Here is a 115,343-nt window from a genome sequence, read left to right on the forward strand (position 1 = left end):
GCCGCAATAAATCGCTTGGCGATATGGTTGATATCTTCCAGAGAATGTATCTCAGCCTTAAACATTTTCAATGTGGATTTTCGTTTTTCAATTTTAATCAATTTTGGGATTTAATAAAAACAGTGCATTAATTAATTTCAATGCTTCTTTCCCAGTTCAGGATTCTGTTTTTGGAGGTGACTTTCTAACAGGGTTTAAACCAAAAATTGTTGTACTTTTGGGAAAGCATCTGAAATTTTTAAAACGTTTTATCTTATGAATATTCCTGCTGATTTAAAATACACGAAAGACCACGAATGGGTTCGTGTGGAAGGTGACAAAGCTGTAGTTGGTATCACCGATTTTGCTCAGGGTGAGTTAGGTGATATCGTTTTCCTCGAAATTGAGACCGAAGGCGACGAACTGGGAAAAGAGGAGGTTTTTGGTACTGTCGAAGCCGTTAAAACTGTCTCTGATTTGTTTATGCCCGTTTCCGGAACCGTAGAGTCTTTCAATACTGAACTGGAAGACGCACCCGAGTTGGTGAACAAAGATCCGTACGGAAAAGGATGGATGATTAAAATTGCCATGAGTGACTCATCTGAATTGGATGACCTGATGTCGGCAGACGAATACAAAGATTTGATCGAGGGCTGATTATCCTCCTAAAAGACACTAAAAAAGCCGGTCAAAATTTTGACCGGCTTTTCTTTTATCGTGAATTTTGCTTATTTCAGTTTTTTGGCCACTTCTACCTCAGTGAAAGCTTCTACAAAATCACCTTCTTTGATATCATTGTAGCCTTCGATGTTTAATCCACATTCGTAACCACGGGCAACTTCTTTCACATCATCCTTGAAACGCTTCAGTGAACCAAGTACGCCTGTGTAGACCACGATACCATCCCTGATGACACGAACCTGAGCATTGCGGGTAATCTTTCCATCCCGAACGATACAACCGGCAATGGTACCCACTTTGGTGATCTTGAACGTTGTCATAATTTCGGCCGTTCCCTGTATTTCTTCCTTGATTTCGGGAGCAAGCATTCCTTCCATCGCCGACTTGATTTCGTTGATGGCGTCGTAGATAATTGAATAGAGACGGATATCGATTTCCTCTTTCTCCGCAATCCGGCGAGCATTGATGGACGGACGTACCTGGAATCCAATGATAATTGCATTGGATGCGGTAGCCAGCATCACATCCGATTCGGTAATCTGTCCCACAGCTTTGTGGATAACATTTACCTGAATCTCCTGCGTCGACAGTTTAATCAACGAGTCGGAGAGTGCTTCGATGGAACCGTCAACGTCACCTTTCACAATCACATTCAGTTCCTGGAAGTTTCCGATGGCGATACGACGACCAATCTCGTCGAGTGTGATATGTTTCTGAGTCCGGAGTCCTTGCTCACGCTGTAACTGTTCGCGCTTGTTGGCAATTTGCCGGGCCTCTTTTTCTTCTTCCATTACGTTGAACTTGTCACCAGCCTGTGGTGCACCGTTCAATCCGAGAATCAGCGTAGGTTCTGATGGACCCACCTCTTCGATTCGTTGGTTCCGTTCGTTGAACATCGCCTTGACGTGTCCAAAATACTGTCCGGCCAGGATAACGTCCCCAACTCGGAGTGTACCGGCCTGAACCAATACGGTAGCAACATAACCACGTCCTTTATCAAGCGATGATTCGATAACCGAACCGACAGCACGTTTATCGGGATTGGCCTGCAGGTCGAGCATTTCTGCTTCAAGCAGTACTTTCTCCATCAGTTCTTCGATGCCATTACCACTCTTGGCCGAGATGTCCTGTGACTGGTATTTACCACCCCACTCTTCGACAAGGTAGTTCATGTTGGCCAACTCTTCCTTGATTCGCTCCGGATTGGCTCCCGGTTTATCAACTTTATTGATAGCGAATATAATTGGCACACCAGCTGCTGAAGCGTGGTTGATAGCCTCGATTGTCTGCGGCATCACGTTATCATCGGCAGCGATAATAATGATGGCGATATCGGTAATCTGAGCACCACGGGCACGCATTGCTGTAAAAGCCTCGTGACCTGGAGTATCGAGGAAAGTAATCTTACGATTATCTTCCAGCGTGACGTTATATGCTCCAATGTGCTGTGTAATACCTCCGGCCTCACCAGCAATTACGTTGGTTTTCCGAATGTAGTCGAGTAGTGAGGTTTTACCGTGGTCAACGTGTCCCATCACCGTTACAATCGGCGGGCGAGGTTGCATTTCCTCGTCGGTATCGTCCTCTTCCATGATGGCTTCCTGTACCTCTACCGAGATAAATTCTACGGTGTAGCCGAACTCATCGGCAACAAGAGCCATGGTTTCCGCATCGAGACGCTGGTTGATGGATACGAACAAGCCGAGATTCATACAGGTCTCAATAATCTTGGTAACCGGAACATCAATCATGTTGGCCAATTCGTTTACAGAAACGAATTCTGTTACCTTAATTACATTCTTTTCCTGTTCGGCTTTCGCCATTTCCTCAGCCATCTTCTCACTGACGGCATGACGTTTTTCACGACGGTATTTCGAACCTTTCGACTTCTGACCTTTGGAAGTCAGGCGGGCAAGTGTTTCTTTGATTTGCTTCTGAACATCTTCCTCGCTAACCTCTTTTTTCGGTGCGTTTTTCTTCCGGTTCGGTTTTTTCTTCCAATCGCCTCTTTTGCCTCCATCTTTATGATGTTGTTGCTTGTTGGGCTGATTGTCCTTTTTATTGTTGCTTACCGAAACGCGTTCTTTTGGGTCCTTCTGAATCCTTTTACGCTTTTTCCTTCGGTTTTGCCGTTCTTCGTCTTTTTTATTCTTATTGTTTCCGGGCTTGCGTTTATCCGCTTGCGGAAGATCAATTTTTCCGACAACTGTCGGTCCGGAAAGTTTCTTTCTTTCCAGTTTGAAAATTTCATCTCCGTTATCAGCATTCGCCTCCTGCGATTGCTCTTTCTCTTTGCCCTTTCCCTGCGGTTTTTTTCGAGCTTCCTGCTCTCCCGGGGTAGGTCTTTGCTGTTTTTTCGGAGTCTCTTTAGTTTGTTTTGAGCCAGGCTTCATGGAATCGAGATCGACTTTACCAACGACTTTAACTTTGTCCTCTGCTTTTGGCGAAGCAGATTCCTTTTTGTCTGATTTCTCAGCTTCAGGGGGTGTCCCAGCCGCGGGTTTTTCAGTCTTCCCTGGCTCTTTTTTCTCCTGTTTCGGAGCTTTTTCGGACTTATCTTGTTCCTGTTTCTTTTCCTTTTCTGAAGATTCGGGAGAAGGTACTGGTTCTTTTTTCTCCGGAGCTTTTTCTGTTTTCGGAGTTTCCTTTTTCTCTTCCTCTTTTGGGGCTTTCTTTGGGCCCACGTTTTCCAAATCTACGTGACCAACAACTTTAACTTTTGGCTTGTCTTCTTTTTCTTTCTTCTCGGGTGCAGGAGGCGTAGGTTCTTTGGATTGTTTGGGTTTGGGAGGCTCTTCCGAAGGTTGTTGTTTTTTCTCTTCTGCGCGGTGTGCAGAACTGCTATGGTCGGCGATGCGGATGGAGTCATCATCCTGGAAGTCTTCTTCTTCCGTGTCTGCATTTTCCTCCTGATGAACGTCATCAAGTGAAACAGATTCTTTCTTCGACCTTGTTTGACGCAAGTTCACCTTGTTCGCTTCGATGCGAGCCTCGTGATCTTTACGAAACTGCTTTTCGAGCATTTCCTGTGTCTTATCATCAATCTTGGTGTTCGGATTGGATGAAATCTCGACCCCCTGCTTCTGCAAATAGTCAACCAGGGTGGAAATACCCACGTTTAATTCGCGTGCAATTTTACTTAATCTAGTACCTTTGTTTCCTACAACCATATTTAGCCAAAGAGTTAATAATCAAAATGTCTGTTCCGTTTACCCCGAATCTCTGTACGGCAGATTGTCTGCTGTTGACATGAACATGAGTTACTCAAATTCAGTCTTGAAGATACGGAGAACCTCGTCAATGGTTTCCTCTTCAAGATCGGTTCTTTTGATCAATTCCTCTCTTGAAAGACTTAATACATTCTTAGCTGTGTCACAGCCAATTGCTTTCAATTCGTCGAGAATCCAATCTTCAATTTCGTCAGAGAATTCGTCGAGGTTAACATCCTCGTCATCTTCCTCTATCTGATCGCGGTAAACGTCAATTTCGTAGCCGGTCAACTGACTGGCCAGACGGATATTCAAACCGCCTTTACCAATTGCGAGCGATACTTCCTCGGGTTTCAGGTATACCTCGGCACGTTTATCCTCTTCATTAATTTTAATGGTGGAAATTTTAGCCGGGTTCAACGCCCGTTGAATGTACAGCTGCAAGTTATTAGTAAAATTAATTACATCAATATTTTCGTTGCGTAGCTCCCTTACGATACCATGAATGCGGGAACCCTTCATTCCTACACAAGCTCCTACCGGGTCAACGCGCTCGTCATATGATTCAACGGCAACTTTGGCCCGCTCACCGGGTACCCTAACAATTTTCTTGATGGTAATCAGGCCATCGAAAATCTCGGGAACTTCCAACTCGAAAAGTCTTTCGAGGAATACCGGTGAAGTACGTGACAGAATAATCTGCGGATTATTGTTTTTCATTTCAACCCTTACGACTACTGCACGAATGGTATCTCCTTTCCGGAAAAAGTCTGAAGGAATCTGCTCTGCTTTCGGAAGCAACAGTTCGTTGCCTTCGTCGTCGAGTACCAGAATTTCCCTCTTCCAAATTTGGTAAACTTCTCCGGTAACAATATCACCTACTTTTGATTTATATATGGTGTAAATGTTATCTTTTTCAAGCTCCAATATCCTTGCTGCCAGATTCTGACGCAAGTTAAGAATTGCCCGGCGACCGAAATGAACCAATCTCACTTCGTCAGACACTTCTTCACCTACTTCGTAGTCGGTATCAATTTTTTTCGCTTCAGATAAAGAGATCTGAAGGTTAGGATCTGTTAAATCCTTGTCTTCTACAACCTCACGGTTCCGCCAAATTTCGAAGTCGCCCTTGTCAGGGTTGATGATTACATCGAAATTCTCATCGGTGCCGTATTGTTTTTGTAGCACACTGCGAAAAACATCTTCCAGCACACTCATCATCGTGGCTCTGTCGATGTTCTTTAACTCTTTAAACTCCGAGAAGGTGTCAATCAAGTTCAGATTGTCCATTTCTTTATTCTTTTATTTAAAAGAAATAACGCTTTTTGCTGTTCTTATCATGTCGAACGAAAATGGAAGGTCCTCTGTTACAGTCACCTTCTTCTTTTTTCCTTCAACCCGCTCACGCCGGCTTTCTTCCAGTATGATGCCGTCTTCACTGGCTTCCTTTAAAATGCCGGTGTGCTTGTCACCGTCATTGGTTGTTACTTCAATTTCGCGTCCAATATTTTTTTGGTACTGACGAAGCACCTTGAAGGGTTGGGTTAAACCCGGCGACGAGACCTCCAGTTGAAAATCTTCTTCATCCCGGTCGAGATTGTGCTCAATTTGACGGCTGAATGCAACGCATTGATCAATGCTCAGGCCATTGTCACTATCGATCAGAACCGATATGGCGTTACCGGCTGAGACCTGAATATCGACAACAAACATGTCGTCAGTAAGCTTCTCATCAATCAGACTCCGAATCAGTTCTTTATTAATCATCTTTAACCCTAATAAAATAGGGGACTCACTGTCCCCTAATCCTTCGATTATTCTTCGCCGCAAAAATAATATAATTGTATGATATATCAAAACAAACCTACTTTTGTTTGAGCTATTTTAGATTTGGGTTTTAGGGGGTTGCCGGTCTTTTCCTTCCCCTTCCGAAAACATTTTGTATTTTGCAGAAGTTAAAAATATCGTAAAAGAACATCATTTGAAGCCGCTTAAACGAAAAATTGTCAACGATCCGGTGTGGGGGTTTATCGAGTGGGATTCACCGTTGTTGTTGGATTTGATTAGTCATCCTTACGTACAGCGTCTTCGTCGGATTAAACAGCTGGGGCTTTCCAGTCTGGTTTATCCCGGTGCCAATCATACCCGCTTCGAGCATGTTATCGGTGCAATGCACTTGGTGCGCTCAGCGTTGGATGTACTGAAAACAAAAGGACATGAGATAACAGAGGAGGAAACAACAGGTGTGCTGGCTGCTATCCTTTTGCATGACATCGGACATGGTCCGTTTTCACACGCTTTGGAAGAAAGCATGGTAAAAGGGATTTCACATGAAGTTATCTCGAAGTTGTTCATGCACCAGTTGAATCGGGAATTTGACGGCCGTCTCGATTTGGCTATTCAGATATTCGCCGGAGAGTATCACAAAAAATTTCTGCACCAGTTGGTCAGCAGTCAGCTGGACATGGATCGGCTCGATTACCTGAAGCGTGACAGCTTTTATTCCGGTGTTTCGGAAGGAATTGTTTCGTCTGATCGGATCATCAAGATGCTGAATATCCGGAATGATGAACTGGTGGTTGAGTCGAAGGGGATTTACTCTATCGAAAAATTTCTGATTGCCCGACGATTGATGTACTGGCAGGTGTACATGCACAAAACGGTTTTGTCGGCCGAGCATATGATGATAAGTGTGTTGAAAAGGGCGCACGAGTTGGCTTCCGATGGCGACAATGTATTTGCCCCGCCAGCACTGGGTGTATTTCTGCGTGGCGATATCAGCCGGCACGAGTTCGAATCGGGCGACAATGAAACGGTCAAATCAGCGCTTCAATTGTTCGCCGAACTGGACGATACGGATATTCTTAGTTCGATAAAAGAATGGACTCGTCATTCTGACGTGATTTTGTCAACGCTTTCCCGGAGTATCATTAACCGAAACCTTTTTAAGATCAAGTTGAGTAGTCATCCGGTAACGGAAAAAAAGAGGGCAGAATTGCGTGAACGTGTTATGAAGACTTTTTCGGTGACATCATTCGAAGCCGATTATTTTGTCATCTCGGGAACGGCGACAAACAATGCCTACATGCCAAGTGTCGAGCAGATCAATATCTTGTTCAAAAACGGAAAAATAAAGGATATCAAGGATGCTTCGGACATTAATTTGTCCGGATTATCTACGACTGTGCGCAAATATTTTGTCTGTTATCCTCGCGAAATAATTTTGAAGTAATATTAATTAACTATTTTTGCACGAAATTTAAAGAACAGCGCATGGAGTTTTCAGCCAACGACATTGCCGGGTTGCTGGGCGGTGAAGTAGAAGGAGATGGCAGTGTAAAAGTGAATAATGTTTCCAAAATCGACCAGGGAATTCCCGGAACATTGGCTTTTCTTGCTAATCCGGCTTACGCTAAATATATATATACAACGAAGGCATCGGTGGTGTTGGTTAACCGCGATTTTCAACCGGAGGATGAACTTTCCTGTACGCTTATCCGTGTAGACGACGCCTACGCTTCGATTGCCAAATTGCTGAATTACTACGAGCAATCGAAACCGAAAAAAGTAGGTGTCGAACAACCTTCCTTTATAAGCGAATCAGCAACTGTCGGTGAGCAGGTTTATGTAGGGGCTTTTGCCTACATAGGCGAAAAGGCGACGATCGGCAAGAATGTAAAAATTTATCCCAACGTATATATTGGCGACGGAGTTACCGTTGGCGACGATACCATTTTGTATGCAGGTGTGAAAGTTTACGCCGGCTGTAAAGTGGGTAAGAATTGTATTCTGCACGCAGGTGTAGTTGTTGGATCCGATGGATTTGGATTTGCGCCAACTTCCGATGGCAGCTATGATAAGATTGCCCAGGTGGGGAATGTGGTGATTCGTGATAATGTAGAAATTGGCTCGAATACCACAATCGATTGTGCGACCATGGGGTCAACCGTTATCAACGAGGGGGTGAAAATTGACAACCTGGTGCAGATTGCGCACAATGTGGAGGTTGGAAAAAATACTGTTATTGTAGCTCAGGTAGGAGTTGCAGGATCAGCTAAGATTGGAGAAAATTGTATGATTGGCGGACAAGTAGGTATTGCCGGTCATATTCGAATTGGCAATAACGTAAAAGTTGGTGCCCAGTCAGGAATTTCAAATAATGTGAAAGATAATTCGACAATTTTTGGAACGCCTGCTTTTGGACATCGCGATTTTATGAAATCGTATGCCGTATTTAAAAATCTTCCGCAGTTGCGTTCAGATGTGATTGAGCTTGGGCGGAAAATAAAAGACCTGGACGAATCCAACAGCTGATTTTAGTGAAGTGATTGATTCAGACGGTTTATTGTTTATTTTTGGGAATTCTGAAATAATAAAAATGGGATGAGAACTCCCGGAATTCCGGCAATAGCCTAACCGGGTTGAACCAAATTTCTCAGAAAAATGAGTGTGAAACAAAAGACCATTGCGAAACCTGTTTCGGTGACAGGTATAGGACTCCATACGGGAGTAGAAGTGACGATGACCTTTAAACCTGCTCCCGAAGATCATGGTTTCAAATTTCAGAGGATAGATGTAGAGGGAAAACCGGTGATTAACGCCGATGTATCGAAAGTAAAAGGTACTTCGCGCGGAACGGTTCTTCAGGAAGGTGAAGTTGGAGTTAGTACGATTGAGCACACGATGGCTGCTTTGCTCGGGATGGATATTGACAATGTACTGATCGAGGTAAATGGTCCCGAAGCTCCCATTCTGGATGGTAGTTCTGCTCCCATTGTGGCTACGCTGAAAGAAGCTGGCCTGGTTGAACAGGAAGCCCGTCGTGACTATTTCGAAATCAAGCAGAAAATTGTTTATCGTAACGAAGAGCAGGGAATTGAGTTGATTGCGCTTCCGGACGATGAGTTTGCTCTGGATGTGATGATTTCCTATGATTCGGTAGTGTTGGGAAATCAATTTGCGACGCTCAGTTCATTAAAAGACTTTGAAAAACAAGTGGCTCCTTGTCGCACGTTTGTTTTTGTGCGCGAGCTGGAGATGTTGCTGAAGAATAATCTTGTGAAAGGAGGCGATCTGGATAACGCGATTGTTATTATGGATCAGCAGATGCAGCAGCAGGAGTTGGATCGCATTGCCGACTTGTTTAACCACGAGCATGTTCAGGTCGATAAGATTGGTGTTTTAAATAATCTCGATCTGCATTTCGAAAACGAATGTGCCCGCCATAAGTTGCTTGATGTGATTGGCGACCTGGCCCTGGTTGGAAAGCGCATCAAAGGGCGAATCATAGCCCGTCGCCCGGGACACATGGCTAACACGGAGTTTGCCCGGATTCTCCAGAAAGAATGCAAGCGTCAGACGGCTCTGAACTCAGCTCCGGAATATGATCCCAACGAGACTCCTTTATATGATATCAACGAGATAAAAACGATGTTGCCGCACCGGTCTCCCTTTCTTTTGGTTGACAAAATCATGGACAAAGGAGACGATTTCATTATCGGAGTGAAAAACGTGACCATGGATGAGCCGTTTTTCAGCGGTCATTTTCCGGATGAGCCGGTTATGCCCGGCGTTCTGATGGTGGAAGCCATGGCGCAGTGTGGTGGCGTATTCGTGATTAGTTCATTACCTTCCGACGGAAATTACTCCACTTATTTCATGAAACTTGACAACATTAAGTTTAGAAAGAAGGTGGTGCCAGGCGATACATTGATATTTAAATTGAAACTGGCAGGTCCGATTCGTCGTGGAATTGCTAATATGATTGGCTATGCTTTTGTTGGCGACACGGTTGTCTGCGAAGGCGAATTTATGGCCCAAATTGTTAAAAACTAAGATGATTCTGAAACGACAACCATCGGCGTTGTCTCAAATTTTATAGTAATGAAACAACCTTTAGCGTACGTTCATCCCGAAGCTCAGATTGCTGAAAATGTAGTCATCGAGCCCTTTACAACTGTTGATAAGGACGTGGTGATTGGCGAAGGTTCCCATATTGGACCTAATGTTACCATTTTGCCGGGTACCCGGATTGGTAAGAATTGTAAAATATCTCCCGGAGCAGTGATTGGTGGTGAACCACAGGACCTGAAATTCCAGGGGGAATATACTACCGTGGAAATTGGAGACAACACAACCATTCGTGAGTATGTAACCATTAATAAAGGTACTGCTGCCAAAGGTAAAACGGTAGTAGGAAGTAACTGTCTCATCATGGCATATGTCCATATTGCCCATGATTGTGTGGTTGGAAACAACGTTATTCTGGTAAATTATACCGGTCTGGCCGGTGAAGTGTTCGTTGACGACTTTGCTATCCTGGGTGGATATACAGCCGTACATCAGTTCTGCCATATTGGTAAGCATGTGATGCTTTCAGGTGGTTCGCTGGTGCGGAAAGATGTTCCTCCGTACATCAAGGCAGGCCGTGAGCCACTTTCCTATGTTGGTGTAAACTCTATCGGACTTCGTCGTCGTGGATATACCAACGATAAAATCCGTGAGGTGCAGGAAATCTACCGTCTGATTTATCAGAAAGGTTACAACAATACACAAGCGTTGGAAGTAATCGAAGCTGAGCTTCCTGCTTCCCGCGAACGCGATGATATTCTGTTGTTTGTGAAAGATTCGAAACGAGGAATTATCAAAGGATATTTCCCCGATTGATGATATGATATTGAAAAAGAAAACCGCCTCCATTTCCGGGGCGGTTTTTTATTGCTTGAGGTTTTTGTCTTATTCCTGATTCATCAAAGGATTCCATCCTTGTGCCATCAACGGAATTTCCTGACCGCTGCCGGCGGTAACCAAATTCGTTCCTTCCGACTTTTCTGTGATGTGCCCAATGACTGTAATGTCCGGATGATTCCGGATTTTATCATATTCACCTACCGGGATGGTAAATAACAATTCATAATCTTCACCACCGTTTAATGCCGCAACCAGCGGATTAACATTTAACTCTTCCGCCATTTGTTTGGTCTGGTCGTCCATCGGAATGCGATCCTCGAATAACTTGCAGCCGGTTCCCGATTCTTCACAGATGTGCATAATTTCGGATGACAATCCGTCTGAAATATCGATCATGGCAGTCGGATGGATTCCCTGTTCCTGGAAGATTCTCAGCATGTCACGACGTGCTTCCGGTTTTAACTGCCTTTCCAGGATGTAGTCATAACCTTCCAACTGCGGTTGCATTTTCGGGTTCACCTTAAAGACTTCGTTTTCTCTTTCCAGCAATTGTAATCCCATGTATGCGCCACCTAAATCACCGCTGACACATAAGAGATCAGTCGGTTTGGCGCCGCTGCGGAAAACCAAATCTTCTTCTTCGGCTTCACCGATGGCGGTAATGGAAAGCACCAATCCCGTCATCGATGAGGTGGTGTCTCCACCTACCAAATCAACTCCATACGTGTCGCAGGCCAACCGGATGCCGGAATAAAGCTCGTCGAGTGCTTCGATGGAAAACTTCGACGATATGGCCATACTTACGGTAATCTGTTTCGGGATGGCATTCATAGCATAAACATCGCTGAGGTTGACCACCACAGCTTTGTATCCTAAATGTTTTAACGGGACATACATCAGGTTGAAATGAATTCCTTCCGTCAACATATCGGTGGTTACGACCGTCTTTTTGTTATTAAAATCTAAAACTGCACAGTCGTCGCCAACCCCCTTGAGGGTACTTTTGTTGTGTATAGTAAGATGTGATGTAAGCCTGTTGATCAGGCCAAACTCTCCGAGTTCGGAAAGTTGATGAATTGTTCTTTTTTCGTCTGTCATATAATAAAAGACCTCGAGGTTTTTTTTAGTAGGAATCAGGCTTCAAAAATAGCGCACATTTTATATCTTTGCAACAATTTAAAAGCGGTCTATTTAAATGTGTTAACGGTGTGAGACGCGCATAGTGAAGAGGTGGGCCGGCTTTAATTAAATATTCGCAGTTATGGAAGACCAAAATAAACTACTTGATAAAGTAACAAAGAGTGAATATCAGTATGGTTTTGTGACCGATATTGATTCCGATACGCTGGGAAAAGGGTTGAATGAAGATGTGATTCGTTGGATCTCGGCCAAAAAGAAAGAGCCTCAGTTTATGCTTGATTTCCGTTTGAAAGCTTATCGCAAATGGCTGGAAATGGAAATGCCGGACTGGGCTTACCTGAAAATTCCGGAAATCGATTACCAGGACATCATCTATTATTCGGCGCCGAAAAAGAAAAAGGAATTGCAGAGTCTTGACGAAGTGGACCCTGAATTGCTGAGTACTTTCGAAAAGCTGGGTATTCCGCTGGAAGAGCAGAAGTTGCTCGCCGGCGTGGCAGTGGACGCGGTGATGGACAGCGTGTCGGTGAAAACCACTTTTAAAGAAACACTTGCCGAAAAAGGGATCATCTTCAGTTCGTTCAGTGAAGCTGTTCAGGAGCATCCCGATTTGGTTCAGAAATATTTGGGAATGTCGGTTCCGTCGACTGACAACTACTTTGCTGCGCTGAATGCAGCCGTTTTCTCCGACGGTTCGTTTGTTTACATCCCGAAAGGTGTTCGTTGCCCGATGGAGCTTTCCACGTATTTCCGTATCAACGCGGCCAATACCGGTCAGTTCGAGCGTACGCTGATTGTAGCTGATGACGACAGCTACGTTTCATATCTCGAAGGTTGTACCGCTCCTATGCGTGACGAGAATCAGTTGCACGCGGCCGTTGTGGAAATCATTGCACTCGATCGTGCAGAAGTGAAATACTCGACCGTACAAAACTGGTATCCCGGTGATGAAAACGGAAAAGGCGGTATTTACAACTTTGTGACAAAACGCGGATTGTGTAAAGGAGAATCGTCTAAGATTTTCTGGAACCAGGTAGAAACCGGTTCAGCCATTACTTGGAAGTACCCAAGTTGCATTTTGTTAGGCGATAATTCGGTGGCCGAGTTTAATTCAGTGGCTGTTACCAATAACTACCAGCAGGCCGATACCGGAACCAAGATGGTGCACATTGGTAAAAATACCAAGAGTACGATTGTCTCGAAAGGTATTTCGGCCGGAAAGAGTGACAACTCCTACCGTGGCTTGGTAAGGGTTGCTCCCAAAGCGGAAAATGCCCGGAACTTCTCGCAGTGTGACTCGTTGTTGCTCGGCGATACCTGTGGAGCTCATACTTTCCCGTACATCGAAGTTTCCAATAATTCATCGGTAGTGGAACATGAGGCCACTACATCGAAAATTGGTGAAGACCAGATTTTCTATTGTAACCAACGCGGAATTTCAACACAGGATGCAGTTGGAATGATTGTGAATGGTTATGCACGTGAAGTAATCAATAAATTGCCCATGGAGTTTGCAGTAGAAGCACAAAAGCTGTTGCAAATCAGCCTTGAAGGCAGTGTGGGTTAATCGGATATATACGTAAGATAAGTTCAGAAAATATGTTAATTGTAAAAGACTTACACGCTAAAGTCGAAGGAAAAGAGATATTGAAAGGTATCAACCTCGAGGTAAACCCCGGAGAGGTTCATGCCATCATGGGACCTAACGGTTCAGGAAAGAGTACATTGGCTAATGTATTGGCCGGTCATGAGAATTATGAGGTAACCGGTGGAGAGGTTACATTCTTCGGAAAAGATCTGCTCGATATGGATGCAGATGTCCGTTCCAAAGAAGGTTTGTTCCTCAGTTTCCAGTATCCGGTAGAAATTCCGGGTGTCAGCATGGTCAATTTCCTGAAGACCGCCTTGAATGAGCATCGTAAATACCAGGGAAAAGACGAGCTGAAAGCTGGCGATTTTTTGAAACTGATGAAGGAAAAGAAAGCGCTGGTTGAAATCGATTCACATCTGACGAACCGTTCTGTGAACGAAGGTTTCTCGGGTGGTGAGAAAAAGAAGAACGAAATCTTCCAGATGGCTATGCTCGAACCGAAACTGGCAATCCTTGATGAAACGGACTCAGGACTGGATATCGACGCGCTTCGTATTGTGGCTCAAGGTGTAAATGCCCTGAAACGTCCTGATAATGCTACCATCGTGGTAACGCACTATCAGCGTCTGCTCGATTATATCGTCCCCGATTTTGTTCATGTTTTGTATAACGGTCGTATTGTGAAGTCAGCCGGAAAAGAGCTGGCACTGGAACTGGAAGAGAAAGGTTACGACTGGATTAAAAAAGAGGTGGGAGCGTAAATATGACTGAGGCGAAAAGAAATCAAGAAATCAATCAGCGGCTCGCCAACCTTTTTGAATCGAATGTTCACCTTCTGGAAGATGGCGCGGCCGGTGTTCTCAATGCTGCACGCAAGCCGGCGATCGAGGCATTCCGGAAACAGGGAATTCCCGATTTTAAAACGGAAAACTATAAGTATACCAACCTCGCGAAGATTTTTGCCAACGAGAACCACCGCCGGGTGTTTGCCTATGAGGAAAGCGACGTCAATCTGCACGAGCTTTTCCAGTGCGATGTTCCGGAACTGGATACCAATTTGGTGATGCTCACCAACGGCTGGTATTATTCCGGTAACGAACAGCTGACAGAACTCCCGAAAGGTGTTGTGGTGACCAGTCTTCGCAAAGCTGCGGTCGAATATCCGGAGTTGGTTGAAAAATATTATGGCAAGATGGCGGATCCGGAAAAAGATCCGTTGACCGCATTGAATACGGCTTTTGCCCAGGACGGTGTTTTTATTTATGTACCGCGAAGTGTTGTGGTGGAAAAGCCTATCCAAATCATCGACCTGATGAGAGGGACAGAGAATACTTACGCAACTCAGCGTAACCTGGTAATTGCCGAAGAGAACAGTCAGGTGAAAGTGATTTTCTGCGATCATACGCTTGACCCGCAGGATTACATGGTGAATAACCTGACAGAGGCACACGTTGGTGAAAATGCGGTTGTCGATTTTTACAATCTGCAAAACCAGCATAACAAAGCGGTGAATCTGACCGGTTTATATATCCGTCAGGAGCGTAATTCCAATGTGTTGACGAATACCTTGTCGCTGCACGGTGGAATCGTCCGTAACAACCTGAATGTTCTTATCGATGGCGAGCATGCCGAAGCGAACATGTTTGGTCTGGCATTGACCGATAAAAACCAGCATGTCGACAATTTCACTTTCGTGGAACATGCGCATCCTGATTGTCAGAGCAACCAGCTTTTCAAAAACGTTTTGGATGATCAATCCACCGGTGGATTTACAGGACGAATTCATGTGGGACGGGGAGCGCACGGTACATTGGCTTACCAGCGAAACAACAATGTTTTGTTAACAGGTACCGCTAAGATGAACACGAAGCCACAGTTGGTAATCGATAACGACGACGTGAAATGTTCGCACGGAGCGACCGTCGGGCGTATCGATGAAGAGGCTTTGTTTTACCTGAAATCACGTGGTATTGCTGAACGGGAAGCCCGCCTGATGTTGATGTATGCTTTTGCGCACGAGGTGCTGCAGGAAGTTCGCGTCGAAAAACTGGGTGAACGAATTGATGAGCTGGTGAATAAACGTCTGCGCGGAGAAGTGTCGAAATGTCACTCCTGCGTGATGGATTGTGAAAGCTGATTCGTTTCGTTTTAGCGAGAAAAATATTGCTTTTTCGCTTTCGCGGAAGGCACAAAGCACAAGCCGGGAGTTAGCATTAAAAGCTTAACTTCCGGTTCAATAATTTTATTCACATTATGAGTCTCGATTTCCGGAAAATTAGAAAGGATTTTCCCATCCTTGACCAGCAGGTTCACGGAAAGCCACTGGCTTATCTCGACAACGCCGCTACTACGCAGAAACCCCGGGTGGTTCTCGATAAGGTGGAAGAATATTATTTGAAGACCAATGCCAATATTCATCGCGGGGCTCATTTTATGGCCAACGAAACCACCGAGGCTTTCGAAGGGGCGCGCGAAACAGTGCGGCAGTATATTAATGCCGGCGATCGGGGCGAGATTATTTTCACACATGGAACTACGGAATCGGTTAACCTCGTTGCTTATTCTTTTGGCGAAGCGTTCGTTTCGGAAGGTGATGAGATTGTGGTTTCCGAATTGGAGCATCACGCCAATATCGTTCCCTGGCAATTGCTTTGCGAGCGGAAGAAAGCAACGCTGAAAGTATTGCCGTTCGACGAAAAAGGCGTTCTGAAAATTGAAGAGCTGGACGGTCTGCTAACCGAGCGCACCAAGTTGGTTGCCATGAACCATGTGTCAAATACACTGGGGACGATCAATCCGGTTGAGAAGATTGTCGAGATTGCACATAAGCGAAATATTCCGGTGTTGCTCGATGGAGCGCAGGGAATTGCCCATTATCCACCGGATGTACAAAAGCTCGATTGCGATTTCTATGTTTTCTCCGGTCACAAAATTTACGGTCCTACCGGGATTGGTGTTCTTTACGGAAAGCGGAAATGGCTGGAGCAAATGCCACCTTTCATGGGCGGTGGAGAGATGATTTCGGAAGTGAAGTTTTCCGGTACTACTTTTAATGAATTACCCTATAAATTCGAACCGGGAACGCCAAACTACATTGGAGCTATTGCATTGGGAACGGCTATCGAGTACGTTCAGGCGCTTGGAGTTGACAATCTGGCAGTTCGTGAACAGGAATTGTTGAAACTGGCGACAGAAAAACTGAAGTCAATCGAAGGCATTCGGTTCTTCGGGGAGGCTGAAAATAAGGTAGGTGTCATCTCTTTCGAGATTGAAGGGATTCACTCGTTCGATTTAGGTACGCTTCTTGATCAACTGGGCATAGCGGTCCGTACCGGGCGCATGTGTACCGATCCGATCATGGATCATTTTGGTGTACCTGGAATGACGCGGGCTTCGTTTGCATTTTATAATACAGAAGAAGAGGTTGAGGCGCTGTACAAGGCCCTGATTCGTATCAAGGGAATGTTTTGAATTTTATCGTAAGTTTGTTCCCTTGATTTTGATTCAAAGCAGTTTTTCGTTATGACTATTGAAGATATACAACACGAAATCATTGAAGAGTTTTCGGTGTTCGAAGATTGGATGGACAAATACGCCTACCTGATTGAACTCGGGAATGATCTGGAACCTATTGATGCGAAATATAAGGTTGATGACAACCTGATTCGGGGATGTCAGTCACGCGTGTGGCTCCATCCCGAAAAGGACGGTGATAAAATTCTGTTTGAAGCAGAAAGTGATGCGATTATTGTGAAAGGCCTGGTGGCTTTGTTGCTGCGTGTACTTTCCAATCGTTCACCGAGGGAGATAATCGATGCCGATTTGCATTTTATTGATGATATCGGATTGAAACAACATTTGTCTCCCACACGTTCAAATGGATTACTGGCCATGGTGAAACAGATGAAACTTTATGCTCTGGCCTACGAAAAACTTTCACAACAGGAGGGTTAAGAAATGGATGAAAGAATTGACAAAATAATTGCCAGCCTGAAAGAGGTTTACGACCCGGAAATTCCGGTCAATGTATACGATTTAGGCATGGTTTATAGTGTTGACGTGGATGAACACAATACGGCCAACGTGCTAATGACACTAACGGCTCCGAATTGTCCCGCCGCCGACATGATCGTTTCGGATGTGGAATACATGACGAAGAAGGTGGACGGCATTGAAGATTGCAAGGTGGAGATCACTTTTGATCCGCCGTGGGATAAGTCGATGATGTCCGAAGAGGCGCGACTCGAACTCGGCTTCATGTAAAATATTTAACCATCACATTTCGTGGTGGTTTTTTTGTCAGAAAATATCGTACCCGGAAAAGAATGGATACTGAAAAAGCCACATACAGCGAACGCATCAAGGAAGAGGCGAAACGGCTCGGTTTTACCGATTGCGGCATAGCGGCCGTCGAGTACCTCGATGAAGAGGAGCCTCGCTTGTTGCAATGGCTTGAAAAAGGTATGAACGGGCAGATGGGCTACATGGAGCGAAATGTGGAGAAACGTCTCGACCCGGGAAAATTGGTGGAAGGCGCCCGTTCTGTGGTTTCGGTTATTCTTAATTATTATCCGGGCGAAACGCAAAAGGCAGAAGATGCGCCGGTAATTTCAAAATATGCTTACGGAACGGATTATCACTTTGTCATCAAAGACAAACTGAAAAGCCTGATGCGATTTATTCAGGAAGAGATTGCTCCTTGTTCCGGACGACCGTTTGTCGATTCAGCACCGGTGCTCGATCGGGCGTGGGCACGTCGGGCTGGACTCGGCTGGATTGGTAAGAACTCCCATCTTATTTCGCCTAAGCATGGCTCCTTCTTTTTTATTGGTGAACTCATCATCGATTTGGAACTGGCATATGATAAGCCGGCTGACACTGATTTCTGCGGCTCTTGCACTCGCTGTATCGATGCTTGCCCGACCAAAGCCATTGTGGCTCCGCATACCATCGACGCCCGGAAATGTATCTCCTACCTAACAATTGAAAACCGCGAAGAAATTCCCGAAAATTTTAAAGGGCAGCTGCAGGATCGAATGTATGGCTGCGACATCTGCCAGGATGTTTGCCCGTGGAACAGGACTCCTGCTCCTCATAATGTCGAAGCATTCCAGCCTAAGCCTGAGCTGCTTGAAATGTCACGTGCTGAGTGGAAAGAGCTGGACCGGGAACACTTCAATCAACTCTTCCGAAAATCGGCGGTAAAACGTGCCGGTTTTAAAGGTCTTCGTCGCAATATCGATTTTTTAGATTAATTAAGTTTTACTCCTGCGAACTTTTTTGCACATTTAGTTAATCAAAGATGAACCCTTGTGCCAATGAAGTTTTCGGAATACAAATGGGAATCGTTCGACGGACTGGACTACTATGCGGTTAGTTGGACGCCGGATGTTTATCCGAAAGCAGTGCTGGCACTGGTTCATGGTCATGGCGATCATTGCCGCAGGTATGATCATTGGCTGAGTAAGTTTCCCGAAAAGAATTTGGCTGCTGTCGCATTCGATTACCGTGGACACGGACGGTCGGGCGGAAAAAGGGGCGTTCTTCGCCATTACACCGATTTTTTGCAGGATGTGGAGTTGTTGGTGCGAAAAACGCGCGAATTGTTCCCGGGCATCCCGGTTATCCTTTTCGGTCACAGCATGGGTGGAAACATGGCGTTGAGTTACTGTTTGCGCAGAGCTGCCGTTCCACAGCTGGCTATCATCACTTCGCCATGGATAACGTTGCGGAAAAGACCCGGTGCTGTTATGACAGCAGCTGCTTGTCTGGCCAATCGGCTGACGCCCCGTCTTACCTTTAAAACCGGACTCCGTTCACGCGATTTCTCGGAAGATGAAGAATCAGCTGATTCGCGTAGCAAAGATGAATTATTGCATAACCGCATTTCTGTCCGACTGTTTTGCGAAGTCAAGCGCGAAGGTGAATGGTTGCTGGAAAATGCCTATCGGTTGAATATACCGGTTTTGCTGATGCAGGGACTGGATGATCCCATAATGGATAGCAATGCCGGTTTGAAGCTATTCGATAATGCGGCCGACCGGATTACCTACCGCGGATGGCACGGCGCGCGTCACCAACTGCACGATTTTGAAGGACAGGATGAGGTGCTGGAGTTTATTTTTCACTGGATAGAACAGAATATATGAGCCGATTCAGGACGAAAATAGATTTACCGGAATACAAGAAGAAGCTCGACTACCGTGAAAAAATCGTGCTGATGGGATCATGCTTTGCCGAAAACATTGGGGAGAAGCTCACCAGCCGCTGTTTTCCGGTCGATGTGAATCCATTCGGAATTTTATACAATCCGGTTTCGGTGGGGAATAGCCTGGAGCTTCTGATGGAAGAAAAGAAATTTAAGGATAAAGATATCTTTTTTGCTAACGGACGATGGAACAGCTATCACCATCATAGTCGTTTTTCCCATCAGGATAAGAAAATCTGCCTTGAGGAAATTAACAAACGCGTAACATTTGGGGCAGAGCAACTTCGGCAAGCTGGTTTTCTTTTTATCACTTTCGGTACAGCCTGGGTGTATGAAAACCGAGACGATCAAAAAGTAGTGTCGAATTGTCACAAGCAGCCGGCAAAGCAATTTCGCAGATACCGCTTAAATGTTGATGAAACGGTTGCCCGCTGGGAGACTTTGCTAATCCGGTTGTGGGAGATGAATCCTGGTTTGCAGGTTATTTTTACCGTGAGTCCAATACGTCACTGGAAAGATGGGGCTCACGAAAACCAAATCAGTAAATCGGTGTTGTTTCTAGTAATCGAGACCTTGTTAAATCGGTTTGAAAAGGGGCGAATAGCTTATTTCCCATCGTATGAAATTGTGATGGACGAATTGCGGGACTATCGGTTTTACGCCCCTGACATGGTTCACCTGAGCGACACCGCTGTCGATTATATCTGGGAGCGCTTTTCGGATGTTCTAATAACAAAAGATAGTTTGAGCATCATGAACAGAGTAGAAAAACTGCGACGAGCGACCGAACACCGGCCCTTCGATGAACATGGGAAAGACTACCGCTTATTCCTTGACAATCAGTTAACACAGGCTGATAAATTGATGAAACAATACCCGTTCCTTAACATTCAAGATATTTTGGAGTATTTTCTTCGAAAACTGAAGGAATAAATTTTTACAGAGGTGCCAATTGCCTAAATTTTTCTGTATTTTAAATTCATTCCTATTGCGATTTTTTGGAAATTAATCGTTGAAGCGCATTAAAATTAATTCTGCACCTATGAGCTATCTGAAATTTGATAAACAGCAGTTAGTCAATCTGGAATATTCACTGCAGCGTGAATTTCTTCGCACCAACCGTGCGGGAAGTTATTCATCTTCTACCCTTGCGGGATGTAATACCCGTAAGTATCATGGTTTGCTCGTTACTCAGTTGAATGAACTCGACGGAGGAAGACATGTACTTCTTTCATCGTTGGATGAAACAGTGATTCAGCATGACGCAGAATTTAACCTGGGAATACACAAGTTTCCGGGCGACCATTACGAGCCCCGCGGACACAAATATCTTCGTGATATTGAATTCAATAAAATTTCAAAGCTCACTTATCGCGTTGGTGGTGTCATTCTTTCGCGCGAACGGATTTTGGTGGAAAAGGAGGAACAGCTGTTGATTCGATACACGCTGGAAGATGCTCATAGTCCGACAAAGCTCCGGTTCAAACCATTTCTGGCTTTTCGAAATGTTCACACACTGAGTAAGGCCAACATGTTTGCGAATACCCGTTTTGTTCCGGTTGAGAATGGAATTAAAATGCGCTTATACGAGGGGTATCCCTTCCTGCACATGCAGTTCTCGAAAGAAGTCGATTTTGTTCCGTTTCCGGATTGGTACTACAACATTGAATACATGAAGGAACAAAAACGCGGTTACGAATTTCAGGAAGACCTCTTTGTGCCGGGATATTTTGAGCTCCCGATAAAAAAGGGAGAATCCATTGTTTTCTCGGCGTCGACAGCCGAAGAAAAGCCGAGCGGATTTAAGCGTCGGTTTACCAACGAAACGAAAAAGAGAACGCCTCGCGATTCGTTTTCCAACTCGTTGCTCAATTCTGCCCAGCAGTTTCTTTGCATGCGCAATGACGGTGATGATATTATCGCCGGCTATCCATGGTATGAGTCGATTCCGCGGCAGACTTTTCTGGCGATTAACGGGATTTTACTGCGCCAGGGAAACCTGAAAACGTATGAGTCGATTCTGAAAACGCATACCAAGCGGTTAAAGGACGGCCTTTTCCCAAAATATGTTGGTGCCGGTGAAAGTGATTACGACGCAGCTGATGCACCGTTGCTGTTCTTCGTCAGTGTGCAGGAATTGAATGATTACGTGGAGAAGAAAGAGCTTTGGGAAAAGTATGGTCCGACCATGAAGAAGATACTGGCCAACTACCGGAAAGGCACACGATTCAATATTCACATGCAGGATAACGGCTTGATTCATGCGAAAGCAGAGAATGTTGCGCTGACATGGATGGATGCATACGTGGAAGGAAAGCCGGTTACACCGAGAGGTGGTTTGGCTGTTGAAATCAACGCACTTTGGTACAACGCGGTTTCTTATGCTCTGGAGTTGGCTGAAATTGCCGGTGATCATGCTTTTATTGAGGAGTGGAAAGATATATCGGAAAAAATCGCCGCCTCGTTTCAGGAAACATTCTGGTGCGATGAAGAAGAATACCTGGCCGATTATGTCGATGGTGATTACAAAGATTGGTCAGTGCGTCCCAACATGCTTTTTGCTGCCTGGCTTTCATATTCTCCTTTGTCGCGGGAGCAGAAAAAAGCCGTTATCAGCCGCGTGAAGAATGAGTTGCTTACCACCAGTGGGTTGCGATCGTTATCACCGAAAAATCAGGAATATTTGGGAATATGTGACGGAGATTTGAGTGCCCGGTCACTGGCGATGCACCAGGGAACTGTTTATCCGTTTTTTATCGGGCCTTTTGTTAAGGCGTATATAGGAATTCATAAGATGGGGGGAATGTCGTTTGTGAAAAACATTATGGAGTCCTTTGAAGAAGAAATGACAGAACATTGTATTGGCACACTTTCCGAAATGTATGACGGAAACCCGCCCCACGAGGCCCGTGGCGCCGTTTCCCAGGCATGGAATGTGGGCTCCATATTGTCGGCCATTTCGTTTCTTGATAACTATGAAGAGTAATGTCAGTTAGAAAACCCCTTAAATCGAAGAGCTGAATGAAAGTATTAATGTTTGGATGGGAATTTCCTCCCCATATCAGTGGTGGCCTCGGGACTGCCAGTTACGGACTCACCAGGGGATTGGCCCATTATGATGATGTGAATGTTCTCTTTGTTGTTCCCAAAGCTTACGGTGACGAAGATCGATCGGCTGTGGATAATATTATTGGTGCCAGTGACGTGCCGATTACACGAAAGCAGGTGAGGTTTGAGGATTTGCAGAAAAAGGTCGATTATTTTGAAGTGGATTCATCCCTGATTCCTTATGTCGGGCCCGAAGAGTTTTATAAACTGACACAGCAAAAAGTTAGTTCACGATCGCGTTTCATTCAGACCGACTCGGAAGGAAGATTATCTTTTACAGGAAAATACGGTGCTGACTTATTGCAGGAAATTGCCCGTTATGCGCTCGTGGCAGACGTGATTGCCCGGGAGAATGAATTCGACCTGATTCACGCGCATGATTGGTTGGCATATCCTGCCGGCATAGCAGCCAAAAAAGCCAGTGGAAAACCGTTGGTTGTGCATGTGCACGCTACCGATTTCGACCGTTCGGGAGGAAGTGTCAATCCGAATGTTTATGCCATCGAACGGGAAGGTATGGAAGCAGCCGATAAGGTGATTACCGTGAGTAACCTGACCCGGAATATTGTTATCGACAAGTATGGTATCGATCCGGCCAAAGTTGTGACGGTTTATAACGCAGTTGAGCCGGTTGAACGCAAACCGAGATTGGGAATTACCAAAGGGGTGGATGAAAAGATTGTGACATTTCTTGGGCGAATTACCATGCAGAAAGGGCCGGAATATTTCATTGAAGCAGCTCACCAGGTTTTGAGGCGGATGGACAATGTCCGTTTTGTGATGGCGGGTTCCGGCGATATGATGAATAAGATGATAAAACGTTCGGCCCAGTTGGGAATAACCGACCGCTTCCATTTTACAGGCTTTTTAAAAGGAGATGACGTATTTGATATGTTCCGTCTCAGCGATGTGTATGTGATGCCTTCGGTATCCGAACCATTTGGAATTTCCCCGCTCGAAGCGATGATGTCCGACGTTCCGGTGATCATCTCCAAGCAATCGGGAGTAGCCGAAATTCTGACACACGCCATTAAAGTCGATTTTTGGGATATTAACGCCATGGCCGATGCCATCTATTCGATATTAAAGTATCCTGCTTTACCTAAGATGTTTAAGAAACATGGCCGGATTGAAGTAGACCACCTGCAGTGGCGCCACTCTGCAGCACATGTGCGCCAGGTGTATTTATCTGCTTTAGGACAGCCAATCAGTAACAGTAACGCGTAAAAAGTTAGCCATATGAAATCCGTTTGTTTGTATTTTCAGATTCATCAGCCATTTCGTTACCGGAAATACCGCTTCTTTGATATTGGTAACGACCATTACTATTATGATGATTATGCCAATGAAACCATTCTGAGAAAGGTGGCAAACAATTGTTATTTGCCGGCTAACAAAGTGTTGCTGGAGCAACTGAAGAAGCACAAAGGAAGATTTAAGATAGCCCTCTCAATTTCGGGTATTGCGCTGGAGCAATTTGAACTGTATGCGCCCGAAGTTTTGCACTCGTTTCAGGAGCTGGCTGATACCGGTTATGTGGAATTTCTGTCCGAAACCTACTCTCACTCGCTTGTTTCATTATTCGATGGTGAGTCTTTCGAGAGACAGGTGAAGGATCACGATGATAAAATCGAAACTTATTTCGGTCAGCGTCCAACCGTTTTCCGGAATACCGAAATGATCTATTCCGATGATATCGGGGATAAGGTGTATAAAATGGGGTTCAAAGCCATGCTCACCGAAGGAGCAAAACACGTTTTGGGCTGGAAAAGTCCTAATTTCCTCTATTGTAATGCTGTTAATCCGCGGCTGAAGGTGCTGATGCGGAACTACAAACTCAGTGACGATATCTCTTTCCGCTTTTCGAACAAAGGCTGGAATGAATACCCACTGACCGCTGAGAAATTCGTGAACTGGATGAATGCGCTCGATAAGAATGAAGAGATGATCAACCTGTTCATGGATTACGAAACATTTGGCGAACATCAGACGAAAGACTCAGGCATATTCGATTTCCTGAAGAATTTCCCGGAGGTTGCATTAAATAGTGGAGAATTTACTTTTGATACTCCTTCAGAAATAGTTGATAAGTACCAGCCCATTTCGGCAGTGCATGTTCCGCACCCGATTTCCTGGGCGGACGAAGAGAGAGATCTTTCTGCCTGGCTTGGAAATGAGTTGCAGGAAGAAGCTTTTGGTAAATTATATGATTTGAAGGACCGGATGTTGCGGTGTACCGATCCGGTTATGATTAAAGACTGGAACTACCTGCAAATTAGCGACCATATGTACTACATGTGTACCAAGTTCTTTTCCGATGGCGAGGTGCATATGTACTTCAATCCCTACAGCAGTCCGTACGAAGCGTTCATTAACTACATGAATGTGCTGAGCGACTTCAGGATTCGACTGAACGCATTGGTTCCTGAATCGGAAACCGACCGTGAAATTGCGGCTTTGAAAGAAGTCATTGACGAAAAGGAAGACCGGCTGACAAAAGCCGAAGAAGAATTGAGAAATCTGAAAAAGAAATTGAAAGAAGCTAAAGGTGCTACCTTACCTAAGGTGGAAAAGAAGAAAACGACAAAAAAGACAACAGCAAAGAGTAAAACGAAAAGTAAGAGTAATTGACAAATAGTTCGACCTGCTTTTTGACCAGACTCACTATTCAAACCTATGTTCTAGTAATTTAACGTACAGGTAATTTGTATTGGCTAAATTGCATGCAAATTGCCGTGTGAAAGTAGTTGACCCATTATTAACCGAACTCTTGCAGAAGGAGAGTTAAATGCATACGAATCATGGAAAGACAAGGAGTGAGATTTGTTAAACTACCTGAGAACCCTGAGCCAACCTGGAAAAAAATAATAGTCGAGTCAAATGTTCCTGAGCGCCTGAAACCTCTTCGCGAAATCGCAAAGAATTTGTGGTGGAGCTGGAATGACGATGCGAGGAAGCTTTTTGAGGAGATCGATCCTGAAATTTGGGAGCAAACAGCACACAACCCGATATTGCTTTTGGAAGAAACAAGCTTTGAGCGCTATGATGAACTGGAAGCAGATGAAGCTTTTATTTTGCGCATGCGCGAAGTAGAAGCCCGTTTACACCAATATCTCAAAGAACGGAAAGAGTTGTTGGGACCCAAGGTGGCCTACTTTAGTATGGAGTATGGCTTGCATTCGAGCCTGAAGATTTATTCCGGTGGATTGGGAATTCTAGCCGGCGATTACCTGAAAGAAGCCAGTGACTCAAAAGTCGATATGGTAGCCGTTGGTTTGTTGTACCGTTTCGGTTATTTCAAGCAAACGATTTCGGGAAACGGTGAGCAGGTGGCTCATTACGATGCCGAGCATTTTACCCATATTCCGGTGCAACCGGTGATGGACGACAACGGCAACTGGGTAACAATTACCATTGAGATGCCGGGCCGGACCGTGTTGGCTCAGGTCTGGGTTGTACATGTTGGAGCTGTGAAGTTGTATCTTCTCGATACCGACATGGAAGCGAACCAGGAGCAGGATCGGTTCATTACTCACCATTTGTATGGCGGCGATAACGAAAATCGGTTGAAACAGGAAATGGTACTCGGTTTGGGTGGTATCAGGGCACTGGAAAAGATGGGTATTTCGGCCGAGATTTATCATATCAACGAAGGTCACGCTGCCTTCATCGGTTTGGAGCGAATGTGCAATCTGCAGCAGAAAACCAATCTTACTTTTGCTGAAGCCAAAGAAGCTGTTCGCGCGTCGAATCTCTTCACGACCCATACACCGGTTCCGGCTGGACACGACGCCTTCCACGACGATTTGTTCCGTGCCTACATGGAAAAATTTACCGATCGGTTGGGAATTTCGTGGGAAGAATTCCAGATGTTGGGAAAATCGCACATGCACGAAGACCATTTCAACATGAGCTTTCTAGCGGCTAATATGTCCGAACGCATCAACGGTGTAAGTCGTTTGCACGGAAGAGTGAGTCAGGAACTGTTGGTCGAGCTTTATAAAGGTTTCCTTCCGGAAGAATTGGAAAATGTTGGGTATGTAACCAACGGAGTGCACTATCCGACATGGGCAGCGCCTGAATGGAGAAAGATTCACGATAAATTTCTGAAAGAAGAGCTGCCGGAAGATATTCACGATTATGATGAAGATTCGGAAGCCCGTGCCTGGAAGAATATTTACAAAGTGGAAGATGGTGTTATTTGGAACACCAAATCGAAGCTGCGTGCCCGGTTGATTGAATACATCAAGGAGCGTTTCACCGATATACATATTCAGCGAAACGAAAATCCGAAATTCATCGCCGAAGCATTGTCGAAGTTGAATCCAAATGCACTGACTATCGGTTTTGCCCGGCGTTTTGCCACCTATAAGCGAGCGCACCTTATTTTCCGGAATCTCGACCGGCTGAATAAGATTGTGAATAACCCGGAACGCCCGGTGCAGTTTATTTTCGCTGGTAAAGCACACCCTGCCGACAAAGAAGGACAGGATTTGATCCGGTACATCATGGAGATCTCCAAGCGGCCGGAATTTATTGGGAAGATTTTGTTCATTCAGAATTACGACATGAACCTCGCCAAAATTATGGTGCAGGGTTGCGATGTGTGGATGAACACCCCGACGCGCCCGCTGGAAGCTTCCGGTACCTCAGGCGAAAAAGGGGTAATGAACGGTACCTTGCACTTCTCGGTTCTTGACGGCTGGTGGGTCGAAGGTTACAAGAAGGACGCCGGATGGGCCCTTCCGGAAGAACGCTCGTTCGATATTCAGGATCTGCAGGATGAACTGGATGCGGAAAGCATTTACAGTACCCTGGAAAACGAGATTATTCCGGCTTATTACTACCGTAACGAAAAAGGCGTACCGGTTCTTTGGGTCGACTTCATCAAAAATACATTTGCTGAAGTGGCGCCTTACTTTACCACACGCCGGATGATGCGCGACTATTTCGACCGTTTCTATATCAAGCAAGCCGACCGCTCAAAGGATATCATTGCGGAAGATTACAAGCATGCCCGCGAGATGGCGGAGTGGAAATCGAAAATTTCCAATGTTTGGAATGATATCGAGCTGGTGAGTGTGCAGTTGGCCGACGGCATTACGAATTCCTATAAAATGGGCCAGGATTATCCGTCGAAAGTGGTGCTCGATTTGAAAGAATTGACGCCTGAGGAAGTTGGCGTGGAAATGATTGTGGTTACGTCGGATGAACCTGTTGAGTTTATACAGAAACAGGAGTTTACTCCCGTGAAAACGGAAAACGGAATGACACATTACCAGTTGGATCTCAATCTGAAGCAGTCGGGAACCTTTAATTACGGTTTACGGGTCTACCCGAAGAATGAGAACCTTCCGCACCGCCAGGATTTCCGTTACCTGAAATGGATTTAAAAGCTATGCTATAATAAATGAAAAGGCCTCCCGAATTCGGGAGGCCTTTTTTTCTGAGTATTCTTATACGGGCTCAACGCCCTGCTCTTTCAATAGTTCTATACTCAGCTCACTGAGCTTGTATTTTTGTATTTTTCCGCTGGCCGTCATCGGATATTCATCCACAAAAAAGATGTACTTCGGTATTTTGTACCGGGCAATCTGTCCACGGCAATAATCTTGCACATCTTCCGCTGTTAACGTTGCGCTTTCTTTCAGTTTGATAAAGGCTCCGATTTGTTCGCCGTATTTGGGACTGGGAACGCCGGCGATTTCAACCGATTGAATTCCCGGCATCTCGTATAGAAAGTTTTCGATTTCGCGCGGATAGATATTTTCGCCACCACGAATAATCATATCCTTTATTCTTCCGGTTACCCGGAAATAGCCTTCCTCGTCTTTCACGCCCAAATCGCCCGAATGCAACCAACCGTCCTTGTCGATCGCTTTGGCAGTTGCTTCCGGATTCTTGTAGTAACCTTTCATGACGTTGTAGCCTTTGCAACAAAGTTCTCCCTGCTCTCCCGGTTTCAGCTCTTCACCGGTTTCTGGATTTACAACTTTTACATCGACAAAAGGAAACTCTTTACCAACGGTTGTCGATCGGATTTCCGGCGGATCGGTGGTCCGTGTGGCGGTCATCCCCGGCGATGACTCGGTCAGTCCGTACACGATGATGATTTCTTTCATGTACATCTTCTCCATCACCTGATTCATCGTATCGATGGGACAAGGTGCTCCGGCCATGATGCCGGTACGAAGTGATGAAAGATCGAACATGTCGAACATGGGGTGATTGAGTTCGGCAATGAACATGGTCGGTACGCCGTAAAGTGCCGTACAACGTTCTTTATGCACCGACGCCAAAACCATGAGCGGGTCGAAGTTCTCAACCATCACCATCGTCGCTCCGTGCGAAATAATGGCGCATACGGCCAGTACGCAGCCAAAACAATGAAACAGCGGTACACAGACGCATAACCGATCGTTCTGCGTGTAATTCATGCATTCACCCGTACTGTAACCGTTATTCAGAATGTTGTGGTGCGATAGCATGACTCCTTTGGGGAAGCCGGTTGTTCCCGACGTATACTGCATATTTACCACGTCGTGCGGCGACACCATTTTCTTTGTCGAATTCAGCAGGTCATCATCCAGCTGGCTACCGAGCAAAATCAGTTCAGCGGTATTGTACATCCCGCGGTGTTTTTCCGGCCCGATAAAGATGATATTTTTCAAAAACGGAAACTTCTCGCTTTCCAGGTAGCCGCGTTCACTCTCCTTTAGTTCCGGCACCAGTTCATACACCATTTTCACGTAGTCGCTGTCGCGGAAACCGTTGATGATGCAGAGTGTCTGCAGATCGGAGTTTTTGATAAGGTACTCCAGTTCGTGCAGTTTGTAGTTGGTGTTGATGGTAACCAGCACAACACCAATCTTGGCGGTTGCAAACATGAAGGTCATCCAATCGGGAACGTTGTTGGCCCAGATTCCCAGCTTATCTCCGGGGCCCATCCCAATATACTGGAGACCTTTGGCCAGGTTGTTGACCCGCTCGTCGAATTCCCGGTAGGTGAAGCGCAAATTGCGATCGGGATAAACCATGAATTCCTGGTCGGGGGTTTCTTTCGCCCAATGTTCCAGTTGCTCGCCTAATGTAATATCAAGTAATTCCATGAGAAGCCGTTTTTAGTAGGGTGCATAAACAACGGCAAGAATGGTGGCGGGCTCATCGGCGTGGGTGTGGATGTGATGCTCTACAACCGAATCGTAATAAATGCTGTCGCCAACTGCCAGCTTGTGGTTTTCCTTTCCGTAGGTCACTTCAATCTCACCTTCAAGAACATAGATAAATTCCTCGCCCTCGTGCGACGAAAGCAAATAGTCTTTTCGCTCTGATGGTTTGATTTGCACAATAAGCGGCTCCATGTGGCGGCCCGATTTGTCGCTGGCCAACGCATGAAAATCGAGATTAACCCTTGCTTCACTGTTTTTATTGGAGAAACTGGCACTCGGTTTATTAACACCCTTGCGGGAAATAACCGGTCCAAGTTGATCTGCATCGTCAAGGAAAGTACCCAAACGAACTCCCAGTACCCTGGAAATTTTGATGAGATGTCCCAGGGAAGGAATGACCGCATCCTCTTCAATTTTTGTCAAAACTTCAAGTGTAAATTGACACCGGTCGGCCAGCTCTTCCCTCGAAATGTCTTTCAGCTGCCGGATATTGCTGATGCGCTCTCCGACACTTTTTCCTTTGGTCATATGCTTTTGATTTTTTTGGTTTCGGAAGTAAGCTGAATTAACGCGTAGAACTCTGTCTGTTGTTAAGACAGCTTAATTCAGCGCGAAAAGTTAACGGAATTTGTGGTAGATTGACGGCATTTTCGCCAATAAAGAGCTTGATTTTGTTAATTTATATTGATTTTAATCATGTTATGTTTAGCCTGTTAGCGTCGGAATGACTGCCTGTTAGTGCACGAATGGGCTTTCTCCGCTTTCGGTCGTTTGTGAGTTGATAGATTAGAATTACCGGCGATTTTAGTAACTTATGGTATCATTTTTCAGAACCATGACTGACGACCGGCTATATCAAATTGGCATATCACTTATTCCTCTTGTGGGATGCGTTACAGCGCGGAACCTCGTGGCTTATGGCGGAGGTATTCGGGAGGTATTTCACACTTCCGAGAAGGAGTTGCGTGAAATTCCCGGAATCGGTACGGTGTTAGCCCGGAATATCGCGAAGAGCGATGTGTTGAAGCGGGCCGAAAAGGAGTTGAAATTCATCGAAAAAAATCAAATCCGGCCGCTCTTTTATCTCGATAAGGAATACCCCGAACGGTTAAAAGCCTGTAGCGATGCACCGGTGATGCTCTATGTGAAAGGTGAGCCTGATTTGAATGCAACGAAAATCATTAGTGTTGTGGGAACGCGCAGTGCCACGGATTACGGCTACCAGATGGTGGATGAGTTGCTGGGCGATTTGGGTAACCGCAATTACCAGGTGATGGTCGTAAGTGGTCTGGCGTATGGCATCGATATCCGGGCGCACCGGGGAGCATTGAAAAATGGGTTGCCTACTGTTGGTGTACTGGCTCATGGTCTCGACAAGTTGTATCCTCAGCTGCATGCCGGAACAGCGCGCGAAATGGTGAACCACCAGGGAGGATTGGTGACCGATTTTGTGAGTGGTTCGTCCATCGACCGGAAGCATTTTATTCGTCGTAACCGGATTATTGCCGGACTGGCCGACGCCACGCTGGTAGTAGAGTCGGCGCACAAGGGGGGTGCTTTGGTGACGGCCGAAATAGCCAATTCCTATAACCGTGATGTGTTTGCTTTTCCCGGCAGGAAAGGTGACGCGTTTTCCGAAGGGTGTAACTTTCTCATCAAATCGAACCGGGCTGCGCTCATCGAGTCGGTAGCTGATTTGGAATACATCATGAACTGGGAGCCCGCAAAGGGCAGACCCGATGCCGTTCAGCCACGTCTGTTTTCCGATTTATCGGAAGATGAAAAAGTGGTGATTACCATTCTGGAGGAAGAGGGGCCGCTGGCCATCGATATCCTCTGTATCAAAAGTGGTATGCCGATGAACAAAGTATCTCCGCTGTTGCTCAACCTCGAGTTTGCCGGCCTGGTGAAAGGACTTCCCGGGAAGGTATTTAAGCTGTTGTAAATTGGATGATGATTAAGGTTGCACCTGGTTTTCCGGTAGAACTACAAAATGTAGTGTACTCCCGCGTTGTGCCGGGAAGAAAATACGAAATGTAGTTTTCTCTCGCATCCTTCCGGCAACGAACTACAAATTGTAGTTACTTCCTGTATCGTGAAGAGAACGAACTACAAAATGTAGTTTACTCCCGCGTTGTGTTGGGAAGGAAATACAGATTGTAGTTTCTCCTCGCATCGCTTCGGCAACGAACTACAAAATGTAGTTTGCTCCCGCGTTGTGTCGGGAAAGAACTACAAAATGTAGTTTGCTCCCGGTGTCCGGACAAAAGCCATCTGCCATCGGCAGAAGCTTCCCGCAAGGAAAAAAGACGTCGTCGCCAAATGCGGTTACTTGTTGCATTGTGGCGGGAACGAATCGCGAAATGCGGTGGTTCTACTTTTCGTGAAGAGAACCTTTCGCGGATGGTGATTGGCCCTTATTCAGCAGAGAATATCATCAAATCGGTTCTTCCTGATAAAGGAGAAGCAATGTGTTGAGGCAATTCGTTGGGAAAGTGTATTTTTGCAGGCAAACGAATACCAGTATAATGAAGACTTTTCAGGAATTAGGTGTAGGAAAATCGATTTTGAAGGCGTTGGATGAGATTGGCTTCGAGGAGCCGACTCCGATTCAGGAGAAAGCCATTCCTGCCATCAAATCGGGGCAGGATGTGTTGGGGATTGCCCAAACCGGAACCGGAAAAACGGCTGCCTACCTGATTCCGTTGTTCATGAAGCTGGTGAAGGCGGAAGGAAACGATCCGCGCGCTATCGTTTTGGTTCCCACGAGGGAATTGTCGCTACAGGTTGGCGAAGATATCGAGGAACTGACGGGCTATTCCAATATCCGGTATGCTGCTGTTTACGGCGGTGTGGGCTGGACGAAACATGCTGCTTTGGTGGAACCGGGAATCGATATCCTGGTAGCGACACCCGGGCGATTGTGGGATTTGTACAAGGCTGGTGCGGTTTCATTTAAGAAAGTGAAAACACTGGTGATTGATGAGGCTGACCGAATGCTGGACATGGGCTTTATTCATCAGTTGCATCAATTGTTCGAAGTCATTCCGCCCAAGCGGCAAAACTTGCTTTTTTCGGCGACTTTTTCCGGAAAGGTGGAGGAAATGAGTGATGAATTCCTCGATTTCCCGGTGCGTGTGGAAGTAGCGCCGTCGGCGACACCGGCCGAAAAGGTGGAGCAGTATTTTTACAATGTTCCCAACTACCGCAGTAAACTTAACCTGATTCATTACCTGTTGCGGGATGAAGAGAAATTCAACCGCGTACTCATTTTCTGCCGTACGAAAGAGAATGCCGAAGGAGTTTACAAAGTCATCAAGCGGAAGACGGAAGGTGAGGTGCGTATTCTGCATTCGAACAAAGGACAGGTCACACGCATCAACGCGATTAATGCATTTAAGAAAGGTGAAGTCCGGGTACTGATTTCAACGGACGTTTCGGCGCGGGGAATTGACGTGTCACGCATCAGCCACGTGATTAACTTTGATTTGCCGCCCAACGATGAAGATTACGTTCACCGGATTGGACGAACAGCCCGCGCCAGTTACGAAGGTGAGGCCATTTCGTTGGTGAATCCGGCCGAGATTTATCACCTGGAACGCATTGAAAAGCTTATCCGGATGGAGATTCCGGAGAAAAGTGTTCCGGAAGAAGTGGAGCTGGTGGAATCGACCAGGCGGGAGTTGCAGGAACAGGCACGCGAAATTGACCGGGTGAAGCGGGTTAATGACCCCAATTACAAAGGGGCTTTTCATGAAAAGAAAAAGCGGGGCAGGAAGAATAATTTCGATTTCAATTCGAAGAGTAAACACTTGCGTGGAAAAAAGAAGCCGCGCCGGAGATAGATACTTCCGCCGTAAGGCGATTACGAAAAGAGGTGCTCCAGCAGGATTTTAAATCCGATGGCGAGCAGAACAATTCCTCCAAGAAGTTCCATGCGTTTACCGAATCGATTGCCGACATCCTTCCCAATCCGGATACCCAACATGGAGAAAAAGAAGGTGACGCCGCCGATGATGATGGCTCCCTCAAAGAGGTCTCCGGGAGAAGCTAACGCATATGAAAAGCCCACAATCAGCGCATCGATGCTGGTGGCAACCGAAAGGGTGAGAATGTTGCCCCATGAGTACACGTTGGCCATTCCTTCCGTATTTTCTTTATCGAGACTTTCGAAAATCATTTTTCCACCCAGGTAGGACAGTAGTGCAAAGGCAATCCAGTGATCGATATGTTCCACAAAATCTTTGATTTCGGAACCCACAAACCATCCCAGCAATGGGAGCAATCCCTGGAAAAAAGCTAACGACAACGCGATTTTGACTGCATGTTGAAAGGAGATTTTTCGCTCGGCCAGACCACAACTAATGGAAACAGCAAAAGAGTCCATGGAAAGTCCCAGAGCGAGAATCGAAACGGTCAATAAATCCATGCAAAAAATTTTGAGGCAAGATAGAAAAACCGCGGGAATCGGGCAAAAGCGAGCAAAAATAAAGCCGCCCGGAATCTCCGGACGGCTTGTTCAAAACCAATAAAAGGTTGTTATATATTGTTTGATGTATCGATTACATCATTCCGGGCATACCTCCGCCCATTCCTCCGCCTGCCGGCATTGGAGGATTGTCCTCTTTCTCTTCAACGAGAACACACTCGGTGGTGAGGAACATACCTGCGATGGATGCAGCATTCTCAAGAGCAACACGGGTTACTTTGGCCGGGTCGATAACTCCTGATTCGAACAGGTTTTGGTATTCGCCTATGCGGGCGTTGTAACCAAAGTCGCCTTTGCCTTCCATTACTTTATGAACGATTACGGCGCCTTCCAGTCCCGCGTTGGCTACAATCTGCCGCATTGGCTCTTCGATGGCGCGCTTCACGATTTCGATACCAGTTGTTTCGTCATCGTTATCACCTTCGAGGTTTTCCAATACGTTGATGGCACGGATGTATGCAACACCACCACCGGGTACGATACCTTCTTCAACAGCGGCGCGGGTGGCACTCAGTGCATCGTCAACGCGGTCTTTCTTCTCTTTCATTTCCACTTCCGAAGGAGCACCTACGTACAGTACAGCAACACCACCTGACAATTTAGCCAGACGCTCCTGCAGTTTTTCGCGGTCGTAATCGGAAGTAGTCGACTCGATTTGGTTCTTGATTTGAGCTACGCGGGCTGCAATGTTTGAAGCCTCGCCTGAACCATTCACGATAGTGGTGTTCTCTTTGTCAACGGTGATCTTTTCAGCCGTTCCCAACATCTCGAGAGATGTGTCTTCCAGTTTCATACCTTTTTCTTCGGTAATCACGGTTCCACCAGTCAGGACTGCAATATCTTCCAGCATTTCTTTACGGCGGTCGCCGAATCCGGGCGCTTTAACAGCACATACTTTCAATCCGGCACGCAGACGGTTCACTACCAGGGTAGCCAGCGCTTCGCCATCGATATCTTCAGAGATGATCATCAGCGGACGACCAGACTGGTGAGTAGCTTCCAGGATCGGAACCAGGTCTTTCATGGTTGAGATCTTCTTGTCGTGAATCAGGATGAAAGGATTCTCCAGTTCAGCTGACATTTTCTCGGTGTCGGTTACAAAGTAAGGAGAGATGTAACCACGATCGAACTGCATACCTTCCACTACTTCAACGTAAGTTTCGGTACCTTTGGCTTCTTCTACCGTGATAACGCCTTCTTTGTGAACTTTCTCCATTGCCTCGGCAATCAGTTTACCGATTTCGAAATCGTTGTTGGCCGAAATACGGGCAACCTGCTCGATTTTGCTGTAGTCGTCACCAACCGTTTTCGACTGGTCTTTGATGCTTTCAACTACTTTGGCAACTGCTTTGTCGATACCGCGTTTCAAATCCATCGGATTAGCACCGGCAGTTACGTTTTTCAGTCCAACGTTGATGATTGACTGTGCCAGTACAGTTGCGGTAGTGGTACCGTCACCTGCATCGTCACCGGTTTTGGATGCAACTTCCTTAACGAGCTGTGCGCCCATGTTAGCGTCCGGTTCCGACAGTTCAATTTCTTTGGCAACGGTTACACCGTCCTTGGTTACCTGAGGTGCACCAAATTTCTTGTCAATAATAACGTTACGTCCTTTAGGACCCAGCGTTACCTTCACAGCATCGGCAAGTTTATCGACGCCTTGTTTCAGCGACTCGCGTGCTTCGATTTCAAATTTGATCTCTTTAGCCATGTTATTTTTTCATTTTAATTTTTGTACAATCGGTCTTTTCACTATGCGATGTAAAGAACATCTGACTGAGAAATCAACAGGTAGTTTTCATCGTCGATCTGAAGCTCAGTGCCTGAATATTTACCATAGAATACAGTGTCCCCAACTTTGACCTCCATAGGTTCGTCTTTTTTATCCGCTCCCACTTTCACAACCGTTCCCAATTGTGGTTTTTCTTTGGCTGAGTCGGGGATGATAATCCCTCCGGCGGTCTTCTCTACAGCCTCTTGTGGCTGTACCAGAATCTTGCCGGCAAGTATTCTACCTTTCAGTTCTGTCATCTTGTATTGTATTTTTCGTTAGACAAAAGTTATTCATTGACACCCGCTATTCATCATATTACGTGCCAAAGCAGGTATAGCCCTGTTACAGGCTGCATTCAGGACAAAAAATCATTTGGGTGTGGAAGAATGGAGGAAGTTGTTTGTGTAATGAAAACAAAATCAAGCAGATGTGATTTTATCTTGTTGTCAGTTGGGGCTGACAAGCTGACATTTGATTGCTTTTGGAAATGTCAGGCATAAAAAAAGCCCACCATTTGGTGAGCTTTCTCTAATTCTATCAGGGTAATATTATTGACCGTTGCTTTGTTGCGTTGTATTGTCTGAATCCCCTTGTTGAGGTGCTGCCTGCGGGAAAGTAGGCAATTCAGTCGGGTCTGCTGCATTTTCAATCTGCTTTTCAATAGCCGAACGCTGTTGTTGTCCCTGACGCGGAATAAAAGCCGAAGCCGAAACAGACAGAATGAGGAGTGCACCAGCCAGGTACCAGGTCGCTTTCTCGAGGAAGTCGGTGGTTTTACGAACACCCATTACTTGATTTGAGCCTGAGAAAGTTGAAGTAAGACCTCCACCTTTCGAGTTCTGTACCAATACGATCAAAATCATGAGGATACAGATTATGAAAATTAAAACGGTTATCAGTGTATACATATCGGGTTATCTATTTAGCAGTTTCCTGACATCTTCAATTTGCCGAGCAAAGTAAACACTTTTTTCGGGATATTTCAAACTTAATTTTTGAAAAGCTTTGATGGCTTTTTCGTAGTATCCTTGCTTTACGTAGATGTGTGCAAGGGTCTCAGTCATAAACTCATCCGTTTCTTCCGCGCTTCGCTCCGAGATATCTTCCTGCTGACCATCTCCTTTCTTTGCCGGCGAGATAGTAGGTTGAGTTTCCAGAAATTTGTCAATCAGGTTATCTTTCGATTCTTCTTTCTGCGACGTCTCTTCCTCCGTCTTGTCGTCCTTCTTCGCGTTACGATTAATCGATTTACTCAGATCTGACAATCCTTTGATGCTGGTTACATCTTCATCGAGCTGATAAAAAGATGGTTCCATAACGTCAAAGTCAAGCAGATCGAATGACTTTTGCGGCGGTTTTTGTGCAACACTCTCTTCGTCATCTGTCGTATTTGAATGATCGTCTACCGGAGATTCTTTTTCCGGATGTGCATGTGTTACATCCTCTGCCAGTTCGAAGAAGCCTTCATCCTCTTCCGTTGCCGTCCCGGTTTTTTCTTCTTCAGGAGACGTGGCAATTGATTGCGGCGGCATTTCTATCTCGGCCGTTTCCTGCTTCGGTTCATAGACCTCGGCTTCATGGCGGGCTTTGGGATGCAACAGGAAATAGAGCATCGACCGGTCGGTGACGTTGGCGGCCGCTACTTTTAACTGGTTCGTAAACCGAAAGCTTTTTTCGTTGAGTAGGTTGCGGGCATAGAGCATATGAGCCGTCTGGAAAAACGGGAATTCATCCAGGATTTCCTTGAGTTCGCCCAGCGACTTCTCATTTAACTGAGTCGGGTCGTCCAGGTATCGCATCATTTGCTCTCTGTTCATCGACATAACTACTCGTTTTTACCAGTTCGCTACCGAGCGGTTGAAAATATCATCTACCAACTGTTCGGTGATGTCTTGTACAGCTGCATCTTCCACGTCGCTCAGGTTTCTCGTACTATCCCAATCATAATAGGCCGAGAAGGTTGAATTGAAATCCTGTTCGTGATCCTTGTTGTTCACGAACTTCACTTTTACCGTCACTGTTAACCGGTTTTGGGATGCAACATCGCGGCCATCGTTACTTTGCTGAATTGATAGCGGCCGGATATCGTAGCCGGTAATTTCACCACTGAATTCCAGGTCGCCCTGACTATTGTTCAGTGTCAGACTGGTTTGGTTGACGAATTTATCCTTCAGACCTTCTGTAAAGGTATTACTCAACGTTGGATTGACTACTCTCGCCCGGTTTGGAAAATAATCAACAAAAACCGTTTTCACGTTCGGTGCAATCGATGCTCCGGTGAATGTATAACTTATGGTGCATCCTGTTACCACTAAAATGGAAACAAGCAGCGTTGTTAACAGGAATTTTCCTGAATGCTTTGGCATAATCGTCATTAGCTGATGTTGTATTCTTTTATTTTCCGGTAGAGGGTTCGTTCCGATATGCCCAATTCGGCAGCGGCCAGTTTCCTTTTCCCGTTATGTTTTTCCAGTGCTTTCTGTATTAGTTCAATTTCTTTCTCTTCCAATGATAATGATTCTTCTACAAATTCTTCCGTGTCCTCAATCTGATGATGATCATTACTTGGCGGAGCAGACGGAACCGGGGAACCATAGTTACTGGGTTCCGGCTGGAACTCTCCGTCAGAACTCTGATAGAGTTTCCGGATGATTTGCGCATTGTCCTCGTGTACGTGAGGCGTATGCCCATCTTCCAGCAAGTCGTGGACCAGTTTCTTCAAATCGGTCACGTCCCTTTTCATCTCGAAGAGAATTTTATACAGAATCTCTCTTTCCGAGTGAAATGTTTTTTCATCGACCGATGAATAGATCGCAGGCAGCGAACCTCCGCTATCATCGGGAATATAATTCCTCAGGGTATTGGCGTCAATCTGGCGCTCCTGCTCGATGATCGAAATTTGTTCGGTGATATTTTTCAGTTGGCGCACGTTTCCGGGCCACCGGTAACTCAGCAATACACGTTGTGCATCTTCCGACAACCTGACGGGCGGCATGTGGTAACGTTCGGCAAAGTCGAGGGCAAATTTGCGGAACAGCAACAGGGCATCTTCACCACGGTCGCGCAACGAAAGTACGTGAATCGGGACCGTATTCAGCCGGTAGTACAAATCTTCCCTGAACTTTCCTTCCCGAATAGCTGTCGGCAGATCGACGTTTGTTGCTGCTACCACGCGGACATCGGTTTTGATCACCTTCGACGAACCTACCCGAATGAATTCACCGGCTTCGAGTACCCTGAGCAAGCGGACCTGCGTTGAAAGTGGCAACTCGCCAATCTCGTCTAAAAAGATGGTTCCGCCGTCGGCTACTTCAAAATATCCCTTTCGGTCGGACAAAGCTCCTGTAAAGGCGCCTTTTTCGTGACCAAAAAGCTCCGAATCGATGGTGCCTTCGGGTATGGCACCACAATTGACAGCAATATATTTTCCGTGTTTTCGATGCGAATAGTTATGAATAATCTGCGGGAACGCCTCTTTACCGGCACCACTCTCCCCGGATATCAGAACCGATAGGTCGGTGGGAGCAACCTGCACAGCTACTTCAATGGCCCGGTTTAACCCCGGGGCATTACCAATAATTCCGAAACGTTGTTTTATTTCCTGAATATCCATCTTCCCGTTTTAATATTGGATTACAAATTTATAATTAATCCCCAAAATATCGGAACGATAGCCAAGGTTACTTGTTCTATCTGAACAGAGGAAATTTACTTTACCTTAACTCACGAAAAAACACACGTGCTTATTTTTATCTTTAACTTCGATTTAATAACAATATTTAGCTTAAAGTCGTAAATGGACAATTCGAATCAGAAGAAGATAATCGGAATTATTCCGTCCCGTTATGCTTCCAGCAGATTCCCGGGGAAACCGCTGGCTGACATTGCAGGAAAATCAATGATACAACGCGTATATGAAACCGCTGCCAGCGTTTTCGATGATGTGTGGGTCGCAACCGACGACCAGCGCATATTTGACGCAGTGGAGGCGTTTGGAGGAAAAGCGGTGATGACGTCAGAAGAGCATCGCAGCGGAACAGACAGGTGCTCGGAAGCGGTGAAGAATGTGAGTGAATCGACAGGCAAAAGCTTTGATGTGGTCGTAAATATTCAGGGCGATGAGCCATTTATTAAACCCAGCCAGTTAAATAAAGTCGCTGCTTTGTTTGACGAAGAGGAGACACAGATTGGCACGTTGGTGCAGCCGATTACCAAAAGCGAAGATATTTTCAATCCGAATATCCCCAAAGTAGTTCTGGCCGAAAACGGCGATGCCATATATTTCAGTCGTTCGCCAATTCCTTTTGCCCGAAATATCGAGCAGGAAAAATGGATTAATCATCACACATTCTTCGGTCACATTGGTTTGTATGCGTATCGTACCGAAGTTTTACATGAATTAACCGGTTTGCGGGAAGGACGCTTGGAGAAGATGGAATCGTTGGAGCAACTTCGCTGGCTTGAGCATAGTTATCGTATCCGCACACAGGAAACCAATTACGACAGTTTTGGTATCGATACCCCGGAAGATTTAGAAAAAGTACTGGCTGAAGGAATCGAAAAATACTTATAGTTCGTAGTTCCTTACAGAGAATAGTTAAAAATCATCATCATGGACAGAATCCCGATTGTACAAAACGACCCCTGGCTCGAACCTTTCGAGGGGACGTTTATCGAGTGGAAAGAACTTTCAGAGCAAAAAGAAAGAGAGTTAACCGGAGGTAGATCTTTGGTCGATTTTGCCGAGGGTCATCACTACTTCGGGTTATTCCGTGATGAGGAGGGATGGGTGTTACGCGAGTGGGCACCCAATGCGACCCGCATCTTTCTAATCGGAACATTTAACGATTGGAAGGAACTGCCGGAATTCGAACTGCAATCCAGTGGAGAAGGGAACTGGAAGCTAAGATTGACGCAGGACGCATTGAAACATGGCGACCTGTTTGCGCTTTCGGTTTACTGGGAAGGAGGACAGGGGAAGCGAATTCCTGCCTGGACCCGTTGGGCGGTTCAAGATCCGGATTCGTTGATTTTTAATGCGAAAGTCTGGATGCCCGAAAATCCTTACGAATGGAAGAATGATTTTTCCGGTTTAACCGAAGCTCCGCTAATTTACGAATCGCACGTGGGAATGGCAGGTGAAGAGCCGCGGATTCACACGTATGACGAGTTTCGTAAGAATATGCTTCCTCGCATAAAAAAGGCGGGTTACAACACGATTCAGTTGATGGCGGTTCCTGAGCATCCTTACTATGGAAGCTTTGGATACCATGTGTCGAGTTTCTTTGCACCGTCTTCGAGGTTTGGTACTCCCGACGAGCTGAAAGCCTTAATCGATGAAGCGCATGGAATGGGAATGGCGGTTATCATGGACCTGGTACATTCCCACGCGGTAAAGAACGAGGTGGAAGGCTTAGGTCGTTACGACGGCACGCGATACCAGTTTTTTCATGAAGGTGGAAGAGGCGAACATCCTGCCTGGGATTCGTACTGCTTCAACTATGGTAAGCCCGAAGTGCTCCATTTTTTATTCTCCAATATCAAATATTGGCTGGATGAGTTCCGGTTCGATGGTTTCCGGTTCGACGGTGTGACCAGTATGCTCTATTTTGATCACGGTCTGGGCAAGGCATTTTCTTCTTATACCGATTATTTTACGCCGAATCTCGATTACGAAGCGATTGTTTATTTCAAGTTGGCAAATAAACTCATTCACCAAATCAAGCCGAATGCTATTTCCATCGCCGAAGAAGTGAGTGGTATGCCGGGATTGGCTTCTCCGCAGGAAGACGGCGGACTCGGTTTCGATTTTCGTATGGCGATGGGCGTTCCTGATTACTGGATTAAAATTATCAAAGAGCTGAAAGATGAAGAGTGGGATGTTGGCCGGATTTTTTACGAGCTAACAGCGCACCGTCAGGACGAAAAAGTGGTCAGTTATGCCGAAAGTCACGATCAGGCATTGGTAGGTGATAAAACTATCGTCTTCCGGTTGATTGATAAGGAGATGTATTTCAGCATGCGAAAAGATCAACCCAACCTGACTGTGGAACGCGGAATTGCGCTTCATAAGATGCTCCGGTTGGCAACAGCTTCGTGTGCCGGTGGTGCCTATCTTAATTTCATGGGAAATGAATTTGGGCACCCCGAATGGATCGACTTTCCGCGGGAAGGGAATGGTTGGTCGTACCAACATGCCAGGAGAATATGGAGTATTGCCGAAGACCCTGAATTACGGTACCACTGGTTGCTCGATTTCGATCGGGATATGATTCACATTCTCAGGGAAGAAAGGCTGCTCGAGAATCCGGAAGTACGTTGGATTACCGACAATAAGGCCGATCAAATACTGGCCTTTCAGCGCGGTGATTTACTGTTTGTCTTCAATTTCAATCCCGACAAATCATTTGAAGGATACGGAATACAGATGGACCCGTCGAAATTCAGGGTAATCCTTAGCACAGATGCCCATCCGTATGGCGGACAAAACCGTATTGACCAGGATATCATTTATTACACGCTGCCGGTTTCTAAGTTGAGTTCCAACCATTATCTGAGGTTGTATTTGCCTGCACGTACCGCAGTTGTGCTGAAAAAAGAGTCGTACAAACGGATTCGATGACAGGGTAAAGCTTACGTTTTTTTATCAAACTTTTGATATGCCTGTGCTGTTTGATTGATAAGTAAATGAAGTACGAATCTTTTATAAAAAACGACTATTTATGGTATCAGAAATCAAAACCACCAAAGTTACTTTCACGGAAGACGGACCGATCATGATCGAAGGACCTGTTACGATGGAAGGTCAGTATGGTAATAAGGCCACAGAAACCAAAACAATATTTCTTTGTCGTTGCGGAGGTTCATCCAATAAACCGTTCTGTGATGGCACCCACAAGAAAATCGACTTCAAAGGTTAGTTATTTTATTGATTTTTAGAAAAATATTGCTTTCCCATATACCAAAACCAGGGAGAATTTCGTTATTCTTCTTAGGAATGATCTAATTAATAACCAAAAATGACCCCATATGAGTAGACCTAGTCTTAAAAGTCTTTGGCTCCTTGGAATTATTATTGCTCTTTTTGCCTTGGTGTTGGCATCATGTTCCAAGGACGACGGCAAATCGCCGTTTGACAGTAACACCGATGAAGACATAACCGTTGTTAACGATGACGCGGCTTTTACTTCAAGGGTAACGACGATGGATGAAGTGGTCAACGTAGCTTCATCTTCGCTGAAGTCGGCTTCTGTGGTCCCTTCGAATAGTTATACATTGAAGTTGGTGGCTCATGTCGACCCGCCTCTGGCTGATCAGGGGAAATCGGATAAGTTGAGTGCTTCTTTCGTTCAGGTGGTTGGTGATAAGGCTTATGTAACCTATCACCGGCAGGATGATATTGTGAAAGGAGCATTCGAGGTAATCGATATGTCCGATCCCAAACATCCCCACATCTCATCTCAGTTGACGTATGGAAACGTGGAGTTTAACGCCTTGAATGTCGATGATCAAACCTATTCCGATCCGGATGCGGGCACAGTAACCCGTTGTTGGCTGGCCTGCGATGATCATAAAGATGGTGCGGTTCTTCGGGAAATTTACCTGGAAGCTAATGGAGATATTTATTATCCTACCGGGAAAAATAAAAACAAGATTATTCAACGCGATAAGGTGTTGGATGCTCCGTCTTCCAATGCGGTTTTCCGACATGGTGACTATCTCTATTTTGCCGCCGGCGGTGAGGAAAAAACCATCACGAACAGTAAAGGTGAAACGATTACTTTGAACACCGGAATTACAAAGATTGCGCTGAGTGATTTTTCAACAGCAGCAAGGGTTCGCTTTTCTTACGCAAAGTATGCGGCTTATGCTTCCAGCGTTGATAAAGTGGTAGGTTTTGAAGGTGTTGCCGATGCTAAACTGCACGTGTTAGCACCCGATCTTTCATCGGACGACGTGATGAATATTGGTAACTATTACTATCCTGGTAATTCGAATAACCCGGGTACTTCCGATAATCACACAACTCCCGATTATCAAGGGAAATCTACGATTACCGTGGATGGTAACCTGGTATTTGTTTCGTTGGGAGCTGTTGGTTTGAAGGCTTTTGATTTGACGGCCGGACAAACAGATCCGACTCCGGTGTACCAGTATTTGCTGACCGATCAGAATGTTGGAAATGTGAATGCAGTAACGCTTTTCAATGGTGATATCATGATTGCCAACGGAGCGGACGGTTTGGTTGTTGCCAGTATTCCCGCGCAGGGAACTGATTTGGAAATCTTAGGAAGTTACAATCCCGAAGGTTCGGTGAACTATGTTGCAGGAACAAATGATTACATTATTCTGGCAGCCGGAACAGGAGGTTTGTATATCCTGAAGAAAGTTTGATCAAGTAAAATACATGTCAACAGATAGAAGCGATCTAAATGGGTCGCTTTTTTTTATGCTCCCTCTTTTTTTCGTGGAATTAACTTATTGAGCTCTTCAATAATTTGTTTTCGCTCCTTTCTTCTAATGCCGGAAAGACTAACCGGCGGATAAACGGCCACTCCTTGTCGGGTCCGAACCGTCAATACCAGGTCGGTCTTTATTCCGCCTAAATGTTTTTCAGCTTCCGCTTTCATGAGGTTAACAGCCGGGAATTCGATGGATTGAAACAAGCGGTTGATAGTGAAGACGGAGAAATACCTTATAATGATCTTCTCTTTTTCATCGAAAATACGAATGTACTGGAGATTCAGTGCGGCGATGAAAAGAAAAGCGACAACAAAAACGGCGGCGCCAATAGCCAGCCAGGTAAAAAGTTGTAGCAGAAGTAAAACCGTTAAACTTACCAGAACGAGCACTCCTCCAAGCAGAATTCTCTTTCTCAGCTTGTCGGCATATTTCCGGTTACTGTATATCATCTTTGTGTGTATTTTAATGTAGAAGTTTGCAATTCGAAATTCAAAATAGCAAATAGTTTTAACTTTGTCCGGTAAACAACCGAAAAATGAACAATCTACCATCATACCATGCAGCAGTTACCGTGACTGATGATGTTGTAGCTGCTCTATCTCAATTGATTTCCCGTTATCCCGAAGATAAGGTTTTTCTGGTGAGCGAATCGAATACCACTCAATTTTGTCTTCCTGTTTTACAGGACGTCATTGGATGGGAGAAGGTGAAGAAAACAGAAGTTCCGGCAGGCGAAGAAAACAAGAAGCTGTCTTCGGTCGAGAAAATCTGGATGTTTCTGAGCCAAAACGGGGCCGACCGGAAATCACTGGTAATTAACGTGGGCGGTGGAATGTTAACCGACCTGGGAAGTTTTGCGGCTTCGACCTATAAACGCGGAATGGATTTCGTGAATGTCCCAACTACGCTGCTATCGCAGGTAGACGCTTCGGTTGGTGGAAAAACCGGGTTCAATTTTAACGGGTTCAAAAATGAAATCGGGGTGATTAATCAACCCAAAGATGTCATTATCGATACGCGCTTTTTGAAAACCATTGACCGCCGGAATTTTGTATCCGGATTTGCTGAAATGGTGAAACACGGCTTGATTCGTTCAGCCGATCATCTGAAGGAGGTCCGCAACTACGATCTCGATTTGCTCAACTACGAAGCGTTAGCCGGACTAATCGCCCGCTCGGTAGCCATCAAAGATTATTTTGTTGATAAGGACCCGACAGAAAAGAATATTCGAAAAGCATTGAACTTTGGCCATACCATTGGTCACGCTTTCGAGAGTTATGCCATGACTTCCGGGAAACCGATATTACACGGCTATGCAGTGGCTTACGGTATGATGGCGGAATTGTATCTGTCGCACAAAATGGCCGGATTGTCAAGTCGCGATTTGAAGGAACTTTCGTATTGGCTGATGACCATCTACGGAAAATTTGATATCACGTCAGAGGATTACGATGCGTTGCTGAGCCTGATGAGTCATGATAAGAAAAACGAAGGCAAGCGAATTAACTTTACGCTGTTGCCGAAAGTTGGAAAAGTGGCGATTGACCAGGATTGCAGTCGCGACTTAATCATTGAATCGCTTGATTTTTACCGGAATCTTTCCCTTTAACGAATTGTATAGATGCTTTACCAGATAACCAGACCCACCAGCAGGTTGGAAGGAGAAATCAAACTGCCTGCTTCAAAAAGTATTAGTAATCGTGTGTTGATTATCAATGCGCTGAGTTATTCGCCATACACTATCGGAAATTTGTCGGATAGCGACGATACCCGCGTGATGGAGAAGGTGCTGAACGCTTCGACCAACGAGTTCGATATCGGTCATGCCGGAACGGCCATGCGTTTCCTGACGGCTTTTCTTTCGAAGATAATGGGGCAGTGGACGCTAACCGGTTCGGAGCGGATGAAACAACGGCCGATTAGCATATTGGTTGATGCTTTGCGAGAGTTAGGTGCGGTAATTGAGTATGCGGGAGAAGAGGGTTATCCACCGCTGAAGATTACCGGAACCGCTCTGAAAGGGGGCGTACTGGAACTCGACGGAAGTGTGAGTAGCCAATATATTTCAGCGTTGCTGATGATTGCTCCGTCTATCCAAAATGGTTTGACGTTGAGGTTGAAAAACAAGATTACTTCCCGTCCATACATCGAGTTGACGTTAAAGCTGATGAAGAAATTTGGTGTGCGGTATGCCTGGAAAGGGAGTGAGATTCGTATCGAGCAGCAGGATTACAAGCCCATCCGATTCACGGTGGAAGCTGATTGGTCCGGAGCTTCTTACTGGTATCAAATCGCCGCTATGTCCGATGATTTCGATATCCTGTTAAAAGGATTGCGCTTGCAAAGCTTGCAGGGCGACGCTGTGTTAGCTAAATGGTTTGACCAATATTTCGGAATCCAGTCAAAACAGGAAGGCAACGATGTACGAATTTCCCGAAAGGAAAAACCGGATGTGAAACGCCTTGACTTGAACTTTGTGGAAAATCCGGACGTGGCCCAGACTTTTGCCGTTTTGTGTGTGGCAAAACAGATACCATTTCACTTTACGGGCTTGCATACCCTAAAGATAAAAGAGACTGACCGGATTGCTGCATTGCAGAATGAATGCGCCAAGCTGGGAGCAAAACTGACCGAATTACAGCTCGGTGAAATTGCCTGGGATGGAAAGTTGGATGAAAGTGTTGATGCGAGTGAGGCTACTATCGAAACCTATCATGACCATCGGATGGCGTTGGCGTTTGCTCCGGCTACTTTGGTTTTCGGTAACTTGAAGATTGCCGATCCCATGGTGGTGACCAAATCTTATCCCGCTTTCTACGAGGATTTGAAGCAAGTTGGATTTACAGTTCAGGAAGTACCTGATTGATGTTTCTGGAAAAGTTTTTTTTTGCTATTTCCAGCTTTCAGGATTCGTCGACAACTCAAAAATGTCGAGATAGCTCAGCCGGATGATGTTGGCCATCTTGGTGTAGTTGATCATTTCCGGCACATCAGTCGGTTGGTGGTAATCCGGTTGACCACCAGTGTGAAACCAGAACAGTGGCACATCGTCTTTGACAAACCACACATTATCGCTGCCACTATCAGGCTTTTCCGAACCGTTGTATGAAACATCCAGATTCAGGTTGTAGTCGCTGATGTGTTGCTTTGATAAAGTAACCGCCGGTTGGAAGGCTTTCGAATAAATCATGGTTACCTGGTTGTTCGGTGCGTCCGGGCCGGCGTTTCGGCCAATCATATCGAAGTTGAGGTAGGCCATTATTTTTCCCTTGTTTGCCCAGTGATTGATAAAGTAATGAGAGCCCAGCAGTCCTCTTTCTTCCCCATCCCAACAGGCGAATAAAATGGTGTATTCGGGTTGAACTCCCGATGCAATCATGGCTTTGGCAATGTTCAATACTGCAGAAACTCCCGATGCGTTGTCATCTGCACCGTTCCAAATGTAACCGTCATGAATGCCCAAGTGGTCGTAATGGGCACCAATTACAATGAACTTATCCTTTTCCTTTCCTTCAACTTTGCTCATCACATTTCGCAGCTGTAGTCTTCGATTCCTGGTGTTTATTGCCAGTTCAATTGTCTTTCTGCTGATGGTTTGTGATACATTTTTCAGTTCGGAAGCTTTCTTTCGGGCTTGCACATTCCGGAAATCAGGCCCCATGATGTCTGAGAATACAGAAGGCGAGATGTAAATAACCGGAATGTTTCCCTTTCCTGTGTCAGGCAGGTAAACTCTTTTGTCATAAAATGATTTACGCTTCTTCAATCCTTCATACATTGCATTGTGGAAATAGTATTGGTTGGCGTTCCAATGGCTGATTTGTGTATCACTTGCAACTTCCAGTACGGCTAGTGCGCCATGCTCTTTTGCCTGTTTATTTTTCAATCGCTCCAGCGCTCTGCCTTCTGGTCCGTTGATTGCTTTTGCTGCCGGACTATCTTTAAAATCCTGACCGGGTAAGCCTGCCCACCTGACGACGATTTTGTTTTTGACGTCGATTTTGTTGAAATCATCATAGCCACTTTTCTCATCGGTTAGCCCATAGCCAACGAATACTACCGGAGCTGAGATCTGACTGCTTCCATTGGGAATTGTTACTCGAAAATCAGCTTTGTACGCGTATTCTTTTTTAAGGGTAGACTTATCTGATGTTGTGACTAATGCCAGTTTCTGTATTGTATCTGGCGTTACTTCAATTGCCTGAAAGGGTTGAAAGAAAGACGTGGTTTTTCTTTTTTCCGCTCCCAAAAGTTTTTGATATCGATCGGGTTTGAACGAAACCGAGTCGCCCACTGGTTCCAAACCGATGAAGCTGAACAACGATGCTACATATTCACCTGCTATTTGGCCTTGTTTTGTCCCGGCCATTCTTCCCTCGAGTTGGTCGCTGGCCAGAAACTGAACGGGGCTTTTAACGCTCTTCATGGTAATTGTTTGTAGACCCTTGTCTTTTGGCGTTTGTCCAAAAGCCGTCAGATTCAAAAAGCAGGAGAAGCAATAGTGATGTTGTAAAACGCGTCATTCGCAGTTGTTTGTTCGGTTTACAAAGTGTTTAGGCTAGTTTCAGGGCAATGTCCATCATTTGTGTAAATGTGGTTTGCCGTTCTTCTGAGGTAGTTGATTTTCCCTCCGGAATGTGGTCGCTAACGGTCAGAATAGAAAGCGCCCGTTTCTTGTATTTAGCAGCAATTGTATAAAGAGCGGCCGTTTCCATTTCTACTGCCAGAACATTGAATTTCTGCCATACGGCAAATGGGTCACCAATGTGCTCGTCGTTGTAGAAGAAGTCTGAACTTAAAACATTTCCTACATGAAGGTTAACATCCTTCCCACGGGCAATAGTGTATGCCCTGTGAAGCAGGTCAAAATCAGCTAGCGGAGCAAACTGTAGTCCGCCGAATCGCAACTGGTTCATGCCATTATCGGTGCAGGCACCTTGCGCCAGGATAACATCCCGTAGTTGTACTTCCGGTTGAATAGAACCGCAACTGCCGATACGGATGAGCTGTTCGCAATGGTATTCTTCAATTAGCTCAGTAGCGTAAATCGACATGGACGGCATTCCCATGCCGGTTCCCTGCACACTCACTTGCTGTCCGTTGTAGTAACCGGTGTAGCCTAACATGCCACGGACTTCGTTGTAGCAGACCGTATCTTCCAGAAAGTTATCAGCAATGAATTTTGCGCGAAGCGGGTCACCCGGGAGAAGAACGGTTTTTGCGATGTCTCCCTTTTTTGCCTGGTTGTGTATACTCATCGGTTTTTTTATTTAGTCGTTAATAGAGTTGGTTTGTCAGGCAAAATAGCAAAATGTTTTTTACCTGATATCACTTTTAAAAAGGTGTTTTTAGCGTTTGCTTATCGTTTCGACAAGAAGAAGTCTTTGACAAGTGTTGAGCATTCGGCCTCCATAATCCCTCCCAGCAAAGTTGTTTTGGGATGTAACGCTTTCGCCGCAAACTTTTGGAAGCCTCTTTTTTCGTCTTCTGCACCATATACAATCCGCCCAATTTGCGACCAGCCCAGCGCTCCGGCACACATCACACAGGGTTCCAGGGTAACGTAAAGCGTGCAGTCGTTCAGGTATTTGCCCCCCAACATGTTGGCAGCAGCCGTGATGGCCTGCATTTCCGCATGAGCGGTTACATCGTTCAGTGTTTCGGTGAGGTTATGCGCCCGCGCAACGATACGATTTTGGCAAACGACCACAGCTCCTACAGGAATTTCTCCCATATCAAATGCTTTCTGTGCCTCGTTAAGCGCTTGCTTCATGAAATATTCATCGGAAAATGGTTCCAGCATGTTTTGAATTTTAGTTTAAAAGTAGTTCTGATTCTAAAAGCAGGCAAATCCGGTTCCTGAAATATTTCTCAGGAGGCGCCTAAACCTGTGATTGATTGCTTCCTGTTTTCTTTAGAACTTTTGTACTTTTGCATTCAAATTTATAAAAGAATAATCGATGTACAGAAGCCATAATTGCGGTGAATTACGAATCAATCAGGCTGGCAACGAAGTGACGCTTGCCGGATGGGTGCAGAGGGTCCGCAACCTCGGTGCAATGACTTTTGTTGACCTCCGTGACCGCTACGGTATTACGCAGCTGGTTGCTGACGATACTGCTTCGGCTGAAATTAAGGACGCTGTGAATCACCTGGGACGCGAGTTTGTCATCCAAATAGTGGGTGTCGTGAGAGAACGCGCGAGCAAGAACAGCAAAATTCCTACCGGAGATGTGGAGGTAGAGCTCAAAAAAGTAACGATTCTGAATCAATCGGTTGTTCCTCCATTTACCATTGCTGAAGATACGGATGGCGGTGATGAAATTCGTATGAAATACCGGTACCTCGACTTGCGTCGGGAAAATGTTCGCAAAAACCTCGAGCTTCGTGCCCGGATGGCCCATTACGTAAGGAGTTACCTGAATGACCAGGATTTTATCGAAACAGAAACGCCGGTTCTGATCAAGTCTACACCGGAAGGCGCCCGCGACTTCGTGGTTCCTTCGCGAATGAATCCCGGCGAGTTTTATGCGCTTCCACAGTCGCCACAAACGTTCAAGCAATTGTTGATGGTTGCTGGTTTTGACCGGTACTATCAGATTGTAAAATGCTTCCGCGATGAGGACCTTCGCGCAGACCGGCAGCCTGAGTTTACGCAGATTGACTGCGAAATGTCGTTCGTGGAGCAGAATGACGTGCTGAGTATGTTTGAAGGGCTGACCCGGCATCTTTTCAAGGAACTGAAAGGTTTTGACCCAGGTGAGTTTCCGCGTATGCCTTACGAAGAGGCAATGGAAAAATATGGCTCTGATAAGCCTGACATTCGCTTTGGGATGGAAATTCATGACCTGACCGAAACGGTGAAGGGAAATGGCTTCAAAGTGTTTGACGAAGCTGAATATATTGGAGGTATTTGTGCTTCCGGCGCAGCTTCCTATTCGCGCAAGCAACTGGATGCGTTGACGGATTTTGTTAAACGTCCGCAGGTTGGTGCCAAAGGGCTCGTTTATGTGAAATATAACGAAGACGGCTCATTTAAATCGTCAGTAGACAAATTCTACAATGCCGACGATTTGAAGAAGTGGGCGGATGTATTTGGAGCTGTTCCCGGCGACTTGCTACTGGTTTTGTCAGGCAAGAAAGAGGCAACACAAACAGCTACCGGGACACTTCGTTTGGAAATGGGCAAGCAGTTAGGGCTGGTTAAAGGTGATGATTTCCGTCCGTTGTGGGTGGTTGATTTCCCGCTGTTGGAATGGGATGAAGAAGTACAGCGCTTTTTTGCTATGCACCATCCGTTTACATCGCCGAAATTGGATGAGGTGGATTTGTTGGATACCGATCCGGGTAAGGTTCATGCGAATGCTTATGACCTGGTGATTAACGGTGTGGAAATTGGCGGTGGTTCTGTTCGTATTTTCAACAGCGAGCTGCAGGCCAAAATGTTTAAGACACTCGGTTTTACCAAAGAAGAGGCTGAGAAGCAGTTTGGCTTCCTTATTGATGCGTTTAAATATGGTGCGCCTCCACATGCCGGAATTGCTTTTGGTTTCGACCGTTTGGTATCGCTGTTTGCCGGACTCGACAGTATTCGCGATGTGATTGCATTCCCGAAAAACAATGCCGGGCGCGATGTAATGATTGACAGTCCATCGACCATTGCTGATGCACAGCTGGACGAACTTACGTTGAAAGTGGTTCCCGCGAAGGATAATAAGAATTGATATTACCAGTATAAAGGATGAAACGGTTGTTCTTTTTGAGCAGCCGTTTTTTGTATGTAAAAAATATTGGCACAAAAAAAGCGGCCTGAATTTCAGACCGCTTTCTTTTATTTAGTGTACATCTTAGTTTTTCTCAGTACGTTTTCTGGCTGAGTAATTGATGTGAAGAGCCTGAACTCTCCTCAATTCCTGCTTCACGTCTGAAACGATACCCATCTTGGTATATTGATCCACTTTAAGAGAGGTAACCATCAACGGAACTTCGTTCTCGTCGTGTGCTTCCCTTTCGGATACAATAAAATCCTGGATGTCGCCAACAGTGGCAAATGAATCGTTCAGCTGAATTCGCGGTTCGCTACCTAACTGTGCCTGGTATTGCTGTTGAGGAGGGCCGATGTAGATGTAACTCACCAAAGATTTCCGCTCCAGTTTGCTCAACTCTGTTGCCTGGGGCAACTTAACTTGTACTTTCAACGTTACCTCACGCATGGTGGTCGACACCATGATGAAGAACAGAAGCATAAATACAATGTCAGGCAAAGCTGCTGTCGAAATCGGTGGAGTTTCCTTTTTGTCGTCTTTTCTGAATTTTGACATTCTTTAAATCCTCCTAATTATTTTTTACCAACTTTTTTGGGCTCAGCTTCTGAAATACGTGATGGGTAAATCTCCTGAATAGCTTTTTGCTGATCTCTATCGAGATCGTCATAGGATTTTCCCCATTTCCGTTGTGCCAGCTGGTCCCGTAAGTCGTTGATAGCGCCTACCAATTCATTCTGGACCGCGATGTAGGTACCGTATGTCGTACCTACGTCATTCTGCAGCGAGATGACTCCCTTGGTAACTTCCGTCGGACCAAAGAAGGGAACGTCTTTCACTTCTTTTTCCGGTAACGTCGGATCGTTATTTGGGTTGGCCATAAAATTTTCCGCTGCTTCGCGAAGGTCGCGGACGCGCATCGGTTTGCCTTCCACCAACAACTGATCGTTCTTGTTCACCAGCACAACAAAGACGTTACGTTCTTTAATTTGTGGCTGCTTGCTCAAGTCCTGATTCGGCGGAGGTGGCGGTGGCAACTTACGTTCGAGCCCAGAATCAACGTCCATGGTAGTTGTTACCAGGAAGAAGAGAAGCAACATGAAGGCAATGTCAGCCAAAGATGCAGCATTATATTCCGGTAATTTTCTAGGCATGTTTATTTAATTTCATGTTCAGTTATGATGAAAAAGTTACCCTTTTTCATTCTGATTTAAATCTTATTTCCAGAAACGGGAAAGACCCGAATAAATAACAGACAAAACGGCTCCGCCAAACAAGATGTAGGTGGTATAGAGCAGGGTGTCTGTGAATTTAGCAACTTCAGGGGTCAATGTTCCCTTCTGAACCATCGTTTGAGCTCCGTAGAAATTCGGAATTTCTGACGATGCCAGCAGGCTTGCAATAATGACTACTGCTGCAAGCACTCCTATAGCCATCAAACTCTTCTTGGCTTTTTCTCCAGATGAGAACATATGGAAAACGGAGAATCCGACAGCAACAATAGCTGCAATGCCAAAGAGTATGTAGGCCCAGCGAAGGTTAAGATTTATCATTGAGTCCATCTGCGGTGTGTCAATCTTATCGACCAGTAGTACGATAAAGATTGCTGACAACGCCAACATGACCCAAAGAATAATAGTCAGTATTCTTGTTACTTTACTACTCATGGGTACGAATTAATTTTGTAATTACTTCTTCAGGTTGTGTTTTACCAGCAGGTCAAGCAGAGAGATAGAAGCATCTTCCATGCTGTTAATGATGCTATCGATTTTTGCAACACAGTAGTTGTAGAAAATCTGAAGGATGATAGCAACGATAAGACCTGTTACAGTCGTAATAAGTGCAACCTTAATACCACCAGCAACCAGAGAAGGAGAAATGTCACCAGCAACCTGGATAGCATCGAATGCTGAAATCATACCGATTACAGTTCCCATGAAACCAAGCATCGGAGCCAGTGCGATAAACAGTGCAATCCAGCTCAGTCCTTTTTCCAGCAGACCAGCCTGTACACCACCGTATGATACGATTGACTTCTCAACTACGTCGATTCCTTCATCGAAACGATCGAGCCCCTGATAGAAAATAGAAGCAACAGGACCGCGGGTATTGCGGCAAACTTCCTTAGCAGCTTCTACACCACCACTATTCAATGCATCTTCTACATTTGCCAGCAGTTTTTTGGTGTTGGTAGTGGCGAGGTTCAAATAAAGAACCCTCTCGATAGCCAATGCAAGACCAAGAATCAGGGCAATAAGTACGAATGCCATGAAGCTCGGACCCCCCTGAATGAAATATTGCTTAAGCATGCTGTGAAGAGACTTACCTGATTCAGCTTTGGCAGCTGCTTGCTCTACAGGATCAGCTGTCAAGTCAGAGCTTTGAGCTTGAGCCTGTGTTACGGAATCAGTAGCCGCTTGTTCAGTAGCTGCCTGCGTGGTGTCTTGCTCCTGTGCGAAAGCAACCACCGATGCGCCAAAACTAAGCATCCCGAAAACTGCAATTAACGCAAATAGTTTTTTCATAATTGGTTTTGAATTTTGATTAATAAATTGTTCTTACTATTAATTTCTATTTACGATTTATTGATCTACAATAAATTTCCAACAAATAAAAAAAAATCCTTGTTTCGTTCTTCAATTAGCCCCCCGTTTTCTCTTTCCAAATGAAACTATTTCCGCTTAAAAAGATTCCGGATTGGTCTAAAATTCAGGCACGCAAATTACAAAAAAAAGTTGAAAAAAAAACAACTCATTCTGTTATTTCCCCGCTCAGACTCCGTTGTAAATGAGTCTTCACTTCCTCTGTCGTGAGGTCTTGTCCGAGAAGAAACATCAACTTGGTGATAGCTGCCTCAACGGTTATATCCTTTCCACTGATAACGCCTGCATTCAGCAGATCGTAGCTCGTCATGTATTGTCCCATCTGCACTCTGCCGCCGGAACACTGCGTTACATTCAGGAAGATAACCCCTTGCCTGATGGCTTTCCGGATGGCGTTTAACAGCCAACGGTGTGTGGGCACATTCCCTGAACCATACGATTCCAGTACAACACCTTTCAATTCCGGTAGATTAAGCGCATGCTCAATATACTGCCGGTTCATCCCCGGAAACATCTTCAAGATAATGACTTTATCGCTGATGTTGGTGTTGACTTTTAGTATTCCTTTGTTTTTCGGATAATTAATGCGGTCGTAGCTGTATACAATATCCACTCCGGCACGGGCCAGAATCGGATAATTGTGTGACATAAATGCGCTGAATTTCTCTGAATCTTCTTTTGTTGTGCGGTTACCGCGAAAAAGGCGGGAGTTGAAATAAATACAAACTTCCGGAACAATGGCCCGGCCGTTTCGGCTGGCAGCCGCAAGTTCTACAGCCGTTACCAGGTTTTCTTTCCCGTCTGTACGCATAACACCAATAGGAAGCTGCGAGCCAGTCAGGATAACGGGCTTGTCGAGGTTCTCGAACATGAAGCTTAATGCAGATGCGGTGTACGCCATGGTATCGGTGCCGTGAAGAACAACAAAACCGTCGTATTTTTGGTAGTTCTGACGTACCGTTCTGGCAATCCGGGCCCAAATCGCCGGTTGCATGTCGGACGAGTCGATGGGAGGATTGAAGGCGGTTGCCGATACTTCTATGCCAAGTTTCGACAACTCAGGAATTTCATTTTGGATGTGGGAAAATTTCATCGGGGCCAGTGTGTGGGTGTCGGGATCTTCCCGCATCCCGATGGTGCCGCCGGTATAAATAATATGAATTGAAGGCTTTTCGTTGTTTTTCACACCTAATGTTTTTATCACCAATTGCCGAATCGGTGAAAATTTGGATGAAGTACAATAATATAATACGTGTAATTTGAGTCCGGCGAACGGGTTCGGCCCGGATTTCTTTGTCTACACGGTTAAATTGCCCTCAAAATTAGAAATATTGGAACGAAGCGTGGTCAGATTCCAAACATTTCTTCAGCATTTTTTGTGGTTATTTCTGCAATTTCTTCGGGAGTAGTGTTGTGCAGCTCGGCAACTTTGGCAGCTACCTGTACAATGTGTGCACTTTCGTTGCGTTTCCCTCTGAATGGAACGGGTGCAAGATAAGGTGAATCGGTTTCCAGCAGAAGGTGTTTGGGATCGATTTGGGAGATTACTTTATCGACTCCGGCATTTTTAAAAGTAACAATACCATTCACACCAATTTTAAATCCCCAGTCAATAATCTGTTCAGCCTGTTTTAGCGTTCCGGTGAAGCTGTGGAAAACGCCTCTTAGGTTTTCATCCGCGGCTTTTCCTACTTCGTTGAATACTTCTTCGAATGAATCTCTCACGTGGATGACAACCGGAAGTTTGCGCTCTTTTGCCCATTGCAGCTGAACGCGAAAAACCTCGGTCTGTTCTTCGACGAAAGTCTGATCCCAGAACAGGTCGAGCCCGATTTCGCCGATGCCATAAAACTGGTGACGGTCGAGCCAAAAGCGAACAATTTCCAATTCATTTCGAAAATCTTCCTTTACCGAAGTGGGGTGTAATCCGATTAACGGATAGCAAACATTCGGGTACGATGCTGACAAGTCCAGCATAGGTTTGATGGAAGAGCTGTCGATATTGGGGAGAACTATTTTCTTAATTCCGGATGTTGTGGCACGGTTTACAACTTCCGTCCGATCGATATTAAACTCAGGCGAATAAATATGTGAATGGGTATCAACAAACATTTTTCGAAATTTGGTCAAAAATAGCAAAAGCAGAAGCATCCACCCATTAACAGAATGTTATCTGAATCCTAAGTGCAATTTACATTGGAAATAATTGAGCCTGTTTTATGCGAAAAGAGCCATCTCCCCGAAGGGAAACGGCTCTTTCTGCTTTTTAGGATAGGTGCTTATACAAGCCCTTGTGCCAGCATGGCATCGGCAACTTTTACGAAGCCACCAACGTTGGCACCTTTGACATAATTTATCTTACTTCCGTTACGTCCGTGGATTTTACAAGTCTCGTGAATCTCTTTCATAATAATATGTAAGCGTTGATCCACTTCTTCGCGGGTCCAGTTGTAACGCATGCTGTTTTGCGACATTTCGAGGCCGGAAACAGCAACACCACCGGCATTAACTGCTTTACCCGGAGCATACGCGATTTCTTTGGTCAGCAATTCTGCTGCGTCAGCTGTACAGCCCATGTTGGAAACTTCGCCAACCAGGAAGCAGCCGTTCTTGATCAGCAACTTGGCGTCTTCTTCGTTCAGTTCGTTTTCAGTAGCACATGGCATGGCAATGTCAACTGCTTGTTCCCATGGTTTTTTACCAGCGAAGAACTGTGCGCCAAATTCTTCGGCATAAGGCTCAACAATGTCGTTGTTGGTTGCCCGCAGTTCGAGCAGGTAGTCAACCTTTTCGCCGGTAATGCCAGCCGCATCGTAAATGTAGCCGTCGGGACCGGAGATAGTAACTACTTTACCACCCAATTCGTTGATTTTACTGATGGCTCCCCAGGCAACGTTTCCGAAACCGGAAACTGAGAATACCTGACCTTTGATGTCTTTGCCCATTTCGGCTAACATGTGCTGAACGAAATACACGGCACCGTAACCGGTTGCTTCCGGACGGATGAGTGAACCTCCCCAACCCAGGCCTTTTCCAGTCAGTACGCCGGTGAATTCATTGCGAATCCGTTTGTACTGTCCGAACAGGTAACCGATCTCGCGACCACCAACGCCGATGTCACCAGCGGGTACATCAGTATCCGGACCGATGTGGCGGCTCAACTCAGTCATGAACGATTGACAGAAACGCATGATTTCGTTGTCGCTGCGTCCTTTGGCGCTGAAGTCGGAGCCTCCTTTACCGCCTCCCATAGGAAGGGTGGTCAGGCTGTTTTTAAAGGTTTGTTCAAACCCTAAAAACTTGAGAATACTTAAATTAACACTGGGGTGGAAACGTAATCCACCTTTATATGGACCAAGTGCGCTGTTGAATTCGACGCGGTAGCCGCGATTAATTTCAACTTCGCCCCGGTCATTCATCCAGGGAACCCTGAACATGACGACTCGTTCCGGCTCCACCATGCGTTCCAGAATGCGTGCCTGTTTGTACCGAGGATTCGAATCGTATACCTCCCAAACAGATTCAACAACTTCCTGAACGGCCTGATGAAATTCCTTCTCGCCATTGGTGCGGGCCTTTAAGGCCTCCATGAATTGATCTATACCGGTATTCATGATAACATATTTTTGTAAAAACCCTATGGATTCCGTCTGTGTGCGGGTATAATGCCCGAAGACAGTTACACCCCGACGGTTTCAATTTGTTAGAGTCAAAGGTAGAGAAAACATTTTCTCCTCTTCCTAATGATTATTCAAAAAAGACGAATGTTGTAAATGTCAGTAAATCAATCGGTAGCGTTGCTTTTTGAGTATGTTTAATAGCACAAAAAACCGGAAGTTTGACTTATGTCAGAATTTTGAAAGTGGATTTTTGGCCTTATGAATAAATGAGGTGCTGATTGCGTGAAAGCCAGAAAGAAAAAACGCCCCTCTGCCGGAGCAAAGGAGCGTATCGGTATAGATTGGAAAACAGAAAATCAAACTAATCCCTGCGCCATCATTGAGTTGGCAACTTTCAGGAAACCGCCGATGTTGGCACCTACTTCGTAGTTGACGAATCCATCTTTTTGCGTACCGTATTTCACGCAAGTGTGATGAATATTCTGCATGATTTGCAGCAATTTCTGGTCAACTTCTTCGCGGGTCCATTTCAGGCGCATGGAGTTTTGTGTCATTTCAAGACCTGATACGGCAACACCACCTGCATTGGAGGCTTTGCCCGGAGCATACAGAATTTTATGCTTCATGTACAGGTGAATGGCCTCAGCCGTACTTGGCATATTGGCTCCTTCAGCTACACAGAAACATCCATTCTCGATCAGCATGCGGGCATCGTTTTCATCAATCTCATTCTCGGTAGCCGATGGTAATGCAACATCACATTTCTCACCCCACGGGCGGGCATTCGGAACGTATTTCACGCCGTATTTCTCAGCGTATTCTTTAATCCGGCCGCGTCGGTTATTTTTCAAATCCATCACAAACTCCAGCTTTTCGCGGTCGATACCAGCCGGATCGTATATGTAGCCACTCGAGTCGGAAAACGTAATAACTTTTCCGCCGAGTTCAATCACTTTTTCAGCTGAGAACTGTGCGACATTACCTGAGCCGGAAATGCTAACCGTCAAGCCCTTGAAATCTTTACCCTGCGTTTTGAGCATTTCGCGGGCGAAATATACATTACCATAACCGGTTGCTTCCGGTCTGATTAGCGAACCACCCCACTCGATTCCTTTTCCGGTTAATGAACCGGTGAATTCATTGCGGAGACGTTTGTATTGTCCAAAAAGGAAACCAATTTCACGTCCTCCAACGCCAATATCACCTGCCGGGACATCGGTGTAAGGCCCGATATGTCGGCTGAGTTCCGTCATAAATGACTGACAGAACCGCATTACTTCTGCATCTGATTTGCCTTTGGGATCAAAGTCCGAGCCACCTTTACCAGCTCCCATAGGAAGATTGGTGAGGCTGTTTTTAAAGGTCTGCTCAAAGGCCAAAAATTTCAGGATACTGAGGTTGACACTGGGGTGGAAACGAAGACCACCTTTGTAAGGACCAATGGCGCTGTTCATTTCTACTCTAAATCCCCGGTTAACATGAATGTTTCCCCTGTCGTCCGCCCAGGGAACCCGGAATTGAATGACTCTTTCCGGTTCGGTCATTCGTTCCAGAATCTTCGCTTTCATGTACTGGGGATGAGCCATCAGATAGGGGGCGAGCGATTCGACGACCTCATGAACGGCCTGGTGGAATTCTACTTCATGCGGATCTTTTTTTCTTAAATCGGACATGAATTCATCGACCAGTTTGGTCGGTGATGAAAGTGTGGCGGTGGCTGTCATAGCTGTTTGTTTTATTAATTAAGGTACGATAAGGTAGAAAATGCATTTTAAAGGAGGTGTGTTCTTTAACATATCGTTGATAATTAGACATTTTGTGGTGAGAAATCCCCTTTCATTGGTCTCCGATTTATTTTCGGGGCACCTAAAAGTTATTTTCATGATTTTTAGGAAGCTTTCCGGCAGTCAGAAAATAAAGTCTTATTTTCGCACTTTAGTTGAAAAAAGAATTTAATAGTCTCAATAAAGATGGATTACAACTTCAGGGAGATTGAAAAAAGCTGGCAAAATTACTGGGCCGAGCATAAGACCTTCAAAACAGAAGACGATTATTCAAAACCGAAATTCTATTGCCTCGATATGTTTCCTTATCCTTCGGGTGCCGGATTGCATGTGGGCCATCCGGAAGGATATACGGCTACCGATATCATTTGCCGTTACAAAAGGGCAAACGGATTTAACGTCCTTCACCCAATGGGATGGGATGCGTTCGGACTCCCTGCAGAACAGTATGCTATTCAAACCGGTACCCATCCGGCGATTACCACGCAAAAGAATTGTGACAACTTCCGCCGCCAGATTCAATCGCTGGGATTGAGCTACGACTGGGACCGGGAAATCAATACAACCGACCCTGCCTATTATAAATGGACGCAATGGATTTTTGCACGTTTATATAATACATGGTTTGATGAGGAGCAGCAGAAAGGTCGTCCGATAGAAGAACTGTCTGTTCCGGTAGAAATTGAAAACAAAGGAAAAGAAGCAGTACGCGAGTATATTGATGAGAAGCGTCTGGCTTATTACGATAATGCGCAGGTTTGGTATTGCCGTCATTGTAAAACGGTTTGTGCCAACGAAGAGGTGCTGAACGACGGCTCGCATGAAAAGTGCGGTACGAAAGAGGTGGAGCGTCGTTTCCTGAAGCAGTGGATGCTTCGTATTCCGCATTATGCTGAGCGTTTGCTGACTGGACTTGATGATCTGGAATGGCCGGAAGGCGTGAAGGACATGCAGCGGAACTGGATTGGGCGATCAACCGGAGCTGAGGTAGATTTTCTGCTGGATGGTGTTGATGAGAAAATCAGGGTGTATACTACCCGTCCCGATACGTTGTTTGGAGCAACCTACATGGTTATCGCGCCGGAGCACGAACTGGTTGATGTGATTACTACGGCGGAACACAAAGATGCCGTTAATGATTACGTGCGCTCGGCTGCACTGAAAAGTGATTTGGACCGGACCGATTTGGCGAAAGATAAAACCGGCGTATTTACGGGCCGGTATGCTATTAATCCCCTTACCGGGAAGAAAATTCCGGTGTGGGTAGCCGATTATGTGCTGATGGGATACGGTACTGGTGCGATTATGGCTGTGCCGGCGCATGATACCCGTGACTTTGAATTTGCGAAAACATTCGGTTTAGATATTGTCTGCATCCTCGATCCGAAAGATGCAGAACCTGAATTGCGTGAAAAGGTTCTGAAAGGCGACGCTTGCTGGACAGAAGACGGAGCTTATATCAACTCGGCTAACGAAAGCGAAGGCCTCGATATTGACGGCATGAGCAAAGAAGACGGTCTGAAAACCGTCATCGATTGGCTTGAGTCGAAGAATTTGGGTAAAGCTACCGTGAATTACAAGATCCGTGACTGGTTGTTTAGCCGCCAGCGTTTCTGGGGAGAGCCTTTCCCGGTAATTCACTGGGAAGATGGAGAAGTTTCTGTTTTGTCAGACGAAGATTTGCCCCTGATTCTTCCGGATGTTGAAAAATATCAGCCGGGAGAAACGGGCGAGTCTCCTTTGGCCAATGCCGGTGATTGGTTGTATGTAACCGACGCAAATGGGCGGAAAGGCCGTCGTGAAACGAATACCATGCCTCAGTGGGCCGGTTCGTGCTGGTACTACCTGCGCTATATCGACCCGAAAAATGACGAGGCGCCGTTCGATAAAGTAAAGGAAAACTACTGGATGCCGGTCGACTTGTATGTAGGTGGTGCCGAACATGCGGTACTTCACTTGCTGTATAGCCGTTTCTGGCACAAGGTATTATTCGATTTGGGAGTAGTTTCCACTGACGAGCCATATCAGAAGCTGTATAACCAGGGAATGATTCTGGCTTTTGCCTATGAAACAGCATCCGGCTCGAAGGTGCCTTCCGATTTGGTCGAAGATCGCGATGGGAAGTATTTTCATACTGAAACAGGTGAGGAGTTAAGGCAGATTGTGGCTAAGATGTCCAAATCACTGAAGAACGTCATCAATCCGGACGATGTGGTAGAAGAATACGGAGCTGACTCGTTGCGTTTGTATGAAATGTTTATGGGACCGCTGGATGCCACCAAACCCTGGACCGATACCGGAGTGAAAGGTGTGTATAATTTCCTGCGAAGGGTATTCACCTTCTTCTCGAACCTGGACAACGTAAGTGAAAGCGAAGATACCAAAGAGACGTTGAAGCTTTTACATCAAACCATCCGGAAGGTAGGCGATGACGTAGAAGATTTGAAGTTCAATACCGCGATTTCGCAGATGATGGTGTTTACCAATCACTGTTATAAAGCCGGCAAAGTGTCTCGTTCTACAGCCGAAACATTTATGCAGGTATTGGCTCCTTTTGCGCCGCATATTGCTGAAGAGCTCTGGAAACTTTATGGGCACGATAGTAGCGTAAGCTTAGCGGAATGGCCTAAAGTGAACGAAGAATACCTGGTTGAGAATACCTTTGAATATCCGGTTTCGTTTAACGGAAAAATGCGCTTCAAACTCGAGCTTCCGTTAGCTATCTCGAAAGATGATGCAGAAAAAGCAGTGCTGGAACACGAGGCCGCAAAGCGTTGGACTGAGGGCAAAACCGTGGTGAAACTGATTTACGTGCCAGGTAAGATTATCAACGTGGTTGTTAAGTAATTGTAAAGAATTTAATCTTCATAAAAAGCACGGAAAAATCATGATTTCCGTGCTTTTTTTTATTCTACTTTTGCGCAAATTTTAATCGAGATGAGCGGAAAAGTATATAATCAAGTTCGGGACTACGCAATTATCGTTTTAGGGCTATTCCTGTATGCTTTTGGTGTAGCTGCATTTTTAATTCCAGCCAAGATTATTGGTGGCGGAATAACGGGTGTGGCAACGGTTATTTACTTCACGACGGGAATAGAAACCGGGTATACCTATTTTATTATTAATATTTTCCTTGTTTTGGCAGCCATCAAAATACTGGGGACAAGCTTCGGGGTGAAGACGATCTTCGGTATGGCGGTGATGGCCGTATTTCTGAATGTATTACAGTCGATATTTACTCACCCTATTATCGACGACCAGTTTTTGTCTGCTGTTCTGGGAGGTATCCTGGGGGGAGCTGGCCTGGGAATTGTTTTTAATCGTGGAGGAAGTACCGGTGGTACCGATATCATCGCTATGATTATTAATAAGTATCGGAATGTAAGCCCGGGACGTATTATTATGTATTGCGACGTGATTATTATTGCTTCCTCGTTTTTCGTTCTGAAGTCAGTAGAGGGAATGGTGTACGGTTACGTTTCGATGTGGGTCGTTTCTTATACGGTCGATTCGTTCTTGAACGGTGCCAAGCAGTCGGTTCAGATGTTTATCTTCTCCGAGCGTTACGATGATATTGCTGACTATATTGTGCATCAGGCAAATCGGGGATTAACTGTTTTCGATGGAACGGGGTGGTACACCCGGAAGCACGTAAAGGTGATTATGACTGTAGTGCGAAAAAGAGAAGCTTCTCCAATTTATAAACAAATAAAACAGATTGATCCTGACGCGTTTATATCCCAGAACTCCGTAATGGGTGTATTTGGTAACGGATTTGACCAAATCAAATATTAACTTTGTCTGTGTTGTGATTATTATCATATGTTAAATCAGGGAAAGTAGAAGCAAATGAAAAAGTGGATTCCGGGGATTATTTTGGCCGTTTTGATAATTGTTGTTGTGGGATTTTTTGTCATCCGGAAGAATACAAAATCGGGGCAGGAGGATGTATCGGTTACTCAGCCAATTGATAGCGTAGCAAAGGTTTTGCCGCCGCCAATCTTAAAGTTTGGGCTTCCGGTTGATTCCTTTGTTATTGAAAATAAGAAAGTACGACGCAATCAGAATCTTTCGGATATTCTGGTAAAATATGGCGTGTCATATCAGGCTATCGACCAGCTTGCCCGGAATGCAAAAGGCATTTTTGATGTGCGTGGTATTAAAGCCGGAAGCGCCTATTCTATGTTTCTGTCCCGCGATTCACTGCACACTCCCCGTTATTTCGTTTACGAAGATTCACCGGTTGATTATTATACATTCGAGCTTAGCGGCGATTCACTTCGTGTGAAAGCCGGTCAGAAACCAGTAATAACCAAACGCAAGGTGGCATTTGGTCAGATAAACTCTTCGTTGTGGAATGCAATGACGGATAATAATTTGAATCCGATTTTGGCTATTAACCTTTCGGAGATTTACGCCTGGACCATTGACTTTTTTGGAGTTCAGAAGGGAGACTGGTTTCAGATTATATACGATGAGAATTATGTCGACGGAAAATCCATTGGCATCGGAACAATTTATGCCGCCCGTTTTAATAACATGGGTGACGACTATTATGCTTTCAATTTCGATCAGGATGGTCGAGCCGACTATTTCGATGAAGACGGAAAGAGTTTGCGGAAAGCTTTCCTGAAAGCTCCACTCAAGTATTCGCGCATTAGTTCGCGTTTTACCAACAGTCGCTACCATCCGATTTTGCGAATCAGAAGACCTCACCATGGAGTTGATTACGCTGCGCCAACCGGAACACCGGTTCATTCAATTGGTGACGGAGTGATTACGCGCCGGGGTTACCAGGCACGTGGTGGTGGTAATTACTTATACATCAAACACAATTCTGTTTACACGACTTCCTATATGCACCTTTCGCGGTTTGCCAAGGGCATGCATCCCGGAGTACGCGTTAAACAGGGACAGTTGATTGGCTATGTAGGCATGACTGGACTAGCTACCGGACCGCACCTCGATTTCAGGGTATATAAGAATGGTACAGCTGTCGACCCCTTAAAGGTGAAAGCGCCGCCTGTAGAACCGGTGAAAAAAGAGAATCTGGTGCGTTTCGAAGAGCACCGCGATTCACTCATGGATGAGCTAATGACTATCCCGATTCCGGGCAACGAGACGGATCAAATTCCTGTGGCCGACGTCATTCACAGCACGCCGGCAGATAATCAATAACAGCTTTCGAATTTTTGGTACGGATTTTCCAGTTATGGTGATTATTTCATTAAAAAATTTTCAATCACCTCCGGGAAGTATTTGTATTCCAACTGATGGATGCGTTTAGCCAGCGACTCCGGCGTGTCGTCCGGAAGGACAGGGCACTTTTCCTGGCGTAAAACGGCTCCGTGATCGTAAACTTCGTCGACCATGTGAATGGTGATGCCACTTTCTTTTTCCCGGTTGGCGACAACTGCCTCGTGTACTTTCATTCCGTACATTCCTTTACCACCGTACGTTGGAAGCAAGGCCGGGTGAATATTGACAATCGGGAAAGCCTGGATCAGGTTGGTGGGCACCAACCAAAGAAAACCCGCCAAAACAATTAAATCGATGTTGCGGCTTTTGAGTCGATTCAGAAAATCTTCCGAATTGTAAAACTCTTCCCTGTTAAAGGAGCCATACTCAATTCCATATTTTGCTGCTCTTTCGAGCACATAGGCATCTTGACGGTTACTCCAAACCGAATCGACGCGGATGGCCGGATGGTCCTGAAAATACAGTATTATGTTTTGTGCATTTGTTCCTGAACCCGATGCAAGTATGGCTATGTTTTTCATAATTAGAGTTTTGTGCGTGGTTTGAAAATTGACTATTCGACTGATGAATTCGAAAACAGGCTTAGGAAGCCGTTTTACCCTGACGAAAAGCCATATTATGGAACAAATATTTGGAAAATAATTGGGTTTCTTTATTACTTTGCACCCGTTGATTTGAAAAAATCATAGTTTAAATTTATTCATAGTATTAACGTTAAAATTTAGAAATTATGTCTGACGTTTCGGCTAAAGTTAAATCGATCATTGTAGACAAACTTGGTGTTGATGAAAGCGAAGTTACGAACGAAGCTTCTTTCACCAATGACTTGGGAGCTGATTCACTCGATACCGTTGAGCTGATTATGGAATTCGAAAAAGAATTCAATATTGCTATCCCTGATGATCAGGCTGAAAAAATCGGTACTGTAGGCGAAGCTGTTGCTTACATCGAAGAGAACGGAAAGTAATTATTACTGAATAAAGGTCTTAAAAACTTACCATGGAATTGAAACGAGTTGTTGTTACCGGCTTAGGTACGATCAACCCGCTCGGTAAGAATATCCAGGAATTCTGGGAAGGCCTGAGGAATGGGGTTAGCGGTGCCGGCCCCATTACTCATTTTGATGCCTCCAAATTCAAAACGCAGTTTGCCTGCGAAATAAAGGATTTCGACCCGAATGATTACCTCGAGCGCAAGGAAGTTCGCAAACATGACATGTATGCTCAGTTTGCTTACATCGCTGCTGACCAGGCAATCAGTCATTCAGGAATCGACCTGGAAAAAATCGATAAGGACCGGGTTGGTGTGATCTGGGGTGCAGGTATTGGTGGTTTGGATACTTTCTTTCAGGAAGTAACCTCCTTCAATTCAAATCCGGAAAATCCGCGATTTACCCCCTTCTTCATTCCTAAGATGATTGCCAACATGGCCAGTGGTAATATTGCCTTGAAATATCGCTTTCGGGGACCCAGCATTACCACGGTTACTGCTTGTGCTTCGGCAACCCATGCATTAATTGATGCAGCGAGCTATATCCGGCTCGGAAAAGCGGATATGTTCGTAGCCGGTGGTTCCGAATCAGCAATTAACCAGGCGGGTGTTGGTGGTTTCAATGCCATGCGTGCCCTTTCAACGCGTAACGATGATCCGAAAACGGCATCGCGACCTTTCGATAAAGATCGTGATGGATTCGTGATGGGAGAAGGTGCTGGTGCACTCATCCTCGAAGAATACGAACACGCGGTTCGCCGTGGCGCGACCATCTACGCGGAATTGGTTGGCACTGGCATGTCAACGGATGCTTACCATATGACGGCTCCTGACCCTGAAGGTGAAGGTGCTGCACTGGTAATGAAGCATGCGCTGGATGATGCCGGTCTGAAACCTGAAGATATCGATTACATTAACGTACACGGTACTTCTACCGGGCTGGGAGATGTTGCCGAGCCAAAAGCAATCCTGAAAGTATTTGGTGACCATTCTTACAAGGTAAGTGTGAGTTCAACCAAGTCGATGACAGGTCACTTGCTGGGAGCGGCTGGTGCAGTTGAAAGTATTGCCTCTATTTTGGCAATGCAGAACAGCATTGTACCTCCAACGATAAATCAATTTGAATTGGATCCGGAAGTGGATCCGAACATTGATTTTACTTTTAATCACGCAAAAGAACGCCAGATTAATTTTGCACTTAGCAATACATTTGGTTTTGGCGGACATAATGCGACTGTAATCTTCAAAAAATTGTCATAAGAAAGTGATAAAGGCTTTGAAGCAAAGAATAAAACTCTTTTCCTCGCCGGGGAAAGAGTTTTATTTGTTTTTGAAATCATTGCTTGGGTTCTACCCCGGAACCCTGCACTTTTACGACATTGCGTTTATTCATAAGTCGGCTTCCACAGTCGATTCTCACGGTTATCCGGTCAATAACGAACGCCTCGAATACCTGGGCGATGCCATTCTTGGTGCCGTAGTGGCCGATTATCTTTACAACCGGTTTCCTCATAAAGACGAGGGCTTTCTTACCCAATTGCGCTCCCGGATGGTCAACCGGAGCTTTCTTACCAAACTTACTTTTAAAACGGGTCTGAATCGTTTTGTTGAATCGAATACCAATTCGGCCAATGAGACCAGCCATATTTACGGCGATGCTTTCGAAGCGTTGATTGGCGCTATTTATCTCGACAAAGGATACGAACAGACCAAGAAATTCATCGTTAAGCGCATCTTGTCGGTCTATGTCGACATTCATAAACTGGAAAAGAAGGATACCAACTACAAGAGCCAGTTGATTGAGTGGGGGCAGAAGAATAAAAAAGAGGTGCAGTTTAAGACCCAGGATAATCCGGGTACGACTGGAGATAAGCCTCCATTTGTTTCGCAGGTAATTGTTGAAGGAGAGCTGTTTGGCGAGGGCGATGGCTATTCGAAAAAGGAATCACAGCAACAGGCTGCCAAGGTGGCTTTGATGAAGATTCAGGACTAAGAAATTTCCTCCCCAAATTGTCGTAAAAAGAAAAAGGCGGGAACTACCCGCCTTTTAAACCAAAACCTAAATTCACCTTGTGAAAAAACTCAGTTAACCCCAAAAATTAAAAACCTATTAACCACGTTTTATGTTACAAACATAGTTTTTTTATTTTAAAATGCAATCGGCAATATGTTAAAACGAGTTAAAAATTGATCATACATCATCCCATTTTTCCTGCCTGCTTCCCCTGTGTTTGTCCCGTTTAAAATGTTAATTTCAAATGCATCTGATTGCTAATCAATCTAAGATATTGTTAAATATTGTTAAGTGCTGGTTAGCAGATAGCCCAAGTAAGTTATCTTTGTATCCATGAGCAGAAAGGTGATCTACTTCCTAAGCCTTACAATGGCAATTGCTGTTGTGGCATTGATCTGGCTTCAGACAATGGCAATTAAGCGCACGTCGCAGCTTAAGGAGGAACACTTTAACCTGTTGGTTAACCGTGCCTTGGAGGATGTTGTTGATAAACTCGAGAACGAAGAGATGAACCTCTTTTGGTATGGAGAGGACGATCCCTCGACACCGGGAGGTGGCTCGGGCTTCTTTCCGAACTCGGGCGCTATAAAGCCTTTGAACGAAAAGGTTGCCAAAGGGGAACTGAGTTTGTCGTTCAATATGTCGGGCTCATCGTACCGTAGTGGAGTGAAGACCGAAACGAAAATTTCGTTTGGCGATTCGAATCAGGTACATGTGCAACACCGCAGCATGGGCTCGATTGAGTTCCTGGGAAACAACTCCGGAGCGAACGATAATATGATGCAGAAAAAGTTCCAACAAAGCTCTGCCCGGCAAGAACGGGTGATCCGTTCAATGGAATTTAATCTGAACCGTTCCAGTATCCCGATTAACAAAAGAATCGACCCTGATTATTTAAAGCATCTGCTGAACACGGAACTCCGCAACAGCGGAATTACACTTAACTATCAGTATGCTGTAGAATCGCAGATAAGTGGTAAGTCAACGGTGTTGATGGGAAGCGACGGATTTGATCCGAGCCACGCCACGAAATACCGGAAATTATTGTTCCAGAATGATATCAATGTCAAACCCAATTTTCTGACGGTGTATTTCCCCGAACAGCGCGGGTTTTTGATACAATCGACCGGTTTTCTGGTTATCCCGTCCATTCTTTTGACGTTTATTATCATCGGGATTTTTGCCATAACGTTGCATATCATTTTGCGGCAGAAGAAGCTTTCGCTGATAAAGAACGACTTTATTAACAATATGACGCACGAGTTGAAAACGCCGATATCTACTATCTCGCTTGCGTCACAAATGCTAAAGGATACTTCTGTAACTCATACCCCGAAGACAATTGAACACGTGTCGGGTGTAATTTTTGACGAAAGTAAAAGACTAAGTTATCAGGTCGAGAAGGTGTTACAGATGGCGGTATTCAACGAAGGGCGCCTGAAACTTAAAATGGCGGAGATTAATCTGAATGATGTGGCCGGCACTGTCGCATCGAACTTCCAGATAAGGGTTAGCTCGCAAAATGGAGTCTTGCGTACAAACTTTGCAGCCGATCGCCCGATTGTGAAAGGTGACGAGGTTCATATTACCAACGTGTTGTTCAATTTGCTGGATAACGCAGTGAAATACAGCACAGAAAATCCGGAAATAGAACTCTCTACCGAGAACAAAAATGGCTGGGTAGTGGTTGCAGTAAAAGATAATGGAATAGGAATTCCAAGAGAACATCAGAAACAAATTTTTGAGAGATTCTACCGCGTTCCTACCGGGAATGTCCATAATGTGAAAGGTTTTGGCCTGGGATTATCGTACGTTAAACGTATAGTCGATGTCCACAACGGCCAGATAAAAGTGGACAGCGCATCTGGTAAGGGAACCCGTTTCAGAATCTATCTGCCCGTTAAAGTACAATAGATTATGGAAAAAAAGACTAGAATTCTCCTGGCTGAGGATGACGAAAACCTGGGGCTGTTGTTGAAAGAATACTTGATAGCCAAAGGTTTCGACACCGAGCTTTATCCCGATGGCGAAGCAGCCTATCAGGGATTTATGAAGAGCCAGTTTAACCTTTGTATTCTTGATGTGATGATGCCCAAAAAAGACGGCTTCTCGCTGGCAAGAGACATTCGTATGGTGAACACCGATATTCCGGTGATTTTCCTTACGGCGAAGAACATGAAGGAGGATGTGTTGGAAGGTTTTAAACTGGGTGCTGATGATTACCTGACAAAACCATTCAGCATGGAAGAGTTGATCTTCCGTATCGAAGCAATCCTTCGTCGAACCGAAGGAGAAGGGCAGGAAGGAAACCAGGAGGTTTTCAAACTAGGAAAGTACACCTTCGATTCGCAGAAACAAACGCTTACCGATGGTAAGGAAACGCAGAAGCTGACGACCAAGGAAAGTGAATTGTTGCGTTTGCTTTGCGTGAATGTGAACAAGGTATTGGAGCGTAACTTCGCGTTGAAAACTATCTGGGTAGACGATAATTATTTCAATGCCCGCAGTATGGACGTGTATATTACGAAGCTACGTAAGCACCTGAAGGATGATCCGGGTGTCGAAATTATCAATGTTCACGGCAAGGGGTATAAACTGATTGTGTAAAATATTCGTGCAAGAACTTTAATCAACAAAAAGCCCGGATCCTGATTAAGGAATCTGGGCTTCGTATTTTGCAGAAATATTTTTAATCGAGTTTGAGAACGGCCAGGAAGGCTTTCTGTGGCACTTCCACGTTACCTACCTGTTTCATCCGCTTTTTACCCTTCTTCTGTTTCTCCAGCAGTTTCCGCTTACGCGAAATATCACCTCCGTAACATTTGGCTGTTACATCTTTCCGAACGGCTTTTACCGTTTCGCGCGCAATAATCTTAGCGCCAATAGCGGCCTGAATGGCCACATCGAATTGCTGGCGCGGAATCAACTCCTTCAGCTTTTCGCAGATGCGTCGCCCAAAGTTGTATGCGTTATCGAAGTGAATGAGCGTTGAAAGCGCATCCACCGGCTCGCTGTTTAGCAAAATATCCAGTTTTATCAGCTTCGCTGAACGGTACCCAGTGATGTGGTAATCGAATGAAGCGTAGCCTTTGGAAATACTCTTCAGCTTATCGTAAAAATCGAAAACGATCTCACCGAGTGGCATATCGAAAGTGAGTTCAACCCGGTCGGCGGTCAGATAGTCCTGCTTTTTCAAAATGCCCCGCTTCTCCAAACAAAGTGTCATGATAGGACCAATGAAGTCGGACTTACTGATGACTTGCGCCCTGATAAAGGGTTCTTCGATATCTTCAATCAAAGTAGTTTCAGGCATCCCGGATGGGTTATAAACGTCCAATACTTCGCCATCCTTGGTGTGAACGTGATAGGAAACGTTGGGTACCGTAGTAATCACATTCATATCGAATTCGCGATCGAGACGTTCCTGCACAATTTCCATGTGGAGAAGCCCGAGGAATCCGCATCGGAAACCGAAGCCTAGTGCTGCAGAAGATTCGGGCTGGAAGGTAAGTGATGCGTCGTTTAGCTGCAGCTTTTCCATGGCTGTCCGCAGGTCCTCGTAATCGTCGCTGTCGATTGGATAGATACCGGCAAAAACCATTGGCTTCACTTCCTCGAAACCGGCAATGGCTTTCTCACAGGGATTCTTTACGTGTGTGATGGTATCACCGACTTTTACCTCGCGCGCTGTTTTTATTCCGGAAATGATGTAACCTACGTCGCCGGCACTCAATTCATCGCGAGGATTCATTTTCAGTTTCAGCACACCAATTTCATCGGCCTGGTACTGTTTGCCGGTTGCCACAAATTTCACCAAATCGTTGGTGTGGATGGTTCCGTTGGTAACTTTGAAATAAGCGATAACACCGCGGAATGAGTTAAAGACTGAGTCGAAAATGAGGCATTGCAAGGGTGCGTCCGGGTCACCAACGGGAGGCGGAACATCTTTTACAATGCGCGTAAGAATTTCGCCAACGCCTTCTCCTGTTTTCCCCGATGCCCTGATAATATCTTCGCGTTCACAACCCAGCAAATCGATGATTTGGTCTTCCACTACTTCCGGCATGGCATTCGGTAAGTCCATCTTGTTCATTACCGGAATGATTTCCAAATCGTGCTCGAGTGCCAGATACAGGTTCGATATGGTTTGCGCCTGAATTCCCTGCGTAGAATCGATAATTAACAAGGCTCCTTCGCAGGCCGCGATGGAACGGGAAACTTCGTAGGAGAAGTCGACGTGCCCGGGAGTATCAATCAGGTTGAGCGTGTATTTTTGTCCTTCCTGCAGATAGTTCATCTGGATGGCATGACTCTTAATGGTAATTCCCCTTTCCTGCTCCAAATCCATATTGTCGAGCACCTGCTGTTTCATCTCCCGTTGGGTGACGGTTTGCGTCATTTCCAGGAGACGGTCGGCTAATGTGCTTTTACCGTGGTCAATGTGGGCAATAATACAAAAGTTCCTGATGTTATTCATGGGCAAATTATATCTTATGTCCTGATTTTCTTATTCTAAAAGTCTATTCCAAAGTCACGCAAAGATATTCAATTTTTGATAACGAGTGGGAAAAATTCACGGTCATTGTCAGATGGATATTTGGCGGATATATGCTATCTTTCAACGCTTTTATCTGCTTGATTTCCTTTTGGAAAAACAGTTGATTTCAAGGTTTTACAACAGCATGATTTTTTCGGACCGGACAGATCATCTAAATTTATCGATTAAGCAGTCGCGCAATAATTGATGTGCCTGATAATATTTTAACTTTGAACCGCCAAATCCGGAATAGTTGAAACGGTTTTCCTGTTCCGGTCGAATTATACAGAAATGAAGGAAAATAATATTCTGACCGTCGTTGTCCCCGTTTATAACGAGGAGAGTAACATGGACCGGCTGGAAAAAGAACTTTCTGCTTTTGCCGGGATTTCTTCGGTGCCGACACGTATTTTGTTCGTCAACGATGGTTCCACCGATACCAGTCAGCAACAACTGGAAGCGATGTGCGGGCGCCACGAAGCGTTCTCATTTATTCAGTTTCGCGAAAATTGTGGACTGAGTGCAGCCATCAAAGCCGGAATCGATCACGCAGAAACCCCTTTGGTGGGATACATCGATGCCGATTTGCAAACGTCGCCGGAGGACTTCAACAAGTTGCTGCCTTTTGCAGATGATTTTGCCCTGGTAACTGGAATACGCGTTGACCGGAAAGACAGTTTTGTGAAGAAGCTGTCGTCGAAACTGGCCAATAGCATTCGTCGTTCCATTACACACGACGGCGCTACAGATACCGGTTGTCCGTTGAAAATTATGCAAACCCCGGTGGCCCGGAAGATTCCCTTTTTCGATGGGATGCACCGTTTTCTTCCGGCATTGATTCAACTCGAAGGCGGAACCGTGAAGGAAGTTCCGGTTCGTCATTTCCCGAGGGTGGCTGGCGAGTCGAAATTCCATTTGTGGAATCGACTGGGAGGTCCGTTGAAGGATTTGTTTGCTTACAGCTGGATGAAAAACCGGTATATCCGTTACGATATTAAGAAGCGCGGTTGATGAGAGATAACTTCCTGGTATATGGTGTAGGTTTCCTGGCACAGATCCTTTTCTCGGGCCGGATGATTATTCAGTGGTTTCGCTCCGAAAAAGCGGGCAAACCATTGTCGCCTACTATTTTCTGGCAGCTCAGCCTTTTCGCGTCTATGTTGCTGTTCGTTTACGGCGTACTTCGGAAGGATTTTGCGATCGTGCTTGGTCAGCTGCTGGTTTATTTTATTTACATCCGAAACCTGCAATTGAAAAACCGATGGAAAACCATTCCGTTGGTGTTGCGGTGGGTGTTTTATGTTTTGCCGGCTTTCAGTCTCGGATACCTTTTTTCCGGGGCACCGAATAATATCCGTGAAATACTTGGAAACGAAAATGTATCGTTCGGCTTGTTGCTTTGGGGTAGCGCCGGGCAGTTAATATTTACTTTCCGGTTTGTGTATCAATGGATCGATTCCGAGCGACAAAACGAATCGGTATTGTCCAACACATTTTGGATTATCAGCCTGGCGGGCTCGTTGATGATATTCAGCTACGCCGTTTTTCGCCTCGACCCGGTGTTATTCCTCGGACAATTAACCGGAGCATTTGTCTATTCACGTAATTTATTGCTGGGGTTAAATCATCCCGGATTTTTAAGTCCGGTCATCCGGAAAGTGGCCGCACGATTAAAGAAACGATCATGAGCAGAGAGAACCGTCAACTTCTGGCATTGCTGGTAATTACTTTTTTCGCCTTTGTGATTCATAACGGCGTATTGGACGCCAACATCATGGAGGCCCGAAACCTGGTAACTGCCCGCGAGATTTTGCAGACACACAATTGGTTAGTTCCTACTATGAATGGTGTGTTGCGCCTGGAGAAACCGCCGTTGCCAACATGGATAGCAGCCTTTATGATGCATATTTTCGGACAGGACAGCCTGGCGATCCTGCGTATTCCTGCTGCCCTTTCTGCTATGTTGTTGGTTTTCTTCCTGTATAAATTGACGAAAGAACTGACGCGCGACGAACACCTTCCCTTGCTGGCCGGTGGAACCGTTGCAACCAGTTTCTATATATTTTTCATGGCGCGAACCATTACCTGGGACATCTTCTGTCACAGTTTTATGTTGGGCGCCATCTGGATGCTATATCGCGGCTGGAACCGAAAGGAAAAAGCCTGGAAGGAGTTTACGTGGGCAGGCATACTGATGGGGCTTTCGTTCCTGAGTAAAGGCCCGGTTTCGTTCTTTGCGTTACTGTTGCCATTTCTTATTGCATTTTTCGTCGCTTATGGTTTTAGCGGTGTAAAGTTGCAATGGAAACCTTTGATGGTCGCTTTGGGAATTTTGCTTGTGTTTAGTACGTGGTGGCCGTTATATATCTATTTCCTGCATCCCGAATTTTCTACGTATGTGGCCGAAAAAGAGTCGGCTGCCTGGATGAACCGGAGTGTGCATCCGTGGTATCACTACTGGAGCTTCCCGGTGCAAGCAGGAATATGGGCACTACCGGCTGCTGCCGCCGTAATTATCCCGTATGCACGGAAGAAAATCGGACAGTTCGGCAACTACAAGTTTTTGGCGCTTTGGGTTTGGGCAGCGGTTATTCTGCTTTCCTCATTTCCTGAAAAGAAAGAGCGTTACCTAATGCCGGTTCTGATTCCGCTGGCGTTGATAACGGCCTATTATTTCCGTTATCTGATGCACGCTTTCAAAGAGAAGGAGCACACCAAAGCTGATGCTATTCTATATTCCATACAGGGATACCTGGTAGGTTTGGTTAGTTTTGCTTTGCCGTTGGCGGTGATGTATCATAACCACCGGTTTAACGACGGCTTATCGCTTGGTTTGCAGATAATCATCCTGGTTGTTTTCTGGGCCATTGGCGGATATGTGGTAAGAAGTACCTACCGAAAAAAGGCGTTCCGACTGTGGAGTGGAACGGTAGTTATGATTATGGCATTTTGCCTGCTGGTGATTCCCTCGGCGCGTAACTTCTTCCAGAAAAACCCCGATTACCGGCCTTATAACGATTTGCGCCACATGGAGAAAGTGCAAAATATGCCTTTCTATTTCAATGGCCCCGTACCCGGAAAATTCATTCAGGTGGTTTGGAGCAGCGGGCATCTGATTCAGTACTGGGATACGTCGAATGCGACCGGAACACCGGTTGTTACGCCGCTGGTGGTGATGACACACGAACCTCCCGAGGACGTTTTCAACGAAAGTTTTAAGGAGAAGTACGATTTTGAGTCGTTGGGACATTACGATCTCGACATGAAGAAAAAAGATGGAATTAAAATATTCTCGAATTATGTGACTATAATTCGGATGAAACAAGATACACCGTAATGCAAACTGTTTTAGTGACCGGATGTGCCGGCTTCATCGGTTCACATCTTTGTGAAAGTCTTTTGAATAAAGGATTCCGGGTAATCGGAATCGACAATTTTGACCCGTTTTACAGCCGGGTAGTAAAAGAGCGAAACCTGGTTAGCTTCATCGGGCAACCTTATTGCTCGTTTGCCGAGTTGGATTTGGCCAATAAAAATGATCTGTCCACTTTTTTGAAAGATAAATCTCCGGATATTATCGTGCACTTGGCCGGAAAAGCTGGCGTACGGCCGTCGATTGAAGATCCCGCGGGTTACATCCGGGCTAATATCACAGCGACGCAGAATATTCTCGATATCATGAAGGAAAAAGGTATCCGGAAAATGGCCTTCGCTTCGTCATCGTCGGTGTATGGGAATTGTCCGGAAACACCGTTCCGTGAAGATATGGACGTTTCTAATCCGGTTTCGCCTTACGCTTTTACCAAGAAAAGTTGCGAACTCATCAACTACACCTACCATCACCTTTATCAACTGGATATTGTTAATATGCGGTTTTTCACGGTTTTTGGCCCGCGGCAGCGTCCCGATTTGGCCATTCACAAGTTTACCCGGTTGCTTCGGAATAATGAGCCTATTCCCATGTTTGGCGATGGAGGAACAGCCCGTGATTACACATATGTAGCAGATACGGTTGCCGGCATCGAGTCGGCGATTGACTATTTGCTGAAGAATGAAAATGTGTACGAAACCGTGAATTTGGGAAATAACCATCCGGTGCTGCTCCGCGATATGATTCAAACGATTGCTGAGGAAGCCGGTGTTGAGCCCGTTATTAATCAGCTCCCCATGCAGGATGGTGACGTGAATATCACGTATGCCGACATCTCGAGGGCGAAAGAGTTGCTGGGCTATCAGCCGAAAACGTCATTCCGCGAAGGCATTAAGAAATTCCTTATGTGGTACGACGAGATGCATAGCGCGTAATTTAGAACACAACCACCTTTTGTTTACTCGGATTTTAGGCCTGAATCTTTTAGCTTTGATGCTTTATTAAAGAGAAACTTACCAAAGCTTATGAGACCGAAGAATACCAGAATGATCGTTAAGGCCGGATGGGTCTCGATTATCGTAAATCTGGTGCTGTTTGCCTTGAAGTATTGGGCCGGTATTGTATCCGGGTCGATTGCTATTGTTGCGGATGCATGGCATACGCTCTCCGATTCGGTCTCTTCTATCATTGTTATTTTCGGTGCAACACTGGCCGGTAAGCCTGCCGATGACGAGCATCCGTTCGGCCACGGTCGTGCTGAGCACATCGCCGCCGTGATTATTGGGGTGTTGTTGGCTATTATCTCGTTTGAGTTCCTGCTGCAATCGGTCGATCGACTCCGATCGCACACAGCTGTGCACTACGGAATGGTTGCGAAAGTTGTAACGGTTGTTTCGATTTTGGCTAAAGAAGGCCTGGCTCAATATGCTTTTGGGGTGGGGCGAAAAGCTCGATCGTCAGTACTAAAAGCCGATGGCTGGCATCATCGCTCCGATGCATTGTCTTCTGTCATAATTCTGGTCGGTATTTTCCTCGGTGGTTATTTCTGGTGGATCGATGGTGTACTTGGAATTTTGGTCGCCATATTGATTGCGTATACCGCCTACGAAGTAATGAAGAATGATTTCAGTCTGTTGCTTGGTGAGAGTGCCGATCCTACAATGATTGGCCAAATCAGGGAGTTGGTCCGGCAAAATGTCGACCGGGAAGTGTTTCCCCATCATTTCCACATGCACCGCTATGGACATCACACTGAGCTAAGCTGCCATATTAAATTGCCTCCGGAGATGACACTGGATGAAGCCCATCATATCTGTTCTGTCATCGAAGAAGCCATCGAAAAGGAATTGGGTATCATAACGACCATCCATCCGGAGCCGCTTCCCATGACCTACGACGACTAATTTTGTTTATAATTTTGCCGTTTCCGGTTGAAAGTGAAGATTGAAAACCACAACTTCCGGTGTGTTTCCGATGCGAACCGGCGGTCCCCATGAACCAAATCCGGAAGAAACATAGATGTTGGTTTTATCTTTTTTCAGAAATCCCCAGCTGTCTTCGAAAATGGCTTCTGTAACGTAATTGAGTGGCCACATTTGCCCGTCGTGGGTGTGTCCCGAAAGGTGTAAATCAACACCGGCTTCGGCAACCTCTTCCAGGTTGAATGGTTGGTGGTTCATCACAATCACCGGTTTGCTCATGTCCACATCTTTCAGTAATTCCGGTAGTTCCTTTCTTCCGCCATCACGATTGCGTGCCGACAAATCATCGCGCCCGACAATCTGAACGCCGTTGGGAAGCGTAATCACCTGATCGCGCAGCACGTTGATGTTGATGCTTTCCAGGTAGGGTAAGGTTTCTTTTATCCCACCAATGTATTCATGGTTTCCCGGAATAGCGTACATGCCCATCGGCGGCTTGATTTCCTGCAAATGTTTTCCCAGGTGTTTTCGCAATACGGGAGCAATATCGCCATCCACCATATCTCCGCAAAGGAGAACCAGATCGGGCTTTTGCTGATTAATGATGTCGACAAGCTTTTGTTCGCGGCGTTCACCAATCAGTGCTCCGAGGTGAATGTCGGAAGCCATCAGCACTTTCATATCCGGGGAACCGGTAACACTTTTGGGTATGGTAATCGAGAATTGCTTGACCCGCGTATTCAGGGCATTGAGGTGTCCGAAGAAAACCACCAGGGCTACCAATGAAAAAACAACAACGCCGGTCCACAGCCTGAGTTGGTCCGGGTTGCTTTTTAGCACAGCCGGAACGATATGAAAAAATTTATCCAACAACCGGATGATGTCGATGAAAAGAACAGCAATAAACAGGTAGAGCATGAACGAGAGCCAGAAAGCTCCTATCCGGTAAACCCACTCACCGGCCAGGCTGGAATGTGTGTGCTCCAGTATTTCACCAACGATAAAAGTGGAAGCGATAACCCAGAAAAGAATTTTGTATATCGTTTTAAAATTTCCGGTCGCCTGGAAGGCCATTAATCCGTGAACATAGATATAATAATTGACCAGAAAGTAGACTAAAATGACGGTTCCGAAGAAAATGGCAAACTGCATGTTTCGCATATTTAAAGTAGATTGTCGTTCAATGTATGACAGCTGACAGGACAATTGATGCTTTTCTGTCGCAATGGAATTAACGAAAATAACCTTTTTTTGTTGATGATAAGCCAATTGTTTCTGGTTTACGCTTTTTCAATCTGACATCTTGCTTCATGCTTGTTTCCTCTCATTTTGTTTATATTTGTCAGGCAAGCGGAAACCCGTATCCGGATATGAAAAAATACATTTTACCTTTACTTGTGGTGCTTCTGGCAATTGTCGTCGTTTCGTGTAGCGAGGCGGACAGGTGCTATGATTCCACAGATACTTATCTCATGGCCAAATTCATCGACAGTGATTCAACGACGATTGACTCGCTGATGATTTGGGGTGTTGCTAAAAGTGATACCGGATGGGTGCGCGATACGCTGCCTTCCATATCCAAGCGTTATCCTTTACCGCTTTCGCTTGAACATGATTCCACTGCGTTTGTGTTGTTCGTGAATGGAGAAGCTGACACACTGTTCATTTATCACACCATGCAAATGAAACTGGTATCGGAGGCGTGCGGCTTTGCACCCTATTACAACTTAAAAGGTTTCTCATATACGTCCCGAATCGACTCGGTGAATATTTCGGACCCCTCAGTGGGCCCAACATCTATTGAAAAGCCCAATAATGAGCAAAATATTACTGTATATTTCAATTTGCCTGCTAACACTCAGTAGCCCGCTGAAAGCACTGGCTCAGGAGAAACAGAATGCGGATGTTTGGCGTGTCGAAGGCCCCCGTATCGGAGTCGATCTCTCGCGGTTTGCATCCACGTACCTGCAATCGGCCGACCGTTGGGGTTGGGAATTGCAGGGAGATATTCCTGTTAAGGGATATTGGTTTCCTACGGTTGAAGTGGGTATGATGGGGTTGAATGATCGTCGGGATAATTTCCACTACCAGGCGAATGGTGTTTATGGCCGGTTGGGAACCGATTTCAATATTTTGCGCTACCGAAATCTCGAAGACGGAGATTTGGTGTTTGTCGGTTTGCGTTACGGTTACTCCCGTTTCACTCAACAGGCCGATGATGTCAAGTATTCCAATTTCTGGGGCGATTATAACACATCCATTCCGAAAAGAAATATGAATGCTCATTGGGGCGAGTTCGTGTTCGGGATGAAAGGGGAGATTTTTAAGAATTTTTTCCTCGGATGGTCTGTTCGCGTGAAATTCATGGTGAGCGAAACCAAGGATCCGAATATGTCGCCCTATATCGTACCCGGATTCGGGAAAACCAACGTGGATATTCCGATGGATTTTTCATACGGTATTTACTACCGGATTCCGTTGTGGAGAACGAAGAAAATGCCGAAAGCACCCAAGATGGAAGGGGCTAAGCATATCGACGAATCAGCTACGCCAGACAACAACAACCAGAATAATAATCAGCAGAATGGCAGCAACTTCAGGAATCTCCGGGGTGGGCAGTCAGGAGGATTTTAATCAATCCTTCAGTCATGTATGAACGCTGAGTAACCTGATTTTTTATTCGAAGAAGCATGGCTTCATTCCAAATAGGAGTGGTTTCAAACATTAGGTTGCAACAATAACCCCGCTATTGGTCGTAATTAAAAAAGGGAAACACAGTGGTTTCCCTTCTAAAATAACCAGAAATTGGTTAGTGCAGTTACAGATCCAATAGATCTTTAATTTTTTTCTGAATATCGGTGTTTTCCATCATTCCGGTAAATTGCTCAGCGCCCGGTCCAAAAGCATATACCGGAACCATAATTCCTGTATGGTGCCCTGTGGTATATTCACCAACAACTTTCCCGGTTGCCATGTCGCCTTCGTTGATGGACATTCCGCCGGTTTCGTGGTCGGCTGTCACGATGATCAATGTCTCACCATCTTGCGCCGCATGTTTGAGTGCAGCTCCAATGGCCTGATCGAAGTCGAGCATTTCCTCTACTACGTAAGGCGTTTTGTTGGCGTGGCCGCCCCAGTCGATCTGGCTTCCTTCAATCATGATGAAATAACCTTTCTTGTTTTGGGACAAGATATTCAGTGCGGTATTAGTCGATTGAACCAGCATATTGCCACGTTCGGGTTCAGCGGGATTGTGAATCGGTGCCGTGAGCCCGGCCAGTTTACCCGATGTTACCTGGCTGATATTATCCATGTTGTACAAAACCTGGTAGCCGTCTTTTCTCAACTCATCACTCAGGTTCCGGCCGTCTTTACGCTTCTCAAAATGGTCGACGCCACCACCGATAAAAACGTCGATGCCGCTGTTGATAAAATCGGCAGCAATGGCTTCATACATATTTCGCGAAGGCTGATGAGCGATAAATGACGCCGGGGTGGCGTGCGTAATTGCCGATGTCGAAACGAGCCCGGTTTCCAAACCTTTCTTTTCAGCCAGTTCACGGATGTTGACAATCGGCTGTTTTTGCGGATCTACGCCAATTGCACCGTTGTATGTTTTTTCGCCACAAGCCAGGGCTGTTCCCCCGGCAGCTGAATCGGTGATGTAATTATCGGAAGAATAGGTTTTTGAAAAACCAATGTGTTTGAAATTTTCCAGGTAAAGGTGACCGCCGTTGGCTGTAAGTCCGGCATAAACCTGGGCGAGTCCCATGCCGTCGCCAATCATCAGGATCACATTCTTCGGACGTTTTTTACGGGTACTTTGCTGATAATGTTTTACCGGATAGAAGTCACCACCCACATAAGCTTCCTGCAACTTCCGGTTGGCCGGATCCATATACTCATTCTGTGCACAACCGGCAAATGTAAATCCGCCAATGATGATACCAATCAAAAAGGCATAGCGGATGTTTTTCATAAGAAGGTTTCTCATTACTTGATGTTTCTGTAAGGTTTTTAATTGATTAGGATATCAGGTACAAAATTAAGAGTTTCTGTGAGAAGTCACGTAATGCTCTTCTGTAAACAAAAGGCTAAATATTTAAGTAGTATTTATGACAAAGAAAAAGCACGCCTGAGCGTGCTGTTTTCATTTGAATTGGGTATGAAAAAAACTAGGGATTATCTCTCATCAAAATTTTGAGGCCTCCGGTTCCGTTAGCCACAAAAATGTAGTTGTCAACAGCTCTTACGAAGTTGGCTGAGCCATCGTAGTTGTAATTTCCGTATACTTTAAATGTATTTTGGTCGATGACGTATAAGCCACCTGCTCCATTGGCTACATACACCAGGCCATGATCAATATCGACACCATTGGTGTTGCCGCTTTGAGGGTTGAACATTTCCAGAGGCGTTCCGGAAGCGTCGTTTGTATCGAAAACATACAATCCTGCCTCGCCTTCACAAACATAAGCGAGTCCGTTTTTCAGGCGGGCTACTGCTTTTCCGTCTTCCGGAATAATGCTTCCTACCGGGATGGACTTGACCGGATTTAAGCCGTTATTTTCGTTAAATACCGACAGCAAGCCAACGGTACCTCCCTGCAATCCGATAATAGTGTTTCCTTCACTGTCAAAATATTTGGCGGTAAGTGCATTCCGTTTGCTGATAATCGAACCATTATTAGCATCTGCAGTGATAAACTGACCTCCGGTATTTCCGGTTGCTATATAAAGTTTTCCGTTTTCAGCGAGGTGTACACAGTTACCTGAAAAGCTGGGCAGGGAATAAAATGTTGGTGCAGCATTGGGTAATTCACCATTTTTTAAATCGATAATGGTAAAAGTCGCAGGAGTATCAGCGCCGGTTTTGTCCGGATTGGCTCCGCCTGTTACATATAATTTGTTACCATCTACCTCAATGTCGTTAAAGTCGGCATTTTCGCTCCAGTATTGGCTGACGATCGTAGGAGTTGAAGGGTCAGTAATATCATACACCTCGATAAGGCCACCAAATTCTGCCCCGTGCAGGTGGTATGAAACGTATGCATAGTCTCCCTGAATATCCACACTTGTTGCACTCAGTGTATTTCCTCTGCTATCGATTGGGGCCTTCACATTTGCAACCAGTGTAAAAGAATTTACCGGGTTGGTACCGTACTGTGGAACACATCCGGTAGCCGGGAAATACACGGATTTAAATGATACCAGCGAGCCCAACAAGTCAGGATCGGAGCTGGTGATTTCATTGTCGTAACGGATGTCAATTTTTCCGGTTATCCGTGCGCCCCAGTTCGATTGAAACGAGTTTCGGATAACGATACCTGCGTAGTCGTCGTTGGTGCCTGAAATTTTCCCGTTAAGGGAAATGTTAGCTACATCGGTTACCGAGTGGGAGCCCAGCATCAGAACACTGCCTCCGTTTATCGTTAACAGGCCATTGACTTTTAGGAAGCCGGTGGAATGGGTTAATCCGTTCGACTGCATCTTCGCCGTTTCGAAATGACAAGCGTTGTTGAGGTTCGCGCCGCTGTTCAGATTGAATGTTCCATCGGTAATAAATGTCCCGAAGTTGTCTATGACGCCGTTGTTGTTGAGATCTGCGGACAGCGTAATTTTTCCGGTGTTGACCACGTGCCCCGAACTATTGTTATTCATGGCATCGAACGATATGATACCATGATTTTCCAGGATGCCGTTCAGGTTGGCGTTCTTTTCGGCATTCCATTCACCGTAGTTAACCAGTTTCACCCCAGAGTTGAGATTTAGATATTTTGCCGAAAAGACACCGGTTGGATTAATCACCACGGTTCCTGTTCCACTGAGCGTCGAGCCGGCTAGGTTGCCAACGACCACTAACATTCCGCCATCATTTACTGTAATATTTCCCTCGTATGTCAAGCCTTTGGGCAACAAAACTGTTTGCCCGGAATAGACAGTATACGTGGCCGTACTGGACTGGATAATTATTTTATCGAAAACAGTGTTGTAGATATCAACCGCCGGCGTGTAGGTATAGTCTTCCGGCGATTCAGCTGATTTCAGTGAACTGCTTCCAGCCAGATCGATTCGTTCGTTGACATAGGTAACCCGGTCAGCATTCTCTTTGGAGATTTTTTCTGCATTTGCAGTAAACTCAGTAGTTATTGTATTGTCTTTCGCACATCCGGCTAGCAGCAACAAAAAGCTACTTGCTAAAGCCAAAATTTGATTCCTTCCCATTTTTCAACCCCCTTTTATTAGCTTTCCCTGATTCTCTTTCTGAAAAGGTGAACCATGGGGCTTTTTTATTTAAACGAAGAGGGGATTTTATTTATTATTCCCGGAAAGAATAAAATTGTCTGTCAGATGGTAATGTACTCCATCTGTCGTTTGTTCAATCTCAATAACTCCGATGGTTATGAGGTTTATTAAGATTCGTTCTGTTTTCCAGCGCGAGATAGACATGGAACGGGATAAACGACCCGGATTTATCTTTTGGTGATTGCTCAGATACTGCAGTATTTTTTTCTCTTCTTCGGTATACCGGATGAAGACTCCACGCGGCTTTTGTTTTTTCTTCCAAACTTCAAGCAGGATCCGGTTGGCGAGGATGTTTTGATCTTCGTGCCGGATGTAGGCCAACCACTTCTGGTTCTCGTCTTTAGCGTAGTGTGGTTTGTTCGGGCTCGGCGGAATATCAATCTGTAAAACCGTTTTCCCATCGGTGGTATGCCACTGTTGGGTCTCAAATTCAATTTTGGGTTTGCTGTATAATTTAGCAGCCGCTTCAATCATGTAATATTCTTCCTCGGTCTGCACGCCGGCAATGTTTCCATTGTCTTTTACGCCGATAAGCAACCGGCCGCCATCGGTATTGGCGAAAGCAACCAGCGAGCGGGCTATCTTTCGCGAATCGTTGATACAAAACTTGAAATCCTGCTGCTGGTGTTCCCCCTCTCGTATCATCCTGAATAATTTCGTGTTCACCATGGCCGAATTTTTTAGGGTTGACGGCAAGTTATTATTTTTCTCTTTAAACTCCTCGGCCGTTAATGATTTTGCACCGCTGCATATTCGCGAGGCATCAATTCCCAAAACAAACTTATTATCCTACCGGGAAAAATGGAAATACCCGGATTGTGGTTCTTCCATTTTCCGCCCCTCTAAATCTCCCCACCCGGGGAGACTTTTGGACCGATGACAGATTCACTAGCGTAGCTTCATTGGGTGCCAGCGTCAAACTTTAGAGGTTTCCTTCGATGTTTCACTTAGGGCCTGCCGACCCTGTCCAGGCTGAAGGCCTGATATTCCGAAGCTGGGGGCATCGTCCCCAGAAAAAATCCATGAACAATGAGGGAAGCCTGAAGGGCTTCCACGATCTTCTTGACGGGCGAATACCAGGTCCAGCCCTACAGGCTGGCGGTTTGCCTGTTGCGCCCGATCCCTGGGGGATGCCCCAGGCTATGGCATTTGTTACACTTCTACTGTGAGGTGAAATTTTATTTGATATATAGTAAATAAAATTTGGTATATGACTAATAAAACCATTAAGAAGACAAATAGTCACTACATAAAATATAATAAAACAACAATAATAATTATATCTAATGGAGCAGAAAAATTAAAATCAGATAAGCATAAAATAAAATGATGTATAGATAAATTAAACTGCAGTTTTAATATAATACTATTCGGTGAGTATCTAATGCTATGTGGTGGCTATCTAACGCTGTGTGGTGGGAATCTTGTTCTTTGTTAGAAAAATAGAATAATTTTGTGTAACTTTAAGTAGCCGATGGCTTTTGCGAAGCTTCGGAGAATATCACCACAAAATATTTGGTCATGAATAACGAATTGAAACTGCCTTTTCACATCGGGAATGCCATCCGGGAGCGGCTGGCGGAACGGCAACTTACGGTTCCGCAGTTTGCCCGCAGGCTGGGGGTTTCGGAGCAGATGGCTCATTACATCCTGAACTCGAAGGACGTTAAGATAGGCCGGTTGTGGCAACTATCGGAGGCGCTGGATTTTAATTTCTTTACCCTGATTGCCAAAGCACGGGCCATCGAAAACCCGGAACGGGAGGAGACCACCCTGTTAAAACAGGAGATGGAAGGGCTGAACCAGCAAATCCACGACCTGGAAATGAAAGTTGAAACCCTCCGGGAGAGTTTACGACTTGTCGGAGGAAGAGCCTGAATGTGACGCACCGTGACCACTTTTCCAAACCTTTTTACACGATCTGATTCATGAGAAAATTATTGACGATGCTGCTGTTGTGGCTCACTGCCTGCAGCGCCGGGCCATCGGGCGATACGTACCCGGTCCGCCTCAATTCCGTCGGTTTTCTTCCGGCGAAAGCCAAAATAGCCACCATTATACAACCCTGCAGCCAGTTCGAAGTGAAACGGTTGGCTGACGACTCCACGGTTTTCAGCGGAAAGGTTACGGGGCCGTTTCATCAGAAGGATGTCAACCAAAATGCCTGGCTGGCTGATTTTTCGGCATTCGCCGATACTGGTTCTTACTACCTGGAAGTGCCCGGAGTTGGACGGTCGGTGGCCTTTCGCATCAGCGATGATATCTTCCGGTTTCCGTACAAAACGGCCATGCGGGCTTTTTATCTTTGGCGTTGCGGCACAGCCGTGGAAGGCGATTTCAACGGAAATCATTACGCGCACGCTGCCTGTCACCTCGACGATGCTTACGGCGATTACACAGGACAGAAAGGCGTTATCCGTAACGGTACCGGCGGCTGGCACGATGCCGGCGATTATGGGAAATACACGGTGAACGCCGGTATCACGTTGGGCACATTGTTTCTGGCATGGGAACAGTTCAGGCCGGCACTGGAAAATGTGAAGCTGAATCTACCGGAGACAGCTCCCGGTTTCCCCGAATACCTTGAAGAGTTGAAGTGGGAAACCGACTGGCTGCTGAAAATGCCATACCCCGATGGTTCGGGCCGGGTGTCGCACAAGTTGACGCGCACGAACTTTGCCGGTTTTATCATGCCTGAAGATGATAAGGGGAAACGCTATTTCACGGAATGGAGTTCGGCAGCTACCGCTGATTTTGCCGCGGTAATGGCCATGGCGGCCCGCAACTTTCAGCCGTATGATTCCGTGTATGCGAAAAAGTGTCTGACGGCTGCGAAGAACAGTTATGCCTTTCTGAAAGAATATCCGGAGATGAAACCCTTTGAGCAGGGGGATTTCAAAACGGGTGCCTACAAAGTGAAGAGCGATAAAAGCGAACGGCTGTGGGCCGCAGCCGAGTTGTGGGAAACAACGGGCGAGCCGGCTTATCTGGCGGACTTCGAATCGGCAGTGCCGGACATTCATCCGCCGCTCATTGACAGCGACTGGGACTGGGGCAATGTGAAAGACCTGGCCCTGTTTACCTATGTGCTTTCCGGCAGGAACGGAAGGAACGCGGACCTGCTGAACCGTGTTCAAAAAGCCATTCTGGCGAATGCCGATACCCTGGTGGCAAAAGGACGAAAGGATATTTACGGCCGGCCACTGGCAGGGCGCTATTACTGGGGGTGCAACGGAACGGTGGCGCGGCAGGCTGTCAACCTGCAGGTGGCCAACGCTATTTCGCCCAACCGGGCCTATACCAACACGGTGGTCTCCATTGCCGACCATTTGCTGGGACGGAATGTGTATGACCGTTCGTACGTAACCGGCATCGGGTTTTGTCCGCCCATGCATCCGCATGACCGGCGCAGCGCTGCCGACGGGATTGAAGAACCCTGGCCGGGTTACCTGGTTGGAGGCGGACGTTCGGCCACCAACTGGCAGGATAAACAGTCGGATTATACCACCAACGAAATTGCCATCAACTGGCAGGCTGCGCTGGTATATGCTTTGGCCGGCCTGATAGAAGAAGAGAAGTAGAAATTACGAGAGATGAAAAAACATATTGTAGTGGCCTCGCATAACCCGGTTAAGATTGAGGCGGTGAAGCGGGGCTTTGAAAAGCTCTTCCCGGACACGGAAATTGAGATGGAAGGCGTGAGTGTTGATTCGGGGGTGCCCGACCAACCCATGAGCGATGAAGAAACCCGGGCCGGGGCGCACAACCGGGCCGCGAATGCAAGGGAAAAAGTGCCGCACGCCGATTTCTGGTTTGGCGTAGAGGGCGGCATCGAGCGGCATAACGGCGGGATGCAGTCGTTTGCCTGGATTGCCGCCTGCGCTGACGGGCAGTTTGGCGAATCGCGCACCACCACTTTTCAGCTTCCGCCGGAAGTGGTGAAACTGGTGGAGAAAGGTCTGGAACTGGGCGATGCCGATGACAAAGTGTTTGGGAAAACCAACTCGAAGCAGGAAAACGGGGCGGTGGGATTGCTCACCCGCAATGCCATCACGCGGACGTTGCTTTACGAGCAGGCCGTTTGCCTGGCGCTGATCCCGTTTGTCAGGCCGGAGCTTTTCCCCGGAGAATGAGACAAAAGAAAAGGGCCTTCCGTAACGAAGACCCTTTTTTATTTGTTTGGGTTGTTGATTTATTCTGCATTCTGCAATTCTTCCCAGTACTCCACGGCACGGCGCGTGTGGGGAATTACAATGGTTCCTCCCACCAGGTTGGCTACCGAGAACACTTCGAAGAGTTCTTCGGTGGTAACACCTTGCTCGTGACATTTCTCGAGGTGGTATTTCACGCAATCGTCGCAACGTAATACCATGGAACTCACCAACCCCAGCATCTCCTTGGTTTTGGTCGATAAGGCACCTTCCATATAGGTATTGGTGTCGAGGTTGTAGATGCGCTTCATCACCTTGTTATCGGCTGAAAGAATTTTCTCATTCATCCGGGCACGATAATCCCGGAATTCATCTATCATTTTGCTCATTTCAGTTTATTCGGTGGGTTGTCCTATTTTTTCGGTTACCTCGCCAATCAGCGTGGTCTGCGTACTTTCGTTCACTTTTACCCGGACATAATCGCCAAACTGCAAATCACCTTTCGGGAAAACAACCATCTTGTTCTGCGAGCTGCGTCCGAAGTATTGCTCGTCGCTCTTCTTCGAAACACCTTCTACCAGCACTTCCACTACTTTGCCAATGTCCTGGCGGTTATTCTCCTGCGAAATCCGGCTTTGCAAGGCGATTACTTCGTTCAGTCGACGTGATTTCACCTCATCCGGCACATCGTCTTCGTAATGTTCGTGTGCATAGGTTCCGGGGCGAACAGAATACTTGAACATGAATGCCGAATCGAAACGAACTTCTTCCATCAGCGAAAGGGTTTCTTTGTGATCCTCTTCCGTTTCACCGCAGAAGCCGGTAATCACGTCGGTCGACAAGCCGCAGTTCGGGATAATCTCGTTGATGGCTTTGATGCGGTCGAGATACCATTCGCGGGTGTATTTCCGGTTCATCTTGTCGAGCACCGTCGAGCTTCCCGACTGGAAAGGCAGGTGAATGAACTTGCAAATATTCGGGTATTTGGCAATCACCTCCAGCAATTTGTTCGACATGTCTTTCGGATGCGACGTGGTAAAGCGTACCCGGACTGTCGGGTCAATCTGCGCCACCATCTCCATCAAATCGGCAAACTTCACCGGGCGGGTTCCGGGAGCACGGAAACGGTATGAGTCCACGTTCTGCCCCAGTAGCGTAACCTCTTTGTAGCCTTTGCTGATGAGGTCCTGTACTTCGCTGAGAATGTCTTTTGGGTCACGACTTCTTTCCCGGCCACGGGTATAAGGCACAATACAGAATGTACAAAAGTTGTTGCAACCACGTGTAATGGATACAAAACCGGAAATTTTGTTGTTCCCGATACGTTTCGGGATGATGGAATCGTATGTTTCGTTCGTGGTTAAATCCACGTTGATGGCTTCCTCGCCTCGCTTTACTTTGTCGAACAGGTAAGGGAGATCGCGGTAAGCATCGGGTCCCGCTACCAGGTCGATTTTCTTCTTTTCGAGCAACTGGTCGCCTACCCGTTCGGCCATACAGCCAATCAAACCAACCACTTTATCGGGTGCTTTCTTTTTATGACTCTGAAACAAATCCAACCGGGCGTGTATGCGCTGCTCGGCGTTGTCGCGAATGGAACACGTATTAATTAATATGGCATCGGCATCCTGATGATCTTCGGTCAGGTCATATCCCTTCTCTCCCAATACGGCTGCCACCACTTCGCTGTCTGCCACATTCATCTGGCAACCGTACGTCTCGATATATAATTTCTTGTTCGCCATTACGGAAAAATCAATTGAGAAAATTAGTTGGGCAAATTTACCATCATATTTTGAATTTGGACAATAAGGTACTGTCTAAATAAGACTTAATTGTCCTTTCCTAAAGGATTTTCTGTAAAAAATGGGATTTTCTTATCTTTACAGCCCCGACGATTTCAAAATAGTCAACCCAAAAAAACGAATTATGTCAGGACACAGTAAATGGTCGACGATTAAACGAAAAAAGGGCGCACTGGACGCGAAACGCGGAAAAATATTTACCCGCCTTATCAAGGAAATTTCAATAGCCGTGAAGGAGGGCGGACCCGATCCCGATGGAAATCCTCGCTTACGCCTGGCCATACAGAATGCCAAGGGCGAGAATATGCCGAAAGACAATATAGAAAGAGCGATTAAAAAGGCTGCCGGCGCTGATTCCGAAAGCTACATGGAGGTCACCTTCGAAGGTTATGCCACGCACGGAATTGCTGTTTTTGTAGAATGTTTGACCGATAATAATAACCGTTCCGTTTCCAGTGTACGTTCCATTTTTAATAAATACGGCGGCAACCTGGGAACCAATGGCTCACTGAGTTTTCTTTTCGACCGGAAGGGAATTTTCCGTATTGCCGCCGATAATATCAACCTCGAGGAGGTAGAACTCGATTTGATTGACGCGGGTGTTGAGGATATTGAAGAAGAGGACGGCTTTATTATTCTGACCTCCGCGATGGAAGATTTCGGTAACCTGAATAAAAAGCTGGAAGATTTGAATATCGAGGTAGCGAGTGCCGATTTGCAGCGAATACCCAATGATACCAAGGAGTTGGATGTGGATTCGGCTCAAAAGGTCCTGAAATTAGTCGAGGCGCTGGAAGATGATGATGACGTTCAGAACGTTTACCACAACCTCGAAATGACAGACGAATTGCAGGAAGCGCTTGAATCAGAATAATATTTAAAGATTTGACAATGGCCGGAATTTCCCGGCCATTTCTTTTTCCGTTATATTTGCATCCTTAAAGAAAAACAGTTCATGAAGAGGATACTTTCAACTTTCGTTGTCCTTTTGCTCTTTTGGGGTAATGTGCTGGCGCAGAAGCCGGCGCCGGTCAACGGATACGGTCAGCTTTCGGCGAACGATACGACCCGGATCTGGACAGGACTCGATGTTCATCAGAACCCGAAAACGAAAGAACTGCTTGAGCGAAAAATACAGCTCAATAAGAATAATCAAACCACGCCGGGGTACAGGGTGCAGATTTATTTTGGTTCCGGAAGCTCAGCGCGACTGCGGGCCATGAAGGTGAAAACCGACTTCCTTTCCTCGTACCCGGATGTAAAAGCCTATATCATATACCAATCGCCCGATTTTAAAGTTAGGGTTGGCGATTTTCGCACGCGGAGTGATGCACTTCGGTTGCAAAAAAAGATTGCCCGGGATTATCCCAACGCTTTTATTGTACCGGACAATATTCAGTTTCCCGACCTTAACAGCAATTCAACATCAGAACGATAAAAAAGCAGAATAAGCTGAGATGAGCGAGCTAATAAAACATGAGTGTGGTATAGCGATGATAAGGCTTCGCAAACCGCTTGAGTATTACAAAGTAAAATACGGAACCTGGCAGTACGGTTTGAACAAGCTTTACCTGTTGATGGAAAAGCAACACAACAGGGGACAGGACGGAGCCGGAGTCGTTAGTGTGAAGATTGACATGGCCGCCGGGCAGGATTACATTCATCGTCACCGTTCGGTGGATGCGAATCCGATTAAAGATGTGTTCGACAATGTCTTTGGCGAATTCAACCATGCTAAACGCACTTACCCGAAAACGTATCATGATCCGGCCTGGGCCAAAAACAACCTGCCTTTTGTCAGCGAGCTTTACCTGGGGCACTTGCGATACGGTACGTTCGGTCGAAACAGTGTGGAATTTACTCACCCTGTGATGCGGCAAAATAACTGGCGTTCGCGGAACCTGGTGCTGGCCGGTAACTTCAACCTGACCAATGTCGATGAGTTGTTCGATCTGCTGGTCGATTTGGGGCAGCATCCGAAAGCATATACCGATACGGTGACTGTCCTGGAGAAAGTGGGACATTTCCTGGATGAGGAGAATGAACTGCTTTTCCGCAAGTATAAAAACGAAGGTCACTCCAATAAAGAAATTTCGCCGCTCATCGAACGCAACCTCGATTTGAGACAAACGCTGGAACGTTCCAGTCGCGATTGGGACGGAGGATACGCTATTGGTGGAATCATTGGCCACGGCGATGCTTTCGTGCTGCGCGACCCGTGGGGAATCCGGCCGGCGTATTACTATGCCGATGACGAAATTGTGGTGGTAGCTTCTGAGCGTCCGGTGATTCAAACCGTGATGAACGTCTCCTGGAAAAGTGTTCAGGAAGTGAAGCCCGGATCTGCATTAATTGTGAAGAAGGACGGAACCTTGTCCGAAGAGATGGTCCGTGTTCCGCAGGAGCGGAAATCGTGTTCTTTCGAGCGGATTTACTTTTCCCGTGGTTCCGATCGTGATATCTACCTCGAACGAAAAAAGCTGGGGCACTTGTTGGCACCAACCATTATGGATGCCGTAGATGGTGACCTGGAGAATACAGTCTTCTCGTATATCCCCAACACGGCTGAAACCGCTTTCTCGGGAATGATGGAAGGCATCCGCGACCTGCTGTTGGAGTGGAAAAAAGAGAAGATTCACGCGCTTGGCGAGAACATGACGGAAGAAGCCATTGCTGAAATTATCTCGGTTGAGCCTCGTATTGAAAAGATTGCCATTAAGGACGTGAAGATGCGAACCTTCATCACGGATGATTCCAGTCGGGATGATTTGGTAGGTCACGTGTACGACGTTACTTATGGCGTTGTTAAGAATGAGAAGGATACACTGGTAGTCATCGACGACTCCATCGTTCGGGGGACGACACTCAAGCGAAGTATCCTGCGTATTCTCGACCGGTTGCATCCGAAACGGATTGTCATCATCTCGTCGGCACCGCAGATTCGGTATCCCGATTGTTACGGAATCGACATGGCGGAGCTTGGCAAGTTTATCGCTTTTGAAGCGGCCATTACGTTGCTGAAGGAAACTGGCAGAGGACACGTGATTGATGAGACCTACAAGAAATGTAAAGAGCAGCAACACTTGCCGAAGGAAGAGATTGTGAACTATGTGAAGGAAATTTATCGTCCCTTTACCGATCAGGAGGTCTCGGATAAAATCGCCCAGTTGTTGAAGCCGGTCGATTGTAATGCGGAAGTGGATATCGTTTACCAAACGGTGGATAATCTTCACAAAGCGTGTCCGAACGATTTGGGAGACTGGTATTTCACCGGCGACTACCCAACACCTGGAGGAAACAAAGTAGTGAATACCTCATTCATTAATTATATCGAAGGAATCAAAGGCCGGGCATATTAAACCGGACCTTGCTAGAATATAAAAGAAGGATGTCATTTCGGCATCCTTCTTTTTTTGTTCTTAGGGGTTGTTATTAAAATTCGATGGGGACGGCAAAGTTAACCGGAACAGCTTTTCCCCGTTGTTTGCCTGGGGTCCATTTCTTCATACCCTTGACGATTTCGATAGCTTTTTCATCAAGATATTTTGAACCACTGGCTTTGGTAATTTTTACCTGCCCTACCGAACCATCCGGTTGAACGACAAAATTAACATAAGCCTTGCCCTTTAGCGTTTTGCCTTCAGTCTTCGCTTCCCGAACGATTTCTTTCTTTTGGTCATCGATATATCTCGCCAATGCTGGCTGTCCTCCCGGATATTGCGGCATATCTTCAACGATGACGAATACCTTCTTGCCTTTATTATTTGCTTGCTTTGACGATGCAGGTGGCGGTGGTGGAGCGGGCGTTTCTTTTTTAGCCGGTGAAAGTTCCGTACTTATTCCCACAACGCCTTCCTTCATCCTCAATTTAATATTGTCTTCGTTCGGTGTTATCTTTTTGACGACTGTTTGGTAGCCTACAAACGAAATAACCAACTCACATCCATCTTCAGGGATTTCAAGTGAAAATTTTCCACTTCGATCTACTACGGTTCCTTTGGTCGTATGCCGTATTAAAACGGTTGCCCCGGTCAATGGTTCTCCTTTTTCATTGACAACTGTTCCATGAATTGTTTTGGTTGCTTCTGACTGGGCTGTATTGGTCGCAGGAGCAGCTTTTTCATATTGAGGTTCGGCGAATGCCACCAGCATAAAAGCCAGGACGGGAATTCCCCAAGCCATATGGAACAGCTTCTTTTTCGATGTTTTTTGTCTTTTCATCATGTTTAAACGGGTTGGGCCAAGGGCAAAATTCAGATTGTTGGTGATTCCAATGACCTGCATGCCCATTAGCTGATTAACTAATAATGCCTGGTACCTGACGGGTGAGTGGCCCCGGGATATCACACCTTGATCGGCCAGGTACTCGTGATTTTGTTTAATCGCCAGTTCAAATAACCAAATGAATGGATTGAACCAGAAAACGACTGTCAACAGTTCTATGATAAGCAGGTCGACCCAGTGACGCTCGCGAATGTGCACTTGTTCGTGAGAAAGTATTTCACCGATTTCTTCCTGTTTCAGGTATTTCGGATTGATTAATATATGGTTGAAGAACGAAAATGGAAGGGCGTATTTGTCATTTTCATGAATGTAATAGCCATCCCGTATTTTCGGTTCTGAAGAGTAGATAACCCGAAGCGGTCTCCATGTTTGAATGAGTAGTCGCAACGCGAAAAGAGCAGTACCGGTCAGGTAGGCGTAAAGTAAAACCGTCGACCAGGTGACTCCGTTGTTTTCAGGAGTATGCTTGCTTCCGGAAATGATCTGGTGGCTAAGAATACCCGATAAATTGGACAGGGGAGTGCTCGCAGATGGTGTGAGTGTTACCGTGTAGTGAAAGGGAAAAGCAGCAACCATCAGTGCCAGCAATACCGAAAGCACCAAGTAGATCCGGTTGGCCGTGAAATGCGTTGATTGCCGTAGTAACAGCCAGTATACAACGAAGAAGAGACTGAGGCCAACAGAGGCATGAAATAAAAAATCGAACCAGTTTTCCATTACGAATCGGTGTTAGATTGATCTTTTCTGAGTTCCTCTTCAGCCTGTTTCATGATCGATTCCAGATCCTGAATATCCAGTTGGTTCTCGCGGGCGAAAAATGTAGCCATCTTCGGAAACGAACCGTTGAAATAGTTTTTCAGCAGTGACGTAAACTGGAATTTGGTGTATTCGGCTTTGTTAACCAGCGGAAAGAACAGATTGGTATTCCCGATTTTTCGTTTTTCCACAAAGCCCTTTTTCTCCAAAACAGTTAGTACTGTAGCCACGGTTGTGTAGGCGGGTTTGGGTTCGTCGAATTGCTCAACCACATCCTTTACCACCGCTTCCTTCAGTCGCCATACAATTTGCATCACTTGCTCTTCGGCATTTGTCAGCTGTTTTATTTCCATGAGGGTATACGTTTACTTCAAAGTCTACTACAAACATAGTAGATGTATTTTTTATTTCCTACTATTTTCATAGAAATTCTACTAAAAAAATAGTAGATGTAAATACGGAAATGCTGTAGTTTCCTTCTTATTAGGGTTTTGATGGCAAAAAGAAAAGCCTCCTGAAATTTCAGAAGGCTTTATTGTGTATTCGTTGATTCTGTTTCTTTTACTGGAATCTGACTTTCGGATCTTCTCCTTTTTCGACCAGCTCTTCGAGGTAAGTTGAAACGTGCCGATCGATTTTGGCGTCGTACATCTCGTCGATGTTGATCATGATTCCGGTTTCCTCTACGTCTCCAAAATGGTCGTTGACAACCGTACCGAATGTCCTCATCGATGGAGAAAGATTCATGTAAGCATTGATGAGCGGCGGAATATTTTCGCCGTAATTACGCACCTCCTGTGAAAGGATTTTATACGCTTCCTGGTATTCTTTTCCTTCGAACAACGCATTCAGTGCTTCGATATTCCGATGGGTCGGCATCGGGTTTTTAGGCCGTACCAGTTCATCCGGATCGGCGAAATAAGTTTCGAAGAAGTGAAGTATCAGGTTGCGCGCTTCCGTGTTGAAGTGTGTGTACATCGTCACCTTGCCGAAAAAGTACTTGATTTCCGGATGGTCTACCGTCAGGGCGCCAAGTCCGTCCCACAGGTTATCGAGCGCAAACAAACCTTTGGCCCCTGCTTTGCTCGACTGGTAGTCGGGTTGCACAAACGAGCGTCCCAGTTCAATTACATGGGGCAGGTACTCGTCGATAAACTTCTCGGAAAACCGAAAGAGACGAGCCGTTGCCAGCTGTACTTCTCCGTTTTCATCACGCGGTAAGCCCGAACAATGAATGTAGCGGTAGCCTCCCAGGATCTCTTTTCTGGCGGGATCCCAAACAATGAGTTGCTTGTAGGGATTATTTTCACAAGTGTCGTAATCGTCAATATCAATCTCTTTGCCGGTTCCGCCCCCTGCTTTTCTGAAAGAAAGTTCCCTCAGTCGACCTATCTCCTTCATCGTGTTCGGAGCCTCGTGATAGGTGAATATGTAAATCTCGTTCCCGGCTTTGTTCGTCTTGCGTTGGAATTTATCCTCGGTAAGTTCCGACTCAATTAGCTCCCGTGGAACGGGAGGAATGATTTCCTTCATGTTTCGAACATTTGATTTAAGGTTTCAAAAATAAGAAATAATAGACAGGATATGTGTTAAGTACACTTATTTTTGAGTATTCGGTGCCATGTCGTAAACCTTCGATTTTACCCAGGCTGCCCATCCATTTTGCGACTTTTCCTTTGAGAAAGTCTGCCACGAAATGGGTTCACCGAATGTAATACTTATCTCGTTTCCCCTCTGTTTGAATGTTTCGTCAGGCAAAAAAAACATTTCAATGTTGAATTTCAAACCAATGAACTTGCGGAAATTGGCTAGCCGGTAAAAAAATCCGGAATTTCTGCCGGAAATGTGAACCGGTATCACGTCTCGCTGATACTGAATCGATTTTTGTATGAAGTGTTTGTGCCATGTCAAATCGACTACTTTCCCATTGATTCGTCTTGAAGCCAGTCCTGACGGAAAAATCAGTATTTGGTTGTCTGATTCATACGCTTCCTGTATCACTTTGGCGGCTTTTCGCTGACTGCCGTGCTTGTTGATCGGAACAAAAACAGGAGCCAGCGGTGGAATTTTTGTTAGCTCATCTCTTACCAGGAATTTGGACGGACCCATCTGATGTGTCACCTGGCTGAGGAGCAACATTCCATCGAAACCTCCAAGCGGATGGTTTGATGCGAAAATATATCGTCCTTCCCCGGGAAGATTATCGAGTCCGTGAAAATCGAATTTGATTTTAAAATCACTGATAACGGCATCACAGAATTCTACTCCCGTCAGGTGTCCATAATCCCGAATAATCTGGTTAACCTCCTTGATATGTAATTTGTAGTTCAGATAACGATATACAAATCCCGGAATCCGGGACGCCAGTTTAGGGCTTTTATCCGCGATAAGCTCTTTTAGTACAATCGGTTTTAACTTTTGAACCGGTTCTCTTTGCTCCATAGGAATTGTCGTTCAACTGTGGCGAAATTTACTAAAAAATTGATCGTGCGAAGAATGGTCGACAATTTAAAGCCGTTGTAGAATGGATTTCCCAAATGAAGTGTATCTTTGAAATCCAAAGACAGAAAAACCTCTCTCGGCTTTAAGATTTCAACAATTGCAAGGTGTTTATCAACATGGTTATGAACATTGATGTCAACAAAATGTTGACAAATTTGCTAAGTGTCTCAATGTGTCATACTTTGTCAGATAGTGTAAAAAAGATACCTTTACATGAAAATGTAGGTAATTTGAGCCATGATCTCTTTCACCAGCGTATATCCTGTAAATGTTGACGGTAAAGGCCGTGTCGTGCTTCCGGCTCCTTTCAAGAAGGAGATGGGAGACGCGTTGGAAGTGGTGTATGTGGTGGAGAAAGATATTTATGACAAATGCCTGAACGTTTATCCGCTCTCGGCCTGGCACCGGAAAGTGGATAAACTTCGTCAGCGGGTTAATATGGACGATCCGCTTCATAGCAAAATGCTTTCCCGTTATTTCGAAGAAGTGGTGAAAGTAAATATGGCTGATAACGGAAGGCTCAATGTTCCCAATGAAATGCTGGACTATGCAGGAATCGGCAAAGAAGCCATTTTTGCCGGTCAGGGCGAACGGATGAGATTGTGGGAACCTGCCAGACATGAAGCTTCACGGATTTCCGACGAAGACTTTGTGCGGCTTTACAAAGAGTTGCTCGGTGGTCCGGCCGATAGTTTTTGACCCTTCAAATTGCTGAGTGATGAGTGAATACCATGTACCCGTGTTGTTGGATGCAAGTGTTGATGGTTTGGCGCTGAAACCGGGTGGCGTATATGTGGATGTGACGTTTGGCGGAGGAGGACACTCGCGCAGAATTCTGGAAAAACTGGAGGGCGGCAAGCTGCTGGCTTTCGACCAGGATGTGGACGCCCGGCAAAACCTCATTGATGACGATCGTCTCATATTTGTTCAGCATAATTTTCGGTTTCTGAAGAATTTCCTCCGCTACTACGGATTGGAGAAAGTGGATGGGATATTGGCCGATTTGGGCGTTTCGTCGCATGAATTCGATGAGGCAGATCGCGGTTTTTCCTTTCGCTTCGACGGAAAACTCGATATGCGGATGAATCAAACCGCTGAAAAAGATGCGGCATCGATTGTGAATGAGTATGAGGAGAGTGAGTTGATGCGAATTTTCAGAACCTACGGAGAAGTTAAAAATGCCAGAAGGTTGGTTTCATTAATCACAAATGCAAGATCAGAGGAGCCGGTTAATACGATTGGTCAGTTTCTGAAAGTGATTGAACCTTGTGTGCCGGCGAAAACTGAGAAAAAATACCTGGCGCAGGTATTTCAAGCGCTTCGAATTGAGGTAAACCGGGAGATGGATGTGCTGAGAGATTTTTTGGAAGCCATTCCTGAAGTGTTGAATCCCGGAGGTCGGTTCGTTGCCATCACATATCATTCGCTGGAAGACCGGATGGTGAAGAACTTTGTCAGGAGTGGCAAGGTAGAAGGAACGATTGAGAAGGACTTGTACGGAAATTATGAAGTCCCGGTGAAGGCGGTCAACCGGAAGCCGATTGTGCCGGATGAAGATGAGATAAACGATAATCCGCGGGCGCGAAGTGCCAAATTGCGGATTGCAGAAAGAATATAATTATGCCGGAAAAGAACAACCGAAAGAGATACCGAGTTTCGTTACGGACCATTTTGAATGGCCGTATCCTGGAAAGTGACTGGCTGAGGAGAAACCGGTTGTTGATTTTTGTCGTGGTGGTCATGTTGCTGGTTAATATCTCCATTCGGTATAAGTCGGAGAAAACCATTAGGCATATTACCGCCCTTCAGGATTCGCTGAAGGAATTGCGTTCTGAATCTGTTGCGGTGGCCGCGGAGCTGATGAAAATGAGCCGGCCTTCGGAAGTGATGGACCGAGTGGAGAAAAGTAACCTGGGGCTCGAGGTATCGAAGGAACCTCCCAGAAGATTGTATGTAGATAAAGAATAGTGGTGGATGGAAATCCGGAAAACCATACTAACCCGATTTAGCCTGTTTTACGTGGCTGCAATAATTTTTGCCCTCCTTCTGATGGGCAATATTTTTATTATTCAGCAGGATAAAAGCTGGGATCAGAAAGGTGAGCGGCTTGACGTAAAAGAGGTGACAATCCCGGCCCGGCGAGGTGATATTTGTGCCGACGACGGGAGGCCACTGGCTACATCGGTTCCTTATTATGAGTTGCGAATGGATTTAGCCGCGCCGGGTGTGAAAGAGGTCTTCAACGCGAAGGTTGATTCATTGGCTTATTGCCTGGCCCACTTTTTCAAGGATAAATCGGAAGCAGCTTACCGGCACGAATTGCGCTCAGCTTATCGTCAGGGAGCCCGCTATCATCTGATCAATCCACGAAAAGTGAATTACCTGGAGCTGCAAAAAATTGAAAAGTTCCCCATTTTCCGTCGCGGACGAAACCGGGGTGGCCTAATCGCCGAGCAGGAAAATCTTCGGGTTTACCCTTTTGGGAATATGGCTACTAGAACGCTGGGACGAATGAGTAGTACGGTGTATGGCGGAACCCACGGAAGCGTTGGCTACTACGGACTGGAAGAAGCGTACGAAAGCTACCTGAAAGGCGAAGACGGCCTTGCACTGAAACGGAACTTGTCGGGAAGATGGTTGTACGTGAGCAAGGAAGATCCGCAGGACGGTTACAACCTGATAACAACCATCAATGTCAATTTTCAGGATATGGTGATGCATGCCCTGAAGAAAGAGATGGTTGATAGTAGGGCAAAATATGGAACGGCTGTCCTGATGGATGTCAAAACCGGCGATATTAAGGCGATTGCAAATTACGGACGAGATGACAATGGCGATTTGGTTGAAGGCTATCAAAATTATGCCATCGGTAACTCCGGAAATGCTGAGCCGGGCTCGACTTTCAAGTTGGTCTCGCTGATGGCGGCGCTGGAAGATGGAAAAGTCGATACATCGACGATAGTGGACACCGGAAACGGTGTGTGGAAATATAAGGATCGTACAGTGTACGACAGTGACTGGCGGCATGGTGGACATGGAAAGATTACTATGAAGCAGGTCTTCGAGCTGTCGTCGAATGTTGGGGTCGCCAAAATCATTACCAAGGCTTATGCCGGTCACGAACGCGATTTCGTTGACCGGATTTATAGTTTTGGATTGAATCAGCCGGTCGATTTGGGGATTAAAGGAGAGGCGAAGCCGTTCATCAAGTATCCCGGTGGCGGCAATGGCTGGTCGGGAGTTACACTGGCCTGGATGTCGTTTGGGTATGAGCTGAAATTGACGCCGTTGCAGATGCTGACTTTTTATAATGCCGTTGCCAATAACGGACGGATGGTCGAGCCACGGTTGGTGCAGGCAATCGAGAGAAACGGACGTGAGGTCAAGGAATTTAAAACGAAGGTGATGAATCCGAAAATCTGTTCTTCCGAAACGCTTAATAAGGTGCACGATATGTTGCGCGGCGTCGTGGTGCGGGGAACGGCCAAATCGTTGAATACACCGGCGTACGAAATTGCGGGAAAAACAGGTACAGCCCAGGTGGCAAACCAAAGCGAAGGATACTTCCATGCTTCGGGACGGATTTACCAGGCGTCATTCGTGGGATATTTTCCGGCTGATAAACCGCGGTACTCGTGTATTGTGGTTATCAATGGTCCGAAAGGCGCTTATTACGGTGGCTCGGTAGCCGGCCCGGTTTTCCGCGAAATCTCGGACAACGTGTACGCCAGCGACCTGCGGATGCACGATGATTTGGATATTTCGGATTTCGCCGGAAAACAGGATTATCCCGGAGAAGTTTCGGGTAAACGAAAAGATTTGGAAGAGGTGCTGGATGATGCCGATTTGCTACACGGCTGGTTTCACGGTAGTAGCGAATGGGCCGAAATGGATACCACCAACCATGATGTGGAGCTGAATCCGTTGAAGGTTGTTCCGGGCGTGATGCCCAAGGTAACAGGCATGGGTGCTTCGGATGCTGTTTACATTTTGGAAAACCGGGGACTGCGTGTTTCTGTTTCCGGGCGTGGTAAAGTGCTGACGCAGTCAATACCGGCTGGAACGAAATACCAAACCGGGCAGTCGGTGAGATTAAGATTAGGAGAATAAATGAAGAATTTAAACGAAATATTATCGGGGTTAAGCGGGCTGGAAGTTTCCGGATTCACGGATATTCCGGTTGCCGGAGTTGCTTTCGATTCACGTAAAGTGGAACCGGGATTTTTGTTTGTTGCCGTACCCGGAACGCAGGTGGATGGCCATCAGTTTATCGAGAATGCCATCGCTGATGGAGCGGTAGCTATTATTTGTGAGCGTTTGCCGGAGAAGCAGAATCCGGATGTGGCATGGATTCAATGTGAAAATTCTGCCAGGGTGTTGGGTAAAGTTGCTTCTCGTTTTTATGGAGAACCATCGGCGCAAATGAAGGTGGTAGGCGTAACCGGGACAAATGGGAAAACCACCATCGCGACATTGTTGTATCAGCTTTTCGGAATGCTCGGTTACAAAACGGGTTTGCTTTCGACCATCTGCAATTATGTGGGGGATGAAAAGCGACCATCGACGCATACAACGCCCGATCCTGTTCAGATTCACGAGCTGATGGCCGAGATGGTGGAAGCCGGATGCAGTTATTGCTTCATGGAGGTGAGTTCGCACGCTATTCATCAGCAACGCATTGCTGGTATTCAGTTCGATGGGGGCATCTTCACAAATCTGACGCATGATCATCTGGACTATCACAAAACATTCATTGAATACCGGAATGCTAAGAAAATGTTTTTCGATGGACTGAGTAAAGAAGCATTCGCGTTGACCAACTCTGACGATAAGAATGGAATGGTGATGCTTCAGAATACGGATGCACAGAAACTAACCTATTCCATGCGTTCGCTCGCTGATTTTCGGGTGAAGGTACTCGAAAGTCATTTCGATGGTATGTTGTTGAGTGTAGACGGAACGGAAGTTTGGTCGCATTTTATCGGCAACTTCAATGCAATGAATTTGCTGGCTGTATATGGAACGGCTGTTTCGCTGGGAGCGGGAAAAGACGAGGTATTGCAGCAAATGAGTTTGCTGAAACCAGTGGATGGTCGATTTGAAATTATTCGTTCTCCGCTGGGTGTTTTCGCTATCGTCGATTATGCGCACACGCCGGATGCCTTGAAGAATGTGCTGTCGTCGATCAATGAAATTCGTACCCGGAATGAAACGCTTTTCACGGTAGTAGGAGCCGGTGGGAATCGCGACAAGACGAAGCGGCCCGAGATGGCCCAGGAAGCAGCTTCTGCCAGCGACCGTGTAATTCTGACGGCCGACAATCCGCGTTCGGAAGATCCGGAGGTAATTATTGCCGATATGATGACCGGTGTGGAGGCACATCAACGAAACAAAGTGTTGGCGATATCGAATCGGAAAGAGGCGATTCGCACAGCGGCCATGATGGCGCGGCCCGGCGATATTATCCTGGTGGCTGGTAAAGGACACGAAACGTACCAGGAAATTAAAGGAGTGAAACACCATTTTGATGATCGTGAAGTTATTCGGGAAATATTCGGTGTAACCGGACAAAACTAATTTAATATGCTCTATTACCTGTTTAAATATCTTGAATCGTTGAATTTCCCGGGTGCGGGGATGTTCGAGTATCTTTCGTTCCGGTCGGCCCTGGCGATCATCACCGCCCTGTTGTTTTCCACTTTCGTGGGAAAGAAAATCATCCGCATTCTGCAGCGCCAGCAAATTGGCGAGGAGATTCGCGACCTGGGTCTCGAGGGACAATTGCAAAAACGGGGAACACCGACCATGGGTGGAATTATTATCCTTTCGTCGTTGTTGGTGCCGGTGCTTTTGTTCGCCAAGCTTGACAACGTGTACATTCTGTTGATGATTATCACAACCGTGTGGCTTGGCTTCATCGGTTTTGTAGATGATTATATCAAAGTCTTTCTGAAAGATAAAGAAGGCCTTGCCGGCAAATTTAAGATTCTGGGACAGGTTTCACTGGGATTAATTGTAGCAGCTACGCTCTATTTCAGCAAGGACGTGGTCATCCGAGAGCGGGTAATGAATCCTGATGGAAAGGTAAAAACAGAAATTCTGGTGAACAGTATGACGGGTGAACAACAGGTCAGCCAGGTAACCCGCGATGTGAAATCGACTAAAACTACCATACCGTTTGTGAAGAATCACGAATTCAACTACAAATGGCTGGTTTGGTTCATGGGCAACAAAGCTTCCGAGTGGGGCTGGCTCGTTTATGCCCTGGTCATCATTTTTATTATAACTGCTGTGTCGAACGGGGCCAATCTTACCGATGGTCTGGATGGTCTCGCGACGGGGACTTCAGCGATAAGCGGTACAACGCTTGGGGTGTTTGCCTACCTCAGTGGTAACCTGATATATGCCGATTACTTGAATATTATGTATATACCACAGGTTGGTGAGCTGACCGTTTTTATGGCAGCCTTCATCGGTGCGGCTATCGGATTTTTGTGGTATAACTCTTTCCCGGCGCAGGTTTTCATGGGCGATACAGGAAGTCTGGCCATGGGAGGAATTCTGGCCGTGTTCGCCATCATCGTCCGGAAGGAAATTCTGATCCCGCTGTTGTGCGGTGTTTTCTTGGTCGAGAACCTGTCGGTAATGATCCAGGTAGCATATTTCAAGCATACGAAACGGAAATACGGTGAAGGGCGCAGGGTGTTCCTGATGTCGCCGCTTCATCATCATTATCAGAAAAAAGGCATTCCTGAAGCCAAAATCGTTACGCGGTTCTGGATTATCGGGATTTTACTGGCTGTACTGACCGTGGCAACATTGAAAATGCGTTAATCATGACCCCAAAAAAACTGGTCATATTAGGCGCAGGCGAGAGCGGGATTGGTTCTGCAATTCTCGGTCAGAAGAAAGGATTTGACGTGTTCGTTTCGGATAGCGGAACGATAAAAAATAAATACAAAAGCGTTCTTTACGAGAATGGAATCCGGTGGGAGGAAAAGCAGCATACTGAGACTGAAATCCTGTCGGCCGATTTGGTGATGAAAAGTCCGGGTATTCCCGAAAAGGTACCGTTAGTGCAAAAGCTAATGGAAAAAGGGGTTCCGGTCATTTCAGAAATTGAATTCGCCGGAAGGTATACGCAGGCAAAAACCATCTGTATTACCGGAAGCAACGGGAAAACAACGACTACCCTGCTCATTTACGATATGATGAAAAGGGCAGGATTGAATGTTGGGGTTGCCGGAAATATGGGAAAAAGCTTTGCATGGCAGGTCGCTGAAGAAGAATTCGACCTGTACGTGATTGAGCTTTCCAGCTTTCAGCTCGACGGAATGTATGAATTCCGGGCCGATGTGGCGATTCTGCTGAACATCACTCCCGATCATCTGGACCGTTACGATTATAACATGCAGAATTACGTGAATTCGAAGTTCCGCATTTTGCAAAACCAGCGGCCGGAGGACTATTTCATCTATTGTGCCGATGATGAGAACATCACTTCCGAGATTGAGGATCGGGATATTCACGCACAGATGATTCCATTTTCCATTCAAAATAAATTGGCCTTCGGGGCCTGGATTGAAGACAACGAACTAAAAGTTAGCATTAATCATAATTCATTCGCAATGTCCATATTCGATTTGGCTTTACAAGGAAAACACAACATGTACAACTCTATGGCGGCAGGTTTGTCGGGAGTCGTTTTCCGGTTACGAAAAGAGAAGATTCGCCAGTGTCTCACCGACTTTCAGGGAGTGGAACACCGGCTCGAACGCTTCATCAGGGTACATGGTATCGAATTCATCAACGATTCGAAGGCCACCAACATCAACTCAACCTGGTATGCGCTGGAAAGCATGAATACGCAGGTCGTATGGATTGTTGGCGGAGTTGATAAAGGCAACGATTATTCGATGCTCTACGATTTGGTCAAGGCCAAAGTAAAAGCCATTGTTTGCCTCGGAAAAGACAACCGGAAAATTGTCGATGCATTCAGCGGTATGGTAAAAGACGTTATCGACACGGATAGCATGGAAGAAGCGGTTCGGAATGCATATTTCCTGGCTGGCGAAGGCGACACAGTGTTGTTGTCTCCGGCTTGTGCCAGTTTCGACCTGTTTCAGAATTATGAAGAACGCGGCCAGATGTTCAAACAGGCCGTACGAAACCTTTAACCGGATTGAAAGATGGGATTTGGCGTTTACCGGAAATATTTCAAAGGCGATAACATCATCTGGGCAGTGCTGGTAGCACTCTCCATTGCTTCCATGCTGATTATCTACAGCTCAACGGGGGCACTGGCTTTTCGTGTGGCGGGCGGAAACACTGCCCACTACCTGATTCGCCAGACATTGATGCACTTGCTGGGATTTGGAATTATCCTGGTAATGGTCAATATCATTCCCATTAAGTTTTACAATCGGACTGCGAATTTAGGTATGCTAACAGCGTTCTTTTTCATCATTATGGGATTGGTTTTTGGCCGGGCCAGTGGTGGAACAGGGCGTACTTTGCCACTTGGATTTATCACTTTCCAGCCAGCTGAGTTGGCGAAAGTGGCGCTGGTTATCTGGGTGTCCCGTATTCTGGCGAACAACCAGACCAGCAAGGAGAGCCTGAAAAAAGCCTTTGGCAAAACATTGTTGGGGGCAGCTGCCATTTGTGCCCCGATTGCCGTGGCAGACTTTTCAACTGCCGGCTTGATTTTTACAACAGTGGTCATCATGATGTTTGTTGGGCGGGTGCCTTTCAAGTACATGATACTGCTTGCTATGGCCGGAGTTGCTTTGGTGGCCATCCTGTATTTCATCGCTCCTCACCTTCCCGATGGAGGTCGGTCAGGACGTATCAAAACAGTGCGTGCTCGTATTGAACGGTACATACATGGCGATAAACGGTCGGAAAAGGGATTGACGCAGGCAGACTTTGCAAAAATTGCCATTCATCGTGGTGGTTTTGGTGGTGTAGGTACCGGGAATAGCACGGTGAGTAACTTTATGAGTGCGGCCTATAACGACTTTGTTTATTCCATTATTATTGAGGAATATGGAATGTTTGGTGGAGGAGTCATTCTGTTGTTTTACATCATGTTGCTGACGAGGGGAGGAATTTTGCTGAAGAAGAGTAACCGGACGTTCCCGGCTTTTCTGGCTACCGGAATAACAGTGCTGCTGTTTATGCAGGCCATGATCAATATGGGGGTGTCGGTGGGGATTTTGCCCGTAACCGGACAGCCGTTGCCTTGGATAAGCTGGGGAGGAACATCACAGCTGTTTACGGCCATTGCTTTTGGACTATTGCTGAGCGTAAGCTCCCAAAATAACAAAGAACGTCGTGAGGAGATTGAGCACAAGTTCCACTCGACGGAAGATTTGCCCGATGAGGATGTGCAGTTGAAAGAAGAAACGATTTAACTGTTTTCTGTCGGGAATAAGTTTTTTGAATCAGAAGAAAATGAAAACATACAAATTCATCATTAGTGGAGGCGGAACCGGAGGTCATATTTTTCCGGCTATTTCCATTGCCGACGGTCTGAAGCAACAGTATCCGGATTGTGAGATTTTGTTCGTTGGCGCAGAACATAAGATGGAGATGGAGAAAGTTCCGGCGGCTGGTTATGCTATTGAAGGATTGCCTGTAGCAGGTTTTCACCGCGGCGAAATTTGGCGGAACCTGTCGTTTCCGTTCAAGTTGCTTCGTTCGATGATGAAAGCCCGTAAAATCGTTACTTCTTTTCGCCCTGATTGTGTCGTCGGAGTAGGTGGTTATGCCAGCGGCCCGGTGCTCAGGGTTGCTACTAACAAAGGATTGCCAACGGTTATCCAGGAACAGAATTCTTTTGCGGGTGTGACCAACAAAATTCTGGCGAAGAAAGTCGATAAGATTTGTGTGGCTTACGATAAAATGGAGCGCTTCTTCCCGGCCGGGAAGATTGTTTTCACCGGAAATCCGATACGAAGCAACCTGCTTGAAGGGCAGAAGAATATTGAGGAGGCGCGGAAATTTTTCCAGTTGGAAGAAAACAAACCGGTTCTGTTGATTGTCGGTGGAAGTTTGGGAGCCCGTTCCATCAACGACAGTTTGCTGGCGCAGTTTGATGCATTGAAAGATTCCGGTATTCAGGTGATCTGGCAAACCGGGAAATTCTATTATAAAACCATCAGCGAAAAGCTGGAAGGAAAACTTCCCGGCCACATTCACCTGATGGAATTCATTCCACGAATGGATTTGGCTTATGCTGTGGCCGATTTGGTCATCTCACGGGCCGGAGCGGGAACGATATCTGAACTTTGTCTGGTAGGCAAACCATCCATTCTGGTTCCGTCGCCTAACGTGGCAGAGGATCACCAGACCCGAAACGCCATGGCGTTGGTAGAAAAAGAAGCGGCCGTATTGGTCAAAGACAGCGAAGCAAAAGAGAAGCTGGTTCCTGAGGCTTTGAAGTTGATCACTGATAAGCTCCAGTTGGAGAAACTGGCAGCGAACAGTACAAAAATGGCTTTGCCCAATGCGACCCGCGATATTGTAGAGGTTATTGCTGAATTGCTCGAAAAAAGAGAGTCATGAATCTGGAGAAGGTACATAGGGTTTATCTGCTGGGTATCGGCGGCATCGGGATGAGTGCCCTGGCGCGCTATTTCCGTTTTCACGGAATGCGCGTGGAAGGTTACGACCGCACCGAAACGGAGCTGACCCGCGAGTTGGAAGAGGAGGGAATTTACGTTCACTACGAGGCCGACTTGAAATATGTACCACCATTTAACGCATTGGATAATACGCTGGTGATTTATACGCCGGCCATCCCGGAGTCAAACATCGAGTTACAGTTCTTCCGAAAAACCGGAACGGCGATATACAAACGTTCTCAGGTGTTAGGCATCATTGCCGCCGAGAGTCAGTGTATCGCGGTAAGCGGAACACATGGCAAAACATCGGTGACAACCATGACGGCTCATTTGCTGCATCAGTCAACAGTTGGTTGTACATCCTTTATGGGAGGAATTTCGAGGAATTACCATACCAACCTCATCCTTCCCGAAAAGGAAACCAATGTGGTGGTCGCTGAAGCTGATGAGTTCGATCGGTCCTTTTTACGGTTGTTCCCGCAAAGGGCAGTGATTACCTCAATCGATCCGGATCACCTGGATATCTACGGTGACTTTTCGCATCTGCTCGATGCGTTCAAAAGTTTTGTCGGGCAGGTGAACAAAGGCGGCGAGGTATTGTACAAAAAGGGACTTCCGGTAGAGACCACCTGGAATGAGGAGGCTAAGTTCTACACGTATTCCATTAAAGGGAAAGCCGATTTTTATGGGACGAATATCCGGGTGGAAGACGGAGCCTATCATTTTGATTTGGTGACACCTTTCGGTGAATTTGCCGATTTGCGACTGGCTTACCCGGGACTGATGAATGTGGAGAACGCGGTGGCCGCTTGCGGATTGGCTTTGCTTTCCGGTGTGACCGGTGATGAAATTCGGGAAGCGTTAGCCAGCTATGTGGGTGTTGTTCGTCGTTTCGATATTCGTTTTCGCGGAAAGAAGGTGGTATACATAGACGATTACGCGCATCATCCGAAAGAGCTGGAGGCGACGATTCATTCGGTTCAGGATATGTTTCCCGATAGGAAGGTAACGGGCATTTTTCAGCCACACCTCTATTCCCGGACACGGGATTTGGCAGAAGACTTCGCCGCAAGTTTGAGTTTGCTGGACGAATTGATTCTGTTGGATATATATCCTTCAAGGGAAGAACCGATTCCCGGCGTGGATTCGGGATTAATACTGGAAAAAGTAACCGTAAAAGATAAAATGCTTTGCCACAAAGAGGATTTACCCGAAGTAGTTGAAAAGCTCGACACAGATGTTTTGCTGACGCTGGGCGCCGGCGATATCGACCAGTGGGTAGAACCGATTGTGGAGGTATTGAAGAAGAAAGAAGATGTTTAAGAAGTTTCTGCATATCATTCTGTGGGGAGCGGCTATTGTGCTCATTGTGTTTTCGCTGGGGTTTTCCGCACGAAAATACAAGCAGACGCGTTGTGTCGGGCTGGTGGTCGATGTGAGTGATTCGGCTCAGTACCGGTTCATCGACAACGATGATGTGGAGAAGTGGATTCAAAAGAAATATAACGGGGTTTTTGGTAAACGGCTCGATTCCATCAACACGCGAACGATTGAAGATGGTTTGGAGAAATTGCAGGCCATCGGCAAGGCCCAGGTATATACGACATTGTCGAGCAATACAGGAGACAAAGGCGGATCGCTGGTTGTTCATATCGAGCAGCGTCGCCCTATTTTCAGAGTGTTTACCAGTGGTCTGGATTACTATATGGACAAAGAAGGAAACGTGATGAACTGGACGCCAAAATATACGGCAAGGGTTATCCTGGTGGGCGGTTCGGTTACCCGGAAATTTGCCAAAGAGACCTTGGTTCCGTTGGTGTCGTATATCGATTCGGATGATTTTCTGAAAGCTCAGATTGACCAGATTTATGTGGATGATGACCGTGATTTAACCCTGATCCCACGAATTGGTGAGCAACGAATTGAATTTGGAAAAGCCGATGATTGCCGGATTAAGTTCAGGAATCTGAAGGCGCTATATACTGAAGGTTTTCGACATGGAGGATGGTCGAAATACAAAACCATTAACCTCAAATACAGAAATCAGATAGTGTGCACAAAAAAATAACTTCCTATGAGTTCAATGAAAGAAATGACCGCTGCAGTAGATATAGGTACTGCGAAAACGACTGCCATCATTGGTCGCTATACCATTGATCGGAAACTGGAGGTCGTTGGCTATGGAAGTACGGATACCCGCGGTGTCAGAAATGGCGTTGTGGTGAATATTGAAGAAGCCGGACAATCAATACGGGAAGCGGTGGATGTGGCTTGTCGCGGATTGAAACTGAAAGTTCGCAGCATTTATGCCGGTTTGTCGGGACAGAAAATTCGTACCCGGTCGGCCAGCGGCTACCGGATGATTGATAAGGACGGTGAAGTAACCCGTGAGCTGGTGTCATCGTTGTACGAAGAAGTGGGCCGTTACTCCCTTCAGCCGGGAGAGAAAATATTTCATGTAGTTCCCCAGGAATTCATTGTTGACGGAGAAATGGGAATTCAGCAGCCTGTTGGGATGGCCGGTAATCGCATTGATGCCATGTTCAACCTGATTCTGGCTCCAGATTCTTACCGCATCAATCTTCGCCGTTGTGCTGAAAAAGCTGGTTTCGAGCTGGCCGGTGTATTTGTCAATCCTTTTGTGCAGGGAGAGGCTTATCTCACCGAAGACGAGAAAGAAGCCGGTGTTGTTTTAGTCGATTTTGGTGCCGGAACGACCGGCGTTTCAGTATACTATGAGAACAGACTCCGACTGGCCGCAGAACTGCCTTTTGGTGGCGCTGTGGTTACCCGCGATATCAAGGAGGGATGTAACATTATTGCCCGGCACGCTGAGCTTTTAAAGGTACAGTTTGGACGAGCACTGGCAGAGCTGGCACCCGACAATAAAGTGGTTCAGATTCCCGAATCGGACGGGTGGCCCGCCAAAGAAGTGAGTTTCAAGAATCTTTCTCATATCATTCAGGCCCGGATGGAAGAGATTCTGGAAGGCATTAGTTATCAGATTGAGTCAACGGGCCTGATGCATAAGCTTGGGGCAGGAATCGTGATAACCGGAGGTGGTGCTGGAATGGCCGATATGGAGAAGCTCATCAGCTTTAAAACCGGTCTGGATGTTCGTTTTGGACGTCCGGTGATTCCGATGAAAGAACTGCTTTTTGCTGAACAGGTCAATGGCCCGGAAGCGGCTAATATACTTGGCTTGTTGGTGAAGGGATTGAAAAAGCGTGAAGGAATGCGCAACGTCGATGCGATGGTTATTCATGAAGACGAAGAAGAGGAAAGACCGACTAACCATCGTCAGCAACACAAACAGAATGGAGGCAGCTTTAAAGGCGTCTTCAACAATCTGTTTGAAAAAGCCCGGGATGGTCTCGGAAACCTGATCTCGGATGAAGATATGGAAATGAACTAGACTACGAGGTAAAACAACCAAAAGCAATACGGTATGTCATCAGAAGAAGATCTGCTCAATTTTGGTTTTAAGCATAACCAGGATTCCATTATTAAGGTCATAGGTGTTGGTGGAGGCGGTGGAAACGCGCTGAACTACATGTACCGGAATGGAATCAGCGGCGTCGATTTCATCATTTGTAACACCGATGCGCAGGCGCTGGAGAATAGTCCTGTTCCCGTAAAGGTTCAGCTGGGAGTCTCGCTGACCGAGGGCCGAGGTGCTGGTAACAAGCCCGAACAAGGTGAGCAGGCCGCCATCGAAAACCTGGCTGATATCCGGAAGGTGCTGGCGAACAATACCCGGATGGTGTTTATTACTGCCGGGATGGGCGGCGGAACCGGAACAGGTGCTGCCCCGGTAATAGCTCAGCTGGCCCGCGAAATGGATATTCTGACGATTGCGGTCGTGACGCTTCCATCGGAAAAAGAGGGAAAGCGGCGTTTCGATCAGGCGATGGCCGGGGTGAACAAGCTGAAGAAATTTGTCGACAGCTTGTTGGTGATCAGCAATGAGAATCTGCATAAAATTTATGGTGATCTACCAGCATCTAAGGCTTTTGCCCAGGCGGACAATATTCTGGCGACAGCCGTGAAAGGTTGCGCTGAGATTATCACCCTTCACGGTAATATCAACATTGACTTTGCCGATGTGAATACCGTGATGCGCGGCAGTGGTGTTTTCATCATGGGGTCGGGGATTGCCGATGGCGAAGATCGGGCCATGCGCGCGGTGAAGGAAGCACTGATTTCTCCGCTTCTGGATAGCAATGACATTTACGGAACGGAAAATATACTACTGAATATTACTTCCGGGGACGAGGAAATCCTGATGGGTGAGATTGGACAGATTATCGATTACCTGCAGGATGCTGCTGGTGATGACGCCAATATTATCTGGGGTAATGGTCGTGATGAAAAACTGGGTTCCAAGATTTGTGTGACACTGATTGCTACCGGTTTCCAAACCAATCCGAATCGTCGGATGGCTCCGGAACAGGAACCGACAAAAGTTTCGTTGCAGGATGCAAAAAATGAATCCACCAGAGAGGAGATGAAACTTCCGCTTATCGAAGAGAAGCATATAGAGACTGAAGAGAAAATCTATGAACCGGCGTCGCGGCAGAAGAGCTACCTCGATGAAGATGATCTTCAGGTAGAAAATGATTTTCGGGAAGAACCGCAGAGACCTTCTTACCAGAAGAAGAATCAGCGGAAAAAGAGCGAGGAGAAAAAGCATCGCAGCAAAAAAGAGAAGGAAGAAGTGACAGCAGAGCCCATAACCAATTGGTTTGTCAAGCAGTTCAACACGTTCTTCAGTGACAACGATATGGAAATGGATGAATAATATTTGAATTGGGTAGAATTAAACTAAAAGAGTGAGATATGGCCGAACTGATGAATTTTGAATTGCCGGAGAAGCAGAATTGCATCATTAAGGTAATAGGTGTTGGAGGAGGCGGTGGAAATGCGGTCAACCACATGTTCCGGGAAGGGATAAAAGATGTAGATTTTGCCGTTTGTAATACCGATGCACAAGCATTAGGTAGCAGTCCGGTACCCACACAGGTACAACTGGGTGCTTCGCTGACCGAAGGACGTGGTGCGGGAAATAAACCCGATGTCGGGCGTGAAGCTGCCCGGGAGAATATAAAAGAGGTGGAAGAGATTCTTTCCCATGGTACCAAAATGGTCTTCATTACCGCCGGAATGGGCGGAGGTACAGGTACCGGTGCGGCTCCGGTAATTGCCGAAGCGGCCCGGAAGCTGAATTTACTGACGGTTGGTATTGTGACGATTCCTTTCCGCAATGAGGGGAGAAGACGTATTGAGCAGGCCATAAAAGGCATTCGGGAAATGGAAGGCAATGTAGATTCGTTGCTGGTCATTAACAACGAGCGAATCCGTGAGATGTATGGTGATTTTCCTATTTCGAAAGCCTTCTCCAAAGCCGATGATGTGTTGGCCATTGCCGCCAAAGGAATTGCTGAAATTATCACGTATCACGGTTTTATCAATGTGGACTTCGAAGATGTAAAAACGGTGATGAAAGAGTCGGGTGTTGCCGTAATGGGGTCATTCCGGGCAACCGGAGAAGAGAGAGCTTTAAGAGCGGCTCAGGGAGCTTTGAATTCGCCGTTGCTGAATAATAATGACATTAGGGGCGCACGCAATATTCTGGTGAATATTACTTCCGGCGACAAGCAAGAGGTGACGATGGACGAGATGAACCTGATCAACGAATATGTGCAGGAAAAAGCCGGGAATTCAGCTGATTTGATTTATGGTGTAGCTATCGAACCATCGTTGGAAGATTCTATTTCGGTGACGGTGATTGCTACCGGATTTAAAACGAGCTCGATTCCTGAGTTGAGGACTGATAAGAAAGAACCAGCTGAAAAAGTTTCCTTGCGGGACGAAAAGGAAAAAGTACCTACCAATATTACTGGTCAGGTAGGATTGTCGGATGATGATAAGGATTTGAAGAAATCAAGCACCCCGGTTTTTGAAGGTGAACCGGAAGATGAGTTCGCGCCGTTATATGGACCTTCTCAGAAGGAAAAAAAGCCCGGAAACAGCCGTGTCGAGGAGCAACGTAAGCAAGTAATGCAGGTCGATTTTTCTACGCTTTCTGATGATGAGATTGACAAGATAAGTAACGAGCCTGCCTATGTGCGCCGAATGATGCGCCTGGAGAATGAGAAGAAGAGAAAGGCGGCCGAGGTTTCCCGGTTTTCGCTTTCGGATAATAAAGATGAAGGGCCCAAGCTGCGGCGAAACAACTCTTTCTTACATGACAAAGCTGATTAATTAACGCATTAATACCCAATAATCATGAGTTTGTTCGATCAAATCAATGCCGATATCAAGGCGGCTATGCTTGCCCGCGAGAAGGCGAAGCTGGAAGCTTTGCGGAACATAAAAAAAGTACTCCTTGAAGCCAAAACTGCAAAAGCAGGACAGGAAGAACTGTCGGATGATGTTGCTTTGAAAGCCATTGCCAAGTTGGCTAAGCAGGGAAAAGATTCTGCCGAAATCTACAAAGGACAGAATCGGCAAGACCTGTATGACCAGGAAATGGAGCAGGTGAAAGTGTTT

General features: G+C 46.0%; 102 protein-coding genes (2 of these 102 only partly in view). 64 read left to right on the forward strand and 38 right to left on the reverse strand.

Annotated features, from left to right (window positions below; genetic code table 11):
* A protein-coding gene (tsaE, locus tag AC060N_RS01385; RefSeq protein ID WP_479525578.1) for a tRNA (adenosine(37)-N6)-threonylcarbamoyltransferase complex ATPase subunit type 1 TsaE crosses the window boundary here: on the reverse strand, positions 1–65 show its 5' portion. The gene continues 355 nt to the left of window position 1, outside the view; the window shows 65 of its 420 coding nt (coding positions 1–65); its start codon is at positions 63–65; its stop codon lies off the left edge, out of view.
* A gap of 190 nt (positions 66–255) precedes the next feature.
* Here tsaE and gcvH point away from each other — a divergent pair, with 190 nt between their 5' ends.
* On the forward strand, positions 256–636 hold the full coding sequence (gene gcvH / locus AC060N_RS01390) for a glycine cleavage system protein GcvH (protein ID WP_106541255.1): 381 nt from the start codon (positions 256–258) through the stop codon (positions 634–636).
* Positions 637–707: 71 nt separating this feature from the next.
* Here the strand turns inward: gcvH and infB are convergent, their stop codons facing one another.
* From infB to rimP, 3 genes are all read right to left on the reverse strand, one after another.
* On the reverse strand, positions 708–3,830 hold the full coding sequence (gene infB, locus AC060N_RS01395) for a translation initiation factor IF-2 (RefSeq protein WP_106541256.1): 3,123 nt from the start codon (positions 3,828–3,830) through the stop codon (positions 708–710).
* A gap of 90 nt (positions 3,831–3,920) precedes the next feature.
* Positions 3,921–5,159: a transcription termination factor NusA gene (nusA, locus tag AC060N_RS01400; protein ID WP_106541257.1), complete on the reverse strand. Its 1,239-nt coding sequence runs from the start codon at positions 5,157–5,159 to the stop codon at positions 3,921–3,923.
* 12 nt (positions 5,160–5,171) lie between these two features.
* The gene (gene rimP / locus AC060N_RS01405) at positions 5,172–5,636 is read right to left on the reverse strand and encodes a ribosome assembly cofactor RimP (protein ID WP_106541258.1); all 465 of its coding nucleotides are present in this window, start codon (positions 5,634–5,636) and stop codon (positions 5,172–5,174) included.
* Between the two features lie 214 nt (positions 5,637–5,850).
* Here rimP and AC060N_RS01410 point away from each other — a divergent pair, with 214 nt between their 5' ends.
* The 4 genes from AC060N_RS01410 to lpxA all read left to right on the forward strand — a co-directional run bounded on the left by AC060N_RS01410 (position 5,851) and on the right by lpxA (position 10,535).
* The gene (locus AC060N_RS01410) at positions 5,851–7,101 is read left to right on the forward strand and encodes an HD domain-containing protein (protein WP_479525579.1); all 1,251 of its coding nucleotides are present in this window, start codon (positions 5,851–5,853) and stop codon (positions 7,099–7,101) included.
* A gap of 41 nt (positions 7,102–7,142) precedes the next feature.
* Positions 7,143–8,183, forward strand: a complete 1,041-nt coding sequence (gene lpxD / locus AC060N_RS01415) for a UDP-3-O-(3-hydroxymyristoyl)glucosamine N-acyltransferase (RefSeq protein ID WP_479525580.1) — start codon at positions 7,143–7,145, stop codon at positions 8,181–8,183.
* 129 nt (positions 8,184–8,312) lie between these two features.
* Complete coding sequence (locus tag AC060N_RS01420) at positions 8,313–9,704, forward strand: bifunctional UDP-3-O-[3-hydroxymyristoyl] N-acetylglucosamine deacetylase/3-hydroxyacyl-ACP dehydratase (protein WP_479525581.1); 1,392 nt, start codon at positions 8,313–8,315, stop codon at positions 9,702–9,704.
* A 48-nt stretch (positions 9,705–9,752) separates the two neighbouring features.
* On the forward strand, positions 9,753–10,535 hold the full coding sequence (gene lpxA / locus AC060N_RS01425) for an acyl-ACP--UDP-N-acetylglucosamine O-acyltransferase (RefSeq protein WP_479525582.1): 783 nt from the start codon (positions 9,753–9,755) through the stop codon (positions 10,533–10,535).
* Between the two features lie 69 nt (positions 10,536–10,604).
* Here lpxA and thiL read toward each other — a convergent pair whose 3' ends face one another.
* Positions 10,605–11,657, reverse strand: a complete 1,053-nt coding sequence (thiL, locus tag AC060N_RS01430) for a thiamine-phosphate kinase (RefSeq protein ID WP_106541262.1) — start codon at positions 11,655–11,657, stop codon at positions 10,605–10,607.
* A 163-nt stretch (positions 11,658–11,820) separates the two neighbouring features.
* Here thiL and sufB point away from each other — a divergent pair, with 163 nt between their 5' ends.
* The 13 genes from sufB (at position 11,821) to glgP (ending at position 27,999) form a co-directional block, all read left to right on the forward strand.
* The gene (gene sufB / locus AC060N_RS01435) at positions 11,821–13,266 is read left to right on the forward strand and encodes a Fe-S cluster assembly protein SufB (protein WP_479525583.1); all 1,446 of its coding nucleotides are present in this window, start codon (positions 11,821–11,823) and stop codon (positions 13,264–13,266) included.
* Between the two features lie 32 nt (positions 13,267–13,298).
* The gene (gene sufC / locus AC060N_RS01440) at positions 13,299–14,051 is read left to right on the forward strand and encodes a Fe-S cluster assembly ATPase SufC (protein WP_479525584.1); all 753 of its coding nucleotides are present in this window, start codon (positions 13,299–13,301) and stop codon (positions 14,049–14,051) included.
* A 2-nt stretch (positions 14,052–14,053) separates the two neighbouring features.
* The gene (gene sufD, locus AC060N_RS01445) at positions 14,054–15,427 is read left to right on the forward strand and encodes a Fe-S cluster assembly protein SufD (RefSeq protein ID WP_479525585.1); all 1,374 of its coding nucleotides are present in this window, start codon (positions 14,054–14,056) and stop codon (positions 15,425–15,427) included.
* 116 nt (positions 15,428–15,543) lie between these two features.
* The gene (locus tag AC060N_RS01450) at positions 15,544–16,761 is read left to right on the forward strand and encodes a cysteine desulfurase (RefSeq protein ID WP_479525586.1); all 1,218 of its coding nucleotides are present in this window, start codon (positions 15,544–15,546) and stop codon (positions 16,759–16,761) included.
* A 51-nt stretch (positions 16,762–16,812) separates the two neighbouring features.
* Positions 16,813–17,244, forward strand: a complete 432-nt coding sequence (locus AC060N_RS01455; RefSeq protein WP_479525587.1) for a SufE family protein — start codon at positions 16,813–16,815, stop codon at positions 17,242–17,244.
* A 3-nt stretch (positions 17,245–17,247) separates the two neighbouring features.
* Positions 17,248–17,553 (forward strand): iron-sulfur cluster assembly protein, encoded by a 306-nt coding sequence (locus AC060N_RS01460; RefSeq protein WP_479525588.1) that lies wholly within the window; start codon positions 17,248–17,250, stop codon positions 17,551–17,553.
* Between the two features lie 62 nt (positions 17,554–17,615).
* Complete coding sequence (queG, locus tag AC060N_RS01465) at positions 17,616–18,545, forward strand: tRNA epoxyqueuosine(34) reductase QueG (protein ID WP_479525589.1); 930 nt, start codon at positions 17,616–17,618, stop codon at positions 18,543–18,545.
* Between the two features lie 63 nt (positions 18,546–18,608).
* Entirely contained in the window at positions 18,609–19,439 is an 831-nt protein-coding gene (locus tag AC060N_RS01470; RefSeq protein WP_479525590.1) for a lysophospholipase, read from the forward strand.
* Positions 19,436–20,431, forward strand: coding sequence for a GSCFA domain-containing protein (locus AC060N_RS01475; protein ID WP_479525591.1), 996 nt, complete (start codon positions 19,436–19,438; stop codon positions 20,429–20,431). Before AC060N_RS01470 ends, AC060N_RS01475 begins: the two co-directional genes overlap by 4 nt.
* A gap of 109 nt (positions 20,432–20,540) precedes the next feature.
* On the forward strand, positions 20,541–22,484 hold the full coding sequence (locus tag AC060N_RS01480) for an amylo-alpha-1,6-glucosidase (protein WP_479525592.1): 1,944 nt from the start codon (positions 20,541–20,543) through the stop codon (positions 22,482–22,484).
* A gap of 35 nt (positions 22,485–22,519) precedes the next feature.
* Entirely contained in the window at positions 22,520–23,833 is a 1,314-nt protein-coding gene (locus tag AC060N_RS01485) for a glycosyltransferase (protein ID WP_479525593.1), read from the forward strand.
* 12 nt (positions 23,834–23,845) lie between these two features.
* Positions 23,846–25,237, forward strand: a complete 1,392-nt coding sequence (locus tag AC060N_RS01490; RefSeq protein ID WP_106541273.1) for a polysaccharide deacetylase family protein — start codon at positions 23,846–23,848, stop codon at positions 25,235–25,237.
* Between the two features lie 170 nt (positions 25,238–25,407).
* Positions 25,408–27,999, forward strand: a complete 2,592-nt coding sequence (glgP, locus tag AC060N_RS01495; protein ID WP_479525594.1) for an alpha-glucan family phosphorylase — start codon at positions 25,408–25,410, stop codon at positions 27,997–27,999.
* A gap of 63 nt (positions 28,000–28,062) precedes the next feature.
* On the opposite strand, the gene AC060N_RS01500 is transcribed toward glgP, so the two are convergent.
* Together AC060N_RS01500 and AC060N_RS01505 are read right to left on the reverse strand one after the other, a co-directional pair.
* Positions 28,063–29,715: an AMP-binding protein gene (locus AC060N_RS01500; RefSeq protein WP_479525595.1), complete on the reverse strand. Its 1,653-nt coding sequence runs from the start codon at positions 29,713–29,715 to the stop codon at positions 28,063–28,065.
* Positions 29,716–29,727: 12 nt separating this feature from the next.
* Complete coding sequence (locus tag AC060N_RS01505; protein WP_479525596.1) at positions 29,728–30,303, reverse strand: helix-turn-helix domain-containing protein; 576 nt, start codon at positions 30,301–30,303, stop codon at positions 29,728–29,730.
* Positions 30,304–30,610: 307 nt separating this feature from the next.
* Here AC060N_RS01505 and dprA point away from each other — a divergent pair, with 307 nt between their 5' ends.
* The 3 genes from dprA to AC060N_RS01520 all read left to right on the forward strand — a co-directional run bounded on the left by dprA (position 30,611) and on the right by AC060N_RS01520 (position 33,620).
* Positions 30,611–31,720: a DNA-processing protein DprA gene (gene dprA, locus AC060N_RS01510; protein WP_479525597.1), complete on the forward strand. Its 1,110-nt coding sequence runs from the start codon at positions 30,611–30,613 to the stop codon at positions 31,718–31,720.
* A 377-nt stretch (positions 31,721–32,097) separates the two neighbouring features.
* Complete coding sequence (locus AC060N_RS01515) at positions 32,098–32,253, forward strand: hypothetical protein (protein ID WP_479525598.1); 156 nt, start codon at positions 32,098–32,100, stop codon at positions 32,251–32,253.
* Between the two features lie 50 nt (positions 32,254–32,303).
* The gene (locus tag AC060N_RS01520) at positions 32,304–33,620 is read left to right on the forward strand and encodes a DEAD/DEAH box helicase (RefSeq protein WP_479525599.1); all 1,317 of its coding nucleotides are present in this window, start codon (positions 32,304–32,306) and stop codon (positions 33,618–33,620) included.
* A gap of 20 nt (positions 33,621–33,640) precedes the next feature.
* Here AC060N_RS01520 and AC060N_RS01525 read toward each other — a convergent pair whose 3' ends face one another.
* From AC060N_RS01525 to AC060N_RS01555, 7 genes are all read right to left on the reverse strand, one after another.
* The gene (locus tag AC060N_RS01525) at positions 33,641–34,204 is read right to left on the reverse strand and encodes a manganese efflux pump MntP (protein ID WP_463235053.1); all 564 of its coding nucleotides are present in this window, start codon (positions 34,202–34,204) and stop codon (positions 33,641–33,643) included.
* 133 nt (positions 34,205–34,337) lie between these two features.
* Positions 34,338–35,975 carry a chaperonin GroEL gene (groL, locus tag AC060N_RS01530; protein ID WP_479525600.1) on the reverse strand — a complete coding sequence of 546 codons (1,638 nt, stop codon included), beginning with the start codon at positions 35,973–35,975 and terminating at the stop codon, positions 34,338–34,340.
* A gap of 41 nt (positions 35,976–36,016) precedes the next feature.
* Complete coding sequence (locus AC060N_RS01535) at positions 36,017–36,295, reverse strand: co-chaperone GroES (RefSeq protein ID WP_106541281.1); 279 nt, start codon at positions 36,293–36,295, stop codon at positions 36,017–36,019.
* Between the two features lie 291 nt (positions 36,296–36,586).
* Positions 36,587–36,901 (reverse strand): preprotein translocase subunit SecG, encoded by a 315-nt coding sequence (gene secG / locus AC060N_RS01540; protein WP_246187198.1) that lies wholly within the window; start codon positions 36,899–36,901, stop codon positions 36,587–36,589.
* 51 nt (positions 36,902–36,952) lie between these two features.
* Positions 36,953–37,861: a hypothetical protein gene (locus AC060N_RS01545; protein WP_479525601.1), complete on the reverse strand. Its 909-nt coding sequence runs from the start codon at positions 37,859–37,861 to the stop codon at positions 36,953–36,955.
* Positions 37,862–37,873: 12 nt separating this feature from the next.
* Entirely contained in the window at positions 37,874–38,404 is a 531-nt protein-coding gene (locus AC060N_RS01550; protein ID WP_170108876.1) for an LptE family protein, read from the reverse strand.
* A gap of 8 nt (positions 38,405–38,412) precedes the next feature.
* Positions 38,413–39,651, reverse strand: coding sequence for a sigma-54 interaction domain-containing protein (locus AC060N_RS01555; protein ID WP_479525602.1), 1,239 nt, complete (start codon positions 39,649–39,651; stop codon positions 38,413–38,415).
* Positions 39,652–39,834: 183 nt separating this feature from the next.
* On the opposite strand from AC060N_RS01555, the gene kdsB reads away from it, so the two are divergent.
* The 4 genes from kdsB to AC060N_RS01575 all read left to right on the forward strand — a co-directional run bounded on the left by kdsB (position 39,835) and on the right by AC060N_RS01575 (position 44,432).
* Positions 39,835–40,611 (forward strand): 3-deoxy-manno-octulosonate cytidylyltransferase, encoded by a 777-nt coding sequence (gene kdsB, locus AC060N_RS01560; RefSeq protein ID WP_463230860.1) that lies wholly within the window; start codon positions 39,835–39,837, stop codon positions 40,609–40,611.
* A gap of 39 nt (positions 40,612–40,650) precedes the next feature.
* Positions 40,651–42,660, forward strand: a complete 2,010-nt coding sequence (locus AC060N_RS01565; RefSeq protein WP_479525603.1) for an alpha amylase C-terminal domain-containing protein — start codon at positions 40,651–40,653, stop codon at positions 42,658–42,660.
* Positions 42,661–42,760: 100 nt separating this feature from the next.
* Positions 42,761–42,958, forward strand: coding sequence for a CDGSH iron-sulfur domain-containing protein (locus AC060N_RS01570; RefSeq protein WP_463230862.1), 198 nt, complete (start codon positions 42,761–42,763; stop codon positions 42,956–42,958).
* Between the two features lie 109 nt (positions 42,959–43,067).
* A complete protein-coding gene (locus AC060N_RS01575; RefSeq protein WP_479525604.1) occupies positions 43,068–44,432 on the forward strand; it encodes an LVIVD repeat-containing protein in 1,365 nt (454 codons plus the stop codon).
* A 53-nt stretch (positions 44,433–44,485) separates the two neighbouring features.
* Here AC060N_RS01575 and AC060N_RS01580 read toward each other — a convergent pair whose 3' ends face one another.
* Positions 44,486–44,950 carry a hypothetical protein gene (locus AC060N_RS01580; RefSeq protein ID WP_479525605.1) on the reverse strand — a complete coding sequence of 155 codons (465 nt, stop codon included), beginning with the start codon at positions 44,948–44,950 and terminating at the stop codon, positions 44,486–44,488.
* Between the two features lie 86 nt (positions 44,951–45,036).
* On the opposite strand from AC060N_RS01580, the gene aroB reads away from it, so the two are divergent.
* Positions 45,037–46,110 (forward strand): 3-dehydroquinate synthase, encoded by a 1,074-nt coding sequence (aroB, locus tag AC060N_RS01585; RefSeq protein WP_106541291.1) that lies wholly within the window; start codon positions 45,037–45,039, stop codon positions 46,108–46,110.
* Positions 46,111–46,122: 12 nt separating this feature from the next.
* Positions 46,123–47,367: a 3-phosphoshikimate 1-carboxyvinyltransferase gene (locus AC060N_RS01590; RefSeq protein ID WP_479525606.1), complete on the forward strand. Its 1,245-nt coding sequence runs from the start codon at positions 46,123–46,125 to the stop codon at positions 47,365–47,367.
* 24 nt (positions 47,368–47,391) lie between these two features.
* Here the strand turns inward: AC060N_RS01590 and AC060N_RS01595 are convergent, their stop codons facing one another.
* The 3 genes from AC060N_RS01595 to AC060N_RS01605 all read right to left on the reverse strand — a co-directional run bounded on the left by AC060N_RS01595 (position 47,392) and on the right by AC060N_RS01605 (position 50,304).
* Complete coding sequence (locus tag AC060N_RS01595) at positions 47,392–48,927, reverse strand: M28 family peptidase (RefSeq protein WP_479525607.1); 1,536 nt, start codon at positions 48,925–48,927, stop codon at positions 47,392–47,394.
* Between the two features lie 127 nt (positions 48,928–49,054).
* On the reverse strand, positions 49,055–49,759 hold the full coding sequence (gene deoD / locus AC060N_RS01600; RefSeq protein ID WP_479525608.1) for a purine-nucleoside phosphorylase: 705 nt from the start codon (positions 49,757–49,759) through the stop codon (positions 49,055–49,057).
* Between the two features lie 101 nt (positions 49,760–49,860).
* Complete coding sequence (locus tag AC060N_RS01605; RefSeq protein WP_463230869.1) at positions 49,861–50,304, reverse strand: nucleoside deaminase; 444 nt, start codon at positions 50,302–50,304, stop codon at positions 49,861–49,863.
* 157 nt (positions 50,305–50,461) lie between these two features.
* Between AC060N_RS01605 and aspS the strand changes: the two genes are divergently transcribed.
* Positions 50,462–52,225: an aspartate--tRNA ligase gene (gene aspS / locus AC060N_RS01610; RefSeq protein ID WP_479525609.1), complete on the forward strand. Its 1,764-nt coding sequence runs from the start codon at positions 50,462–50,464 to the stop codon at positions 52,223–52,225.
* 123 nt (positions 52,226–52,348) lie between these two features.
* On the opposite strand, the gene AC060N_RS01615 is transcribed toward aspS, so the two are convergent.
* The 8 genes from AC060N_RS01615 to gdhA (AC060N_RS01650) form a co-directional block, all read right to left on the reverse strand.
* The gene (locus AC060N_RS01615; RefSeq protein ID WP_106541297.1) at positions 52,349–52,822 is read right to left on the reverse strand and encodes an ExbD/TolR family protein; all 474 of its coding nucleotides are present in this window, start codon (positions 52,820–52,822) and stop codon (positions 52,349–52,351) included.
* A gap of 17 nt (positions 52,823–52,839) precedes the next feature.
* The gene (locus tag AC060N_RS01620) at positions 52,840–53,418 is read right to left on the reverse strand and encodes an ExbD/TolR family protein (protein ID WP_106541298.1); all 579 of its coding nucleotides are present in this window, start codon (positions 53,416–53,418) and stop codon (positions 52,840–52,842) included.
* 63 nt (positions 53,419–53,481) lie between these two features.
* Complete coding sequence (locus tag AC060N_RS01625) at positions 53,482–53,931, reverse strand: hypothetical protein (RefSeq protein WP_106541299.1); 450 nt, start codon at positions 53,929–53,931, stop codon at positions 53,482–53,484.
* Between the two features lie 21 nt (positions 53,932–53,952).
* A complete protein-coding gene (locus AC060N_RS01630; protein ID WP_463230873.1) occupies positions 53,953–54,753 on the reverse strand; it encodes a MotA/TolQ/ExbB proton channel family protein in 801 nt (266 codons plus the stop codon).
* A gap of 262 nt (positions 54,754–55,015) precedes the next feature.
* On the reverse strand, positions 55,016–56,053 hold the full coding sequence (locus tag AC060N_RS01635) for an asparaginase (RefSeq protein WP_479525610.1): 1,038 nt from the start codon (positions 56,051–56,053) through the stop codon (positions 55,016–55,018).
* Between the two features lie 161 nt (positions 56,054–56,214).
* Positions 56,215–56,979 (reverse strand): TatD family hydrolase, encoded by a 765-nt coding sequence (locus AC060N_RS01640; protein WP_153641083.1) that lies wholly within the window; start codon positions 56,977–56,979, stop codon positions 56,215–56,217.
* Positions 56,980–57,146: 167 nt separating this feature from the next.
* Positions 57,147–58,481, reverse strand: a complete 1,335-nt coding sequence (gene gdhA / locus AC060N_RS01645; protein ID WP_106541301.1) for an NADP-specific glutamate dehydrogenase — start codon at positions 58,479–58,481, stop codon at positions 57,147–57,149.
* Positions 58,482–58,843: 362 nt separating this feature from the next.
* The gene (gene gdhA / locus AC060N_RS01650) at positions 58,844–60,211 is read right to left on the reverse strand and encodes an NADP-specific glutamate dehydrogenase (RefSeq protein WP_479525611.1); all 1,368 of its coding nucleotides are present in this window, start codon (positions 60,209–60,211) and stop codon (positions 58,844–58,846) included.
* Between the two features lie 246 nt (positions 60,212–60,457).
* Between gdhA (AC060N_RS01650) and leuS the strand changes: the two genes are divergently transcribed.
* The 3 genes from leuS to AC060N_RS01665 all read left to right on the forward strand — a co-directional run bounded on the left by leuS (position 60,458) and on the right by AC060N_RS01665 (position 65,449).
* Complete coding sequence (leuS, locus tag AC060N_RS01655; protein ID WP_479525612.1) at positions 60,458–63,118, forward strand: leucine--tRNA ligase; 2,661 nt, start codon at positions 60,458–60,460, stop codon at positions 63,116–63,118.
* Between the two features lie 90 nt (positions 63,119–63,208).
* A complete protein-coding gene (locus tag AC060N_RS01660) occupies positions 63,209–64,066 on the forward strand; it encodes a YitT family protein (protein ID WP_479525613.1) in 858 nt (285 codons plus the stop codon).
* 54 nt (positions 64,067–64,120) lie between these two features.
* On the forward strand, positions 64,121–65,449 hold the full coding sequence (locus AC060N_RS01665) for a peptidoglycan DD-metalloendopeptidase family protein (protein ID WP_479525614.1): 1,329 nt from the start codon (positions 64,121–64,123) through the stop codon (positions 65,447–65,449).
* Between the two features lie 41 nt (positions 65,450–65,490).
* Here the strand turns inward: AC060N_RS01665 and purN are convergent, their stop codons facing one another.
* Complete coding sequence (purN, locus tag AC060N_RS01670) at positions 65,491–66,051, reverse strand: phosphoribosylglycinamide formyltransferase (protein WP_479525615.1); 561 nt, start codon at positions 66,049–66,051, stop codon at positions 65,491–65,493.
* Between the two features lie 209 nt (positions 66,052–66,260).
* Here purN and AC060N_RS01675 point away from each other — a divergent pair, with 209 nt between their 5' ends.
* From AC060N_RS01675 to rprY, 5 genes are all read left to right on the forward strand, one after another.
* Positions 66,261–66,497, forward strand: coding sequence for an acyl carrier protein (locus AC060N_RS01675; RefSeq protein WP_025862964.1), 237 nt, complete (start codon positions 66,261–66,263; stop codon positions 66,495–66,497).
* 32 nt (positions 66,498–66,529) lie between these two features.
* Positions 66,530–67,780 (forward strand): beta-ketoacyl-ACP synthase II, encoded by a 1,251-nt coding sequence (gene fabF, locus AC060N_RS01680; RefSeq protein WP_106541307.1) that lies wholly within the window; start codon positions 66,530–66,532, stop codon positions 67,778–67,780.
* Between the two features lie 16 nt (positions 67,781–67,796).
* Positions 67,797–68,513, forward strand: coding sequence for a ribonuclease III (rnc, locus tag AC060N_RS01685; protein WP_170108878.1), 717 nt, complete (start codon positions 67,797–67,799; stop codon positions 68,511–68,513).
* A gap of 354 nt (positions 68,514–68,867) precedes the next feature.
* Positions 68,868–70,448 (forward strand): sensor histidine kinase, encoded by a 1,581-nt coding sequence (locus AC060N_RS01690; protein ID WP_479525616.1) that lies wholly within the window; start codon positions 68,868–68,870, stop codon positions 70,446–70,448.
* 3 nt (positions 70,449–70,451) lie between these two features.
* Positions 70,452–71,141, forward strand: coding sequence for a response regulator transcription factor RprY (rprY, locus tag AC060N_RS01695; RefSeq protein WP_106541310.1), 690 nt, complete (start codon positions 70,452–70,454; stop codon positions 71,139–71,141).
* Between the two features lie 82 nt (positions 71,142–71,223).
* Here the strand turns inward: rprY and lepA are convergent, their stop codons facing one another.
* The gene (gene lepA, locus AC060N_RS01700) at positions 71,224–73,011 is read right to left on the reverse strand and encodes a translation elongation factor 4 (protein ID WP_479525617.1); all 1,788 of its coding nucleotides are present in this window, start codon (positions 73,009–73,011) and stop codon (positions 71,224–71,226) included.
* Between the two features lie 351 nt (positions 73,012–73,362).
* On the opposite strand from lepA, the gene AC060N_RS01705 reads away from it, so the two are divergent.
* From AC060N_RS01705 to AC060N_RS01725, 5 genes are all read left to right on the forward strand, one after another.
* Positions 73,363–74,082 carry a glycosyltransferase gene (locus AC060N_RS01705; protein WP_463233389.1) on the forward strand — a complete coding sequence of 240 codons (720 nt, stop codon included), beginning with the start codon at positions 73,363–73,365 and terminating at the stop codon, positions 74,080–74,082.
* A complete protein-coding gene (locus AC060N_RS01710; RefSeq protein ID WP_479525618.1) occupies positions 74,082–74,759 on the forward strand; it encodes a lipid-A-disaccharide synthase N-terminal domain-containing protein in 678 nt (225 codons plus the stop codon). Before AC060N_RS01705 ends, AC060N_RS01710 begins: the two co-directional genes overlap by 1 nt.
* Positions 74,756–76,408: an ArnT family glycosyltransferase gene (locus AC060N_RS01715; protein WP_479525619.1), complete on the forward strand. Its 1,653-nt coding sequence runs from the start codon at positions 74,756–74,758 to the stop codon at positions 76,406–76,408. Before AC060N_RS01710 ends, AC060N_RS01715 begins: the two co-directional genes overlap by 4 nt.
* On the forward strand, positions 76,408–77,376 hold the full coding sequence (locus AC060N_RS01720) for a GDP-mannose 4,6-dehydratase (protein ID WP_479525620.1): 969 nt from the start codon (positions 76,408–76,410) through the stop codon (positions 77,374–77,376). The genes AC060N_RS01715 and AC060N_RS01720 overlap by 1 nt, the downstream gene beginning before the upstream one ends.
* Positions 77,377–77,466: 90 nt before the next feature.
* Complete coding sequence (locus AC060N_RS01725) at positions 77,467–78,345, forward strand: cation diffusion facilitator family transporter (protein ID WP_479525621.1); 879 nt, start codon at positions 77,467–77,469, stop codon at positions 78,343–78,345.
* Positions 78,346–78,351: 6 nt separating this feature from the next.
* On the opposite strand, the gene AC060N_RS01730 is transcribed toward AC060N_RS01725, so the two are convergent.
* Entirely contained in the window at positions 78,352–79,515 is a 1,164-nt protein-coding gene (locus AC060N_RS01730; protein ID WP_479525622.1) for a metallophosphoesterase, read from the reverse strand.
* Positions 79,516–79,733: 218 nt separating this feature from the next.
* Between AC060N_RS01730 and AC060N_RS01735 the strand changes: the two genes are divergently transcribed.
* Positions 79,734–80,228, forward strand: coding sequence for a DUF6452 family protein (locus AC060N_RS01735; RefSeq protein WP_479525623.1), 495 nt, complete (start codon positions 79,734–79,736; stop codon positions 80,226–80,228).
* Positions 80,179–80,997: a DUF6048 family protein gene (locus AC060N_RS01740; protein ID WP_153641096.1), complete on the forward strand. Its 819-nt coding sequence runs from the start codon at positions 80,179–80,181 to the stop codon at positions 80,995–80,997. The genes AC060N_RS01735 and AC060N_RS01740 overlap by 50 nt, the downstream gene beginning before the upstream one ends.
* 184 nt (positions 80,998–81,181) lie before the next feature.
* Here AC060N_RS01740 and AC060N_RS01745 read toward each other — a convergent pair whose 3' ends face one another.
* The 3 genes from AC060N_RS01745 to AC060N_RS01755 form a co-directional block, all read right to left on the reverse strand.
* Positions 81,182–82,357, reverse strand: a complete 1,176-nt coding sequence (locus AC060N_RS01745) for an alkaline phosphatase (RefSeq protein WP_479525624.1) — start codon at positions 82,355–82,357, stop codon at positions 81,182–81,184.
* Positions 82,358–82,538: 181 nt separating this feature from the next.
* Complete coding sequence (locus AC060N_RS01750; RefSeq protein WP_479525625.1) at positions 82,539–84,584, reverse strand: LVIVD repeat-containing protein; 2,046 nt, start codon at positions 84,582–84,584, stop codon at positions 82,539–82,541.
* A gap of 87 nt (positions 84,585–84,671) precedes the next feature.
* Entirely contained in the window at positions 84,672–85,310 is a 639-nt protein-coding gene (locus AC060N_RS01755) for an RNA-binding domain-containing protein (RefSeq protein WP_246187200.1), read from the reverse strand.
* Between the two features lie 876 nt (positions 85,311–86,186).
* On the opposite strand from AC060N_RS01755, the gene AC060N_RS01760 reads away from it, so the two are divergent.
* From AC060N_RS01760 to yjjX, 3 genes are read left to right on the forward strand one after another with little or no spacing between them, the layout of a single operon-like run.
* Positions 86,187–86,543, forward strand: coding sequence for a helix-turn-helix domain-containing protein (locus AC060N_RS01760; protein WP_106541321.1), 357 nt, complete (start codon positions 86,187–86,189; stop codon positions 86,541–86,543).
* Between the two features lie 50 nt (positions 86,544–86,593).
* Positions 86,594–88,246 carry a glycoside hydrolase family 9 protein gene (locus AC060N_RS01765; RefSeq protein WP_479525626.1) on the forward strand — a complete coding sequence of 551 codons (1,653 nt, stop codon included), beginning with the start codon at positions 86,594–86,596 and terminating at the stop codon, positions 88,244–88,246.
* A 12-nt stretch (positions 88,247–88,258) separates the two neighbouring features.
* Complete coding sequence (gene yjjX / locus AC060N_RS01770; protein WP_479525627.1) at positions 88,259–88,798, forward strand: inosine/xanthosine triphosphatase; 540 nt, start codon at positions 88,259–88,261, stop codon at positions 88,796–88,798.
* Between the two features lie 59 nt (positions 88,799–88,857).
* On the opposite strand, the gene AC060N_RS01775 is transcribed toward yjjX, so the two are convergent.
* The gene (locus AC060N_RS01775) at positions 88,858–89,205 is read right to left on the reverse strand and encodes a carboxymuconolactone decarboxylase family protein (protein WP_106541323.1); all 348 of its coding nucleotides are present in this window, start codon (positions 89,203–89,205) and stop codon (positions 88,858–88,860) included.
* Positions 89,206–89,211: 6 nt separating this feature from the next.
* The gene (miaB, locus tag AC060N_RS01780) at positions 89,212–90,561 is read right to left on the reverse strand and encodes a tRNA (N6-isopentenyl adenosine(37)-C2)-methylthiotransferase MiaB (RefSeq protein WP_479525628.1); all 1,350 of its coding nucleotides are present in this window, start codon (positions 90,559–90,561) and stop codon (positions 89,212–89,214) included.
* A 184-nt stretch (positions 90,562–90,745) separates the two neighbouring features.
* On the opposite strand from miaB, the gene AC060N_RS01785 reads away from it, so the two are divergent.
* The 3 genes from AC060N_RS01785 to AC060N_RS01795 all read left to right on the forward strand — a co-directional run bounded on the left by AC060N_RS01785 (position 90,746) and on the right by AC060N_RS01795 (position 93,980).
* Positions 90,746–91,495 carry a YebC/PmpR family DNA-binding transcriptional regulator gene (locus AC060N_RS01785; protein ID WP_479525629.1) on the forward strand — a complete coding sequence of 250 codons (750 nt, stop codon included), beginning with the start codon at positions 90,746–90,748 and terminating at the stop codon, positions 91,493–91,495.
* Between the two features lie 81 nt (positions 91,496–91,576).
* On the forward strand, positions 91,577–92,059 hold the full coding sequence (locus AC060N_RS01790) for an SPOR domain-containing protein (RefSeq protein ID WP_479525630.1): 483 nt from the start codon (positions 91,577–91,579) through the stop codon (positions 92,057–92,059).
* Positions 92,060–92,078: 19 nt separating this feature from the next.
* Complete coding sequence (locus AC060N_RS01795; RefSeq protein WP_479525631.1) at positions 92,079–93,980, forward strand: amidophosphoribosyltransferase; 1,902 nt, start codon at positions 92,079–92,081, stop codon at positions 93,978–93,980.
* A 73-nt stretch (positions 93,981–94,053) separates the two neighbouring features.
* On the opposite strand, the gene AC060N_RS01800 is transcribed toward AC060N_RS01795, so the two are convergent.
* The 4 genes from AC060N_RS01800 to glsA form a co-directional block, all read right to left on the reverse strand.
* The gene (locus AC060N_RS01800) at positions 94,054–95,622 is read right to left on the reverse strand and encodes a TonB family protein (RefSeq protein WP_479525632.1); all 1,569 of its coding nucleotides are present in this window, start codon (positions 95,620–95,622) and stop codon (positions 94,054–94,056) included.
* The gene (locus AC060N_RS01805; protein WP_463233172.1) at positions 95,622–96,014 is read right to left on the reverse strand and encodes a BlaI/MecI/CopY family transcriptional regulator; all 393 of its coding nucleotides are present in this window, start codon (positions 96,012–96,014) and stop codon (positions 95,622–95,624) included. The genes AC060N_RS01800 and AC060N_RS01805 overlap by 1 nt, the downstream gene beginning before the upstream one ends.
* 208 nt (positions 96,015–96,222) lie before the next feature.
* Positions 96,223–97,194 carry a glycine N(alpha)-acyltransferase GlsB gene (glsB, locus tag AC060N_RS01810; protein WP_463233171.1) on the reverse strand — a complete coding sequence of 324 codons (972 nt, stop codon included), beginning with the start codon at positions 97,192–97,194 and terminating at the stop codon, positions 96,223–96,225.
* A 66-nt stretch (positions 97,195–97,260) separates the two neighbouring features.
* On the reverse strand, positions 97,261–98,103 hold the full coding sequence (gene glsA / locus AC060N_RS01815; RefSeq protein ID WP_479525633.1) for a lyso-glycine lipid O-acyltransferase GlsA: 843 nt from the start codon (positions 98,101–98,103) through the stop codon (positions 97,261–97,263).
* 297 nt (positions 98,104–98,400) lie between these two features.
* Between glsA and AC060N_RS01820 the strand changes: the two genes are divergently transcribed.
* The 15 genes in view from AC060N_RS01820 to AC060N_RS01890 are tightly spaced (at most 40 nt apart) and all read left to right on the forward strand, a layout consistent with a single transcriptional unit that may run on beyond the window.
* Entirely contained in the window at positions 98,401–98,862 is a 462-nt protein-coding gene (locus tag AC060N_RS01820; protein ID WP_153641109.1) for a division/cell wall cluster transcriptional repressor MraZ, read from the forward strand.
* Between the two features lie 19 nt (positions 98,863–98,881).
* Complete coding sequence (gene rsmH / locus AC060N_RS01825; protein WP_106541332.1) at positions 98,882–99,781, forward strand: 16S rRNA (cytosine(1402)-N(4))-methyltransferase RsmH; 900 nt, start codon at positions 98,882–98,884, stop codon at positions 99,779–99,781.
* A gap of 2 nt (positions 99,782–99,783) precedes the next feature.
* On the forward strand, positions 99,784–100,131 hold the full coding sequence (locus tag AC060N_RS01830; protein ID WP_106541333.1) for an FtsL-like putative cell division protein: 348 nt from the start codon (positions 99,784–99,786) through the stop codon (positions 100,129–100,131).
* Positions 100,132–100,137: 6 nt separating this feature from the next.
* Positions 100,138–102,273 carry a penicillin-binding protein gene (locus AC060N_RS01835; RefSeq protein WP_479525634.1) on the forward strand — a complete coding sequence of 712 codons (2,136 nt, stop codon included), beginning with the start codon at positions 100,138–100,140 and terminating at the stop codon, positions 102,271–102,273.
* Positions 102,274–103,740: a UDP-N-acetylmuramoyl-L-alanyl-D-glutamate--2,6-diaminopimelate ligase gene (locus tag AC060N_RS01840; RefSeq protein ID WP_479525635.1), complete on the forward strand. Its 1,467-nt coding sequence runs from the start codon at positions 102,274–102,276 to the stop codon at positions 103,738–103,740.
* A 6-nt stretch (positions 103,741–103,746) separates the two neighbouring features.
* Positions 103,747–104,997: a phospho-N-acetylmuramoyl-pentapeptide-transferase gene (mraY, locus tag AC060N_RS01845; protein WP_106541336.1), complete on the forward strand. Its 1,251-nt coding sequence runs from the start codon at positions 103,747–103,749 to the stop codon at positions 104,995–104,997.
* A 2-nt stretch (positions 104,998–104,999) separates the two neighbouring features.
* Positions 105,000–106,340, forward strand: a complete 1,341-nt coding sequence (murD, locus tag AC060N_RS01850; RefSeq protein ID WP_479525636.1) for a UDP-N-acetylmuramoyl-L-alanine--D-glutamate ligase — start codon at positions 105,000–105,002, stop codon at positions 106,338–106,340.
* Between the two features lie 12 nt (positions 106,341–106,352).
* Complete coding sequence (locus AC060N_RS01855; RefSeq protein ID WP_479525637.1) at positions 106,353–107,579, forward strand: FtsW/RodA/SpoVE family cell cycle protein; 1,227 nt, start codon at positions 106,353–106,355, stop codon at positions 107,577–107,579.
* A gap of 40 nt (positions 107,580–107,619) precedes the next feature.
* Positions 107,620–108,732, forward strand: a complete 1,113-nt coding sequence (gene murG, locus AC060N_RS01860) for an undecaprenyldiphospho-muramoylpentapeptide beta-N-acetylglucosaminyltransferase (RefSeq protein WP_479525638.1) — start codon at positions 107,620–107,622, stop codon at positions 108,730–108,732.
* Positions 108,729–110,114 carry a UDP-N-acetylmuramate--L-alanine ligase gene (gene murC, locus AC060N_RS01865; RefSeq protein WP_479525639.1) on the forward strand — a complete coding sequence of 462 codons (1,386 nt, stop codon included), beginning with the start codon at positions 108,729–108,731 and terminating at the stop codon, positions 110,112–110,114. The genes murG and murC overlap by 4 nt, the downstream gene beginning before the upstream one ends.
* The gene (locus tag AC060N_RS01870) at positions 110,107–110,859 is read left to right on the forward strand and encodes a cell division protein FtsQ/DivIB (RefSeq protein WP_479525640.1); all 753 of its coding nucleotides are present in this window, start codon (positions 110,107–110,109) and stop codon (positions 110,857–110,859) included. Before murC ends, AC060N_RS01870 begins: the two co-directional genes overlap by 8 nt.
* Before the next feature lie 6 nt (positions 110,860–110,865).
* A complete protein-coding gene (gene ftsA / locus AC060N_RS01875; RefSeq protein ID WP_153641119.1) occupies positions 110,866–112,206 on the forward strand; it encodes a cell division protein FtsA in 1,341 nt (446 codons plus the stop codon).
* 33 nt (positions 112,207–112,239) lie between these two features.
* A complete protein-coding gene (gene ftsZ / locus AC060N_RS01880) occupies positions 112,240–113,592 on the forward strand; it encodes a cell division protein FtsZ (protein WP_479525641.1) in 1,353 nt (450 codons plus the stop codon).
* Positions 113,593–113,630: 38 nt separating this feature from the next.
* Complete coding sequence (gene ftsZ / locus AC060N_RS01885; protein ID WP_463230252.1) at positions 113,631–115,055, forward strand: cell division protein FtsZ; 1,425 nt, start codon at positions 113,631–113,633, stop codon at positions 115,053–115,055.
* Between the two features lie 24 nt (positions 115,056–115,079).
* Positions 115,080–115,343, forward strand: partial view of a GatB/YqeY domain-containing protein gene (locus tag AC060N_RS01890; protein WP_479525642.1) — the 5' portion only. Its footprint extends 186 nt past the window's final position; 264 of the gene's 450 nt are visible here — the first part of the coding sequence; the start codon lies at positions 115,080–115,082; the stop codon falls past the right edge of the window.

Source organism: Prolixibacter sp. DSM 2831 (assembly GCF_056493735.1).

Bases quoted from the DNA above. Each gene is read 5' to 3' on its own strand.
- AC060N_RS01605 (WP_463230869.1), bottom strand. From the start codon at position 50,304: ATGCTGGAACCATTTTCCGATGAATATTTCATGAAGCAAGCGCTTAAC.
- thiL (WP_106541262.1), bottom strand. From the start codon at position 11,657: ATGACAGACGAAAAAAGAACAATTCATCAACTTTCCGAACTCGGAGAG.
- secG (WP_246187198.1), bottom strand. From the start codon at position 36,901: ATGATTTTGATCGTATTGGTACAGAACTCGAAAGGTGGAGGTCTTACT.
- ftsZ (WP_463230252.1), top strand. From the start codon at position 113,631: ATGGCCGAACTGATGAATTTTGAATTGCCGGAGAAGCAGAATTGCATC.
- AC060N_RS01840 (WP_479525635.1), top strand. From the start codon at position 102,274: ATGAAGAATTTAAACGAAATATTATCGGGGTTAAGCGGGCTGGAAGTT.
- AC060N_RS01715 (WP_479525619.1), top strand. From the start codon at position 74,756: ATGAGCAGAGAGAACCGTCAACTTCTGGCATTGCTGGTAATTACTTTT.
- ftsA (WP_153641119.1), top strand. From the start codon at position 110,866: ATGAGTTCAATGAAAGAAATGACCGCTGCAGTAGATATAGGTACTGCG.
- leuS (WP_479525612.1), top strand. From the start codon at position 60,458: ATGGATTACAACTTCAGGGAGATTGAAAAAAGCTGGCAAAATTACTGG.
- AC060N_RS01855 (WP_479525637.1), top strand. From the start codon at position 106,353: ATGGGATTTGGCGTTTACCGGAAATATTTCAAAGGCGATAACATCATC.
- AC060N_RS01800 (WP_479525632.1), bottom strand. From the start codon at position 95,622: ATGGAAAACTGGTTCGATTTTTTATTTCATGCCTCTGTTGGCCTCAGT.
- rprY (WP_106541310.1), top strand. From the start codon at position 70,452: ATGGAAAAAAAGACTAGAATTCTCCTGGCTGAGGATGACGAAAACCTG.
- AC060N_RS01735 (WP_479525623.1), top strand. From the start codon at position 79,734: ATGAAAAAATACATTTTACCTTTACTTGTGGTGCTTCTGGCAATTGTC.
- AC060N_RS01725 (WP_479525621.1), top strand. From the start codon at position 77,467: ATGAGACCGAAGAATACCAGAATGATCGTTAAGGCCGGATGGGTCTCG.
- AC060N_RS01460 (WP_479525588.1), top strand. From the start codon at position 17,248: ATGGATGAAAGAATTGACAAAATAATTGCCAGCCTGAAAGAGGTTTAC.
- lpxA (WP_479525582.1), top strand. From the start codon at position 9,753: ATGAAACAACCTTTAGCGTACGTTCATCCCGAAGCTCAGATTGCTGAA.
- AC060N_RS01570 (WP_463230862.1), top strand. From the start codon at position 42,761: ATGGTATCAGAAATCAAAACCACCAAAGTTACTTTCACGGAAGACGGA.
- AC060N_RS01870 (WP_479525640.1), top strand. From the start codon at position 110,107: ATGTTTAAGAAGTTTCTGCATATCATTCTGTGGGGAGCGGCTATTGTG.
- AC060N_RS01765 (WP_479525626.1), top strand. From the start codon at position 86,594: ATGAGAAAATTATTGACGATGCTGCTGTTGTGGCTCACTGCCTGCAGC.
- yjjX (WP_479525627.1), top strand. From the start codon at position 88,259: ATGAAAAAACATATTGTAGTGGCCTCGCATAACCCGGTTAAGATTGAG.
- AC060N_RS01505 (WP_479525596.1), bottom strand. From the start codon at position 30,303: ATGACCAAAGGAAAAAGTGTCGGAGAGCGCATCAGCAATATCCGGCAG.
- ftsZ (WP_479525641.1), top strand. From the start codon at position 112,240: ATGTCATCAGAAGAAGATCTGCTCAATTTTGGTTTTAAGCATAACCAG.
- AC060N_RS01710 (WP_479525618.1), top strand. From the start codon at position 74,082: ATGAGAGATAACTTCCTGGTATATGGTGTAGGTTTCCTGGCACAGATC.
- AC060N_RS01555 (WP_479525602.1), bottom strand. From the start codon at position 39,651: ATGGATATTCAGGAAATAAAACAACGTTTCGGAATTATTGGTAATGCC.
- miaB (WP_479525628.1), bottom strand. From the start codon at position 90,561: ATGGCGAACAAGAAATTATATATCGAGACGTACGGTTGCCAGATGAAT.
- glgP (WP_479525594.1), top strand. From the start codon at position 25,408: ATGGAAAGACAAGGAGTGAGATTTGTTAAACTACCTGAGAACCCTGAG.
- AC060N_RS01575 (WP_479525604.1), top strand. From the start codon at position 43,068: ATGAGTAGACCTAGTCTTAAAAGTCTTTGGCTCCTTGGAATTATTATT.
- AC060N_RS01595 (WP_479525607.1), bottom strand. From the start codon at position 48,927: ATGAAGAGCGTTAAAAGCCCCGTTCAGTTTCTGGCCAGCGACCAACTC.
- murC (WP_479525639.1), top strand. From the start codon at position 108,729: ATGAATCTGGAGAAGGTACATAGGGTTTATCTGCTGGGTATCGGCGGC.
- AC060N_RS01740 (WP_153641096.1), top strand. From the start codon at position 80,179: ATGAGCAAAATATTACTGTATATTTCAATTTGCCTGCTAACACTCAGT.
- kdsB (WP_463230860.1), top strand. From the start codon at position 39,835: ATGGACAATTCGAATCAGAAGAAGATAATCGGAATTATTCCGTCCCGT.
- AC060N_RS01630 (WP_463230873.1), bottom strand. From the start codon at position 54,753: ATGCTTAGTTTTGGCGCATCGGTGGTTGCTTTCGCACAGGAGCAAGAC.
- AC060N_RS01730 (WP_479525622.1), bottom strand. From the start codon at position 79,515: ATGCAGTTTGCCATTTTCTTCGGAACCGTCATTTTAGTCTACTTTCTG.
- AC060N_RS01545 (WP_479525601.1), bottom strand. From the start codon at position 37,861: ATGTCGATGAACAGAGAGCAAATGATGCGATACCTGGACGACCCGACT.
- nusA (WP_106541257.1), bottom strand. From the start codon at position 5,159: ATGGACAATCTGAACTTGATTGACACCTTCTCGGAGTTTAAAGAGTTA.
- AC060N_RS01775 (WP_106541323.1), bottom strand. From the start codon at position 89,205: ATGAGCAAAATGATAGATGAATTCCGGGATTATCGTGCCCGGATGAAT.
- AC060N_RS01755 (WP_246187200.1), bottom strand. From the start codon at position 85,310: ATGATACGAGAGGGGGAACACCAGCAGCAGGATTTCAAGTTTTGTATC.
- purN (WP_479525615.1), bottom strand. From the start codon at position 66,051: ATGAAAAACATAGCCATACTTGCATCGGGTTCAGGAACAAATGCACAA.
- rimP (WP_106541258.1), bottom strand. From the start codon at position 5,636: ATGATTAATAAAGAACTGATTCGGAGTCTGATTGATGAGAAGCTTACT.
- AC060N_RS01835 (WP_479525634.1), top strand. From the start codon at position 100,138: ATGGAAATCCGGAAAACCATACTAACCCGATTTAGCCTGTTTTACGTG.
- sufD (WP_479525585.1), top strand. From the start codon at position 14,054: ATGACTGAGGCGAAAAGAAATCAAGAAATCAATCAGCGGCTCGCCAAC.
- AC060N_RS01720 (WP_479525620.1), top strand. From the start codon at position 76,408: ATGCAAACTGTTTTAGTGACCGGATGTGCCGGCTTCATCGGTTCACAT.
- gdhA (WP_479525611.1), bottom strand. From the start codon at position 60,211: ATGACAGCCACCGCCACACTTTCATCACCGACCAAACTGGTCGATGAA.
- AC060N_RS01820 (WP_153641109.1), top strand. From the start codon at position 98,401: ATGATCTCTTTCACCAGCGTATATCCTGTAAATGTTGACGGTAAAGGC.
- AC060N_RS01690 (WP_479525616.1), top strand. From the start codon at position 68,868: ATGAGCAGAAAGGTGATCTACTTCCTAAGCCTTACAATGGCAATTGCT.
- gdhA (WP_106541301.1), bottom strand. From the start codon at position 58,481: ATGAATACCGGTATAGATCAATTCATGGAGGCCTTAAAGGCCCGCACC.
- AC060N_RS01475 (WP_479525591.1), top strand. From the start codon at position 19,436: ATGAGCCGATTCAGGACGAAAATAGATTTACCGGAATACAAGAAGAAG.
- dprA (WP_479525597.1), top strand. From the start codon at position 30,611: ATGACTGACGACCGGCTATATCAAATTGGCATATCACTTATTCCTCTT.
- AC060N_RS01455 (WP_479525587.1), top strand. From the start codon at position 16,813: ATGACTATTGAAGATATACAACACGAAATCATTGAAGAGTTTTCGGTG.
- AC060N_RS01525 (WP_463235053.1), bottom strand. From the start codon at position 34,204: ATGGATTTATTGACCGTTTCGATTCTCGCTCTGGGACTTTCCATGGAC.
- AC060N_RS01520 (WP_479525599.1), top strand. From the start codon at position 32,304: ATGAAGACTTTTCAGGAATTAGGTGTAGGAAAATCGATTTTGAAGGCG.
- AC060N_RS01640 (WP_153641083.1), bottom strand. From the start codon at position 56,979: ATGTTTGTTGATACCCATTCACATATTTATTCGCCTGAGTTTAATATC.
- AC060N_RS01480 (WP_479525592.1), top strand. From the start codon at position 20,541: ATGAGCTATCTGAAATTTGATAAACAGCAGTTAGTCAATCTGGAATAT.
- AC060N_RS01515 (WP_479525598.1), top strand. From the start codon at position 32,098: ATGCGGTTACTTGTTGCATTGTGGCGGGAACGAATCGCGAAATGCGGT.
- aroB (WP_106541291.1), top strand. From the start codon at position 45,037: ATGAACAATCTACCATCATACCATGCAGCAGTTACCGTGACTGATGAT.
- AC060N_RS01565 (WP_479525603.1), top strand. From the start codon at position 40,651: ATGGACAGAATCCCGATTGTACAAAACGACCCCTGGCTCGAACCTTTC.
- AC060N_RS01620 (WP_106541298.1), bottom strand. From the start codon at position 53,418: ATGCCTAGAAAATTACCGGAATATAATGCTGCATCTTTGGCTGACATT.
- AC060N_RS01615 (WP_106541297.1), bottom strand. From the start codon at position 52,822: ATGTCAAAATTCAGAAAAGACGACAAAAAGGAAACTCCACCGATTTCG.
- queG (WP_479525589.1), top strand. From the start codon at position 17,616: ATGGATACTGAAAAAGCCACATACAGCGAACGCATCAAGGAAGAGGCG.
- infB (WP_106541256.1), bottom strand. From the start codon at position 3,830: ATGGTTGTAGGAAACAAAGGTACTAGATTAAGTAAAATTGCACGCGAA.
- AC060N_RS01550 (WP_170108876.1), bottom strand. From the start codon at position 38,404: ATGCCAAAGCATTCAGGAAAATTCCTGTTAACAACGCTGCTTGTTTCC.
- lpxD (WP_479525580.1), top strand. From the start codon at position 7,143: ATGGAGTTTTCAGCCAACGACATTGCCGGGTTGCTGGGCGGTGAAGTA.
- AC060N_RS01760 (WP_106541321.1), top strand. From the start codon at position 86,187: ATGAATAACGAATTGAAACTGCCTTTTCACATCGGGAATGCCATCCGG.
- fabF (WP_106541307.1), top strand. From the start codon at position 66,530: ATGGAATTGAAACGAGTTGTTGTTACCGGCTTAGGTACGATCAACCCG.
- AC060N_RS01590 (WP_479525606.1), top strand. From the start codon at position 46,123: ATGCTTTACCAGATAACCAGACCCACCAGCAGGTTGGAAGGAGAAATC.
- AC060N_RS01450 (WP_479525586.1), top strand. From the start codon at position 15,544: ATGAGTCTCGATTTCCGGAAAATTAGAAAGGATTTTCCCATCCTTGAC.
- glsA (WP_479525633.1), bottom strand. From the start codon at position 98,103: ATGGAGCAAAGAGAACCGGTTCAAAAGTTAAAACCGATTGTACTAAAA.
- AC060N_RS01790 (WP_479525630.1), top strand. From the start codon at position 91,577: ATGAAGAGGATACTTTCAACTTTCGTTGTCCTTTTGCTCTTTTGGGGT.
- rsmH (WP_106541332.1), top strand. From the start codon at position 98,882: ATGAGTGAATACCATGTACCCGTGTTGTTGGATGCAAGTGTTGATGGT.
- AC060N_RS01535 (WP_106541281.1), bottom strand. From the start codon at position 36,295: ATGACAGAACTGAAAGGTAGAATACTTGCCGGCAAGATTCTGGTACAG.
- AC060N_RS01580 (WP_479525605.1), bottom strand. From the start codon at position 44,950: ATGATATACAGTAACCGGAAATATGCCGACAAGCTGAGAAAGAGAATT.
- AC060N_RS01745 (WP_479525624.1), bottom strand. From the start codon at position 82,357: ATGAGAAACCTTCTTATGAAAAACATCCGCTATGCCTTTTTGATTGGT.
- AC060N_RS01485 (WP_479525593.1), top strand. From the start codon at position 22,520: ATGAAAGTATTAATGTTTGGATGGGAATTTCCTCCCCATATCAGTGGT.
- AC060N_RS01665 (WP_479525614.1), top strand. From the start codon at position 64,121: ATGAAAAAGTGGATTCCGGGGATTATTTTGGCCGTTTTGATAATTGTT.
- sufC (WP_479525584.1), top strand. From the start codon at position 13,299: ATGTTAATTGTAAAAGACTTACACGCTAAAGTCGAAGGAAAAGAGATA.
- murD (WP_479525636.1), top strand. From the start codon at position 105,000: ATGACCCCAAAAAAACTGGTCATATTAGGCGCAGGCGAGAGCGGGATT.
- AC060N_RS01660 (WP_479525613.1), top strand. From the start codon at position 63,209: ATGAGCGGAAAAGTATATAATCAAGTTCGGGACTACGCAATTATCGTT.
- aspS (WP_479525609.1), top strand. From the start codon at position 50,462: ATGTACAGAAGCCATAATTGCGGTGAATTACGAATCAATCAGGCTGGC.
- AC060N_RS01500 (WP_479525595.1), bottom strand. From the start codon at position 29,715: ATGGAATTACTTGATATTACATTAGGCGAGCAACTGGAACATTGGGCG.
- AC060N_RS01750 (WP_479525625.1), bottom strand. From the start codon at position 84,584: ATGGGAAGGAATCAAATTTTGGCTTTAGCAAGTAGCTTTTTGTTGCTG.
- groL (WP_479525600.1), bottom strand. From the start codon at position 35,975: ATGGCTAAAGAGATCAAATTTGAAATCGAAGCACGCGAGTCGCTGAAA.
- AC060N_RS01785 (WP_479525629.1), top strand. From the start codon at position 90,746: ATGTCAGGACACAGTAAATGGTCGACGATTAAACGAAAAAAGGGCGCA.
- AC060N_RS01830 (WP_106541333.1), top strand. From the start codon at position 99,784: ATGCCGGAAAAGAACAACCGAAAGAGATACCGAGTTTCGTTACGGACC.
- AC060N_RS01795 (WP_479525631.1), top strand. From the start codon at position 92,079: ATGAGCGAGCTAATAAAACATGAGTGTGGTATAGCGATGATAAGGCTT.
- AC060N_RS01490 (WP_106541273.1), top strand. From the start codon at position 23,846: ATGAAATCCGTTTGTTTGTATTTTCAGATTCATCAGCCATTTCGTTAC.
- lepA (WP_479525617.1), bottom strand. From the start codon at position 73,011: ATGAATAACATCAGGAACTTTTGTATTATTGCCCACATTGACCACGGT.
- glsB (WP_463233171.1), bottom strand. From the start codon at position 97,194: ATGAAGGAAATCATTCCTCCCGTTCCACGGGAGCTAATTGAGTCGGAA.
- AC060N_RS01470 (WP_479525590.1), top strand. From the start codon at position 18,609: ATGAAGTTTTCGGAATACAAATGGGAATCGTTCGACGGACTGGACTAC.
- AC060N_RS01805 (WP_463233172.1), bottom strand. From the start codon at position 96,014: ATGGAAATAAAACAGCTGACAAATGCCGAAGAGCAAGTGATGCAAATT.
- deoD (WP_479525608.1), bottom strand. From the start codon at position 49,759: ATGAGTATACACAACCAGGCAAAAAAGGGAGACATCGCAAAAACCGTT.
- AC060N_RS01705 (WP_463233389.1), top strand. From the start codon at position 73,363: ATGAAGGAAAATAATATTCTGACCGTCGTTGTCCCCGTTTATAACGAG.
- mraY (WP_106541336.1), top strand. From the start codon at position 103,747: ATGCTCTATTACCTGTTTAAATATCTTGAATCGTTGAATTTCCCGGGT.
- AC060N_RS01675 (WP_025862964.1), top strand. From the start codon at position 66,261: ATGTCTGACGTTTCGGCTAAAGTTAAATCGATCATTGTAGACAAACTT.
- murG (WP_479525638.1), top strand. From the start codon at position 107,620: ATGAAAACATACAAATTCATCATTAGTGGAGGCGGAACCGGAGGTCAT.
- AC060N_RS01420 (WP_479525581.1), top strand. From the start codon at position 8,313: ATGAGTGTGAAACAAAAGACCATTGCGAAACCTGTTTCGGTGACAGGT.
- gcvH (WP_106541255.1), top strand. From the start codon at position 256: ATGAATATTCCTGCTGATTTAAAATACACGAAAGACCACGAATGGGTT.
- sufB (WP_479525583.1), top strand. From the start codon at position 11,821: ATGGAAGACCAAAATAAACTACTTGATAAAGTAACAAAGAGTGAATAT.
- AC060N_RS01625 (WP_106541299.1), bottom strand. From the start codon at position 53,931: ATGAGTAGTAAAGTAACAAGAATACTGACTATTATTCTTTGGGTCATG.